Below are 101,996 nucleotides of genomic sequence, written 5' to 3' on the forward strand. Positions count from 1 at the left end.
CCACTTCTGGTTCGGTCGATCGGCACGGAAGTCTCGGTTCAGCAGGTTCGGCGCAATGTTAAACGCATGGTTGCTATCGGTCGTCACCTTGTATTTCTTTGACCTTTCAACCCGAATGCCGTTCTCACGCATGAGCCTGCCGACGCGGCGGTGGCCAATGTTCAAACCAAGCTCTTTCAGTTCTTCCGTCATTCTCGGACGGCCGTAGCTGCCCAGGCTGAGACGAGACTGTTCCTTGATATGGGCCAGAACGATCATGTCTGTCCGTTGTCTTTGGCTGGCAGGTCGGCTGCGATAGGCGCGCAGGCCACGCTCACTGACATCTAAAACCTTGCAAAGACGGTTGGTCGGGAAATCGCGGCCATGCTCTTCAATGAACCTGAACCTCATGGCTTTTGGCTCGCGAAGAAGGCCGTGGCCTTTTTTAGAATATCCCTCTCCTCCTTGAGAATTCGGTTCTCGCGCCGAAGCCGTTCATTCTCACGAGCAAGGTCGAGGTCCTTGTCAGACACCACCTCAGTGTCTCGATGTGCCGTCACCCATTTGTTCAACGTCGATAATCCGACACCCAAATCTGAAGCCACCTGCTTGCGTGTCAGGCCACTCGTCAGCGCGATCCGCACCGCATCAGCACGGAATTCGTCCGTCCGTTTCAGTCCCATAGTTCGTCTCCTTTGTTGCAATAAATGCTATCAAAGGAGCGGCATCAAACCGCGACACGTCCAACACATAGAAGCCGCGAAAGATGCTGCGCCGAAGATCAAGCGCGGGTATTGCATGATGGGGATCGAATGAAGATGGAAGTGCCGTATCCAGTTTCAGAATTCTATTGTGTTCGGTTGCGGATCGATACGAACTAGGATCGAGGTTCCGCATCAAAATTCGAACTCCGTTCGATTTTTTTGGTCGTTGACGTCGTGTCAAACCAATTGACGAATACCCGCACGACCTTGACTGCCAGCACTGACAACATCTCCATAACAGCTTCCCAATTGGCGTTGAAATAGTGATCCTGCTCTGTTTTGGCTTTTGGGCGATACAACGCGTTTTTTAACCGCTTTCCAATTCGGCTTCATATGCGGAACGGCTAAAACTCGTCTTTATGTTCGTTTCGGTACGGCCACGTCAGATCGTTCAGGAATGTCTGGATCCGCGTCATCCAGATCTGCTGTCCAGTATCACGCGACATCGCCTTGAGAAAATGTACATGTTCGCGAATCGATCGTGCCTGGCCAAAGGCCGCTCCACGATTCCAGGCAAAGCAGAATCCTTCCTCAAAGCGTTTGAAAATTGCTTCCCGCTGGGTTGATCCGGCCAGCATGCCACGTAGAATGTCGATTTCAGCTGGCAGAACCGCAGTCCAGAACCCTGGAGAGTTGTTCTCATGTATGGTGTTCTGGGCTAGCATCTGGGCAAAGATCGCCTCAAAGGATTGCCCTTCCACATCCTTTGAGCCAAGTACGACGTGGCCAGAGAGCCAGTTGAACGTTGGATGCGGTGTCAATCGGCTTGGATCGCCTGCAGCGGCAAGGTCCTTAGCAGATTTGTAGTATCCAATCATTTCCTTCAGTGCAGTATTTTGAGAGGCCTTTGACGCGCGTGTGAGGACTCTTCGCTTGCACACTGTGCCCTTGAGAGACTCACGACGCTCGCTGAGTGCAGGCACTTCCTCGGATCCTAACATTTTGTCGAGATCCTTGAGACATTTGAGCGCTGCAGAAACGGTTCGCCGTTGCGCCTTGACACGTTCTACCACAAGCGCATCCGCAGTTTGTTTCGCGGCACCCTCCGCGGCCTCTGCCGCGTGCACGGCGCGGCTCCAATCATAAGTCGCAGCGCGGACTTTCAAGTGCTCCAGCAATTCGATGGCATCCACGGTCAGCGTTGCGCGATAGTTGGCACGGGCTCGTTCCAGCAACTTGATCGCAGGTGCAAAGACGTCAAGCTTGGCATAGGCGCGGGCAACAGCCTCACACCAGCGGGCGTCGCTTTCCCAAGCGGGGTCTGCTCCTTTCATCAGAGCATCGAGCTCAGCCACAAGATCGGCACGGCGGCGAATTCCACTGCCCACGTCCCGTGCGATGTTGATTGCTGCCTTGCGAGCATGAGCAGACGAATAGTAGGTCTTGGCACTGTTCCCGTTTCTGGTCCCATCTTTTGGTTCTTTGAAGCGATATTCGGGGTCTCCGTAGCATTGATAGGCGCCCCACGTATTTGTGTCCGGATGGTGTTTGAACACCGCCATCCGGGCGTGGTGCACCGCGTCGCCAAATGACCAACCATTCAACATGCTGTCATAGAATTCTTTGGCAAAAAGATCTGCAGCAGCATCATCTACCGCCCATCCGGCGGCAATTACCGCCCTCACGCCCTTGTCGATCAGAGTTCGGCTGAGATCAGCTGCGATTGGGGCAGTGTTCTCCTCGATCCGGCCAATGTGACAGCAGTTAAGGAACACAAACTCTGGCACGTATTCCATGTTCCGAAATTCGGCCGAAGTCAGGCTCACCCCGTCAGACAAAACAAGACCCGCCTTCACATGGCCGCTCTTTTCTTCATACACACCGTGCGCGGCAAAGTGCATGATCTTGTACTGTGTGAGCATGACCTCCTTTAGGACGGTCAGCCCGTTTTCTGAGCGGATCAGCGCATTTACGTTGAACCCACCGTGCCCCTTGATCTGTTCGGCTACCCGTTTGGCTTCCCGCTCAGCCCCGCGCAGAATGGGCAAACTGCTTTTGGGGTCACCCACGACAAGCACGTTTTTGAACCGGGCCCGAGGCACTGTAGCGCCTGGCGACACAAGTTGACGTATGACTGGTGTGCGCACGACCAAGGGACGAAAGTCTTCTTCTGCCGTATTTTGGTAAAGGCCATCACCAAAGACACTCACGGAGTCTTCCATCAGCTCCCAGGGGACGGCGGCCGTGTTTTCGTCAAGAAGCAACTGGATGTTCTGGTCATTCTGGGCGAAGGCCTTAAGTTCAACTGGGATCATTAGCTGGAATAGAAGCTGTCCCAGCGAGCGATCCGTAGCGGTGGTCTTTCGGCTTTCGGCAAGCAATTCATCGATGACATCCGCCTGAACGGCCGTTTTTTTGAACTCGGCTTTGGCCCCATCCGATATCACGGTAAAATCCAACTGGTCAGGGTTTCCTTTATCATCTGGATCCTTAGCGCGTGACACGCTAATCCGCTGCCAGGTTCCGCTTTCCAGGCCAAAGTCCATCCGCAAGAGCGCCCCGTCCCCAGATTTGATTTTGCGATCGAAGTCAATCAGCCCCGCAACCGAACCGTTGAGACTGGAATTGTGCAATGCGCTGGCCGCCTTGAACGCTGTATCCTCGTATATCTCGACAAATTCCAGACGCGCAATCGGCGTGTCTCTCAGTGCAATATTGGCGTCTGCTACAGCCTCCAGAATGGTTTGCACCGACTGCTGGATTGTCATGTTAGCGCCTTTGTGGCCGATCACCAGCGTTGTCAGGCAGATGGGTTCCATTTCTTCGTGGGTATTACCCTGTTCCACGGCGCGGCGCCGCAGGGTCAGGGCGTACCGCATTACAGCGCGATTCACGGTCTTACGCAGCTTTCCTGGCGTAAGATCTCCAAAACGGCCCAACCCCGCTACGACTGCGCCAGCCGGGTTGCGGCCCATACGAAGGACCACCTCACATGTCTCAATCTCTCCTGGATAAAGGCCCAAATTCCGTACATCGCTCAAATTGTGACCCAGACAACTATCCAGTGCTCCTTCGGCGCCATTAATTGGGTCGCCCATGTAGTGGCCCACTAACACGGGATGCTTTGAAAAGCGCAGGTCGCCATGGACCATAGTGACCTTGGTCCGCTGCGGTGTGTCATCGGCTGGGCCTCGACGTGGCGCATCTGCGCCTATAAAACTGTCTAGCAAGTCTGTTGCGTCCGGGAACACGTCGAGGTCTCGGTCCGGCATGACAACGGGACCGGCGGCGCCGTCACGAGATGCGACGAGCGGCTCTGTAGAGAGCACAGAGGTATGCCCTTTGTTCAACAGATCGAGAATTGCCGGGAAGGCCGAAGTTGTTCGCGCCATGTCTCCGTGAATCGCATTCATGTAGTAAGGCTCAATGCCCTTTGGAATACCCGTGGCCCAGGTGACAGTGCCATCGCCTTGGTGAGTACCGAGGAACTGAACACGATTAGAGCCTTTTGCCTGTTGATTGATCTTCAAGTCAGACGGCGTCGGCTCCTTGCCCAAACCCGCGACATAGCACACCAAATCGGGATCAAGTTTTTGCCGTCCAAACAAGTCATGAGCCTTGCGCGACTCTGCAAACACATTGCTTGGCGGGACTACCCAATCACCGTCGTCCTGTCGGCTTAGCGTCTCCCACGAGCTCTGCTTCAGGTAATGCCCGTTGGCGTCGGAAGGCAAAAGTTGCGCTGGTCCCGGCATCGAGGTGACGATGTCCAGCAGTTCTTCAAGCGAATGTGTCACATCGAGCGCGGCAAGCTGGCGTATGGCCTTAGCGCGGCCGAGCATCGTATGTATCATTGAAAACGCGCCGCCATTGGGTGTGCCAAGCATCACAAAGCGGCTACCATCCCTGCGTTTGATTTCGGCCCAAAGCTCAGGTTCGGCGTCGATGAAGGCGCGCACCACTAGCCCGCCCATCGAATGCGCCAAAAAACGGATGGGTTGTTCTGTCTCATCCAACGCCTTGCGCACCTGCTCGGCCAGATGCACGGCTCCGGTGGTCAATACGCTTTGCCTCCAATCGTAAGGGAACAGGATGACGTCATGGCTGCGAGACAGGAATTGCGCAAGATCGCCATAGTATCGATCCATCATCTCGTCCGGTGTCACGCCGGTCCCTGGCATGCGTAGGCGGCTCAGGCCGCCTGTTGCCATGCGGAATGGGTTCGACCAGATCCATTTCCGGTCGTGGCGCAGGTGGGTTCCCATCACGCCCGGCAGATAGAAGCACACAGGTAAGGTGCCCGCATCGCGCGCCCGTGGTACATCGATCCCGGTCTTCGGAAATTCAGCAAACAGGTTTTCGCCCGCGTTGTCCGCGATCGGCAATGGAGCTGCCGAGTTGGCCGCAGTCAAAATTGCATCGCGGCTGGTGTCATCGCGGAAGTAGCAAAAATGGGTGATCTCTGGTGATACGACCGGGGTCACCGTGGGCGGCGTTGCTCGTTTCAGCCCTTTGCTCATTGATGGCGTGTTCACGACAAAGTCGTTTTCGGAGCCGAAGAAGACATCAACAGCCAAGTTGCGTAACTTGCGAAAAATGCCTTTGCCTTCGTTGTCGCCTGCAATCACATACAGTGAACCCGATGACATCACATCCGCCTGATTGAGCAGCTTTACAATCGCTGACGTTGGCATCATCGCCTCAAGACCTGGCAAAGTGTCATTTTTTGCCTTAACAAACCCAATCAGGAAAGCCTTGAGCAAGTCATAGGTAACAGACGCCCTAAGTGCTGGAATGAGTTCGAGCGAGTTGAGCGCCACTGAGAGGGTTCGATCCAGACGCTGTGAGGCGAGCGTGGTGCCCCCAAGCGGACCCGCGATACGGATCAGCCGTTCGACGGTGATTTTCTTGCGTGTGATCGCCTTGCTTAGCCTCTCAAGCGGTTCGGTCTCCTCACCACCATTACTAAGGATCGCGAGATCGATGTCGTCGTAGACGTCGCCGGGTGTCATCTTCCGCGTGTCCGGGTCAAACCGTGCGGCGCGTGCGACCAGTTCAGCCACTAGGCCGCCACGCGAATGGGACAGGAGCGACAGCTTTGCTCCCTGCGGCAAACCTTCGACTAACTCGATCGCGTTCTGTAATGGGTTGTCAGTGACGGTCGCGTGTTCCAGTGCAAAGATGCCTGCGGGAAACGCCGCTTCCAAGGCCGACCAAAGGTCCGATTGTCCCTCGGGTGTGTCAGCCAGATCGCCAAAACTGCCCTGGGTCGACGAAAAGGTGCCATGGACTAGCACCAACATCGGCTTGCCGGCATCGATGGCCGAAGGTCGTGCCGAGCGAAACGCGATACTGGGACCGTCACTCGCATCCTGGCGGACGCAGCGGTGAAACCCGAGATTAAGCTTACCTTCGATATGGCGTGCCACGGTCAGTGCCGTCATTTCGCCTGCTTTGCCTGCAAAGCTGGATTTGATGACCTTGACGCCTTCAACGGCCAAGCCAGCCCCATCCCGCGACGTTGTTGTATCGCCCAAATGTAGTGTTCTCGGCACAAGTAGCGCCTGATCAGACACTGACCTGTCGGCGGTTGCAAAGTCCTCGCGCGTCGCCTCCACCGACTGCCACAGTTTCATCCCCCCTTCGAGGCGAATTTCAACAATATCATCATCGGCTAGTTCACCTACGTCAGTACGGGCGTCGATGGCCGAGCCATCGCGCGACGTACCCAACCACGTTTCATGCGTTTCCGTGACGTTTAGAATGTCCTTGAGTTGTTCTGGTACATCCTCCTGTCCAGCAGATGTTACTGCTACTCCTGGCAATACGAATGAGGTCACCGCGTAATCTCCTACCAAAAATCAATAAAATATGGACTGAATATTACGCAGAAGAATTGATTTGAGTAAAGCATTGTGGATTGCGCCAAGGAAACCGGTTCGCGGTTGACTGGGGGGGAGAGATGATGGACCTAGGTTTACAGTGTGACAAAACCCAACCAAGGATCTTTCCGTAGTGGGCTAGAGGACGTTTATCTCTCGGGCTAGCTGTATTGTACGGTCGCAGGCATGTATTGATGATGATCAGCGTTAGATGATCTCCTCAAGCATCGGAAAAGCTTAGGTGTCTGACGTCAGCGCTTATGGGTCCAAGTAGGGTCATTTGCTAAGAGAGTGTTTGTTGCTCATCGTAGCCACTGAGGAGTGGACGATGAGAAAGACAACGAAGAGCCATGGCGAGAAGATCGTCAAAGACATCAAGCGCGCGACGCGTAAGCATAATTCAGGCTACGTCAACAACGGTCATCAGAGCAATCTTCTTCCCAACTGGCAGAACAAAACGGAAGCCGAAAGTGGTGGTTCTGTTTCCATTGGCAACCATGTCTTTTCTGGGCGATTGTATACTTGACAAACCCAAGGATATTTCCTATCTATAATTCATAGAGTTAAAGGAAACCACCATGTCTGTTCTATCCGCCCCATATATGCACGATGAAGCCGCAGCCTTTGCGCATGTCGAAAGCATTCTCTGGGCCAATGGAACAGTTTGCCCGCACTGTGGTGTCGTCGATAGCGCCTACAAACTGCAAGGCGTTCGCACCAAGCCCAGCAAGAAGAACCCCGAAGGTAAAGAGCGCCACGGCCTATGGAAGTGCCGCGATTGCCGTGGTCAGTTCACGGTACGCAAAGGCACTATCTTTGAAGAAAGCCACCTGCCACTTCACCTGTGGCTGCAAGCCATTCACCTGATGGTATCCAGCAAGAAGGGTATCAGCAGCCACCAGCTACACCGTGTTCTGGGCATCACCTACAAGTCCGCATGGTTCCTGACCCATCGGATCCGTGAGTGCATGCGTGATGGCGCTCTGGTGGGCTTTGGTAACGGTGGTGGCGTTGTTGAAGTTGACGAGACATTCATCGGCAAGGAACCAGGCGTAAAGAAGGCTAAGAACGCCCGTGGCGGCGATCACAAGATGAAGATGCTGACACTGGTGGACCGCGAAACCAAGCGCGCCAAGTCTATCGTGGTGGATGATCTGAAAAAGACAACGCTGATCCCGATCCTGCAAGAGAACATCGCCCGCGAAGCCTATGTCATGACCGACGAAGCCCGCCAGTATCAGGGCATCGGTGCTGGCAAGGTGTTTGACGCTCATGGTTGGACCAACCACAGCGCAGGTCAGTACGTTGATTATGCTGATAGCGAAATCCACACCAACACCGTCGAAGGCTTTTACAGCATCTTCAAGCGCGGCATGAAGGGCGTGTATCAGCACTGCGGCAAGCAGCACTTGCACCGCTATGCGGCAGAGTTTGATTTCCGCTACAACAACCGCGTTGCGAATGGTGTTGACGATGCTGAACGCGCGCACATCGCACTTAACGCCGCGGTAGGCAAACGACTGCTTTACCGGGACTCATTGGGCGCGTAGAATCGGTGCCGGAGGCGCAGAAAACAATGAAACCAAAGAAAATCACTGTCGAGGCTTCCCCGGAGCACCCGGATATTCTCGATATTCGAGACGCCATGCAGCAAGTCATGGACTACTTCGATCTTCTTACGGACCGAGGGCAGTCTGACGTTGTTTGGAATCTGGTTTTTGCAAGCACCAACTCCCCGTTCACCGCCGAAGGCGCACCGGTGGATTTGAGAACCAATGCGCCCGCCTACGGTCAAGTTAGAGATCATGTGGCCGTAATTGAACGGGGGCTTGCCAGACTGCAGGAGGGCCGTCCTCTAGACTCTGATTTTCCGCAAGAGAAGCGCGAGATTGCGAAAAGGATACTAATGCGCAACCTCAATGGGATAGGCCGCACAATCATCGACTTGGGAGATGACGCGATATATGAGATTCAGCCCAAGCAAGCTGAGCGATCCCTAGCGGCAATAAACGGAGAAGACGATGAGGAATACGAATACCTCTTCAGCACATTCTCTCGAAAGGAGATTGGGTCTATTGAGGGCCGGATTATTGACCTCAGCACAGACTACGATGAACCTTCCATAAAACTTAAGGAGCATCGAAGCGGGCGCGAAATTCAGTGTCGAATTTCCAGTGACGCCAGAGATGAGATTGAGAATAGTTTGACGGCGGGCGATGTGTGGACGCATCGTAGAGCGCGAGTCCGAGGCGTTATCAACTACGATCCCAACGGTAAAATAGTTCGCGTCTATGATGGGCGCATTGCATTTATTGAAACCAAGGGCACAAGGCTCTCTGATCTTCGTGACCCCGAATTTACAGGCGGACTTCCTGCTTACGAATACATTGACAAGCTGAGAGAGAACGACTTTGGCTGATGTGCCGAAATACTACTGGGATGCATGTCTTTGGATCGAATTGATTACCCAATCAGATACTGATCGGGTAGAGCGCTGCCGTCATGTTATCGACCTTGCGAAGCGCGGCGAAGCAGAATTGTGGACCTCAGCTTTTACATTGGCAGAGGTGTGGAAGAAGAAATGCGACAAGGCGGCAGTAGGCATTCAAGAAGAGCAAGACAGGGCATTTGAAGATTTCATTGAGGAAGAGTTCATCAAGAAGATCAATGTCGATGTAGACGTCGGCAACTTGGCACGGCGCTTACTGCGCAAACATCCAGGTTTGGGAAAGCCGCAGGACGCTGTTCATGTAGCGAGTTGTCTGCTGGCGAACTTAGATGAGCTTCACACCTTCGACGGCAGAGACCTGATCAAGTTTGACGGAATTCTTCCACGGCGAGACAAGGTTCGCTTGAAAATATGCCCGCCCCCATCTCCGCCACAACCAGAAATGTTTCCAGATGACGACTAACAGCAAATCCCAACTAGACCGCTTCAAAGAAGCCGCCCGCGAGATCGGGACGGACGACGATGAGCAGCGCTTCAACGAAAAGCTAGGCAAGCTGGTGAAGCAGAAACCAGCAGAAAAAGACGACCGCACGAAAGATTAATCGGTTCACAATGGCAATCTGATACGGTATCATAATACCACAAGGAGATTGCTATGAATGACATGTCATCAGTGCCGACCCTGAGAGATATTCCCACATGTGACCTTCAGCGTGAGTTATCACGCCGCGAAGGCGTTCAAGCTGTGTTCTTAGGACCTGATGACAAGCTGACAAAGACGGTGCAAGGCCCCGCATGGGTGACAGTCAATCGGGATTAGTAACGATCTTTGATGTAGTCGTTGTAGAACTCACCCTTTGACCGCGCTGCAAGGAAGGCGTTGTAAACGCTCTCCGGAAAGTTGGGGTAATCATAGCGCCCGCTTTCGTGGAACCAGATTGAAAGCGTTCCGCCGCCCCACTCAATACGGCTTATGGCTGATGAATTGACAAACGGCATATCTCGAATCTCCTTAAAGCAGAGTCCGAGCATCCCCTAGCTGGGTGGGTTTGTCAAATATACAATCGCCCTTTTCTGGTCGCACACAGGATGAGCGCTGAGCGCTCATCCTAGTTCTCTCTACCGTAAGCATTCGTTTTTGGGCGGCTTACACACTTTTGTTTTTAGTTTGTGCAGTGAGAACCGTTATGTACCTTCGGTAAACATAACTAAATGCCAAACGGATCGCACTGTGGACCTGCACCTGTAGATGGTGCATCGTCCAGCAAGATACGCGCCTCTGATCCTGAACATGGGGGTAAATAATGCTCTTCAATTGGCCCCAATACGTCAGGTTGGAAGTCCGTGGCATTGTATTCTCTAACTTCGCGGTTAGGCACATTTAGCGGAGGGAGCTCTGGCCTCGGCGGAATGTTACTGATGACAGATGGGCGATCCCTTTTGCCGATTTTTTCGTTAGGATCAGACCCGATATCCAACGGTTCATCCGCAAATGCCGCGAACGCAGCCGCCACGTATACAAAAAATGTGAATACAGCGCAAAAAGGTGCCTTCATTGGTTTTCTCAGATACCAACCCACGCAGGCGGGTGGCTTCAACGCTTGGAAACCTAATTGTTAGATGGTGGTTCTAGAAGACTTGAATCTGGCGAGAAAGAGCCAGGAGGAGTTCAACTCCTTACTCTTACTGCTAAATTTTTTTGGATACACGCGCTATTCTGCAGTTCATTACTATCTATTTCAGTAAATTGATACTGAATGTCTAGAGTCGTATGGCGGCTTAGAACACGCTCGCCCTCTAGTCTTCGATGAGATCGAAATCGTCCCCGCTCGACTTCTTTCTAGAGCTCTTTTTCCTTTCCGACCGCCTGGGGCCCTTCGGCACGTATTCATCGCTCAACGCACGCTCGACAAGCCATGTCGCGGTGTGCTTGGGAAAGCCCTCTCCGTAGTGACGAATGAGATTGATATAGCTGAACTTGACTGCTGAGAGTTTACAGAGTTCTTCATTGGTGTCGGAATTTCTGACCACCAAGCCCCCGCCTTTTGGTGCAAGTTTGATGTTGCTGTCATTCAGCCGTTCAGAAAGCTCACCCCATGTCCTTGTTTGGGCAACAGCATCCACAAGGATTCTTCTCAAAACATCCAATTGGGTATCGTCCGCATCGCTCGTTTCCAGTGTTTCGGCTTTTGTTGTATCAACGCTCTCATCGTTGGAAACCCTGCTTTCAGGGACGACTTGGACTGCGTTAATTACGCTGGCCGTTACAGAATTACTGTTCGAGGAACCCTCCAATTCAAAGGTCATTTCGGGTAGCACTGTTTCCCAGTTGTCCCGTTTGAGGTACTGAACGAAGTTTTTGTCGTTGTCTGCCTTGCCCCAACGGATGACCGCGCCGACTGCCCCTGACACAAAGACATGCCCTGCTGGGGGTTGTCACGCTTGGGCCATGCGACCCAACGGTTGACCTTGAAGGTTCTCCAATGTCCATCGACCGTCGCGTTGGAGCAATCGGATTTTATCCCCCACCTTTGCGGCAGCGATGGCACGGTGTGCAGGGTGGTGTTGGCGGCTTGTCGATGTCTGCGTTCTTGACATTGCTGACGGTGCCGCCGCTGTTGCGCCTTTGCGTGCGCAAACTGGTGGCGGAGGATGGGATACAGGACCGGCTGCAGGCCGCATGATCCGAGGCATGCTGGATAATTCGGCGTGATTGAACCCAATTAAACAGATTTGCATCAATCCATCTCAATACCGTTTTTGATCTCGGGAGTACTCTCGAAGAACCTCACACCGTTTCATGCGAGCAAATCTCTCGACAAGACTGACCTGTTTTGAATTCGGATATGCGCGGCGAAGGGCGGGTTTGCCCGCAAATTTGTTTTTGAGCAAGACCGCGATGAGCCGTGTTGCTGAGACCGTCCGGATCTAGCCCAGAAAAGTCTGCAGGATTTTGATCTGGATTAAAGCAATGCCTGCTGCCGGCTCTAACCTGAGAAAAGAGGAGACCGCAGTGACTGAGCATGGGCATACCCCACAGGAAATCGCGCATCGAATTGGCGCCCCAACTGGCAGAGGCGTGCTGAGGGACGCAGTCTATGGAGCGATTGATGGCGCCGTCACCACATTTGCAATTGTTGCTGGCGTTGCCGGAGCCGGACTCTCACCTTTAATTATCGTTGCTTTGGGAATAGCCAACGTCCTGGCGGATGGATTTTCCATGGCGGCGGCCAATTATTCGGGGACCAAGGCAGAGCTCGATAATATGCGCCGCATACGCGAGATTGAGGAGCGTCACATCCGAGAGTTTCCCGAAGGAGAGAGACTCGAAGTCAGAGAAATTCTGGCAAGAAAAGGCCTGACGGGAGATGTCCTAAGACTGGCAACTGACGCTGTAACGCAAGACCGTGAAAGATGGATCACTTTGATGATGGAGGGAGAATATGGTCTGGGCGGTGTTGATCCACACCCGTTCAAATCCGCCGCAACAACGTTCATCGCGTTCCTGATCGCCGGCAGTGTTCCTTTGTTCCCGTTCATTCTCGGATTGAGCAATGCATTTGGGATCTCGGCCATAATGACTTTGGTGACCTTTTTCGCAATTGGTGCGTTGAAGAGCATCTGGTCTCTTAGTCCTTGGTTGCGATCTGCTTTAGAAACCCTACTCATCGGCGGTCTTGCCGCGGTAATTGCCTTTTATGTTGGGACTTTGTTCCATGCTTAGAAAGCGTGGGGCATCTGCCCAGACCTACTGTCGCTTTCTTGTCGTAAGCGACAGTTAAGTTTCATAGACTGTAGGTTCGACCAACTCCGAGCTTTGCACGCACGGCGAACTGCAGCAGTGCGGGCAACGACTGCAGCATCGAGACTTAGAGCCGGAGGTTGGCTCAGGGGCGGAGCCCGCGCTTGCACAGGAAGTCCTGACGGTACTGGTCCTAACGCGCGACGATCTTCTCGCGCGCTGCGCGGATGCCGTCGATAAAGGGTGCGGGCGAGGAGTCGGCGAAGCGGCTGGGGGCCGGGGCGGCCTCGTGGGCGAAGTGGGAGGCGGCGTATTTAGATTGCCGGATCGTGATCCCTTGGAAGTCCTCGACGCCGCAGAGGTTGCGGTTCTGACAGACCGCACGCGGGTAGAAGTTGGCGATGCCGAGCGTTTTAGCGCCCACCTCGGAATTCCAGCAGTAGAACCCTCGGAAATAGAGGTCGGGCGAGCCGTTGGGCGGTAGTCCTGCCTTGATCGGGTTCAGTCGTCGAAGAGGAACAGGAACACGTCGCGGTTGGAGCCGTAGAGCGTCATCGTCTATATGCAGGTCGACGAGATCGCCAAACGTCGCGAGGCGGGCGGCGGATGACTTGCTCGGTGGCAGGCCCTGATCGACAGGTGTCTCCGCCCGACGGGCCCATTTGTGGGCGTCGTCACGACGGTGAAAGGTCGCAGCACGGCCAGCGGCCCTTGCGTCTGATCTGGACCCGGTATCCACCTGAGGGAAGCTTGCTTATAGTGGCCATATCGTGTGCGCTGGTTGTGCAATGAGTCGTCGAAAAGGGGCAAATCAGGGGTATTCCGGCGTAGTAACTTTGCCCCTCAATAGTTTGAAAAAAATGAAAATAAATCAACATGCTAGACTTTCTATCGCCCCGATGATGGATTGGACGGACAGTCATTGCCGCTATCTGCATCGCCTGATGTCGCGCCACTGCTTGCTCTATACTGAAATGGTGACCGCACCCGCGGTGATCCACGGGGATCGCGATCGGCTTTTGGGCTTTGATCCGGCAGAGCATCCTGTTGCGTTGCAACTTGGTGGTTCCGATCCGGCGCAATTGGCCGAAGCCGCCCGAATTGCAGCGGATTATGGCTATGATGAGGTTAACCTGAATTGCGGTTGCCCCTCTGACCGCGTGCAGTCGGGCAGTTTTGGCGCTGTGCTGATGGAAGATCCGGACCTCGTTGCCCGCTGCTGTGCGGCGATGATCGCTGCGGTGGACATTCCTGTCACCGTCAAATGCCGGATTGGCGTCGACGATCAGGATCCACGCGAGGTGCTGCCTGATTTTCTGACGCGCGCCAGCGCGTCCGGGGTCGACCGCTTTGCCATCCACGCCCGTAAGGCTTGGCTGCAAGGGCTGTCGCCAAAGGAAAACCGCGATATCCCGCCGCTGGATTATGACCTCGTCCTACAAATGAAGGGTCTTTTCCCGCATCTGCATTTGTCGATCAATGGAGGTATCGCAAGCCTTGATGCCGCCGAGGCGTTTCTGGCCCAGGGTTTGGATGGTGTGATGATCGGGCGTGCGGTATACCATGCGCCGACGGATATCCTACGCGATGCCGACGCTCGAATTTTCGGGGATCCGCTTGGCCGATCGGCAGAGGATGTGGTCGTGCTGATGTTGCCTTACATCGAAGACCACGTTGCGACCGGGGGGCGCCTGCATCAGGTCACCCGTCATATGCTTGGGCTGTTTCAAGGGCGGCCCGGCGCGCGGGCCTGGCGCCGCTACCTCTCTGAAAATGCCCATGCGGATGGCGCGGGGGCAGAGGTCGTCGTTCAGGCGTTGCGTCAGATCACCGCTCAGGCTGCTTAGAGGGTCCCGTTGATGGAAGACATGATGCTTTTGCTGATCATGGGCGCGATGCTGTTGGTCATCGGCGCAATTGCCGGTGTTTTGGCGGGCCTGTTGGGGGTCGGTGGTGGAATCGTTCTGGTGCTGGCTTTCTTCTATGCTTTCAACGCGCTGGGATATGATAGCCCACAACTCATGCAGCTTTGCCTTGCGACATCGCTTGCCACGATCATAGTAACCTCGCTCAGATCCGTGTTTGCACATGACCGAAAAGGGGCGGTGGACTGGTCGATCCTCAGGACCTGGGCCATTGGCATTGTCATCGGCGCGTTGGCGGGAGTCTTTGTTGCGTCCCTGCTCAGATCGGCCGCGCTGCAAATGATCTTTGGCATTCTGGTGGCCGTAGTCGGTGTCTATATGATTTTCGGGCAAAGTCACTGGCGGCTCGGGCGGCGCATGCCGACGGGCATCACACGTGCTGTCTTGTCACCCGTGGTGGGTTTTCTGTCTGTTTTGATGGGGATCGGGGGTGGGTCGTTCGGGGTTCCCGTCATGACCTTGTACAATGTGCCCATGCACAAGGCCGTTGCGACCGCATCGGGTTTCGGCGTGATCATTGCCGTGCCGTCTGTTCTTGCCTTTCTCATGGTCGACATCCCCGATGCGCCCCCTTTCACATTTGGGTCAGTCAACCTGCTTGCCTTCGCCTTAGTGGTGGCCATGACGCTGATAACCACACCATGGGGCGTCACTCTGGCGCACAGGATGGATCCGCAGCCGTTGCGAAAAATATTCGGGATTTTTCTGACACTGGTTGCTTTGAACATGCTGCGGCAGGCGGTCGGATTATGACGTCATCCCTTGTGCGGGATGGCTATATCGTCTTTCCGGCGGAGGAGGCTGTTCTGCGCTGGGCACAAGCAGCGCACGAGGTTGCGCATAGGGTTCTAAATGGTCCGGGTGAGCGGCGACATGGAGGTACATGGTTTGTCGGCGTCGATGCACTGCCTAATGCCCTCGACGGGTCAATTTCCGGCGTCCCGCTGGCTGGAAGCTGGCTTGATCATGTTGATCGGCCGGCAGAGTGGCATCGCGCCCAGTTATCGGTGGTGTTTCCCGGCTATCCACAGCGTGACGCCGACGAAAGCGAAGCCGCACATCGATATCGGCGCGACAGGGATGCGGCACATGTAGACGGTTTGCTGCCGGAAGGGCCGGATCGCAGAAGACATTTGCGTGAACCACACGGGTTTGTCGCAGGCTTGCCCCTCAATACGGTGACGGCCAGCCCGCTGGTCGTTTGGCGTGGGAGCCATGCGATTATGCAATCGGCATTTCGGGCGAGATTTGCCGGGGTCGAACCTGAGCATTGGGGCGATATTGACGTGACGGATGTGTATCAGCAGACCCGTCGCACGGTTTTTGCCGCGTGTCACAGGCAGCCTCTCGCGGTCGTGCCTGGGCAGGTCGTCTTGTTACACCGGCACCTTTTGCACGGCGTCGCCCCTTGGAGGGAAACGCGCACCATGATGCCCCGCATGATCGCCTATTTCAGGCCTGTCATTTCGCCGGCGGACTGGCTTTAGCGGCGCTCCGTCGCGTGTTGTAATCCGTCAAGGATTTGCCAGGTTCATCGACAAACAGGCTCGGCAGAATGCGCATCTCCGCAATCTGATCCACACGGATATCGTCAAATTCCTTGCTGGTCTCGCACCAGACAACACAGGTCCAAAGGCGGCCCCAGTAATCCAATTGCAACGGGCGCACCGTCAGGTGTTGATCGTTCAGGACCACCTCAAGTTTCTGGCGGGTGCGTATGGCCTGCCGGATCACAGGAAGATGCTGAAATCCGCGGGCGGCGTCGGCAAATGGATAAACGGCAAAGCCATAACTTGCCGGGGCGCGGCTGCGGTCTTCTGGCATCACCGCGTCCAGCTTGGCCGACAGGGCACGGGCCGCTGCTGACAGTTCGGTATCATCGCTGTGTCCGACCGCGCTCAGGCCCAGATGCAGTGCTTCGACCTCCGTCATGGTGAGGTTCAAAGGGGGCAGGGTGATCGCCGCAATGACCCGGTAGCCAATACCCCGTTCGCCTTCGATCGGCACGCCGGACGCCGCGAGCGTTTCCATATCGCGATAGATGGTCCGCAGGGAGACCTGCGTCGCCGCGGCCAGATCGCCAGCCTTGTGCAAGCTCCCGTCACGCAGGATCTGAACCAGCTGCATCAGGCGGTCGGCGCGTCGCATGAAAATCCTTTCGATTCGGGGGAGTTTTGCCAATTTTCTGACAACTGACAAGTTTTTGTCACGATATTACAAAATCCCTTATGAAAAAGGACATTGTGGCATGAGGTTTGTCCGATTTGGTGCTTCCATTGACCGCAATACGGCCCTATTTGTGAGCCAGACAGTCAATCCGTGCGGAACAGACCTCCGCCAAAGGAGAATGAGATGCTCAACAATATCGGCCTTCCCGGCCTTCTACTGATCGCGGTTGTGGTGCTGGTCCTGTTTGGGCGCGGCAAGATTTCCAGCCTTATGGGCGAAGTCGGAAAAGGGATCACCGCCTTCAAGAAGGGGGTGGATGATGGCAAGAAAGAGCTTGATGATAGCATGGCCAGCGCCAAGGATGTCACGCCCGAAGAAGAAAAAGACAAAGCCTGATTGCCTGAAAAGGACCGCGCCTGATGTTTGGCCTTGGCATGAGTGAGATGGTGCTGATCGGCATCGTGGCCCTGATCGTGATCGGGCCAAAGGACCTGCCCGGCATGTTCCGGGCGTTGGGTCAGTTCACTGGCAAGGCCCGCGGTATGGCGCGCGAGTTCTCGCGGGCGATGGAGGCAGCGGCGGCTGAAGCTGGGGTCAAGGATGTATCCAACACGATCAAGGCCGCGGCAAACCCGCAGCAGTTCGGCGTGGACAAGATCAAGGAAGCCACTGGCATGACCAAGGGCCCCGCGACACAGGCGCTTGCCGAGGAACGCGAGGCCGCGAAGGAAAAGATGAGCGACGCCATCGCCAAGCCACCGATTGAGCGTAAGGCAGGAGAGACCGAAGCAGCCCCCGCAACCAAGCCCGAGGCGGACACATGAGCGCCACCGACGAAATCGATGACAGCTCTGCCCCGCTGCTCGAGCACCTGACGGAACTGCGGACCCGGCTGATCCGGTCGGTCCTCGCTTTTATCGTCGGAATGGTGATCTGTTTCACGGTCTGGAACCCGGTTTTCAATTTCCTGACCTTTCCTTTGTGCGACGCATTGGCGGCCCGCGGACAGGAATGTGACCTGCAGTTCATTGCGCTTGAGGAAGGTTTCTTTGTTGCGATTTCCATCTCGCTATTGGGCGGTCTGGTTCTGGGGTTCCCGTTTATCTCCTACCAATTATGGCGGTTCGTCGCCCCGGGCCTTTACAAGAGCGAGAAGGGGGCATTTCTGCCATTCCTGATCGCCTCGCCTTTCATGTTCTTTCTTGGCGCGGCCTTTGCCTATTATGTGATCACGCCACTGGCCTTTGGGTTTTTCCTGGGCTTCCAGCAGCCTGGCAGCCTGGTCAGCGGGACCGAAGGCAGCACACAGGCCGCGGGTATCCTGTTTCAGGGGTCGGCCAAGGCCTATCTCAACCTGACCATTAAATTCATCGTCGCATTCGGCCTTTGCTTCCAACTCCCTGTTCTGCTGACCTTGATGGGCAAGGCGGGGCTTGTATCGGCACGCGGTCTGCGCGGCACACGGAAATACGCGGTCGTGGGCATTCTGATTGTCGCAGCCCTTGCGACACCGCCTGATGTGATCTCGCAGGTTATTCTGTTCGTCGTGGTCTATGGTCTTTATGAAGTGTCGATCCAATTGGTGGCCAGGGTGGAGCGCCAGCGTGAAGCCAAATTGCGCGCCGAAGGGCTGTGGGATGACGATCTGCATGGCGAAGCCGCCATGGATGACGAGGATACCAAAGCGTGACCAAAAAGGCGCTGCGCCGGATTGCTGATGCGCTGGAGCGGATGAGCGCGCCTCCAGCGCCAGTGCCGGATTTTTCGCAGGCGTCCGCTTTTGTCTGGCACCCCGATCCGGACCGTCTGGAACCAATCGCACGGGTGAACCGCGTGGATGTGGGGCTTTTGGTTGGTGTAGACCGGTCTCGTGATACATTGATGGCAAACACTGCACAGTTTGCGCGTGGGTTGCCCGCGAATAACGCGCTTCTCTGGGGCGCACGAGGGATGGGAAAGTCCAGCCTTGTCAAAGCAGTACATGGCGCACTTTCCACCGACTATCCGCTGCTGAAGATTGTTGAGGTCCAACGCGAGGACCTGCCGACCATCGGACGCTGCCTGAACCTACTGCGCGGGGCAGATGCGCGTTTCATCCTGTTTTGTGATGACTTGTCATTCGGGCATGATGATGCGCATTACAAGTCGCTCAAGGCCGTGCTGGATGGCGGGATTGAGGGCCGGCCGGAGAACGTGGTGCTTTTTGCCACATCAAATCGTCGTCATTTGATGCCACGCGATATGATCGAGAATGAACGTTCAACGGCTATTTCGCCTTCGGAAGCAGTCGAAGAGAAGGTGTCTTTGTCAGACAGATTTGGCCTGTGGCTTGGCTTCCATCCGTGCGATCAGGATGAATATCTGGCGATGATCCGCGGTTATTGCGATGCGTATGGGGTCGCGATTGATGATGCGACCCTGAAGGCAGAGGCGATCGAATGGCAGGCCACACGCGGCAGTCGTTCCGGACGCGTGGCGTGGCAATACTTTACTGACCTTGCCGGGAGGCGCGGCGTCCAACTGTCGTAAGATGGGTTTAAACCCATCTTACGGTGCGGCGTCTGTCAGGGCAGGTAATCGGCAGGATCGACACTTTGCAGACCGCGCCTGACTTCGAAATGCAGGTATGACGGATCACCGGCGCGCACTTTGCCGATCGTTTGGCCGCGTGTCACCGTGTCACCCTTCGACACCGTCAGGCTGTCGATATTGGTATAGACCGTCAGTAACCCGTCGCTGTGCTTGATCACGACAATCGCCACGCCGCTGGTATTGTTGGTCACTGCCGCGACGCTACCAGCGTCCGCCGCTTTAACATTGGTTCCGGTCGGTGCACCAATATCGATCCCTTCATTTCGACCGGGCGCGTAGGCCCGGATAATGCTACCTTCAACCGGGCGGCTGAACCGGGCATCCGATGATGATGCTGGCGTGGTGGCCCCGATATCTGGTGTGTCTGGTGTAGCGGATGCCGGCAGTGGTACCGATGGCGTCTCGGCCGGCAATGGGGCAGCCGCACTTGGCGGCACTGGCGTTTGCGTCCCGACGCCCGGTGCCGTCACTTCCTGCGGTGCTGCCGCTACTAGTACGGCCCCCGCTTGTGGGATCAGAAGGAATTGCCCTTCACGTACTGTGAATTCCGCGTCCAGACCGTTCCATTCAGCGATGCTGCGGACGGGCACATTATAGAGCCTTGAAATCGCAAAGACCGTTTCGCCGCGTACAACCTGATGTCGGATGGGTTCCGCACCTGCCGGTGCTGCAGGCGCTGGTGCTGCAATCGGCGTTGTAACAGGAGACGCCGGATCAAGTGGTGTGGTCGTGACCGTATTGGTCGCATCCGCACGATCAAGCGCGCCTGTCGCAATGGCGGATACATCCAGCGGCTGACCGGTGACAGCACCGGTTGCGGCTGATGGTTCTGCAACACGCTGGGGCAGGGCGATGATCTCGTCCCGCCGGAGGATCACATCAGGCTCAATCCCATTATAGGTCGCCAGTTCATTCGCATCGAGACCAAGCCGGATCGCGATGCCACGGATTGTGTCATCCTGCTGGGCTACAACTACCTGATAGTTGGGGTAAGAGATAATACCCCGATCATCAGGCCGTGGCCGCCCGGGCAGGTCCTGCACCGCCCGGCTGGTGTCAAATCCGTTGGCATTATCGCGCAGATCGAAATCGAAAGGTTCGTTACAGGCACCAAGTGCGGCCAGTGCCACACCTGCCATCAATACACGTCGTGCTGGGGTCCGCTGTTGGGACATCATACCGCTCCTCTTGCCAAGTCGCCCCTTGTTGCCGGGGTCGTACTATATCTTGTGCCTTTTTAGTCTGTTCCGAGCCCTTCTAGCAAGGGAACAAAGCGTACAGGCCGTAATTCGTCGTATTCGTAACCGTTTTCGAGCCGTGTGACCCGGATCAGGCTTTGCACGGCGTCCGACTGCCCCACCGGCAGCACCATGATACCGCCAACCCGCAATTGTGCCAACAAGGGGCCGGGCGGATCTTCTGCTGCCGCCGTCACCAGGATCCGGTCAAAGGGGGCCTGTTCGGTAAACCCGTGGCTGCCATCGGCGGTGAAAGTGGTAATATTCGTGATGTCATGCGCCTCGAACATCGCGCGGGCGGCATGAACCAGGCGCCGATACCGATCCACGGTATAGACCCGCCGTGCCAATTTGCTGAGGATGGCGGCCTGGTAGCCGGAGCCCGTGCCGATCTCTAGCACTTTGTCGCGCGGATTGATCCGCAAGGCCTGTGTCATCAGGCCGACAACTGAGGGCTGGCTGATCGTCTGCCCGCAGGCAATAGGCAGGGGCATATCCTCATATGCCCGGTCGGCAAAGGTGCCCTTCACATAATCGGCGCGGTCCACCTGTTCCATAGCTGTCAGCACGCGCGTATCCGTCACGCCCTTGCTGCGCAGGGCATAAAGGAACTGCATCTTGGTGGGGCCGTCAAAGGTCACTTCAGCACATCCTCAAGCGTCGCAACCATATCGTAATCCGTTAGATCCGCCCGCATCGGCGTGACCGAGATATATCCATCAAGGTTGGCTGCAGCATCCGTGCCGGGTGCGGTGGGTTCGTGCTGCGGTCCGCCGCGCACCCATAGAAACTTGCGCCCGGTGGGCGATGTCTGCGCCTCCGCCCGGAAGCGCGTATTTAATCGAAACCCTTGTGTTGTGGCCGCCATACCTTTGACGTCTGCCCCCGGCACGGGCGGGAAATTCACGTTGTAGAACACCTTGTAGTCCGCATCATCCCACAGCGCATCATTCATCAGCGCCCGCACTGTCGCTACGCCATGGTCCGCCGCAGCCTCGAACGGGTTATCCAGATCAGCATTGCCGGGGCCATAGAATTGCGACAAGGCAATTGACCGCACGCCTTGCAGCGCACCTTCAATGCACGCCCCAATCGTGCCAGAATAAAGCGTATTCTCTGCTGCGTTGTTGCCCCGGTTCACGCCGGACAAGATCAGGTCGGGCGGGTTGTCTTTCATCACATCGTACAAACCCGCGATGACGCAATCAGCCGGAGAGCCTTCAGCGGCAAAGCGGCGGTCTTCAAGCTGCACGATCATGGTGGGGTGGGTGTAGCTGATGCAGTGGCCGACGCCGGATTGTTCGAATGCCGGCGCAACTGTCCACACCTCACCATCGGCGCCGGCAACTTCATGGGCGATGTCAGTCAGAACCCGCAGCCCGGGGGCGTTGATACCGTCGTCATTAGTGATGAGAATGCGCATAACCGCCCCTTCGCTGTTGGTTTGTTCCTAAGCGAGGGGGCGGGGCGCGGCAAGTCAGGTTGCAAGGGCAACGTCACGTTGCCGGGCACCATAGATCGTCAGCAACACTGTCGCCGAAAAGATAACCCATTGCGGCATCGGCCAGAGTGAGCCGAGCATGGTTGTTCCATAGAAAAGAAACAGCCCGATCCAACCGATCTGCATTGCGGCAAGCGCGATCATCAACGGGCGGGATGAATGCTGCGCCAGCCAGAAATACGCGCCTGCAAAGACAATCAGGTTGATTGTGATCACGTGCCATAACACCGCCGCCATTGACGCGAGATGCGCTGTCGGCAGCACGGTCTGGTACACATCATGATATTCGGGGCCACCTGCGAAAACATGGACCCCCGTGGTCAGAACCATGATCGCACCGGCGATTGTAAGGGGAATGTTCATCATCAAATCCTTTCCATACGTATACGTATGGTTGCGTGGCGACTTGCCGATGTCAATACGGGTGCGTATGGTTTTGGGATGGTACAAAAAAAGCAACGCCTTGGGCGGCAGGAATGGATCAACGCGGGCTTTCGCGCGCTGGCGCTCAAGGGACCCGAGGGGTTACGGGTTGAACCGATCGCGCGTGAGCTTAAGGCGACAAAGGGTTCATTTTATTGGCATTTCAAGGATTTGTCGGAGCTGCAGAGATCCATGCTTACCTATTGGGAAGACGCAGCGACCCATCGCATCATTGCGCGGCTGGAGGAACTGCCGCGTGGTCTGCCGCGGCTGGAGGCGCTGGTGCAGGCTGCCAATATGCCGCATGAGGCCCAAGGCGGAGCCGGTGCCGAGGCCGCGCTGCGTGCCTGGGGTCGCACCTTTGCCCCGGCGGGCGCGGCGGTGGCGCGGGTTGATGCGCAGCGGCTGGCCTTTGTCGCTGACTGCCTGGCCGATATGGAGGTGGATACGCCCGAATTGCCCGCCTTGTTCTACGCCGCCCATGTGGGGCTGGAACAATTGTCGATGCATTCTGACGTTGATCCTCTCAAAACGTTAATGCGCTTCGTCAGCATGGTCAGAGAATTGCAAAAAACATAGCGACTCACGCGACCGGACATGTGCCATCAATGATCATATCCGCGTGGGTGGCGGGGTCTTCTTCCGCCAGATAATGATCCTCTTCCTCTTGCCAGCTCTGCCAAAGCGTTAACGCTTCTGCCCCGTCCCGTGCCAATCCGCGCTGCAGACGGATGTCGCGCGGTGTTTCAACATAAAGGCAAAATGTTAATGCAGGCCGAAACAGGGCGCGCGTTGCGCTGACCCCTTCGACAATGACTGTTCCGCCGGTGGGAACGTCATGCCATTCCGCCAATGCATGCTTCCCCCAGTCATATCTTTGATATCTGGCTGGCTTGTTCTGGCGTAAGGGATTGATCACTTGCACCATGAAACGGCCATACCAGTCCAGTGGCATGTCGGGTGTGGCAAAAACATCCGTCTGGATCACCGGCGCGGCAAGGTGCTTGGCCAGGTTTCGGGCCAATGTCGACTTGCCAGAACCGCCGCATCCGTCAATGCCGACGATCCGCGCAACCATACCCTTGGGTCGCTCCGCTGCCATGATTTGATCAGCGATGACCTGCAGAGGCGGGTTGCTCATCCCAGAATGGCGGGCAAGAGCCGGGCAGCCTCTGCATTTGGATCAGTGAGCGCTGCGCGATCTTCGCCGGGATGAAACCGTGCCCGTGTGGCCGTTGGCATGGGCGCCGGGGTTAGAATGTGCACTTTGGGGCCTGTCTTGGTTGTCTCAGCCTGCCAGGAGCGGGCAAGCGCGATTTGCGCCGCTTTTGTTGCACCATAGGCACCAAAGAACTGCTCTCCTCCGCGTGGATCGTCAAAGAACACGGCCTGTCCGGTCTGGCCCAAAAGCGGGGCGACATAGCTGATAAGGCGCGCGGTGGCGTCGATGTTCACGCTGATCGACTTTGCCAAATCCTTGGGGCCGATATGGCCCGCAGGGGCCAGCGGGGCTGCGTGAACGGCCGTATGTAACCACACATCCAGTTTGCCCCAGCGATCAAAGATGCCACGGCATAACTGCTGCATGGCCGCATCGATGGTGATGTCCATGGGGGCCAGGGTGGCCTGTCCACCAGCGGCTTGAATGGTGTCGTCCAGTTCTTCCAGCGCGCCGACGGTTTTGCCAACGGCGATGATGTGATGTGTGGGGGCAAGCGCCTTGGCCAAGGCCGCGCCCAAACCGCGCGAGGCGCCGGTGATCAATGCAGTCTGTGTCATGGCCCGGACATGTGCCGAACCGCTGGCAAGGTCAAGAGGTCGTAAGCGTCAGCGAATAAACGGTGCCCCGCCGGTCGGTCAGTTGGACTTGCCTGTCGCCAACTGCAGCTACGGTATAGCCGAACGCGCGCGCACCCATCTGGACACGCTCGATCCGACCGCGAGGCGAGCGCAGCAGGGCGGCGGGCCCGTCATGGGCCTGCATCACCCCAAGCAGGGTCAATTGGCTCAGGTCAATGGCATCGGCAATCGTTGCCTTGGCGGCCACATGGGCCGGTGTCGTTTCTGTCATCTGGTGAATACCGCTCAGGTTCTTGTTTGAGCGGTGTCATGCCAGATGCTTTTGTTAATAAACAGGCAACAATATGGGCATGACGTGAGGTATTCCGTCGCATTCCTGCCCTAATCCGGTCAAATTGGCGTGATCAAGGGCTCGCCGTCTTCTTTGTAGACCGGTTCGGTCAGTGGTTTCTCCAAAAGCGGCAGCACAGCCTCGGACGGTCGGCACAGGGCAACACACTTCGGCGTGCAGACAATCGGCCGGTTAACGAGGATCGGATGGGCGACCATCGCATCCAACAGTGCGTCATCGCTGACGGTAGGATCAAGCAGGCCCAGCTCTTCTGCTGGCGATTTCGATGTGCGCAGCGCGGCGCGTGGGGTCAGGCCGGCGGCAGCGAAAAGCGCTTGCAATTGCGGTCGGGTCCAGCCGGTTTTGAGGTATTCGATGATGACGGGTTCCGTGCCCGACGCACGAATGACAGCCAGCACATTGCGGGATGTACCGCAATCCGGGTTGTGGTGGATAACCGTGGTCATTCCGCCGCTGTCTTTGCCTGGAACCCCTGCTCAATCATATCGGACGGGGCAACCGGGTATTCACCCGAGAAGCAGGCGTCGCAATAGGCGGGCGCATTCTTGTCGCGGCCCTTTGCTTCGCCCACGGCACGATACAGCCCGTCGAGGCTGATGAATTTCAGGCTGTCCACACCAAGATGCGTCTGCATCTCTTCTTCCGACATCGTCGCGGCGAGCAGTTTTTCCCGCTGCGGTGTGTCCACCCCATAAAAACAGGGCCATGCCGTTGGGGGCGACGCGATGCGGAAATGGACCTCTGCCGCGCCCGCATCCAGGATCATCTCCTTGATCTTGCGGCTGGTCGTGCCGCGCACAACGCTGTCATCCACCAGGATCACGCGCTTGCCCTTGATCAGGGCGCGGTTGACGTTCAGCTTCAGACGCACACCCATGTTCCGGATACTTTCGGTCGGCTCGATGAATGTCCGGCCCATATATTGGTTGCGGATGATGCCCATGGCGTAGGGGATACCTGATTGCAGGGAATAGCCGATGGCCGCAGGTGTGCCACTATCGGGGACGGGGCAGACCAGATCAGCGTCAACAGGGGCTTCCTTTGCCAGTTCGCGCCCGATATTCTCGCGAGTTTCATAGACTGATCGCCCGCCAAGGATGCTGTCGGGGCGGCTGAAATAGACATGCTCAAAAATGCAAAACCGCGCGCGGTTGGGGCGGAACGGGAAATGGCTTTCCACACCTTTTTCAGCAGTGATCACCACCATCTCGCCCGGTTTGATTTCGCGGACGAATTCGGCCCCGATGATGTCCAAGGCGCATGTCTCGGACGCCAGCGCCCAGCCGTCGCCGATTTTGCCCAGCACCAGCGGACGCACGCCCAAGGGGTCGCGGCAGCCGATCAGCTTGGTGCGGGTCATGGCTACGATGGAAAACGCGCCTTCAACCTTGCGCAGCGCCTCTTCCATCCGGTCGGGGATGGTGCGGCCCATGGAGCGGGCCATCAGATGGATAATGCATTCGCTGTCCGAAGAGCTTTGAAAGATCGAGCCACGTTCAATCAACTCGCGTCGCAGCGACATGGCGTTGGTAATATTACCGTTATGGGCAATTGCGGCCCCGCCCATGGAAAACTCGCCAAAGAATGGCTGCACGTCGCGGATCGCGGTCTGCCCCTTTGAGCCTGCGGTGGAATAGCGCACGTGCCCGATGCCGATCGTTCCCGGCAGGATCTGCATCGTATCGGCGCTGGTAAAGTTGTCGCGCACCAGCCCCATGCGGCGGGCCTGATTGAAACCGGTCTCGGCGTCATGGGTGACGATTCCGCCTGCCTCTTGCCCGCGATGTTGCAGGGCGTGCAAACCTAGGGCCACGAAGTTGGCCGCGTCGGTGACGCCCACAACGCCGAAAACGCCACATTCCTCTCGTAATTTATCGTCGTCAAGGGGATGGGCAGGGGGCATCTGGGTGGACAAGGGGGCAGCTCCGAATCCGTTTGCACTGGTCTGCCCCGGTCTTAGCGGGTCGGGGACGTGCTGTCACCAAACGATCATGACCAACGGCAGGGAAACACTGTTTCGTCCCGATAACGGGCGTTCCTTAGGCGCCGCGCCCTTTGGGCAGCAGCCCTGCGGCCCGCACGGCCGGCATGAAACCCCGGCTGATCGGGCGGGTGCTGCCATCCGACAGTGTCAATTCACCACGGTCGCCGATGCGGGCCACTTTGACGACCTGATCCAGAGCCACCCAATGGGATCGATGCACTTGCAGGCCCTGCGTCTGGCCGACCTCCGCCATCGCGTCCGCTAGGCGCATCAGAACCAGCTCTGTCCCGGTGGTCGTGGTCACGCGCACGTAGTGGTCTTCGGCACTGAGCATTATCAGAGCGCTGCGCTTTTGCGGCGCTCTCGGGATCGTTGGCACAGTGTGTTTGGTTATGCGTGGGTTGCGGTTATGGCTGTGACGGCATTGTCATCCTTTGACATCAGGGGAAGCTTGTTGCCGATACCGGTCAGTCCGATCCACGCGCTGTCGGTCGTAACGATCTGCGGCTTGTGGCAGGGCATCAGGGCCATCCGTCAGGGGCGCATCGCCGATCATCAAAGGGAGATGCGCAGCCTTTACTTCTGGGTGATGGGGGTGGCGGGTCTGTTCACCTTCTTGCCGGGCAGACGCATGAATGCGGTGTTCTTTGCCGACGCGCCGCTGCAAGGGTTTTGGCTGATGACGGGACTGATCGGCACAGGGTTGGCATGGTATGCCTAGGTCAATCGCCATCGAGCGGTCGGGTGATGGTAAAATAGAGGAAAGGCCGCGCACAAAAGTGTCGCGGCCTTCATTCTGTCAGATGTCTTTGATTATTCGGTTGGCGCGGTGTCGGCTGGTGCGCCACATGTTCCGACCAGCTGTTGATACTGTTCAGTGATCCAGCCAAGCGCCTGTTCGGGGTTTTGTTCTTCGATCTGGCCCGTCAGCTGGGCAAAGACACGGGCCGAGCGGCTGTCGTCGATGATGGCCACCTCTTGGCTGGCAAATACGGTGTCGTAGACAAAGAAGGCCACAGCGACCAGCAGGATGCCACGGAACACGCCAAACAGGAAGCCAAGCGCCTGATCGACCCCACCAAGGGCAGACCGCTGCACCACGCTGGAAAACAGCGGTGTGAAGATCGAGACGACAACCAAGGCCACCGCGAAAACGGCAGCAAACGCAGCAATAATGGCCAATTCGCAGCTGTCACCGATGAAATCACCGATGATCGGCACTTGCCGCACAAGTGGTTCAACCTGATCGGCAAAGATGAAAGCCACGATGGTGGCACCGATCCAACCCAGAATCGCCATTGCCTCGCGCACAAACCCCCGGCTGTAGGCCAGTACGCCCGAGAGTACGATAATGAGCGCGACGCCTGCGTCGACGAGTGTGAAGCCTTCCATGGTCCGTCTCCTGCCGATGACGCTAACGTGCGCCAAATACCTCTTCAACAAATCCGGCAAGGTCGGTCGCGTTGCGCAGACCCAGACCGGTCACCGCTGGCTGTTTCGCCTGTTGCGGTATGATCGCAGAGGTAAAACCAAGTTTCTGGGCTTCTTTCAATCTATTTTCGGTTTGAACCACCGGACGCAGCGCGCCCGATAGGCTGATTTCCCCGAAAATGACGGCCTCTGCCGGCAAAGCGGCGTCTTCCCGCGCAGAGACAAGGGCCGCCGCGACGGCGAGGTCTGCGGCAGGTTCAGAGATGCGCAAACCCCCTGCTACATTGAGATAAACGTCCAATCCGGTGAAGGGCACACCGCAGCGGGATTCGAGCACGGCGAGGATCATCGCAAGGCGTCCGCCATCCCATCCGACCACGCTACGGCGGGGTTGGCTGTGTGGCGAAGGTGCCACAAGTGCCTGGATCTCGCACAGCATGGTCCTTGTGCCTTCGATGCCCGCGAAGACCACCGATCCTGGGGCAGGGGTGCCGCGTTCTGACAGGAACAGGGCGGAGGGATTCTTGACTTCTGCCAGCCCTTTACCGGTCATCTCGAATACGCCAATTTCGTCCGCTGGGCCAAACCGGTTCTTGACGCTGCGCAGAATGCGGAACTGGTGACCGCGTTCGCCTTCGAAATAAAGAACAGTGTCAACCATGTGTTCGACCACGCGCGGGCCTGCTATTGTGCCATCCTTGGTCACATGTCCGACCATGATGACCGACATGCCGTTGCGCTTGGCAAAAGTGGTCAGTTCATGGGCGGATGAGCGGACCTGCGACACGCTGCCTGGAGCGCTGTCGACATTGTCGGCCCACATCGTCTGGATCGAGTCGATGATGGCCAGGTCGGGTTTTTCGGCCTCCAGCGTTGTGAGGATATCACGCAGGTTGGTTTCGGAAGCGAGCATAACCGGACTTTTTTCAAGCCCCAGACGGCGGGCGCGCATCTGAACCTGGGCATTGGATTCCTCGCCGGAAATATAGATAACTTTCAGACCGTTACGGGCAAATCTTGCAGCAGCCTGCAGCAGCAATGTGGACTTGCCGATGCCGGGGTCGCCGCCGACGAGCAGGGCAGAGGCTTTGACAAGGCCGCCGCCCAGGACCCGGTCCAATTCGCCGACGCCTGCTTCGGTCCGGGGCGGTTCCTTCTCCTGGGTTTCAAGGTCGGTCAGCGTGATGGCTTTCCCGCGTGCACCGCCCAGTGTTTTGCCTTTGGGGCCTGACGACAGCGCCTTGTCTTGGGTAATCGAATTCCAGGCGCCACAGCCGTCGCAGCGCCCGGACCATTTGCCAAAACTGGCGCCGCATTCATTGCAGGAAAAAGTAAGATCTTTGGCCATGTTCACCTTTTGGACCAGTTTGCCGACCGGGGCAATGGTTTAGGCCGTGGCCTTTGCCCGCGGTGTCAGCGCAGAGATCGCGATGGACGCGAGGATACAGGCGGTGAACATATAAAGGCCCCATCCGGTTTCGACCTTGCCGATGCCGACGCCCTTGAAGGCTACGATATAAAGTGCGACGAGGAAAACATCGGCCATCGCCAGTTTTCCTATCCACGACAGCGCTGGAATCGTGTTGTCTTTCAATAGGTTAAAATGCACAAGTGCGAGGCCGATAGTTTTGAGATAGGGCGCAAAGAGCGCAAAAGCGGTGACCAGAAGGGCAAGAGCCACGTCGCTTTCCCACAGCGCCTGCATGCCGGTGATCACGCTGATTTCGTTCAGACCAAAGAGCGGTAAGAGACCCGCCCGCATCAATGGCGCAAACCACGCGATGGGAAACAGGATCAGAAGTGACAGATTGGCGATGCGCAGAATGTTTAACATGGGGACCCTTAATGAAACCTTAGGGCTATGTAAGGGCGGCGCGCCTTATTTGCCAAAGGTCTTGCGATTGTAGCGTGCGCCAAGCTGGGTCAGCACCTCGTAACCGATTGTTCTGGCTTGGTTTGCCAGATCGTCAACACTCTGTTGCGGGCCGATCAGTGTCAGCTTTGTCGGCGTCTCGGCCAAGTCAGTTACGTCAATTGTCAGCAGATCCATGGAAACCCGCCCGACCAGTTTGCAGGGCGTATCGCCATGGTAAAGGGTGGCCTTGTCTGACAACATACGAAAGATGCCATCAGCGTAACCGCCTGATACGGTTGCGATTTTTGACGGGCGCTCCGCCTGCCAGCTATTGCCGTATCCGACAACTTCGCCTTCGGCCACATCGCGCACCTGAATGACCGGAAGGTCGAGTTCGATGGTTGGTGTTGCCTGCTCAAACGGGAGGCCGCCATAAAGACCTATGCCGGGGCGGGTCAGGTCGAAATGATAATCCGGGCCGAGGAGGATGCCGCCGGTTGCGGCAAGCGAGCGGGGTGCGCTGATCCCGTCGGTCAATTGTTTAAAGTTATCAAGCTGGTAGGCGTTCATCGGATGGTCGGGCTCATCCGCACAGGCCAGATGTGACATGACCAGTGTCGGGTTCTGGGCCAGTGCCAGTTCGGCGATGGCCGCCCATTCCTGCGCTTCCATGCCCAGCCGGTTCATGCCGGTATCAAGCTGGATGCCGAACGGATGGCCGGGCAGGGTTTCGAAATGATGCGTCAGCTGATCGACCGAGTTGATCATGGGCGTCAGTTTCAGCTCGCGGATCAGATCCGTGTCGCCTTTCATATGCCCGGAAAACACCGATATATCGGGCTTTCCGCCCAATTCCTCGCGGATCGCCACGGCCTCTTCCGCGACGGCGACAAAGAACTGGCGCACGCCTGCCTTGAACAGCGCCTTGGCCACATTGGCCCCGCCCAGACCATAGCCGTCGGCCTTGACCACGGCGGCGGTCTTGCAATTGGTCATGCCGTCCAAAGCGCGCCAGTTGGCGACGACGGCGTCAAGGTCGATAGTCAGGCGTCCGGTACTCATGCGCACCTTTTGGCAGGGGCAGGACAGGGCGGCAAGAGGTTAACGGGCCGCGCGCCGTTTTCTGCGGGCGCAAGAGTGATATCCTTGCAATGATTATGAATCCTGTAGTTTCGCGGCGTTTTTCGTTGTCGGCATCGCGTCGGACAAACGTCGGACTTGCGTATGGCAAGTTTGGCACAATTTGCGGATTAATGGGGCGTTCGGTACCTGTTCGTTAAGAAAGTCCTTCTTCTTGCCGGAATGTTCTTCTTTAAGAACACCCGAGATATTGACGAGGTTGATTTGGGTATTCTGAAAAAAGTCATCACGCAGTTGGAAACGCCCCGCGATCAGCGCCCTTTGGGCAGTGGTTGGCTGTCGGGTTCGCTGGCATTGTTGGCGTCCATTGCGGGCTTTCTGATCGTGTTGCTGCGCTGGTTTCCGGAAACGTTTTCCTACCCCGAAATCGCGTTTATTCAGGATAGCGGTGTTGTCACGGCTTTCCTGCGTTTCGTGTTGTTGTCGGGATATGCGCTGTCGCTGCTGAGCCTGATCTTAAGCCGGCACAAATCGCTGGGCTGGACCGCACTGGCGGTATCGGTGGTGGCATCGCTGATGGCCACGACACAGCCGCAGATCGCGTCAGACGCGCAACAGAGTTTCTATTTCGGCCTTGATTACTTCATCATCAACGTACTGGTTGTCGGGTTTCTTTTTGTCCCGTTGGAGCGGTTTTTCCCGGCCCGGGGCGAACAGACAGTGTTCCGCGCCGAGTGGCAGGAGGACATGTTTTACTACCTGGTCAGTTCGATGCTGGTGCAGGTGCTGGGTTTCATCACGCTGGCTCCGTCCAATTATGTAAATGCCCAGATCCCACTGGATGATGTGCGTATCTACATCGTCAATCTGCCATTCTGGTTGCAGGTGGTGATCATCATGATGGCCACCGATTTTGTGCAGTACTGGGTGCATCGCGCCTTCCATACGTTTCCTGTGTTGTGGCGCTTTCATTCCATCCATCATTCGACCAAGAAGATGGATTGGCTGGCGGGTGCCCGCATGCATTTCGTGGAGATCGCCGTGCTGCGCGGCCTGACGGCGGTGCCGATGTTTACCCTTGGCTTCGATCCGGCGGCCATTCAAGCCTATCTTCTGATCGTCTATTTCTACTCCAGCTTCATCCACGCCAATATCGGCTGGAAGATGGGCTTTCTTGAGCGGTTCTTTGTCACTCCGCGCTTTCATCACTGGCATCACGGATCGGACCGCGATGCCATCGATATCAACTATGCCAGCCATTTCCCGATTTATGACTGGTTGTTTGGGACGCATCATCTGCCGGAAACGGAGTGGCCCGAGAATTACGGTGTTGTGGGCGACACCGTGCCGCGCGGGTATTGGCGACAGTTTGTGTATCCGTTTCTGAAGCCGGAGAAGAAGGAACCGGCGGAGTAGGGACCAAGATTATTGGAATAATCTTGGCAAAAATCTTCGAAGATTTTTGGCGCCGCTGACCCTAGCTCGCTTTTGGCGGCCCTTCTTCTGGCCGGTCGAGGATGGTTTCGATCTCTTCCATTTGCGCTTGCGTCAGCGGCCCCTTGGCGAGCGCGCCGCAAAGATCGTTGACCTGTTCGGGTGTGCGGAAGCCAGGGATGGGCATGGCGTTGGGCGTGCGCGCCCAGAGCCAGGCGAGCGCCCCCTGGGCGAGCGTCCGTCCGCCCGAGGTGAGGATGTCGCGCGTGGCGTTGAGTTGCGCCAGATAGGCATCGGTGATCTTGCCGTCCTTGAAATAGTCCTGCCAGCCGGGGTTGCTGCCACGGACTTCGTCTTTGCTGAATTGCGTCTTGGCGTCGTATTTGCCGCCAAGCACCCCCATGGCGAGGGGGGAACGGACGAGCGAGAGCAGGTTCAGCTCTTCGATGACGGGCACCATGTGGCTGGCGGGTTTGAGGACGTTCATTGCATGTTCCACCGCTGTGAAGCCGGCGTGATCGGCAAAGGCGCGGGCGCTGTCGGGGAAGTCCGTGGACCAGCCATAGGCCCCGATGATGCCCTGATCATAAAGCGTGGCGAGCATGTCGAAGGTCGGCTGCGCCTCTTCCACAGGGAGTTCGTTGTTGTGGTGCAGAACAAGGTCGATCCGGTCGCGGCCCAGCCGTTTGCGTGAGGCGTCGATGGTCTGCCGGATCACCTCGGGGTCATTGATGGGGCCAATCAACTGCTTGGTTTCGGTGTTGATTTCCAGACCGATCTTGGTGGCGATGGCCACGTCGGGATGGTTTTTCAGCGCCTCACCCAGCACGGTTTCTGAATGCCCGCAGCCATAGGCCTGGGCGGTGTCGAAATGCGCGATTCCATGGTCAAGCGCTGCTGCGATGGCCGCATTTGAGACGTTATCGTCAATCTCGCCCCAGCCGACGGCGCGGCCGTCCATGAAGAAAGGGCCGCCGATGGCCCAGCAGCCAAGGCCAAGGGTGGGTTTTGCGGGAATATGTTTGAAATCAGCCATTTGTCGTCTCCAATGAAGTGCGGTAGAGAGAGATTTTGTGGTTCAGGAATTGCTTGCAGGCCTGAAGTTCAGCCTCGCGATGGGCCAGCGTGACGGCATGCCGTTGCAACAGGTCAAGCCGTTTCGCCCGTTGTTCCGGTGCGTTCTGATCGGGGGCATGGGCCGAAATTGCGAAGCTTTTGATGTCATCCAGCGGCATGCCGGTGGCGCGCAGCCGTTCCAGCGTGGTGAGCCAGTTGACATCATCGGCGCTGAACACCCGCCAGCCACGGCCGTCGCGCCGGATCTGGGGCAGCATACCGGATTTTTCGTAGAACCGGATGGTGTCCTGGGTCAGGCCGGATCGGGCGGAGGCTTCGTTGATTCGCATCGGGTCTCTCCTTTGAGGGTCTTGCGTAGCCTATTGGAGCGACTCCAGGTCAAGCGAAGTTATCAGGGTGTGCGATCAGTCATGCGTCTGTTGCCAGCGTATACATAATTGACTAGCGTCCGATCATTGTAACGACCGGGCATTTGGCCGTGTCACATAAAAGAATTGAGGAGCAATAGATGGCGGAACAGTCCACTGGCCGTAAACTGAAGATTGCCGAGCGCGAATTGCTCGAACGTGTTTTCAATGGCGCTGTGAATTATGACCTGATCCGCATTTTTGAAACCGATCCTGATGATCCCCAGAGAACGCGATCATATCAATCCGAAAATATGATTTATCTGCTGGGTGGCGACTATGCCGACGACATCTCAAAGGGGACGATGAAGCAGAAGGGAACCCTGGTTCATGAAGTTGCCCATGCGTGGCAATTCCAAAAAACAGCGTATTGCAGCGGGCAAAAGGACCGAGATGCGCATTTCAAACAGAAAGCTTATGATGCATGGCTCGAACACGCGATTATGGTTCAACGGCAAATTGAAGCTGCGATCCTTGATTGGTCAGATCAGCTGAAAGACGAGATGGAAAGGGCCCCACGGACCCAGCTACCGGCTGTAAAAGCTGCGTTGCGTCAGTACCATTCTTCGGTTCTGCAAAAACTTTATAACAAGCGTGATAGTCTGAAAGGGGTCGAAAGCAGGGCGCGTGCCCGTATTGCTACTGACAAGGCGTCGTATCTGTCGCAGGAGGCCTATGATCCCATCCTCACAACGGTTGGACCCCTGGACGAATTCGAAAGTCGGCAGTCACATGTCAATGGCGCGTTTGGGACAAGCAATGCCGGTCCTCCTTCGCTGTCTTTCGCCAACGCGAAACCGCTTCCGAATGAACGGTTGTCCGATTTCATGTGGCGCCAGGCCGAGATCAAAGAGGCCTTTGGCACGAAGTCAAATCTAAGGTTGTATCTGGAATGCAACGCCCATGAGGAAGACGGATCAAACGCGTCCTTTCTTGACTACAACTACATGCTCAAAAAACCTGGTACGGTAGGTTTTTTTGATCTGCGTGTAGAGGCTCAGGCCCAGCTCATTACCGAGTATTTCTTTTTGAAGAATGGCGTGGACCCCCGCACGGTATGGTATGATGATCTGAATACACGACCGCCGCTCAGCTTTTACGAAAAGACGATCCCATTTCTTGCGACGCCAGTGAAGATGTAGCGCGATGGTGACGAGAAGCTGCTGTCGTCGCCCTGTTGCCATGGCTTGACCAGGTTGCTGAAGCGGGCGGAGGCTTCGTTGATTCGCATCGGGTCTCTCCTTTGAGGCTCTTGCGTAGCCTATTGGAGCGACTCCAGGTCAAGGGAGTAATTGACTGGGGAGAATCGACACTGAAGGCACTCTGCCGCTGCCTTCCCATCCGGGCTTATATGGCCTGTTGGCCCGTACTGATTTGTTATTGCGCTGGTATTCGTGACGCAGAGCCGTCACGCTCAGATATCTCATCCTCTTTATGGTGGTTGGTGCCGGTGCATAGAGCTGGGAGAGCCGCAGCTTTCCGATGGGTTTCGCAACCCAGAACTACAGTTGGATCCAGGACCGGAAAGCCGTCGCCCATGAGGCCGTCAGATAGTCGTTTATCCGCGTGCTGAAATCGCAAGTCTATTCGCCTGCAACCACATCAAGCGACGTGTTCGAGGCTCTATAGGTCAATCCCAAAAAAGTAATAGTAACCACCGAGAGCGACCGCAGCTGCCGATATCAGCATGACCAGCCAGCGCGGCAGTTCACCGTCCCGTGCCAGCGCAGATTTTCTTACGAGCGACATGTCGATGGGTTTGATAGTGGCGAGGTGCAGCTCGAAGTGTCCGAAATTGAAACCACCGGGCAGAGGTTCGACCGATCGTGAGGCCGCGAAGTCAAAATCTGATCTGTTTTGGGATAACCGCTCGACGACATGAACGATCATCGGCCCATCCTTGGCCGGGTAACGCCCTGCCGGTGCACCACTGTCATAAGTCGTAAATCCAAATCCGCTAGCCTCCAAATAGTCTCTCAGCGCCGGCGGGCCTGCAAGGATTGCATCAACGGTCGCCTGATCACGGAACAACGCCTTTTTGTTGCCAGCCGCATTCCCGTCAATGCCGATATCACCCAGTGCCTGAGCGATGCGGGCGTCACTGAAGACGTCCGAGGGAAAGATATCAACGATGTCGAAATCGTAGCGCAATGTCATCTGAGGGTTCGTCTGGTTGCTTTCACGGGGCATAGGCTATTGCGGAATCCTAGCGTTTGGGGACGGATGATCGGGCCGTCAGAATTGCGTGTCGTCGCCCTGCTGCCACGGTTTCACAAGGTTGCCGAAGCGGGTGAAGCGCCCTTCGAAGCTGAGTTCGACCGTGCCGATGGGGCCGTGGCGCTGTTTGCCGATGACGACTTCGGCCTTGCCGTGCAGGCGCTCCATCTCTTCCTGCCATTGGGCCATCTTTTCCATCTCGTGATCGCCGGGTTTCTCCCGTTCTTTGTAGTATTCCTCGCGATAGACGAACATGACCACATCGGCGTCCTGCTCGATCGAGCCGGATTCGCGAAGGTCTGACAGTTGCGGGCGTTTGTCTTCGCGGGATTCGACCTGGCGAGAGAGCTGCGAGAGGGCAATGACAGGGATGTTGAGTTCCTTGGCGATGGCCTTGAGGCCCATCGTGATTTCCGAGATTTCATTGACGCGGTTTTCGGAGCGGCCGGAGCCGCGCACAAGCTGCAGGTAGTCGACGATCAACACGTCGAGCCCGTGTGTCCGTTTCAGCCGCCGGGCCCGGGCCGCGAGTTGGGCGATGGGCAGGGCAGGCGTGTCGTCGATGAAAAGCGGGCAAGCCTCCAGCGATTTGGCCGCATCGACGAAGCGGCGGAATTCAGTTTCGGTCATATCGCCGCGCCGGATCTGTTCGCTGGGCACTTCTGCTGCCTCTGACAGGATCCGGGCGGCGAGCTGCTCGGCGCTCATCTCAAGTGAATAGAAACCGACGACACCGCCATTGACGGCCCCGTCGGTGCCGTCGGGTAGCACGCCTTTCTTGTAGGCCTTGGCGATGTTGAAGGCGATATTGGTGGCCAGCGAGGTTTTCCCCATCGAGGGGCGACCGGCGAGGATCAGGAGGTCGGATTTGTGCAGGCCGCCAAGTTTCTTGTCCATGTCGACCAGGCCGGTGGATACACCAGCCAGGCCGCCATCGCGCTGATAGGCGGCGTTGGCGACGTTGACCGCATCTGTGACCGCACGCAGGAAGGATTGAAAGCCGCTTTCCGCGGTGCCCTGTTCAGCCAGAGCGTAAAGCGCCTGTTCAGCCTCGACGATTTGTTCCTTGGGTTCGCTGTCGACATCGACCTTGGCCGCCTTGTCGGCGATGTCGCGACCGACTGTGATCAGTTCACGGCGGACCGCGAGGTCATAGATCATCTGGGCGTAGTCGCGGGCGGCAAAGGCGGAAATTGCGGCACCTGCAAGGCGAGCGAGATAGGCCGGGCCGCCCAGCTCCTTGAGCCCTTCGTCATCTTCGAGGAAGGTCTTGAGGGTCACCGGCGAGGCCAGCGCATTTTTGGAAATGCGGGTCGCTGCGGTTTCGAAAATCCGGGCATGGACAGGGTCGTAGAAATGCTTGGGGCCGATGATTGAGGCGACGCGGTCAAAGATATCGTTATTGGTCAGAATCGCGCCCAGAAGCTGTTGTTCAGCTTCGATCGAATGCGGCATCAGGTCTGCGCCTGCTTCTTCCACACCGGTCGCATTGAATGCGGTGATTTCGTTCATTGGCCTACCTCACTTGTCCCGCGTGCCTCTTAACAGGTGGTCTGCGCGCGGGGCCATCTGGAAATGATGGTGGACAGGCAGCGGGATAAACCTGTGGACAATTCTGATCGGGAGTCTGTCCTACCACAAATTGTGGTGATCGCCAAAACAAACACGACATGCGCATTGCACCGGCGATTCTGGGGACGGTTTGTGCACAGACCTGTGTGTAAGTTTTTTTGACCCTTTGGTTAAGTCGGCTGCCAACCGTGAGGGTCGTTCAGGTAAGCCTCGACCGCGTCCAGCGTAGCCGTGTCGTAGGCCTTGCGCGCCTTGGCTTCGGCCAGCACATCCCACCAGGTACAGAGCGAGATGAGTTGCACGCCGTGATCAGCCAGAGTTTTTTCTACGCCCTGGAAGATATCGTAAAAAAAGATAACTGCGGTGGCGTTGCAGGTGGCCCCGGTGTCGCGGATCGCGTCGACGAAAGACAGTTTCGACCCGCCATCGGTGGTCAAATCCTCGACCAACAGCACACGCTGGCCTTTCGTCATGACCCCTTCGATCCGGGCATTGCGCCCGTAACCTTTGGGTTTTTTCCGCACATAGGTCATTGGCAGGGCGAGCCGTTCGGCGACAAAGGCCGAGAAGGGGATGCCAGCGGTTTCGCCGCCTGCAATATTGTCGAACGCTTCGAACCCGGCCTCGCGCATGATGGTGACGGCCATGAAGTCCATGAGAGTGGCGCGGATGCGCGGATAAGAGATCAGCTTGCGGCAATCCACATATGTCGGGGCCTGCTTGCCCGAGGCGTGTGTGAACGGTTCGGTGGCATTAAAGTCAATTGCGCCGATTTCGATCAGCATACTGGCGGTCAGGCGCGCCATTTCGTCTTTGGTCGGAAAGGAGGTGGGGATCATTCTTGTTCTCTGCTCTTTAGTCGACAACCCGCCAATGCAGGTCAAAACCGGGGTCGAAGACCGTGACAGGCCCATCAGCCGTTTCGATCTGGGCGGGATAGGTTACCGGATCGCCTTTTTCCAAGGTAATCGTGTCTTCATTCGCGGGCAGCCGGTAGAAGTCGGGTCCGTTGAGCGAGGTGAACGCTTCCAGCTTTTTGAGTTTGCCCGCAGCTTCGAATACTTCGGCGAGGCAGGACAGCGTGTTGGGCGCGGTGAAAATGCCCGCACAGCCACAGGTCTGCAGCTTGGCCGGGTCGGTATGGGGCGCGCTGTCTGTGCCCAGGAAGAACCGTTTGTCGCCGGAGATGGCGGCCTGTACCAGTGCGACCCGGTGTGCCTCGCGCTTGGCCACGGGCAGGCAGTAGTAATGCGGCTTGATCCCGCCTGCGAGGATGTGGTTGCGGTTGATGATCAGGTGGTGGGTTGTGATCGTGGCCGCAAGGTTCTTGTGGTTGTCGCGCACGTAGTCGACCGCGTCCTCGGTCGTGACATGTTCCATCACGACCCGCAGATCGGGCACCTTTTTCCGCAGTGGTTTCAACACCTTGTCGATGAACACCGCCTCGCGGTCGAAGATGTCGATATCGCTGTTTGTCACCTCACCATGCACGCAAAGCGGCATGCCGATATCGGCCATGGTTTCCAGAACCGGCCGAACCTTGTCGAAGTTCTTGACCCCGGATGCCGAGTTTGTGGTGGCCCCGGCGGGGTAGAGTTTGACGGCTGTTGCGATCCCGCTGGTATGGGCGTGGGCCACATCGGCCGGGTTGGTGTCTTCGGTCAGATAGAGCGTCATCAACGGGGTGAAACCGGCCCCGTCCGGCAAAGCCGCCATGATCCTGTCGCGATAAGCGCTGGCCTGTTTTGCAGTCACCACTGGCGGCACCAGATTTGGCATGATGATCGCGCGGGCGAAATGCCGGGCCGTCTCCGGCAGCACCGCTTGCAGCATGGCGCCGTCACGCAGGTGCAAATGCCAATCGTCAGGGCGCCTTATGGTCAGGCGGGTCGGGTGTTTTTCGCTCATGTTGCTCGATTACACCTTTGCGTGCCCGGTGACCATAGCCGCCGGACCCGACCCCTTGCAGTTCTGTGCCAGCATTCCGATATTAACCATTGAGCAGATCTAACAGCCGGAGAACCCCATGCTTGGCTTTCTTATTGCCGCCGTCGCAGGCTTTTTGACACCGCAGCTTGAGACGCCTGTTGCGGGCCCCATCGTAAAAGCGATGGAAGGGCATATAACCGTTGAACCAGCCGAGAAACGCCTGATTGCGTTCATGGTTGCCATGTTGGCCGCGGCCATCGCTGCTGCCCTGTTGAACAGCGGCACACCATTCTGGGTCATTCTGGGGGGTGTTCTGGGCTATTTCGGCACGCGCCTGTTCGAGGCCGGCAAGAAGGCCGTGGATGCCCGGAACGGTGATAGCTAGGCGGCCTGCGTTTCTGTCAGTCTTTGCAGGGTTTTGCTGAAAAACTCGTTCTGACCGCGCCGCAGCATGTAGGTGCAAATGATCACGGCAAGCCGCTGATGGTTTGTGCGCATCAGATGCGTCACCAGTGATCGCGCATAGGTGTGGTCATAACGCCGGGCGCGCAAAAGCTGGGCAAAGCGTTTGCCGTCCAGTGATCCGTCCATCGCCAGTTTGATCATCACGTCGTGAATGCCCAGCCGATCAAAGGCCCGGTCAAGCTGCGTGCCCATGAGCGGGCAGGGCAGCAGGGTGACATTGGGGTTTTTGAACAGCATGGCATGGATCGTGTCGAGATGCTGGGACGGGTCATAGGCCACAAACACCGCTTCCGCCGCGTCGATCATGTCAGGCGCATAACCGTAGCGGTCATTGAAGTTGATTTGCCGGTGGGCTTTGTAGCGGGGATCCCAGCTTGTGATTTTGGGGTCCAGCGTGGCCTGCGGGCGCAGGGCGATGACGGTTGCACCGGGCGCGGCTACCGAAAAGGCGGCAGCGGCATATGCGCCTTCATGTGCACCGTGAAACAGGATCGTTTCGAAATCGTCAAAGAACCCGTCATCGGTCAGCCGATCGAAGAAATCATAGACCGCGGGGTCGCGAAACCAGCTTTGTCCTTTTGACATCAGCGCCAGATGCGACCAGCCGTCATGGCGGGCATAGGCAAAGCCGCGCGGTTCGGCATCGGTGTTGTGCGCCCGGATCGTTTCGGCGTTTTCAAAGGTGACGAGCAGGTTGTTTCCCGCCTCAAGGAAACCCGCAAAGTGGTCGGCACCCAGCTGTTCAAAGAACCCAAGATCATCGCAGATATCATCGATCTGGGAAAACCACGCATTGGGTTCCAGTTCTTTCAGCTCTGTCTCAATCGTCAATTGTGGGTCTTGCATCGTCGCGCTCCTTCCCGGGTTTATCCCCGGTTATTGGAGCGAGAAATACATACCCTTTAAGGCAGAACTTGGCGCAATGCCGCTGATGATTGGCGCTATTTTATCTTAAAAGAACGCCTGCAGTCCGGTTTGTGCACGCCCGAGAATAAGTGCATGCACGTCATGCGTGCCTTCATAGGTGTTCACCGTCTCGAGGTTGACCATGTGGCGCATGATCTGAAAATCCTCACTGATTCCATTGCCCCCGTGCATGTCGCGGGATGCCCGCGCGATATTGAGCGCCTTGCCGCAATTGTTCCGCTTCATCAGGCTGATCATTTCGGGGGCGGCGGTGCCTGCTTCCATCAGGCGCCCAAGCTGCAGGGCGGATTGGGTGCCGAGGGCGATTTCGGTCTGCATGTCGGCGAGTTTCTTCTGGAAAAGCTGGGTCTGCGCCAGGGGTTTGCCGAATTGCTTGCGGTCCAGCCCGTATTGGCGTGCGGCGTGCCAGCACGCCTCTGCCGCGCCCATCACACCCCAGGCGATCCCGTATCGGGCGCGGTTGAGGCATCCGAACGGCCCCTTGAGGCCCTGGACGCCGGGCAGGAGCGCGTCTTCGCTGACTTCCACATTATCCATCACGATTTCGCCGGTGACAGAGGCGCGCAAGCTGAGTTTCCCGCCGACTTTGGGTGCGGTCAGGCCGGGGGTCCCCTTGTCGAGCACGAAGCCACGGATCTTGCCGTCATGCGCTTCGGATTTGGCCCAGACGACAAAGACATCGGCGATAGGCGCGTTGCTGATCCACATCTTGGAGCCGTTCAGGACATAACCGTTCGCGGTTTTCTTCGCGGTTGTCTTCATGCCGGCCGGATCGCTGCCTGCGTCCGGTTCGGTCAGGCCGAAGCAGCCGATCAGGGTTCCTGCGGCAAGTCCGGGCAGGTATTTCTGGCGCTGGGCGTCAGAGCCGTAGGCGTGGATCGGGTACATAACCAAGGACGATTGCACCGACATCATGGAGCGGTAGCCGCTATCGACTCGCTCAATCTCGCGCGCGACAAGGCCATAGGTCACGTATCCGGCCCCAAGCCCGCCGTATTCTTCGGGGATGGTGATGCCCAGCAGGCCCGCATCGCCCATTTCCTTGAAGATACCGGGATCAACTGTCGCCTCGCGATAGGCCTCCGTCACCTTGGGCTGCAACGTATTTTGCGCGAAAGTGTGGGCCGCATCGCGCAGCATGCGTTCGTCTTCGGTCAGCTGATCTTCCAACCGCAGGGGATCGGCCCAGTCGAATGGTCCCAGATCGGGGCCGAAACCTGTTGTCTTGATGGGGGTCGCTTCGTTCATGGCTGGGTCCTTTCGCTGTTAGGGCGCAGGGTATGACTTTGGTCGGGCGGGGGCAATGGACGGGTTGACGCGCGTGCGCCGGGATGCAGCTATGACCCGTAAGGGAGATTTGCATGGCATTTGGCAGTATTGATGAGGTGCAGGCCGCGCTGGCCGGGCAGGATTATGTCTGCGGGCGGGCATTGGCCACGGTGGTGTTTCTGAGTCTGAAACTGGGGCGACCCCTGTTTCTGGAAGGCGAGGCGGGCACGGGCAAGACCGAGATTGCCAAGGCGATTGCGGCCGCGCTGGGGCGTCGGCTGATCCGGTTGCAGTGTTATGAGGGGTTGGATTCGGCCTCGGCCGTTTATGAATGGAATTTTGCGGAGCAGATGATTGCGATCCGCGCCGCAGAGGCATCTGGCGGGGCTGATCGCGATGTTTTGAAAACGGAACTGTTTACCGAGGAATATCTGATTGAGCGACCTTTGTTGCAGGCGATGCGGCCCCAGCCGGGTGGTGCGCCGGTCCTGCTGATTGACGAGTTGGACCGGACCGATGCGCCGTTCGAGGCGTTCTTGCTTGAGGCCTTGTCTGATTTTCAGGTGACCATCCCGGAATTGGGCACAGTCAAGGCGCCGGAGCCGCCGATTGTGATCCTGACCTCAAACCGCACGCGCGAGGTACATGATGCGTTGAAGCGGCGCTGTCTTTATCATTGGGTCGATTACCCCGATTTCGAACGTGAAATGGAGATTTTGCAGGCCCGCGCGCCAGAAGCGTCGAAGGCATTGTCCCGTGAAGTTGTGGCTTTCGTGCAGAAACTGCGGACCGAGGACTTGTTCAAGAAACCCGGCGTGGCCGAGACGATTGACTGGGCCAAGTGCCTGTTGGCCCTCGACGTGATCAACCTGTCGCCAGCGGTGATTGCCGACACGCTGGGGGCGATCCTGAAATACCAGGATGACATCCAGAAACTGGAAGGGTCCGAGGCGAAGCGGATCTTGGACGAGGCGAAGGCCGAACTCGAAACCGTCTGATGCTTCTTTTGTTCAAAAATACCTCACAGGGGTCCGGGGATGTGAAATCCCCGGTCCGACGGTTCGGCCATGGCTGAACTCGCCGATCTGGAACTGCCTGACGATCCGAAGCTGGCCCATAACATCACCCATTTTGCACGGGCATTGCGCAAGGCGGGGCTGGCTGTGGGGCCGGGACGGGTGATTGATGCGATCCGGGCAGTGCAGGCGGCGGGGTTTACCGAGCGCGCCGATTTTTACTGGACGTTGCATGCCTGTTTTGTGTCCAAGCCAGAGGAACGGCAGGTGTTTGCGCAGCTTTTTCGCCTGTATTGGCGCGATCCGCGTTATCTGGAACAGATGATGTCGTTCCTGACGCCGATGGTGCGCGGGGTGCAGGAGGAGCGCCGGGCGCAGGCGGCTGAAAAACGGGCGGCGGAGGCGCTTTTGGACGGGCATGATCGCGATTTGCCAGCACCGGAGGATGCAGGCGAGGAGGTGGAGATTTCCATAGATGCCTCGCGCACGATTTCCACCGAGGAACGGCTGCGCAGCCTTGATTTTGAGCAGATGAACGGGGCGGAAATGGCAGCGGCCAAGCGGATGCTGGCGACGCTCCGCCTGCCGGTGCCCCCGATCCAAAGCCGCCGGACACAAGGCCTGCCCGGGCATCTGCCCGATTGGCGTGGCACGATGCGCGCGGCGATGCGTCGGGGTGGGGAGGTCACGGATTTCGCAACTAAGCGGCGGCGGGTGCGCTACCCCAATCTTGTGGTGCTTTGCGATATCTCAGGGTCGATGTCGCAGTATTCGCGTGCTGTTTTGCATTTCCTGCATTCAGTTGCGAACCGCGAAGGACAGGGTTGGGCGCAGGTCCATGCCTTCACCTTTGGTACCCGGTTGACCAATATCACACGCCATCTGCGGACGCGGGATGTGGACGCGGCTTTGGCCGCTGCAGGGGCCGAGGCGCAGGATTGGGAAGGCGGCACGCGTATTGCGGCGTGTCTGCATGACTTCAACCGCGACTGGTCGCGCCGGGTCATGGGGCAGGGGGCTGTTGTACTGTTGATCACCGACGGGCTGGACCGGGACAAGGATGCGGATCTGGGGCGCGAGATGGAGCGGTTGAGCCTGACGGCACGCCAGCTGATCTGGCTGAACCCGCTTTTGCGCTGGGAAGGGTTTGCACCAAAGGCCAAGGGGATCATGCAGATGCTGCCCCATTGTTCGAGCTTTCGGGCGGGGCATAATATCGCCTCGCTTGAAGGGCTGGCGCAGGCGTTATCCCGGCCCGATGATGTGGGCCAGAAGGCGCGCTTGATGGCGATGATGCGCGGTTGATGGATGCGCAGGTTTCGGGTCGATTGGTTGGTTGCCGGGGGCTTAGCTGCCCATCATCAACCAAGGAGAACATGATGACTTTGACCTATTTGCCTTATGATGCCGCAGAAATCGCAAAACTACGCGCAGGGGGGCCGGATGTTTACGGCAACCCGGCCGAACGGGCGATTTCCTCTGGCGTTGGCACGCCATGCCGCTGCTGTTTGCGTAATGTGCCCAAGGATGCAGAGATGCTGATCTGTGCGGCGCGCCCATTCGCGGCCCTACAGCCTTATGCCGAAACCGGCCCGGTCTTCTTTTGTGCCGATGACTGCGCCCCTTACGATGGTCAGGATGCACCGCCGATCCTGAAAACATCGCCGGATTATCTGGTGAAAGCCTATGATGCGAGGGACCGGATCATCTATGGCACCGGGCAGATCACGCCAAAGGCGGATATTGCCACATATGCGACCCGGCTTTTCGAACGGGACGGGGTGGCTTATGTTGATGTGCGCTCGGCCCGGAACAACTGTTTTCTGACAAGGATTGTGCAGACACCATGACCGATATCATCGATCTTCCCGGATTGGCATTGGAATGGCATCGCGCCGGGCGCGGTGTGGCGGTGGCGACGGTCGTGCAGACCTGGGGATCGGCCCCGCGAGCCGTTGGCAGCCAGTTGGTGATCGACGCCGATGGCGCGATGGAAGGATCGGTGTCTGGCGGTTGCGTCGAAGGGGCGGTGATCACCGAGGCGCTGGAGGCTTTGGCGGATGGCAAGCCGCGCGTCCTGGAATTCGGGGTCAGTGATGATGAGGCATTTGCCGTGGGGCTGGCCTGCGGTGGCGAAATCAAGGTGCTGGTGGAGCCTGTCGGGTCTGCCTTGCCTGTCGAAGTGCTGGAGCGGCTTGTTGATGCGCGCGGGCGTTCAGAACCCGTCGCTTATGTGACTGATCTGGAGGCGGGTGGCCCCAGATTGGCGGCCCAATCCGCCTATCCCGACCGCTTTCGCCTGGACCGGTCGGGGGTCGAGGAAGATGGCAAAACCTTTGTCGCCATCCACAACCCGCCCTTGCGCATGATCATCGTGGGGGCCGTGCATATCGCGCAGCATCTGGTCACCATGGCCCGTGCCTGTGGCTACGCCCCGACGCTGATTGATCCGCGCGGGGCCTTTGGATCGGAGGCCCGGTTTCCCGGTGAGGTGATCATGGATGACTGGCCGGATGAGGCGATGGCGATACTCAAGCCTGATGCGCGTACCGCCGTGGTGACACTGACCCATGATCCGAAGCTGGATGATCCGGCGATCATCGCCGCCCTTGGGTCGGATGTGTTTTATCTGGGTTGTCTTGGCTCAACCCGGACCCATGTCAAACGGGTGGCCCGGCTGGAAGAGGCCGGGTTTTCGGCCGAACAGATTGGCCGTATTCACGCCCCTGTCGGGCTTGACCTTGGCGGTCGGCAGCCTGCCGAGATCGCCGTCAGCATTATGGCTGAGGTGACGCAGGCCTTGCGGAAAGCGCTATGAAATTCGGTGCAGTTCCGGTGGCCGAGGCTGAGGGGGCCGTGCTGGCCCATTCGCTCGCGCTGAAAGGCGGACGGCTGCGCAAGGGGCATGTTCTGACATCTGCCGATATCGGTCGGCTGTCTGATTGCGGGCATCAGCGTGTGACGGTGGCCCGGCTTGAACCCGGCGATTTGGACGAGGATAGCGCCGCCGCGAAACTGGCCGCCGCGCTCGCGCGCGATGGCATGCGGCTGAGCAATGCGGCCACGGGTCGCGTGAATATCTTTGCGGAAGGGCCGGGAATTGCGCAGATCGATGTGGATGCGATTGCGGCGTTCAATGCGGTCAATCCAATGATCACGGTTGCCACGGTCCCGCAATATCATCGGGTCGATAAGGGAACGATGGTCGCGACGATCAAGATCATTTCCTACGGGGTGCCGGGTGAGAATGTTGCCAAGGCAGCAGAGGCCGGTCGCGAAGCCATCGGTGTGCTGGGGCCCCAATACCGCACAGCCACACTGATTGAGACGCAGACAGATGTGGCGCCATCACCAAAGGGGCGCGCGGCGATGCAGGGGCGGCTGGACCGGTTGCAGATGGCGTTGGATGACCGGGTCATTACGGATCATGACGTGCCCAACCTGTCCGGCGCACTGAAGGCGGCACAAGGGGATGTGGTGTTTATCCTGACCGCTTCGGCCACATCGGACCCGCATGACGTGGGCCCGGAGGCCGTGCGGCAGGCCGGTGGCACGGTCACACAGTTCGGCATGCCCGTTGATCCGGGGAACCTCCTATTTCTGGGAAAACTGGGTGCAAGACCGGTAATCGGCCTGCCCGGATGTGCCCGTTCGCCCGCATTAAACGGGGCCGATTGGGTGCTGGAGCGGGTGATTTGCGGTGTTGATCTGACACCTGCGGATTTTGCCGAAATGGGGGTCGGTGGTTTGCTGAAAGAAATCCCGACCCGGCCCAAACCCCGCGCCGACATAGACTAAGGTCGGTGGTCTGTGGGCGGGTTAAGGCCAGTTTACCTGTTCTCTTGATTGCATTGGCGTGCTTAACTTGGTCCAAAGCAAAGATGATATCGGGAGGAAATGATGACATCGGTAACAATGACCGTGAACGGCAAGTCCGTGTCTGGCGATGTGGAAGGCCGCACATTGCTGGTCGACTTTCTGCGCAATGATCTGCGCATGACCGGCACCCATGTGGGCTGTGATACGTCGCAATGCGGGGCCTGCGTGGTCCATGTGAATGGTGAGGCTGTAAAGGCCTGCGCGATGTTCGCGGCTGAAGCTGACGGCGCTGATGTGGCCACCATCGAAGGGCAGGCCAATGCCGACGGATCGCTGTCCGTCATTCAGCAGGCGTTTCAGGATCACCACGGTTTGCAATGCGGGTTCTGCACCCCGGGCATGGTGATGTCCGCCGCGGCCCTGCTGAAAGACAATCCTAAGCCGACCGAGGGCGAGATTCGGGAGTATCTGGAGGGCAATATCTGCCGCTGTACCGGCTACCACAATATCGTCAAGGCGATCATGGCGGCATCCGGTCAGGATGTGGCGGCCATCGCTGCGGAGTAACCAAATTTTCTAGAAAATTTGGGGGTTTACAATTTTTCGAGAAAAATTGTCCCCCGAGAGGGAGGAATGAAATGCCAAAAGATAGTGGAATTGGCGCCAGCACGAAGCGGCGCGAGGACCTGCGGTTTCTGACAGGTGCCGGCAATTATACGGACGATATCAATATTTACGGTCAGGCCCATGTGCATTTTCTGCGCGCGGATGTGGCGCATGCTACGATCAATAGCATTGATTTGGCCGATGCCGAAAAGATGCCCGGTGTCTTGCGCATCTTTACCGGGGCAGATTTTGAGCCGGTGGGCGGTTTGCCCTGCGGTTGGCAGGTCACTGACAAGCATGGCGAACCGATGCAGGAACCCAAGCATCCCATCATTGCGCATGGCAAGATCCGCCATGTGGGCGAGATTGTCGCGGCCGTGGTGGCCGAAAGCCTTGCCCAGGCCCGTGATGCCGCCGAGGCGATTGGTCTGAACCTGACCGAACTGCCAGCAGTGGTGGATATGAAAACTGCCGTCGCTGATGGCACCACCAAGGTGCATGACGATCTGACCAGCAATCTTTGCTACGACTGGGGTTTTGTTGAGGAAAACAAGGATGCCGTGGATGAGGCGATCAAGAATGCCGCCCATGTCACGACGCTTGAACTGGTCAATAACCGTCTGGTGGCCAATCCGATGGAGCCGCGTGTGGCAGTGGGGGAATATTCCCGGTCGGACGATATGCACACACTGCACACCACCAGCCAGAACCCGCATGTGATCCGCCTGTTGATGGGTGCGTTCGTACTGGGCATTCCGGAGCACAAGCTGCGCGTTGTTGCCCCTGATGTGGGCGGTGGGTTCGGCACCAAGATTTTCCATTATGCCGAGGAAGCGTTCTGCACCTTTGCTGCCAAGGCGGTGAACCGTCCGGTCAAATGGACATCGACAAGGTCAGAGGCGTTCATGTCGGATGCCCACGGTCGCGACCATGTCACGAAGATCGAACTGGCGATGGATGCGGATAACAACTTTACCGCCATCCGCACGGAAACCTACGCCAATATGGGGGCGTATCTGTCCACCTTTGCCCCGTCGGTTCCCACATGGCTGCATGGCACGCTGATGGCAGGCAATTACAAGACCCCGCTGATCTATGTGAACGTGAAGGCGGTGTTCACTAACACTGTGCCTGTCGATGCCTATCGCGGGGCTGGCCGCCCGGAGGCCACGTTCCAGCTGGAACGTGTGATTGATATGGCCGCGCGTGAACGCGGTGTTGATCCGATTGCGCTGCGCCGTCAGAACTTTGTCACGGAGTTTCCCTATGCCACCCCGGTGGCTGTGGAATATGACACCGGCGATTACGAAGCGACGATGGCCAAGCTGGAAGAGATTGCCGATATGGGTGGTTTCGCGGCCCGGCGCGCCGAAAGCGAAAAGAACGGCAAGCTGCGCGGTCTTGGTGTGAACTGCTATATCGAGGCTTGCGGCATCGCGCCGTCAAACCTTGTCGGGCAGTTGGGTGCGCGGGCCGGGCTTTATGATGCCGCGACCGTCCGGGTGAATGCCACCGGGTCGATCAGCGTCATGGTTGGTGCCCATAGCCACGGGCAGGGCCATGAGACATCGTTCCCGCAGGTGATTTCCGAGATGATCGGGATCCCCGAGGATCAGATCGATATCGTGCATGGCGATACGTCCAAGATCCCGTTCGGGATGGGCACATATGGGTCGCGTTCGCTGGCTGTCTGTGGCTCTGCCATGGTGCGGGCCGCCGAGAAGGTGATCAATAAGGCCAAAAAGATCGCGGCACATCTGTTGGAAGCCTCTGACGCGGATATCGAGCTGAAGGACGGTCAATTCAGTGTTGCAGGCACGGATAAGTCGGTGGCCTGGGGTGACGTGACCCTTGCCGCCTACGTCCCGCATAACTATCCGCTTGAGGATATCGAGCCGGGCCTGGAAGAGACGGCGTTTTATGACCCCGCCAACTTTACCTATCCTGCGGGTGCCTATGCCTGCGAGGTGGAGGTGGACCCCGATACCGGCAAGGTGACCATCGAACGGTTCAGTGCCGCGGATGATTTCGGCAATATCATCAACCCGATGATTGTGTCAGGTCAGGTGCATGGCGGGATTGCTCAAGGGATCGGGCAGGCGCTGCTGGAGAACTGCGCGTATGATGAAAACGGGCAACTGCTGAGCGCATCCTATATGGATTACACCATGCCGCGTGCGGATGATCTTCCATTCTACAGCGTCGATCATTCCTGCCAAACGCCATGCACGCACAATCCGTTGGGGGTGAAAGGCTGCGGCGAGGCCGGGGCGATTGGATCGCCACCATCGGTCGTCAATGCCGTCATCGATGCCCTGCAATCGGGTGGCAAGAACGTCGCTCATATCGATATGCCCCTGACGCCATCCCGCGTCTGGAATGCAATGAACAACGCGTAAGGGAGAACGCTCATGTATGCTTTTGAAATTGAACGGCCCTCCACGATTGCGGATGCGGTCAATGCGTTGAAAGGCGAGGATGCGCAGGCGTTGGGGGGCGGGCAGACCCTGATCCCCACGCTGAAGCAGCGGCTGGCGATGCCTGCCAAGCTCGTCAGTCTGACTGATATCGGTGAGATGAAGGGCGTGTGTCTTGGCGATGGGGGTGAGGTTTGTATTGGTGGGGCGACTACCCATGCAACCGTGTCCAAAGAAGCGGCCGCGCATTATCCGGCGCTGGCTGATCTGGCGAGCCATATCGGTGATCCGGCGGTGCGCAATCGGGGCACGATTGGTGGCTCGCTGGCCAATAACGACCCGTCAGCGTGTTACCCGGCAGCGGCCCTTGGGTCAGGGGCCACAATCATCACCAACGCCCGCGAAATCGCGGCGGATGATTATTTCGAGGGGATGTTCACAACGGCGCTGGACGAAGGCGAAGTGATCACCGAGGTGCGTTTCCCGGTGCCGGAAAAGGCGAACTATCAGAAGTTCCTGCAGCCGGCGTCACGCTTTGCCCTCGTCGGCGTGTTTGTAGCGAAATATGCCGATGGAGTCCGCGTTGCCGTGACCGGCGCGTCAGAAGAAGGCGTGTTCCGCTGGACGGAAGCCGAAGAGGCCCTGTCAGGCAATTTCGACGGCGGTGCTGTCGATGGCCTTTCGGTGTCGGCGGATGGCATGATTTCGGACCTGCACGGGACGTCGGAGTATCGTGCCCATCTGGTCAAGGTGATGACAAAACGCGCAGTGGCGGCTTCTGGCTGAACGCTGCGCATGGTTCCGCCCGGCTGCTGGCCGGGCGGAACCAAACGACGCCTCATATGTTAGATGACATACGCTCAGACAATGAGCTTGCTATCAAATCGCGAGGACGTCATGCGAAGATCTACTTTGAAATCAACAACATCGCTTGTGCTGAGTTTTGCGGTGGCCACGAGCCCCGTTTTGGCCCAGCAAACCGATGTTGATCCCGAAACGCTGGAAATCTGTGTTGGGCTGGGGCCTGCAGCAGACATCGTGGCCGGTGAGCCGCTGTTGGAGCCGACCTTTCCTTGTGTGGATCAGAATGGTGAGGTGGTTGTCGATCAGGTTGCATTGGAAACCGCGATTGCAGCGCAGGTTGACGATGGTCCTGTAGAACTTGAGGAACTGGTCGAGACCCCGGAAGTGACTGCGGCACCGGCGGATGCGGAAACCACAACCGAAGGGACTGCGACGCTTGAGGTGCCTGTGGAAGAGGCCGCACCGGAAGAAACTGTGGCGGAAGAACAGCCTGCCGAGCCTGCGCCGGAAGAGACGGTGGTGGAAGAACAGCCTGCTGAGCCTGCAGCGGAAGAGACGGTGGCCGAAGAACAGCCTGCTGAGCCTGCTCCGGAAGAGACTGTGACGACCGCGGTCGAAACAGCGCCAGAGGTTGCCGAGACGCCCGAGACGTCGGACGCCGATGTGGCCGTTGAGGCGGAGGCTGATGTTGCGGCGGAAGCTGAGGCTGAGGCGGCGACCGACGCGGATGTTGCGGTTGAAGCGACTGAGCAGGAGGCATTGCCAGAGGCCGAAGGTATGCCTGAGGGCGATGACGCCGCTGCCGTCGCTGATCTGCCGACGGTGACAGATGAAACCCCCGATGAGGCAGAGATCGCCATTGAAACGGTGGAAGCGGATGAACCACATGCAGCGGCTGCAGCCTCTGCCGATGCGGACGCGGATACGACGGCTGAGGTTCAGGTTGAAACGCTGACCCAAGAGGACGTGCGTAGCAGTAGTCAGGATTTCGAAACGACGGCAACCGGTGAAACCCAGGCAGAGGCGCGGGCCGGTAGCGACAGTGGCAATGACGGGCTGAGCAACTTTGAAAAGGCGTTGTTGCTGGGTCTGGGTGCGGCTGTGGTTGGTTCGGTGCTGAATAATGGTGACGAAGTGGTGTCCAACAGCGGCGACCGTGTGATCGTGGAACGTGATGGCGAACTGGTCGTGCTGAAGGATGACGATGTGCTGTTGCGTCAGCCCGGTGCCGAGGTTCAGACACGCACCTTTGATGACGGGTCCACCCGGACCAGTGTTTTGCGTGAAGATGGCACGCAGATCGTGACCATACGCGGCAATGACGGACGCGTGTTGCGCCGTGCGCGGATCCTTGAAGATGGTACCCAGATCGTTCTGTTCGATGACACGCAGGCATCAGCGCCTGTTGTGGTCGCTGAAATACCTCGCGAGCAAGAGGCAGCGGTCGAAGTTGATGTATCGCGCGGTGACACCGCTACACTGCGTGCAGCACTGCTGGCCAACCAGAATCGGCAGTTCGACCGGAGCTATTCGCTGCGCCAGATCCGCACGATAAGCGAGGTTCGCGATTTAGCCCCGCAGGTGGAATTGGACACGGTGACGTTCGCCACAGGCTCTGCCGCGATTGAACCCAGCCAGGCTGAAGAACTGACCAGCCTTGGTGTCGCAATTGTGGATATCATTCAGGAAGATCCCGGTCAGATGTTCCTGATCGAGGGACACACTGATGCGGTGGGTGATGCGGGGTATAACCTCGCCTTGTCGGACCGCCGGGCCGAGACCGTGGCGCTGGCACTGACGGAGTATTTCGGCGTGCCGCCGGAGAACCTGATCACGCAAGGATATGGTGAGAGCATCCTGAAGGTGCCGACATTACGGGCAGAGCGTGAAAACCGCCGGGCAGCGGTGCGCAATATCACGTCGCTGCTGCGCTAAGACGTTTGGATGGAACAAAAAACGGGCACCGGAAGGTGCCCGTTTTCTTTTTGTAACTCTGTGATGGAAACTACTTGGGCAATGGCCCGATGAGCATGACCATTTGCCGACCTTCCATCTTTGGGAAGTTTTCCACCCGGCCTGTTTCCTTGGTGTCCTCTGCCACCCGTTCCAGCAATTGCCGACCCAGTTCCTGGTGGGCCATTTCGCGGCCACGGAAGCGTAGGGTGATTTTCACCTTGTCGCCGTTTTCCAGAAACTTGAACACGTTGCGCATTTTCACATCGTAATCGTGCTGGTCGGTGTTCGGGCGGAACTTGACCTCTTTGATCTCGATGATCTTTTGCTTCTTGCGCGCTTCGGCTTCTTTTTTCTGTGTCTCGTATTTGAACTTGCCAAAGTCCATGATCTTGCAGACCGGCGGTTTTGCGTTCGGCGAAATCTCTACCAGGTCAAGCCCGGCTTCGTCTGCCATCATCATGGCGCGTTCCGGTGTGACAACACCGACATTTTCGCCGTCCGCCCCGATCAGGCGGATTTCGCTTTCGCGAATACGTTCGTTTACCCGGGGGCCAGTATCGCGCTGTGGCGGCGCGTTGTGGGGTCTGCGTCCTATGATCTTTATCCTTGAATCATTTCGGTTTCGTAGCCGTGAAGGTAAACCCGAGCCTTGCCGTCTTCAACCCGCAAAAGGTGCGGTTTTCAGCCAATTTGTGGTTGCATCGCCCTTCACCTTTTCCCGGCCATCTGACATATCGGCGCCAAGGTCCATGGGGGGCCCAAATGCGATCTTTTGGAAGGATGAGACCAATGAGAGCAATTGCGATCTTAATAGTTTTGGCCGTGCTCGGCTTTTTTGGATACCAATATGCTGTCGAGGGACGTGGTCCGGGCGAGGCTGTTGGTGTGCTAACGGGTGCAACACAGGCCGCCGAACAAGCAGCGATTGAGGCACAAGCCGCTGCCGAAGCCGAAGCCCAGGCCGCCGCCGAAGCTGCCGCTGAAGCAGAGGCTCAGGCTGCTGCAGAAGCCGAGGCCGCAGCTGCGGAAGCCGTTGCCGCCGCAGAAGAGGCCGCCGCTGCCGCTGAAGCGGAAGCCGAAGCGCTGGCCGCCGCTGCCGCCGAAGAAGCTGCCGCTGCAGAAGCAGCCGCCGCCGCACAGGAAGAAGCAACCGAAGCACTGGATCAAGCCGCTGAGGCCGTTGAAGGGGCCACGGAGGATGCCGCTGCTGCGGGTGAGGACCTGATGGCGATGGCAGGCGAGTTGCTGACCGTGGAGGGCTTCGACATCGACAAGGTCATGACCCTGCTGGATGGCGCTGACATCTCGGCTCTGGAAAAAACCACTTTGGGTAACGCGCTGAACGCAGCGCAGGATAATCCTGCCTTGCTCGAGCCGGTATTGCAGAACATCCAGGCTGTGCTGGGCCTCTGAACCCCGCAGCCGCCAAACAGAAAAGGGGCCGCGTCCATCATGGCGCGGCCCTTTTCATTTCTCTTGGATGCGATTCAATCGAGGAACGCCTTTTCCACCACGTAATGCTGTGGGTTCGAATTGGCCCCTTCGACCAGCCCGTATTCTTCGAGCATGTCTTTCAGTTCCAGATTGAACGCCAGATTGCCGCAAATCATCGCCCGGTCGGTTTCGGGGGTTAGCGGTGGGACGCCAAGGTCCGTGAACGCATCACCCGACCGCATCAGGTCGGTGATCCGGCCCATCTTGGGGCTCTGTTCCCTTGTCGTTGTCGGGTAGTATTTGATCTTTTTCCAGAAGCCTTCGCCGATGACATCGTTGAGCAGTTCGTCGGTTTTCAGTGCTTCGATCAGGTCGCGCCCATAGGTCAGTTCGCCCACTTCGCGGCAGGTATGGGTGATGATGATTTCATCATAATCTTCATAGGTTTGCGGTTCGCGCAGGAGCGAGGCGAAAGGCGCGAAGCCGGTGCCGGTGGCGAAGAACCAGAGCCGTTTGCCGGGCAGGAGCGCGTCGTGGACCAGAGTGCCAACGGGTTTGGGCCGCAGGATGATTTCATCGCCTGGTTTGATGTGCTGGAGTTTGGACGTGAGCGGCCCGTCCTGCACCTTGATCGAGTAAAACTCCAGTTCTTCGTCCCATGATGGCGAGGCGATGGAATAGGCGCGCAGCAGCGGCTTTTGCTTGCCGGTTTCCGGGTGCGGGTCGCCCATCAGGCCGATCATCACGAATTCGCCCGACCGGAACCGCAGGGATGCGGGGCGGGTGCAGCGGAAGCTGAACAGCCGGTCGGTGTAGTGCTGCACGTCGGTGACCGTCTGCGCATCGGGCAGGGTCGGTACGGCTTTGGCGGTGTCTAGGGTCACAGGTCTCTGCTCGGTCATATGTGTCATGGCAGCCGTTTTGCGGCCGCCCTCCGTCTTAGTCGTTGATCTGGATCAGGGAAAGGGTGCTTTGGTCCTAGCCGCGCAGGCGGGCCTGATAGTTGTGGTTTTGCCAGTCGGCGCGGGCCAGCCATTGGTCTTCGGGCTGGCGGGTGGCGAGGGCATCGTCGATTTCGACCTCATCAAAGCCGGAGCGGCGTGCCATCGCGTATTGATCGGCAAGGACATGGCCGCGCGCGCGCAGCCGCCCCTTGTAGCCGGCCCGCCGCAGCATGGCGGCAAGGGTAAAGCCGCGCCCGTCGGCGGAGGAGGGGAAGTCGATCCGGATCATCGGGGCATTGGTCAGCCCGGTCAGCGCGTCGGGTGCGGTGTCCGATGGCAGGTCGATGGCATAGTCGCAATCATTGGCCGCTGCATCTGCGTGGCTGATGAAGCTGCCGGTCCAGTCGTCGATGCTGAACCCGGTGTCATTGACGATCACGCTCATGCTGCTTTTCCCGGTCTGATGATCTTGCCGTCTTCGAAATGGATCCCGCATTCGGTCTTGTCGCTGTCGCGCCAGCGGCCTGCGCGGGGGTCATCATGCGCGCTAACGCGTGTGGTGCAGGGCATGCAGCCGATGGAGGGATAACCTTGGGCGACCAGCGGATGCCGGGGCAGAGCGTGCTGATCCATGTAGGTGGAGATGTCTTGCGGGGTCCAGTCGGCAAGCGGGTTGATCTTGATCTTGCGGCCTTCCTTTTCGAACAGCGGGAGGGCTGCGCGCTGCCCACCCTGGAACCGCTTGCGCCCGGTGATCCAGCCGCCGAAATCGCGCAGCGCGTTTTCCAGTGGCCGTGTCTTGCGCAGGTCGCAGCAAGCGTCGGTATCGGCCTGATGCAGGATGCCGTCCACGTCCTCGACCAGCACCGCGTTTCTGTCGGGGGTGATCACCCGCAGATCGGTCAGGCCAAGCTGTTCGCTGACCTCGCGCTGGTAGGTCAGGGTTTCGGGGAACAGCATTTCGGTGTCCAGAAAGATCACCGGTGTCGCGGGGTCGATCTGGGCCACCATGTGCAGCAGCACGACGCTTTCGGCGCCAAAGGATGACACCAGCGCAATCGGCCCGATCTGCACATCGTCAAGCGCGTGGCGCAGGATGGTCTGGGCGTCGGATTTCCGGTGCAGGATGTTGCGACGTTCGGCGAGCTCTTTAAGCGGCATTGGCTTTGTCCTCGGCTGGATAAAGGATGGCTTTGAACGGCTCCATGCCAAGGCGGCGATAGGCCTGAAGGAAGGTTTCATTTTCGTCGGTCCGCAGGTCCATGTAGCCTGTGACCAGCCGTTCGATGGCGGGCACGATCTCGTCCGCGCTGAAACCGGGTCCGGCGCGTTCGCCGATAGTGGTGGTTTCGGTTCCGTCACCGCCCAGCGTGATCTGGTAGTTTTCAACGCCCGCCCGGTCGAGGCCGAGGATGCCGATATGACCGACATGGTGATGCCCGCAGGCGTTGATGCAGCCGGAGATCTTGATTTTCAGCTGGCCGATATCGTGTTCGATCTTCAGCTCATCGAACCGCGTTGCGATTTCCTGCGCGATGGGGATCGAACGGGCCGTGGCCAGCGCACAATAATCCATCCCGGGGCAGGCGATGATGTCAGAGGCCAGCCCGATATTGGCGGTGGCAAGGTCCGCCGCGCGCAGTGCCTGATAGACCGCTGGCAGGTCGGATTTATGCACATGCGGCAGGATCACGTTCTGTTCGTGGCTGATGCGTAACTCGTTATGGCCATAGGTTTCGGCAAGGTCCGCCATGACGCGCATCTGGTCGGATGTCGCATCGCCGGGGGTCGACCCGTGTTTCTTGATGCTGATCGAGACGATGGCGTAACCGTCCGCCTTGTGCTCGGCCAGGTTGGTGTCAGTCCATGACCGGAAGGCGGGGTTGGCAAGGCGTGCGGCCTCAAACCCGTCGGTGGATTTGCTGACGAATGCAGGTGGGGCGAAGGCGGTTTCGATCTGTGCCAGCAAAGCCTGATCGTGGCCGGAGAACCCGGCGCGGATGGCTGTGAACCGGTCCTCGACCAAGTGCTGGATTTTTTCCAGACCGTTTTCGTGGACCGTGATCTTGATCCGTGCCTTGTATTTGTTGTCACGGCGGCCAAGCAGGTTGTAGACGCTGACGATCGCCTCGACATAAGGCAAGAGGTCTGCCTTTGGCAGGAAATCCCGCAGGACCTTGCCCACCATGGGTGTGCGGCCAAGGCCACCGCCCATAATGACCTCGAACCCCGGTTCGCCAGCGGCGTTGCGCACCATGCGCAGGCCGATATCGTGGGCCTTTGTCACCGCACGGTCCTGTTCGGCGCCGGTCACGGCAATCTTGAACTTGCGCGGCAGGAACTGGAATTCCGGATGGTCGGTGGACCACTGGCGCAAAAGTTCCGCGATGGGGCGCGGGTCTTCGATTTCATCGGACGCTGCACCGGCGAAATGGTCGGCAGTTACGTTGCGGATGGTGTTGCCGGAGGTCTGGATCGCGTGCATGCCGACATCGGCAAGCGCGTCGAGCATATCTGGCACGTCCTGCAGTTTCGGCCAGTTATACTGGATGTTCTGCCGGGTCGTGAAATGGCCATAGCCTTTGTCCCAACGGTCGGCGATATAGGCCAGTTGGCGCATCTGGGCGCTGTTGAGTGTGCCGTAGGGGACGGCCACGCGCAGCATGTAGGCGTGCAGTTGCAGGTAAAGCCCGTTCATCAGGCGGAGCGGTTTGAATTCATCCTCGGTCAGGGATCCATCAATGCGGCGTTCCACCTGCCCACGGAACTGGGCCACGCGGGAGCGCACGAAAGCCTTATCGAAGTCATTGTATTGGTACATCTTTTTTCCTTTCGCCGCAAAATCCTTTGAAGGATTTTGCCAAGACTTTTCGAAAAGTCTTGGGGGTCACTCTGCCTGTTTGCCGTGGAAATAGTTGGAGGGGCCGCGCGTGCGGAACGCCTCGCGGAAATGGGTGGGTTCGGGGCCGTCGTCGCCAGCTTTGGCATCGGCCAGATAGGCACCCGCAATCCTGTCGGCATGCGCCTGTGCTTCCAGTAGGCGCAGATCACCGTGAGCTTCGTCAGTGATCAGTTCGGCCTCGTGGATGTCGCGGGTCCAGCGGTTGTCCTCGGTCAGCCAGACGGCGTCGCCTTCCAGCAGGGCGTTGGCGGTGACGACTTTGGGTGTGAAGCTACGTGCCATTATGCAAACTCCCTTAGTTTCAAAGCGTTGGCCTGTGCGTCGCGCGGGGCGAGGCCGTAGAATGTGATGGCGGGGCCGGTCAGGTTCGCGTTGGTCATGGTCGGTTCCATCTCGGCCAATGTCGTTGCGATGATGCGCTGGTCGGGCCGACTGACATTTTCGATGATGGTCACGGGTGTGGCCGGGTCGGCGCCGTGCATCAGCAAGCGACCCTGTATGAAACGCGCGGATTTCTTGCCCATGTAGATCGCTGCAACCTCGCCCGCCCGCGCCAGCGCGCGCCAGTCGTGATCGGCGTATCCTTTGGTGTCGTGCCCGGTGATCAGGCGGACGGAGGAGTTGCGCTGCCGCTTGGTCAGGCTTTGCCCGATATTGGCGACGGCGGCGGAGGCGGCGGTGATGCCGGGGATGATCCGATAGGAAATACCCGCGTTTTCAAGGGCTTCGATTTCTTCGTCAAGCCGCCCGAACACGGTTGGATCGCCCGCCTTGAGCCGGACCACATGATGCCCGTCCTGCGCGTGCTGCACGATCAGGGCGTCGATATCTTCCTGCTTCATCGAGGGGCCAAAGCCGGTTTTGCCAGCGTCGATGATGATCGCCTCGCGCCGGGCGAGTTCGAGGATTTCGGGTGTGACCAGCCGGTCGTGGATCACCACATCGGCGGTGTCGAGCGCGTTGCGCGCCTTGAGTGTGAGCAGTTCGGGATCGCCCGGGCCAGCGCCGACGAGGTCGACATGACCTTCCCGCGCTTTGGTCATGATGTGGGTGTCGAGCAGGGTTTCGAGCGCGGGGATTACGCCGTTTTCGCCAGCGTCTTCAATGGCTTTGGGGCCAGTGTTGAAATAGAAGGCGGACCAGAAATCGCGCCGTTTACGGCCCATGGGCAGCACGTCGGCGGCGTGGCGGAAGGTTTTGCCGATGCGGGCGAGGATGCCGAGCGAGGTGGGCAGGCGTTCTTCCAGATCGGCCTTGATGGCGCGGGCGAGGACCGGTGCCGCGCCTTCGGTGCCGATGGCGACGGTGACCGGGTCGCGGTCCACGATGGCGGGGGTGATGAACTGGCTATCTGCCAGATTATCAACGATATTTACGAGCGCGCCTTCGGCGTTGGCGATGGCTGAAACGCGCGCATCTTCGACATCATCTTCGTTGGCGGCGTAGAACAGGGCGGCGCAGAGCGTGTCGCCGGGTTCCATGGCGCGGTTGATGATTGTCAGCTTGTCTTGGGCCGCCCATTTCTGGATATCAGGGGCGATTTCGGAAGCGATTACAGTCAGATGCGCCTCTGTTTTCATCAGCAAACGCAGCTTGGCCATGGCCGCGTCACCACCGCCTGAGACGACGATGCGGCGGCCTGCGACGGCGAGGAAGATGGGGAAGTGCTGCATGATGACCCTCGAATTTCTTGGGTTCAATATAGAATATCGTTCTGCTATTTGCCTCCCCCAGAAGGCAACTAAGGACACTTGTTCCAAGTCGGGATGAATTTGGACCGTCTGTCCTGCCAAAATGGAGAATTGAGAATGTCGGTGCGGATTGATGCGACGGATCGGAAGATTTTGGCGGCTTTACAGGCGGATGCGGCGCAATCGCTGGACGAAATTGCCAAGAATATCGGGTCATCCAAGACCCCTGTCTGGAACCGGATTCGCAAGATGCGCGAGGCGGGGATCATCGGGCAGCAGACCGTGTTGCTGGATGCCGAGGCGCTGGGGTTCGAGGCGTGTTTTTTTGTTCTGATCCGCACGTCGGAGCATGATGCGGACTGGCAAGGAAGGTTCCTTAAGGCATTGAAATCACGACCGGAAGTGCAGGAGGCGCATCGGTTGGCGGGGGATATCGATTATATTCTGAAAGTGCGGGTGCAGAACGCGCGGGCTTATGACACGTTTTATCAGGCGCTGATTTCAGAGGTGAAGGTGCATAACGTCACAGCGCTTTTGTCTATGGAAGAGATCAAGTCGACGGTGGCGTTGCCGCTGTAGCGGACGCAACGTTCGGTGGGGTGCGTGCGGTGGTCGGCGCGCGAGACCCCGCGAATCATCAGTTAACGCAATGCGGCAAGGCGATTTGGCCTGTCGGCGATGCGTCGGCATCGAGTCGGCGTTTCGTCGGACCCCACCGCACGGTTGGGCCAATTAATGCGGCGTGCGGTTAAAAGGTGAAGATGATCTTCATACTTTGGTCGGGTTTTCCCTACCTATTGTGAACGTAGTTCATAAATGTGTTGACCGATGGAAGGTGGCGCTCTACGAACGTGAGCATTGTTCATGAATGGAGAGATGTCATGCGATTTGTAAAGCTTACAGCCGGGTTTGCGGCCCTTTTCCTTGTTGGTGCCTGTGCCAGCCCCAGTGTTCAGCACGCCACCCAATCCGCCGATCATAGTGCGCAGGCCACGGGCCATGGGGTCAGCGCCGTCGCCTCTGGTGCTGCGACGGTCAGCGCGGTGCCGGTGATGGCGGCAGGGTCGGTTCTGACGGTCACAGGTGCCGCGATTGAAGAGGTGGGCACCGGGTCGTTGAATGCCGGGGTTGAGGTGTTTGAGGCCGGTATTGGCGCGCGTCCGCCTGCCATATGCGGGCCAACGGTGCGACAGCCGGACTGTGTGACCCCCGATGGTCCGCCGCGGCTGAACTGATCAGGAGTGAGATCATGAAACGTTTGATATCGCTGATCATGCTGGTGCTGGTCGCATGTCTGCCTTTGCAGGCAGGTGCAGGCAGCAGTGCGGCGGGCAATTCGGTATTGCCTGTGGCCGAAGTGGCCACATTCGCCAACCGTGTGCAGCAGGATCTGGCCGCACGCGGGGCCAGTGTGGCGATTGTGGCCCGGGTGGGTCGTGATCCGTCCATGCTGCCAGACGGCATTCGCTATACCCATGTGGGTTTCTGGGTTTACTCCCGAATTACCCGCGCTGATGGCAGTACCGGCATGGGGTATCGCGTCTATAATCTTTATCAGAAGCAGGGAAATCTGACCCGTAGCGAGTTGGTCCAGGACAGTCCCGCTGATTTCTTTGCGGGCGCGCAGGTGCTGGATGCGGGGGTGATCATTCCTGACCCCCGATTGCAGCGCAAACTGCTGGAGGTGATCGCCAGCCCCACATATGCGGCCCTGCATAACCCGACCTATTCGGTGCTGGCCAACCCCGGATCATCGCAATTCCAGAATTGTACCGAGCATACGCTGGATGTGTTGATGGCCGCGATTTACGACACGCGCGATCCCCGCCGGATCAAGGCCAATATCGCGGCTTATTTTGAACCGCAAAATGTGCGCCTGAACGGGTTGCAACGCCTGTTTGCCCCTGCCGCGTCGCAGGCGCTGACCACGGCGGATCATGGTTCGCAGGTGAAAACGGCGACGTTTGGGTCGATTGCCCGGTTCATGCGCGCCAATGATCTGGCATCGCAAGTGTATCGCGTCACACCGGATCGTGTGGTCGGGTTCGCGGGTTAACGCGGGCGGCGTGCCCATGTTTTCAGGTCGATCACAACCTTTATGGTCGCAACCATCACAAGGGCGCAAAGGAGGGCCTTTGTGATGGTTTCCATGGTTCCTTCGATCAGCAAGGCGTGGATTACGGTGCCACTTACGATCACCAGTGCCAGGGCGGTGTGCGCCCGCCGCCATGTCCGTGGGGACAGCCGCCGCCGGAGCGCGGCCAGAATGGCGGTGGCAAAGATCGCCCACATGGCAACCACACCCCAGATCGAAAACGGGGTGGGGGAGGCGAGAAGCAGCGCGTCGATCACGTCAGGCGGGCTGGTAACCCAGAGGGCGGCCACATGGATGATTACCGCGGTCACCAGAATGCCACCGATCCAGCGATGCACCTGTCGCCCGCGCATGGCCCGCAGCCCCGGCAGGCGTCCACCCGCCAAAAGCGGCTGTAGTAACATCAGCGACATTCCGATGATCCCGGCAAAGCCTGCCAGAATATAGACCGGCTCGCGCCATGCCAGCAGGGGGCTGGCGGCGGCGGCTGCGATGGGTATAGCCATGGCTGCGATCAGGCCGCCCCAGATCAGAGCGCCCCGCGCGCGTGTCGCCCGGTTCGGCCCCATCCTGGATCAGGCCGGTTGCAACACGAAATCCGCGTGAAGTGTGGTATCGCTGGCGCTTGCCATGACAGGGCGCAGAAAGACCGTTTCGAAATCCCCACTGTCATAGGCGAGGTGCCCGTGGGGTTGCCCGAAGGCTGGCACAATCTGCGGCATTTCAAGCCGGAACATGCCGTTGGCGTCGGTTAATGTGGCGCCATGGCTTTGCGGGTCGCGTTCATGCCCTTCGGTCGTGTGCGCCCAGATCTGGATCCGTTGTCCGGGCAGCGGTATCCCGTCGCCGGCGCGCCGTACGGTCCCTGTCATCCAGAAGCCGCCGCCGCCGATCCGGTCAACGATTGGTGCGCCAGGCCGGTAATTGTTGGATCCACCGCGCATGGATGTGGTGGGGGTCAGCTCCTGAGCCTGCGCAGGGACGATGAGACCCGACAGCCCGGTGGCCAAGACGGCCCCGGCAGTGGCAAGAAGCGTGCGCCGGTTGGTGCGCTTTTCGGTCATGTCGCGGTCTCCCTTTGGCCGTGGTTTTTGAGATTGTAGCGCATCTGCGCAGAAATCCGAATTGGCGATGGCACTTGAGCGGTAAAGACGGCTCACAGATACGTGAGTTGCCCGTTTTGGTGCGTTATGGCCGCACCGCACAGGGATGTGAGCCGCCTGAACCGTCACTCCCCTTGCCGTAAGGCTGTTTTTCGCCTAACCCGAAATTTCTTGTTTTTGCTGTTGATTGAGGGCGGAGAGGCCGGACCATGTTAAGCAGACGTCATTTCATCATGACAACGGCGGCGTTGTTTTCGCCACCCATCGCAGGTGCCGCACTGGCGCAGGAGGTCGAGACCGACGCCGTGCTGTCCCCGGTCGAAGAGGTTGTGCCGCCGCGCCCGCCGGTATCGCCCCCGTCACGTTGGCCCGGATGGGACAGGCGCGTGACCCCGCGCAATTATGACCCGTTCACCTCGAACCCCTGGGGGTTTCATCCTCGGTTTCTGCCCACCATCGTTGAGGCGAATGCGAACCTGCGCCCCGGTGATATCCATGTCGATGCGATAGCCCGGTATCTTTATCATATCCGCGCTGATGGCACCGCGATGCGCTATGGCGTGGCGATTGCGACCGGCAAACTGTACGAACCGGGCACGTATACTATCCGCCGCAAGGCCCGCTGGCCCACATGGCGCCCAACCGATGCGATGATCGAGCGCGATCCGGGCTCTTTCGAGCGGTTCAAGGATGGGATGGATGGCGGCCCAAGCAATCCGCTGGGATCACGCGCGCTGTATCTTTATGTGGGTCGCCGTGACACGTATCTGCGTATCCATGGCACCCCGTCGCCGCGGTCCATCGGTGGCCGCGCCAGTTCTGGCTGCGTGCGTATGGTGATGGCCCATATCATCGGGCTTTATGATCAGGTCGAGACCGGCTCGTCGGCGATCCTGTATCCTGCCGAGGATGCGATTACCGCCCGCAGCTGACCCGGGTTACTGGGTCGTGGGGGCGGTTTCGGCGGCTTGCAGGCAGATCGGCCGCCCTTGGGTTGTTCTGAGCGGCAGCAGGGTGGTTTCGACCGGTCCTGCGTGGCTGTACCAGTAGCAGTTATCTTCAGGCAGCAGGACGGCGGTTTGCAGATCCTGATAAGGGGCGGCCATGGCCGCCACGCCTTCGGGCAGGGGCGGCGTGGTCTGGATGTCGCATGCGGCTAGCGCAAGTAAGGCCAATGGGGCAAGGCTGGCGCGGATACTCATGATAATTCTCCCTGTTCGCGGGGTCCCCAAAGCATTTCGACGCCGGTCTGGCAATACGCTGTGCTGTACCGGGCACATTTTTTGGGCGAGTGTCGCCTGATGTCCAGTCTTTGGGGGGAGGGAGCGGCGTCTACTTCGTCAACTTGCCCAAGAGGGTCCGGTATTGCGTCGTGATGATCCGCACGGCCTTGTCACGTTTCCCGTGCCGCTTGACGGCCTTGAGAGCGGCCTGCGGCGCGACGCGTGTTTTCAGCATCTGGTTGCGTCGGTATTTGCCGGGACGGGTGGAAATCTTGCGCTGCAACGCGGCTTCCTGATCCCAATAGGACATTATTTGCGTCTCGCTCAGCGGCATCTTCAGTTGATGACACACGGTTCTGACCAAGGTCAGCAGGTGGTGAATTTCGCCATTTGCGCCGGTCATTTCCATCAGGTTGAATGCGTCGGACAGTCCCCTGACAATCAGGTAACCGACGGGAATGTCATCTGATTGGTGCCATTCCAGATCGACAAAATGTGCGTTGTTGGCTTTGTCCAAGATCATGTTCTTGGGAATGGCATCGAGCCACTTACCCGGAATTTGCTGCGACGAATCAAGACTGCTTGTCGTATCGATCCCGACGGTCGCGCCAAGTGCTGCGATCCAGCGTTGCGCCCAGGTTGTGACCTCGGCAACTCGCCATTTATCCCTCGCCATGATGTCGTGCAGCGCTTGAGTCCAAAGTTGACCGTCAAGAAATGGCTCGCGTTCAAGGATCTGGGTCAGATCCTCATTCTGGGGCATCGGATCATCGGTCAGGGGCTGTCTGTCGACAACGATATCATCGGCGCTGCCCTGAAATGCGACCCGTTTGAGGTAGTGTTTCTTTCGATCGCCATTGCCGTAGTAAACTGCATAGTCGTTGGCGGAAGCGGTGATCTCGGACTTGGATGCCACGACAAGGAAAGAGTTTGCGACATCGCCGCCCAACCCATTTTCCATGACGGGCTGCAATGCTTTGGACAGGGCAAAATGCAAGTGTTTGGGTTTTTGTCGGTCGGAGGCCGCAGCCCCCGCCACCAGCGCCGCAAACCGCCCGCCCATATCGGGTGTCATGGCCGGATCAAACAACACGGCTTCGGGGAATTTGTAGTCGGGAAAGGGATAAGCGAAGCGCTGTCCGGTCAAGCCGACCCCACGAAGCCGGTTGGCCAAAACCTCGCGTCCAAAGGTCACGACGGACTTGTCGCTGTAATGCCCCTCGATCCCGGCCATTGGATAGTTGAGGTGGTCCTCGGCATAGCCGGCGAAATATTTCAGGCCCAGTTGATTTTCGATGGCCAGAATAAGTACGCCGTCGTCGGTCAGATGGTTGGCAACATATTGAAGCATCTGGTCAATCGGGTCGCTGTCGCTTCCGTCGGAAAAATAGACACGGGCATATTCGAGCACTCCGATAAGGGTGATCGTCTGGAACTTTTGATCCGTCTTGAGGTCTTGTAAGTTGGCGTTGATCACCGTCACATTATCCAGATCACGGCAGCGCGCCCCGATGGTCGCTGCGCGGCGTCCGCTGCCCTCCAGCGCGAAAACCTGATGCCCTTCTTCCCCCATGAACCGGGTCAACAGCCCGCAGCCAGCCCCGATTTCGAGAATGGGTCCTGACAGATGGTCAGAGACCGCGCGCAGGAGGTTGGCCCGCTGATGATGCAGGTGATAGGTTGATGGCCAATCCTTCATGCCGGCTGCGAGTTCGTCGGACATAACGGACGTGTCGGTTGCATTCTGGATCACCGAAAGAACATAGTTTTCGGACCGATCACCATCGGAATAGCCGAAACCACCGCTGGCGGTTTTCAGTGCCCAGATATTTCGTTCGCCATCACGCTGAAAGTCGTTTTCAAGCCAGCCTGTTTCTGCCGGGGTGGTGCTGTTTGATGTTTGTGACACTGATGGTCTGCCTATCTGTGCGTTCCTTGCGGTTGAACCTCTATAGCAGGTGCGACCGCAGGCGCAATTGAACCAGTCAGGGGAAGGATTTGACCATCAATCGTTCCAGTCCGTGGAAGTGGTAGACGTTGCCGTAGTGGGGTGTTTCGCTGATGTGCAGGTTGGGGCAGCGGGTGAGGAGGGTTTCCAATGCGATCCGCAGTTCCAGCCGTGCCAGTGGTGCCCCGACGCAGAAATGGATGCCGCCGCCGAAGCTGGTGTTTTGTGGCCCCTTGCGTGTCGGGTCGAACCGGTTGGGGTTGGCGTAGGCTGCTGGGTCTCGGTTGGCGGCGCCGAGCAGGCAGGCGATCTGGTCGCCCCGTTTGAAGCTGTGGTCGCCCATGGTCACGTCTTCGTAGACCCAGCGGGTGAACATGTGCAGGGGTGGGTCGTAGCGGATGATTTCCTCCACACATGCGTTGCTGATGTCGATTACCTGATGTTCAAGCAGGGTTTTGACGCCGTTGCCGAGCGTGTGGACTGTCGCCTCGTGCCCCGCATTCAGAAGCAGGATGCATGTGGTGATCAACTCGTCTTCGCTGAGTTTTTCGCCCTGTTCTTCCGCTGCGATCAGGGTCGAGATCAGGTCGTCGCCGGGGGTCTTGCGCCGCTGGTTGATGTAGTCGCGCATGAAACCGGTGAAATCGCTGGCGGCGGTGGCGGCGGCATCCTCGATCGCACGGGTCCGTCCGGCGGTGTACATCGCGACCATGGCGTTGGACCAGCGCAGCAAGTCATCGGCGTGGGACTCGGGCACGCCGAGCAGGCGGCAGATGATGATCACCGGCACGGGGCGTGCATAGGCGTCGAGCAGATCGAAGGGTTGGTCGGGAAACCGGTTGATCAGGTCATGGCAAAGCCGGGTCATATCGGGGGCGAGCGCGCTGATGGTCCGGCTGGTGAAGGCCCGCAGCACCAGCGAGCGCAGGCGCGTATGCCGGGGTGGTTCGAGTTCGAGCATCGAATGCGCCTCGACCGCGTAGAAGGGTCGCAGATGGGCGGGGATATCGGGGGCCAGTTCCGGCGGGCATTCGCGCCCCATGCGTTTGTCGCGCAGAACCGCGTGCACGGATTTGTGGCTGACGGCGCAGGGCAGGTCATAATCGTCCCACCAGACGAAATCGCCCGCGCCGCGCGCGCGGTCGTAGAACGGGTAGGGGTTCCGGACAAAGCCGGGGTCGGTTGGAGACTGGGAAAAGCGTTGCATTCGGCAGGTTTGGCGCAGCCATCTGGCCAATGCAAGAGAGGCTGGGTAAGTTGAGGGTCATGCGCGTTCTGCTTCGTCCCCGCCTGTTGGTTATTGTTGCGTTTCTGGCGGCTGTTACAGCCTTTGCCGGTGGGGTTTGGTGGTATGGCTATGTAGCGGCCCTCGCGCAGCTGGATCAGCGGGCCCGGACTGACCTTGCCCTTGCGTCTGACAGTTTGACGAGCGAATTGCGCCGCTATCGCGAATTGGCTGTGCTGACGGCGGATCATCCGCATCTGCGCCCGTTGATGGCGGGCGAGACGACGCCGGAAACGGTCCGCCCGGTCTTGCAGGAGATTGCCGACAAGACCGGTGCGCTGGATATCATGCTGGTTGATCCGGGTGGCGCGGTGATTGTCGCGACGGTTGATGCGCCCAATGTCGATCATCAGGGGCGCGCCTATTTTGAGCGGGCGATGGATGGCGCCCTTGGGTTTTCGCATCTTTACAGCGAGGCTTACGGGCGCCGTGCGTTTGTCTTTGCTGCGCCTGTATTTTCCGAGGCTGGCCCTGTGACTGGTGCCTTGGTCGTCTATGCCGATGTGGAGCAGGTCGAGGCGGCGTGGCGGGGTGCCCGCCCGGCGGTCTATTTTGCGGACCGCAGCGGCGTGATCTTTTTATCGAACCGGTCGGAGCTGGTGTTTCGGTCCCGGTTGGGTGATCCGCTGCCGCAGGCGGAGTATCCGGCTGACCGGGTGGCCCCGTTTGTTCGCTATACCGAAGGGCTGGTCAGTGGGTACGAGGTTTGGGATGTCGATGGGGGCCGGTATCTGCCGGAACGCGCCTTGCATCTGGCGCTGGATTTGCCGGTGATCGGGATGACGGGTGAGGTTTTGGTGGATGTGGCACCGGCGCGCCAGTTGGCGGCGTTGCAGGCCGCTGTGGTGGCGGCGGTTTGTCTGGTGTTCGGTATGCTTTTGTTTGTTGCGACCCAGCGCCGCCGCACGCTGGCTGCGTTGAATGCAAGGCTGGAACGCCGGGTGCGCGACCGCACTGCGGAATTGTCGGCGTTGAACCAGGATCTGCGCCGCGAGGTGGCTGAACGGACCGCCGCCGAGGCGCGATTGCAAAAGGCGCAGGATGATTTGGTGCAGGCGGGCAAGCTGTCGGCCCTGGGTCAGATGTCGGCGGGGATCAGCCACGAATTGAACCAGCCGCTGACCGCGATCCGGTCTTTTGCGGAGAATGCGCAAGGGTTTCTTGACCGGGGCAAGCCCGAGATTGCGGCGCAGAATCTGGGCCGTATATCCGAGATGGCCCGCCGGATGGGCCGGATCATCCGCAATCTGCGCGCCTTTGCCCGGCAGGAGGATGAGCCGCCCAAGAATGTCGATCTGATTGCGGTGATTGATGCCGTGCTGGAGATTGTCGCGCCGCGCGCCGCCCGGGACGGAATCGCGCTGGAATGGGACGCACCGGCGACGCCCGTGATCGTGCGCGGAGGCGAGGTGCGTTTGCAGCAGGTGATCCTGAATCTGGTGTCGAATGGCATGGACGCGATGGAAGAGAGTGATCCGAAGGTCGTGACGATTGCGGTGGGCCATGCCGGCAGTCGCACCACGGTATCTGTCCGTGATACAGGGCCGGGCATTGCGGAGCCTGAAAAGATATTCGATCCGTTCTATTCCACCAAGGCGGTCGGCGCGGCGGAAGGCATGGGGCTGGGCCTGTCGATTTCCTATGGGTTGGTGCAAAGCTTTGGCGGGGCGATCCGGGGGCGCAACCATCCGGATGGCGGGGCGGTGTTTACCGTTGAGTTGGACGCCGTCGCGCGGGAGGTTGCCGCATGACGACCCGCGTGCTGCTGGTGGATGATGACCGCGATATCCGCGAGGCGCTGGGCCAGACGCTGGAACTGGCGGATCTGGCGCCGACAGTGGCAGGATCGTTTGTGGAGGCGAAGGATCATCTCACCCCTGCCTTTGACGGCGTTGTGGTGTCCGATATCCGGATGCCGGGTCGTGATGGGTTCTATCTGCTTGATTTTGTGCGGGAAACTGACCCGGAACTGCCTGTGATCCTGCTGACCGGTGAGGCGGATATCCCGATGGCTGTGCGGGCCATGTCCGCGGGCGCTTATGATTTTCTGGAAAAGCCATGCGCGCCGCAGGCTTTTGTCGCGGTGATTGAACGGGCGCTGAAGGCGCGGGCGCTGGTGCTGGAAAACCGCCGCTTGAAATCAGAGCTGGAAGCGGGTGATGCCGCATCGCGGATGCTGTTTGGTCAATCGCGGCTGGCCGAGGATTTGCGTCAGCAGGCCCGTGCTGTGGCGCGGGCGGGCACCGAGGCCCTGATTGTGGGTGAGCCGGGGTCCGGTACATCGAAGGTGGCCGAGGTGATCCATCTGGTGTCGACGGCCGCATCCCGACCCTTTGTCAAATGCGCGGCGTCTTCGCTGGACGCGGCCGGGCTTGACGCGGCTCTGGCAGAGGCGCTGGACGGGACAGTGTATCTGGATGAGGTGGCTGGCCTTGGCCCTGCTGCACAGTTGCATCTGCTGGACCGGTTGGAGGCGGGCGGTGTGGCCCGCGTGCTGGCCGGATCGACCCGTGATCTGAAAGAGGCGATGAGCGCCGGGGATTTGAGTGCGGAGCTGTTTTACCGGCTTGACCTAATGCGGGTGCGAATCCCGACGCTGCGCGAACGCCCCGAGGATATTCCGGTGTTGTTTCAGCACTATGTTGCGCAAGCTTGCGAACAGGCGAACCTGCCGATGCCGATCATCACGGCGGATCACACGGCCCGTCTGATGGCGCAGGACTGGCCCGGCAATGCACGCGCGCTGATGAATGTGGCCATGCGGTTTGCCATGGGGCTGGACGAGCGGGATGTGAGCGCAGGGCTGGGTCTGTCAGCCCAGATGGCGCAGGTTGAGCGGTCATTGCTGGTCGCGGCCTTGCAGCGTCACAATGGCCGGGCGACCGAAGTGGCCCGTGATCTGCAACTGCCGCGCAAGACGTTCTACGACAAGTTGAACAAGCATGGGTTGCGTGCCGAGGATTTCCGCAATCAATAGCTGCTACCGCGACGTTCTGCCGCGCCCGAGTCAATACGCCCCTATGCTAATCTGCATGCGATTGGACACCAAAAACCTGACCACGCAAGCGTTGGGATGGCGTCTGATATGCCAGCAAGGGAGGGACGTTCATGGCCCGCGCGCCAATGGACGCTGGAGCATTCGACCGCTCCGAATATGACAGAGCTGATCAGCAATTCCGATTGGCGGAGCAAAAGTTACCCGCAACGGCCGTAGAGGCCATTGCGCAAGAAGTCGTGAGACGATTGGCCTTTCGAATGCCGCGCACTGTCAGAAAAGAAGATCTGCCCACACCGTCAGAGATTGATTTGCTTTGTGCGGCACTGTTGTCTTCGGATGAACAGGCCGCAGACAAGATCATTCTGTCGGCTCGCCGCGACGGTGTGACCATTGATACGATCTATCTGGGTTACGTCGCTGGTGCCGCGCGCCAACTGGGTGAGATGTGGGAAGACGACCGTGTGTCGTTTGTCGAGGTGACCCTGGCCTCGGGCCGGTTGTACCGCGTTATTCGCGGATTGCGCCATGTGGTGGCCCGTACCCTTGGCGAGGACCGGCAGCAATATCCGGCCCTGTTTGCGCTGGTACCGGGCGAGACCCATACGCTGAGTATCGAGATGGCGACCGATCTGTTCCGTCGCGAAGGCTGGGAGGTCGATCTGGCTGTCGGCCAGAGCCATGATGAGATCGTGCAACGCAGTGAAACCCATCAGTATCAGGCGATTGTGCTGGTCGCCCATTCCGACCGGATGATTGAGCCGCTTGCCCGCATGATCCTGGCCTTGCGGATCAGTCAGCCACTGGCGCATGTTCTGGTGGCCGGGAACATCTTGACGCATTTCCCCGATATCAAGGATCTGGTTGGTGCCGATGCCGTGGTCAAGGATATCGAAACGGCCACCGAAACCGTCCGTACCGTTCTGGAAAGCGATGCATCCTGATATGTGCGGATTTTCGCACTGTTAGCGCTGCAGACTGTGTGGTTTTCCGCCCGGTTGCGATTTCACGAAAATTGGGTTTTCCTTTGAACCTTTTATTTTCAGTGGTTTGTGGGTCGATCTTTATAGGTCGTCATGGTGCTTGCGCCAATCCCCGCCGCTGCATTTGATCTGGGTGTGCGCCTGAAAACAGGCGGCAAGATTCTCGAGGGAGGAAAAATTATGACCTTTTTGAAAGCGGCAGCCGCAATGGCTGCAATCTCTGTCATGGCGACATCGGCGCTGGCTGATGCGCATGGCGCTGGCTGCGATGATGGTGAAATCGTCGTCAAGTTCAGCCACGTCACCAATACCGACCGTCACCCCAAGGGGATTGCGGCGAGCCTTCTGGCTGAGCGTGTGAATGCAGAGATGAACGGCACCATGTGCATGGAAGTGTTCCCCAACTCGACCCTTTACACCGACGAGCAGGTGATCGAGGCGATGTTGCGCGGTGACGTGCAACTGGCCGCGCCGTCACTGTCGTTGTTTGAGTCGATCACCAAAGCCTATCGTCTGTTCGATCTGCCGTTCATGTTTGAAAACATCGAAGCTGTGGATGCGTTCCAGGCCTCTGATGCCGGTCAGGCGATGAAGGATGCGATGCAGCGTCGTGGTTTGCAGGGCCTGCAGTTCTGGCACAATGGCATGAAGCAAATCAGCGCCAATGTACCGCTGGAAGCGCCAACCGATGCCAATGGCCTGAAGTTCCGGGTCCAGCCGTCCGACGTGCTGGTGGCCCAGATGGAAGCGCTGGGCGCCTCCCCGCAGCCGATGTCGTTCTCGGAAGTTTATGGCGCGCTGCAGACAGGCGTTGTGGATGGCCAAGAGAACACATGGTCGAACATCTATGGTCAGAAGTTCTTTGAGGTGCAGGACGGTATTACCGAGACCAACCACGGTATCATCGACTATCTGGTTGTTGCATCTGTGGACTGGCTGGACAGCCTTGAGCCAGAAGTGCGCGACCAGTTCCTGACGATCCTTGATGAGGTCACGCAGACCCGGAATGGTGAGTCCGCCCGCGTGAATGCCGAAGCCAAGCAGGCGATCATCGATGCCGGTGGTGAAGTACGTCAGCTGACACCAGAGCAGCGCACCGCATGGGTTGAAGCGATGAAACCTGTCTGGGCGCAGTTTGCTGACGAAGTAGGTCAGGAAAACATCGACGCCGCACAGGCGATCAACGACTCGATGTAAGTCACACGATCTGGGCGGTCCGGGGATCCGGGCCGCCTTTCTGCCATCCCGGGGGAGGGGACAATGAGCAGCAAATACACGCCCAAGGGGCCGGTGGGCCGTGCCGTTCACGGGTTCGAGGAAAATGTTATCGCTGTGTTGCTGGGTCTGATGACCATGCTGACATTCGCCAATGTGGTGTTGCGATACGGGTTCAACAGTTCGATCATCTGGAGCCTTGAGGTCGTGCTGGTCCTGTTTGCATGGCTGGTCCTGTTTGGTGTGGCTTATGGGTTCAAGGTCACCGCCCATCTGGGTGTCGATGCGATTACCAACCTGCTGCCGCCCCGTCCGCGCAAGGTGATTGCTTTGATTGCCGGGGCGGTCACGATTTTCTATGGCGTGATGCTGTTGAAAGGCGCCTGGGACCAATGGGCGCCTTTTGCCGATTTGCCCCCCACCACCGGTAAGTGGTTTCCGACCGGATTTGATTTTGACGCGCGCGGGCGCAGTTTTTTCGAAACCGACCAGATCCCCATGCCTGAATGGCTGCGGTTTCTGGAGGACTGGATCAATTACGGTGACCGCTATTCCAAGATGCCCCGGATGATCCCCTATACCATCCTGCCGATTGCCGCTGTGCTGATCCTGTTTCGCATCTGTCAGGCGGTCTGGCGTGTCTGGACCGATGAGGCCGAGAGCCTGATCGTGAGCCATGAAGCCGAAGAAGCGGTCGAAGAAGCCGCCAGCAAGCTGAAGAAGGAGGCTTGAGGCCATGGAAGTTGCATTTCTGTTCCTGATGATCATCGGCCTTTTGTTGCTGGGCGTGCCGATTGCCGTCGCACTGGGTGTCAGTTCGGTCGTGTTCCAGTTGGCGTTTTCCGACACGTCGCTGGCCGCAGTGGCCCAGTCGCTTTATCTGGCGATGGCGGGGCATTACACGCTGCTGGCCATTCCATTCTTTGTGCTGGCGTCGTCCTTCATGTCCACCGGTGGTGTGGCCAAGCGGATCATCCGCTTTGCCATTGCCTGTGTCGGCCATTTGCAGGGCGGGCTGGCGATTGCGGGTGTGTTTGCCTGCATGATGTTTGCGGCCCTGTCGGGGTCGTCGCCAGCCACCGTGGTTGCCATCGGGACCATTGTGATCGCGGCAATGACGCAGGTGGGCTATACCAAGGAATTTGCCGCTGGCGTGATCTGTAATGCGGGCACGCTGGGTATCCTGATCCCGCCATCCATCGTGATGGTGGTCTATGCATCGGCCACGGATGTATCTGTGGGCCGGATGTTTCTGGCGGGTGTCATTCCGGGGATCATGGCCGGGGTGATGCTGATGATCACGATCTACATCATTGCCCGGATCAAGAATATGCCGAAAGGCGAGTGGCGCGGCTGGGGCGAGATTTTCGACAGTTTCCGCGATGCGCTTTGGGGTTTGCTGCTGATCCTGATCATCATGGGCGGTATCTATGGCCACCCATGGATCCGGTTCGAGGAAGGGCTGAGCCTGATCTATTGGAAAGGGGGCGCCTTTACTCCGACCGAGGCTGCGGCGGTTGCGGCTGTCTATGCCTTCATCGTGGCGACCTTTATCTATCGCGATATGGGTCCGTTGGCTGCCCGCGACAGCGAAGGCAACCTGTTTCAGGGTCAGGCCGTCAGCCTGTCGGCTGCCGTGGTGCCGCAGAAGTTCAGCCTGTTGCAGAAACCATGGGCGCTGGTCACGGCGTTTTTCCATAAGGATACCCGCCACACGCTGTTTGAAGGCGGCAAGCTGACCATCACGCTGATGTTCATTATTGCCAATGCGCTGTTGCTGAAACATGTGCTGACCGATGAGCAGATCCCCCAGCATATTGCCGGGGCGATGCTGGATGCAGGGTTGGGCCCAGTGACATTCCTGATCATGGTCAATGTGATCCTGCTGATCGGCGGTCAGTTTATGGAGCCGTCCGGCCTGATCGTGATCGTGGCTCCTCTGGTGTTTCCGATTGCGATTGAATTGGGCATCGACCCTATTCATCTGGGCATTATCATGGTGGTGAATATGGAGATCGGGATGATCACGCCGCCGGTGGGTCTGAACCTGTTTGTCACGTCCGGGGTTGCCGGTATGCCGATGATGGCTGTTGTGCGCGCCGCCCTGCCATTCCTGGGCGTGCTGTTCATCTTCCTGATTATGGTGACTTACATTCCGGCCATATCCACATTCCTGCCGACCTACTTTATGGGGCCGGAGATTGTGGTGAAATGACGGTACGCGCGGCGGCAGACTTTTCGTGACGAAAAGTCTGCGGGCTGGCAAAGTCTTCGTGACGAAGACTTTGCGCTGAGGGTCTAGCTGTTTTCCAGCGCGGTGATGATGGGGGAGAAATCATCTGCCTTCAGGCTGGCCCCGCCGACGAGCGCGCCGTCGACATGGGCGACGCTGAAAATCTCGGCCGCATTGCTGCCTTTGACGGAGCCGCCGTAGAGGATGCGCATTTCCGACCCGTCGCTGAAGCGATTGGTCAGTCGGTCGCGGATATGGGCATGCACCTCACCGATTTGTTCCAGCGTCGGGACCTTGCCCGTGCCGATGGCCCAGACCGGTTCATAGGCGATGACGGTGTTTTCGGCATTGGCCGCCTCGGGAATCGATCCGTTGAGCTGGGTGTCGATGACGGTGAGTGTCGTGCCTCCCTCGCGTTCTGCCAGTGTTTCACCGATGCAGATGACCGCAATCAGCCCCGCATCATAGGCGGCCTGCGTCTTGGTAGCGACCATGGCGTCGGTTTCGCCGTGATCGGCGCGCCGTTCGGAATGGCCGGTGAGCACGTAGCTGGCACCGGCATCGGCCAGCATTTCGGCGCTGATATCGCCGGTATGGGCGCCGGATTCGCTCACATGGCAATCCTGTCCGCCGATATCAAAGGGTGTGTCCTCGCAGGCGCTGATCAGGGTGGCCGGTGGGCAGATCAGGATATCGACGCCCGCATCCCCGTGCCGTGCTTCCAGCGTCTCCAACTCTGCCAGATTGGCACGCAGCCCGTTCATCTTCCAGTTGCCGGCGGCGAGTTTACGGGGCATGGCGGATCCTTTTACAACATGGCGAGGGTACGTCGTGCCAATGTGCAGGCCTCGTCAGCGTCGTCAAGGGCCTGTTCGGGGACCGACCAGTAGGGCATGTTGTGAAACTGGGCGCTGCCGCTATCGGCCAGTTCGCGGGCCAGATCGCCCTTGGCCTTGAGGTAAAGCCGCCCTTCGCTGCTGAGAAGCGCAAAGACGATCCCCTGATGGTAAAGGCACATGCCCCCGAACATCTTGCGGGTGGTCAATTGCCCAAGGTCAGAGAAGAGGTCGGTGGCGAAGGCGATATCGGCGTTGCCGACCGCCATCACTTGGCCGCGATGCTGTCGTCGAACTTGATCGACTCGCCACATCCGCAGGCATCAACCACGTTCGGGTTGCGGAACTTGAAGCCGGATTCGAGAAGCGAGGTTTCATAGTCGATCTCGGTTCCGAACAGGAACATCTGCGCCATGGGGGCGATCATGACCCGCGCGCCGCCCAGTTCGACGACCTCGTCATGGGGGTCGACCTCGGTCACGTAGTCCATGGTGTATTCCATCCCCGCGCAGCCGCCTTTCTTGACGCCGATGCGCAGCCCCTGATGCCCGTCTTTGGTCATCAGCTTGGCGATTTGTGCGGCCGCCTTGTCAGTGATTGTGACCGCCTGTTTGCCTGGAATACCGAACATGAATTGCTCCTTTGATTACACATGTAGGGCAGATGTGTCGGGCGCTCAAGATGGGGTGGGGTCGATGCCGGTGATTGTGATGAGTGACAATGTCGCATAGCTGACCAGAAGCGCCCAGCCGAACGAGGCCAGCGTGCCGATGATCACGTATTCGCTCGCGCGCTGGTCCTTTGACACGGTGTCGAAGCGCAGGATGGATTTGGCCGCAATCAGGAACCCGATGCCTGCGGGTTGGCCTGCCAGTACCATCAGATAGATCAGGGCCCGTTCCAGCAGCCCGATCATCCGGCCCGCGGCGGGCAGGCCCACATGCTGAATTTCCTCAAAATCGGACATCAGCAGGCCAACGGCCGGGCCGCCCGCCTGCACGCAGAGGATCAGGCCCGCGCTGACAGCGAGCAGGTATTGCGCCCAAGGCGTTGCCTCTGGCCAGAGCAGGGCGAGGTCAGGCCAGAACCACAGAACCCCGGCAATGGTGGCAAAATGGGCGAGTTGATCGGACATATAAGCCCAGAGCCGTTCCGGGGCGAGATGGGTTTTGATCAGGTCGATGGCCAGATGGATGACGGTGATCGTCAGCGCCGGGGCGATTTCGCCGCGCAGGGCGAGCAGCGTCAGCAGGAAAACCACGCCGATATGGGCTGCCATCGCCTCTGGCTTTTTCTTGTTGGCGACGATCCAGCGGTTCTGGAACGGGTAGTCGGCCAGCAGATGGGCCAGAACAAGGGCGAGGGCCGTGGTCAGCATGGGTTACCGTCTGTCTGCCGTTCAGCGATGGTGTTGACTGAGATTATTTCCATCATGGCGGGCCTTGAACCGGTAGCGAGAAATCGTGGTTGCGCATAGCGTAAAGCGCGGTGTCGAAATAGGGTAGCCCCGCCCCGGACAACCGGCTTTGTATGGCCTGCCGGGTGACGCCGAGCTTTGCTGCGATATCTTCGTGTCGTGGTACGTCCCCTTCGAGATGCAGGGCGACCGCTTCGGCTTGCGTTGCGGTCCAGCCGGTGGCGATGCATTCTGCGAGGTCGATGATTGCGACCTGTGCGGCACCGATCCCGGTTCCGGAGAGGGTGATCATGCGATTGCGCCCCATATGCCCAAGGTGATCGCCGGAGATGAAAAAGGCTGGCCCTGTGGCATCGGCAAGGTCGTGAGAGCCAAGGCTTTCAATCGGGCCGACGCCGATAGATATGCGTGTGGCGATACCTGTCTGGCCCGCCCGCAGGCGCGCAATGAAATAAAGTGCCGCATCCAGCAACAGCCCGGGATTGGAGAGCACGACCTGCCAGCCGTCGCCACGGAAGCGCGTGAAACGCAGGTCCAGCCCCCAGACGGTGCCGAAGGTCGCCGCCGCATCGCCCAGCGCTTTCAGCGTCGCATCGACGGCAGCCGTGCTGGCCTGCCGTGATTTGATCAGGTCCCCGGTGAGAACGGCATGGAGGTGTGGGTTGTGCATAAGCAAGTGTTAAAGCTTGCTTTAGTTAAAAGCAATGATATTTATTTGCTTATGTCAAAGACGGCGTATTGTCTTGCTTTATTCAATAAAACCCGAGGCGGCTGTTTTGCCGCCTCGGGTGTGCAGGGTCACAGCCCCATGCAGTTTGCATAATAGGTGGTGGTGGCTGGCCAGTCGGAAAAGACACCCACCACGCCGACATCCTGGGCCAGAACGTGCAGCACCTCGAAATAATCGCCATCGTTATCAATGGCTTCGGTCACGGTCTGGTAGTACCAGCCGCCACCGCCCGCCAGAGGGCCAGACCGTTCAAGCGTCCAGGTGATGATGTTGAGATCCGCCGCTTTCGCGGCAACGGCCAGGGCCGATGGCACCATTTCGCCATTTTCCAGCGTGATCAGCATCCAAAGCGGCGGGGCGACATAGTTGATGCCCATCGCCTTGAGTTCGTCCATCGTGTTGGGCCATGTGGCGGGGTCTTGCGGTGAATAGCCGTCGATATCGTATTCATCCATCAGATAGACCGCCTGCGCGCCAAATTCCGGCTCATTTTCAATCCAGTACAGCACATCGTCGAGGTTGAAGGATTGCAACCAGACATCGGATGCCGGCACATCTGCGGCCTTGTATTCATCCACCAGTTTCTGGGCATAATCCGCCTGACTGAACCCGTCATGGGGCATCTCGACCGACGGGGCTTTGAGTTCCGGTGTGAATTTCGCACCCAGATCGCGGAAGAGGGTGATCGACTCCACGTGCGTCATCAGCGTGGTGTTGTCGACATAGAGGTCAGTGCGCCAATTGGCGGTGCCGCCGAGATATTCCTCGGGCGTTGTCGCGCCGGTGTCGGCGGCATCCATTTTGGGTTCAAGTGTCATGAATTCCGTCAGGGTGAGATCGCTTGTGCGGCATTCCGCGCTGGCGGGTGTGTCGCCTGAGGCGGGCGAAAACGGTGTTGTACATTTGTTTGCCAGATCACTGACGACGATGTTGGTCGTCGTGTGCAGATCGTTCTGGGCGTGTCGGCAGACCAGTTCATGATCCGCGGTGAAGGTCACGTCGCATTCAAGGATACCGGCGCCCATCTGGGCCGCCGCCACATTGGATTCGACCGTGTGTTCGGGAAACATCAGCGGCGCGCCCCGGTGTCCGATGGAGAAATCGGAGCGGGCCGGGGCTTGGCCCAGACAGGACTGCAGCCGGTCTTTCAGGGGGCTGTCATCCATCTGGCCGATCAGGAAAGCCGGTCGTGGGCCGTAGGTCAGGTGCCCATCTGCAAAGGCCGGGCTGGTTGCGAGGATGGTTGCGAGGGTCAGGGAAAGCCGTGTCATGGGTGCTCCATCATATGATTATGAGGCGGAGATGCGCGGTATTTGTAACGACAGGCTAACAGATTGGTGACGAAGACACGACATGGCGCAGAAAGTGGTCAGCGTCCAACAGGCCGCGCCGGATTGCCGACGACGGTGCTGCCAGCCGCCACGTCGCGAGTCACGACCGCCCCGGCACCGATCACCGCATCATCACCGACGGAAACGCCCGGTAGCAAGAGCGCGCCGCCCCCGATCCAGACATTGGCCCCGATGGTGATGGGCCGCCCCATCTCCAGCCCTTGGGGGCGGACCGCCGGGTCGCGCGGGTGATCGGCTGTCAGGATCTGGGTGCCCGGTCCGATCTGGGTATCGGCACCGATGCGGATCGGACAGACATCCAGTAGCACGCAGCCGTAGTTGAGGAAAACGCCCTTGGCGAGGTGGATGTTGCTGCCGTAATCCACATAGAAGGGCGGTCTGATTACCGCGCCGCCGTCATTGCCCAGAAGATCGGCGAGGATGCGATGCCGTTCTTCATCCTGACCATAAACGGTTGCGTTATAGTCCCGCATCAGCCGCTGCGCCTGCTTGCGGTCGGCCACCAGTTCGGGATCGCCCGCGTCGTAAAGATCGCCTGCGATCATGCGTTGTTTTTGGGTGGCGGGCGCCACGGAGGGCTACATAAAGCCCAGTTCGAGCCGCGCTTCGTCCGACATCATGTCCATGCCCCATTGCGGTTCGAACGTCATTTCCACGTCGACCTGTTTGACGCCGGGCAAGGGTTCGATGGCGTCAGCCACCCAGCCGGGCATTTCGCCTGCCACGGGGCAGCCGGGCGCGGTCAGTGTCATGATCACGTTCACGGCGTTATCGTCTTTGATATCAATGGTGTAGATCAGGCCGAGATCGTAGATATTGACCGGAATTTCGGGATCATAGACGGATTGACAGGCCTTCACGACATCTTCGTAAAGCGGATGATCTGTGGTCGATGGCGCAATCATCGGCGCGCCTTCAAGCTGGGCATTCGTATTGGTCATGGCATCCGCTTTCCCTTATTCCTGAGCAAACATATAGGGTTTGGAATGAATGGCGTAAAGGGTTGTGGATGTCGCAGAAAATGGCGGTCGGCATCGCGTCGGATATGCGTCGGCAAAACGTCGGACCCCAACGCGACGCGTATTAGGGTATTGTTAGGGGTTTGATGGCAGCGTGCCAGTGGCCCAGGTGCAGCCGGGTGGCGGTGGAATTGGGGTCACGTCTTTCCACGCTGTTGGAACCAGCCCCGTCCAATGGTACACAATTTCACTTGTCGGGTCCGGGTTCAGATCAAGCCATCCGCGCCAGCGGCCGTAAAAGGCGACGTCGTCCAGTTTTTCATCTGCCCATTGGCACGGCCGGGACGTCAGTTTCATGGCGTCCAACAAGCCTTCTTGCCCGACAACGCTGGCATCCAAAAAGGCGTTTCGCCAATCAAGTTGGGACAGAACCGTGTCTTGCGTCAAATCAACATCCCTGACAGCGCCCCCGTTGTTGATCGTGCCATTGAAGGAATGGAAATGTTGCAGGATGTCTGTTTGCGGCCACCCAATGCCGAATTCTGAACGCAAGATATCAAAAGGTTTAATGGAAACGCCTTGAATAAATGAGTAACTTAAATTCGCGCCTGACATGGTTGACCCGTCTAGTCTTGTGTTTTCGAATTGGGCGCGATCAAGATTTGCATCCGTCAGCTTGGCACCACTGAGATTGGCGTCTTGAAGCAAAGCGGTCACCAGCTGCGCGCCAGCCATGTTTGCCGCGTAAAGGTCTGCATGTTGCAGATTGGCCCCGTCCAAATTGGCCAATTGCAGATCCGCCAGACCGAGGTTGGCCCCTTCCAACCCCGCTTTGCTGAGATTTGCGCCCAGCAATTTGGCCAAGCCAAGTTCTGTATCTTGCATTGGGGCGTCGCGAAAATTTGCTGCTTGCAGTTCAGCGCCGGTGAAGTCTGCCCTCTGAAGGTTTGCGCCCCTCAGGTTTGCCATTTGCGCGGTCGCAGCCTTTAGCGAAGCGCCTTGCAGGGATGCCCCCGGCAGCGAGGCCATCTGTAGGTTTGCTTGTTCAATGTCCGCCTCCTGCAATTTGGCTTCGCCGAGGTCGGCCCATTGTAACGCTGCTTCTGCCAGGTCGGTGCCTTGCATTTCGGCCTCTTCCACTTCGGCCCATTGCAGGTTGGCGCCGCTGAGATCGGCCCCCCGCAGGTCTGCTTCGCTGAGGTCTGCGCCTTGCAGCCGTGCCCCTGCAAGATCGATGTCGGCTATAAAGGTTTCGCGCAGGTTTGCGCCGCGGAAGTCGGGCTTTTTGCGTCCGGGCAGGTGCCAGTCCGGGCGTTGCAGAAGCGCCATTGCTGAGTCCTGCCTGTCCCAGAATTCATCGCTGAGCCTGTCCAGATCCTCGCCGGTCAGATCGCAGTTGCTGATCGCCTCGCGGACGCACCATTGCCGTTCGTAATCAGTGCGCACCAGATCGTAGGGCAGCCAGTTGGCCGGGCGTTCGACGATGTTTTCCCCTTCGAGGTTGATTTCCGCGAGCGTCCAGAACCGTTCCCACAGATCGGTGTCCCTGTCGGCGAATTCAGGGACCGCGATTTGTTGCTGCTCCATCTGCCCGGTTTCTTCGTTCCAGACGTTCAGCCATTCGGTTTCTGCAGTCCAGGGTGCCGGTTCTACCGTGCGGAAATAGCTGGGTGCTGCCAGACAGGCCACGGTCACCACGGCCATTGCGGTGGCGAGCAATGGCTGCCCCGGTGCCCGGTTGCTGACCATCCGGTGCCACAGGGCCACAAGGCTTGTCATCGCCGTCAGGATCATCCCCGATAGGGCCAGGGCCGCAAGTCCGGTCATCATGCCGTCCCGCGCCACCGCCGACAGCCACCATGATATGGCCCCGACCAGCAAACCTAACCCCCATGTCAGGGCAAAGTTCAGGATCGCTGTCACTCCTTCGAGCGGGCGGGCGTCTGTGCAGCCGTCTTGCCGCATCCGGTTGCGTAGCCAGAGTGCGGCATCGGTGATCAGCCAAGGTGGAATGGCCTGGCCCAAGGGCATGCCGTCTACCTTGGCTGGTGCGTCCCCCAGCGCATCCCACAGCCGGATCAGGTAGAGGTGGAAGTAGATAAAGTTGGCCGCCACCAGTAGCGGTGCCGTCAGAAAGAAGAACCGCGTTGGGACCGACACACCGATCAGGGGGAGGTTCGTTTGCCGCCCGTAGCCGTAGAAATCGATGTGCTGGAACCCGAGCAGGGTGATGCCCACGAAAAGCAGCACACCCAGCAGTGAAAACCACGTGGTTCTGGTGTTTCTGGTCAGTTCGCCGATCCGTTTGACGGCATCCTCAGCGCTGACCTGTGTGTCGGCTGGCGATGGGCTGTTCATGCTGGTCAGGCTGACCTGTCGGCATGGTCTTGGCAAGTGGTGCGTCCTGCCGCCGTGGGGTTTCAACGGACGGGTGCGGTTGATTTGCCTCAACCGGTCCGGTTGCGGTTCGGGTAAGATGCATGGCGAAAACATGAGGGGAGATGCATGTCATGATGCCTGTTCGTTCAACCGACACCGCGCCCGCTGTGCCGTTCGAGGCGCTGTTGCCGTTCCTGCTGATCGCCTTTGGTCTGGCATGGGGCGCTGTTGGTCTTCTTTTGGTTTACACAGACGCCATGGTGCGGATCTTTGGCGAGGTGAGCGCTGCACATCCGCTGTTTATTCTGGCGGTTTATGCCCCGGCGATTGCGGCCATGCTGCTGGTCGTGATCCGTGGCGGGTTGGCCGGGCTGGGCCGTTTCCTGTCACGTCTGTTCCTGTGGCGGTGTTCGTGGTGGTGGTATGCGTTTTTGCTGCTGGGCATTCCGCTATTGTTTGCCGCCGGGGCCGCGGTGAAAGGTGCGCCTTGGGCGTTTCCGTTTGACGGACCGGCCCCGTTTCTGGTGGCGATGGGCTTCATGCTGATCCTTGGTCCGATGGAGGAGATCGGCTGGCGCGGTCTGGCCTTGCCTTTGTTGCAGCGCCGGATGGCTCCGATCTGGGCCGGGGTGCTGTTGGGCATTGTCTGGGGTGTTTGGCATCTGCCTGCCTTCCTATTGTCGGGCACGCCGCAAAGCGCCTGGAGCTTTACCCCGTTCATTATCGGGGCCGTGTCGCTAAGCCTCATCATCACGCCGATGTTCAACGCCGCGCGGGGCAGTATCCTGTTGCCACTGCTGTTTCATTTCCAGCTGAATAATCCGCTGTGGCCGGATGCGCAGCCTTATGACACGTGGTTCTTTGCATTGGCTGCGGTTGTGGTGGTCTGGCTGAACCGCGCGACGATGTTTACGCGCGGGCAAGGGGTGACGGTGGTGATCCCCTGGGATTAGTCGAGGACCCGCTGGGGGCGTTCAGGCTTTGGTAAAGGTGGCCCGGCGTGGCAGGCCCCAGCCCGCCACAAGGCTGAGGAAGAGGGCCGCACCGACGAAAAGGCCGGTGGACAGAAGGAAGACGCTTGTCAGCGCATCTGCATCGGCAAGCCATCCGGCAAGGAAGATCACCGGCGGCATGCCAAGTTTGAAGATCGCCCCTGTGATCCCGGCGACCCGCCCCATATGCGCCGCGGCCGTGCTTTCCTGCCGGTAGGACCAGATGCCGATGTCGTAGAAGATGGACACCGCCCCTTCGAGAAAGCTGATGATGAAAAGGATCAGGAGCGTGGGTGCGGCGGCGGTGGCGAGGCTGAGTAGAGCCAAAAGCCAGATCGGCCAGAAGAAGGCCGCCCGATAGCCGATATGGCGCCGGATCCTTGGTGCGTAGGTAGCGGCGATGACCGACCCCACGCCGGCGGCCGCAACCACCAGACCGGTTTCGAAATCATTGGCCCCCAGCTGCGTCTTGAGCTTGAGCAGAAGCCCGACGATGAATGCGCCTGCTGCGGCGTTGGTCAGGATGACGGCGATGGTCATCATCACAAGTTCCCGGTTTTTGGCGAATACGGCGAACCCTTCGCGCAAGGATGGCCAGAACGGGCTGGGGGGCGGCAATGTTTCGTCGGGGTTGACGGTGAAGGCCGCGACCGCATTGGCCAGCAGGATGAGCGTGACAATCCCGACGAGCCCGGTGCTGCCCAGCGTCAGCAATGTAAAGCCACCGACGGCGGGCCCGATGGTTGTGATGGTGGCGTTGATGGCGCTGTTCAGGGCGGTGGCGTCGCTTAACCGGTCGTCGGGGACTGTCAGCCGGAGCAGGGTGAATTGCAGGTTTCCCAGCGCGTAGCCCACGGCGTTGAGGAAGATCACGAAAATGACGAGGCTGGCGATATTGACCCGGTCTGCCAGCATCATCGCCCAGAGGATCGCGCAGGAGGCGGCGAGCAGGAGGGTGTAGAGCCGGAACCCCGTGGCCTTGCGCATCCGGTCGTTGATGACCCCGACGAAGACGGCGAAGAGGATGTTGGGGATGAACCCCGCCCCTTTGATCAGGGCCAGCCCTGTGCCCGTGCCGCTGATGTCTAGTGCCAGAAGGGGCAGGGCGAAGGATAGCATGCTATGCGCCAGAACAAGCGTGGCGACGATGCCGGTGGCCGTCAGGAAATGGCGGTTGTAAGGGATGGGCCTGGCTTTCCGGTTTGATGCGACGTTCTGGCAGGATGCTCTTGGCAAAGTTGCACGGATCAGGGAAGAGGGGCCATGACAAAAGCAATCTCATTTTCGTTGAACGCCACTGACGGCAAGGCCCGTACCGGGGTGATTTCGACGCCGCGTGGTGATATCCGTACGCCGGCCTTCATGCCTGTGGGGACGGCTGCCACGGTCAAGGCGATGCTGCCCGAGAGTGTGGCGGCGACGGGGGCCGATATTCTGCTGGGCAATACCTATCATCTGATGCTGCGCCCTACGGCGGAGCGGATTGACCGTTTGGGTGGTCTGCACAAGTTCATGAATTGGGACAAGCCGATCCTGACCGATAGTGGCGGGTTTCAGGTGATGTCCTTGTCGGATCTGCGCAAGCTGACCGAGGAGGGGGTGACCTTCAAAAGCCATATCGACGGGTCGCGCCATCATCTGACGCCGGAGCGGTCGATGGAGATCCAGCGCTTGCTGGGGTCCGATATTGTAATGTGTTTTGATGAATGTCCGGCCTTGCCTGCGGACAGGAAGCGTATTGCCGAGAGCATGGAATTGTCGATGCGCTGGGCGCAGCGGTCGCGGGATGCGTTTGGTGATCGCCCTGGTCATGCCTTGTTCGGAATTCAGCAGGGGGGCCTTGAGGAGGATTTGCGTGCGCAATCCGCTGAGGCGCTGCGTGCGATTGAGTTCGATGGCTATGCCATTGGTGGTCTGGCCGTGGGTGAAGGGCAGGAGGCGATGTTCGGCTGTCTGGATTTTGCGCCCGATCAGTTGCCCGTGGACAAGCCCCGTTACCTGATGGGGGTGGGCAAGCCTGACGATATCGTGGGCGCGGTCAAGCGCGGTATTGATATGATGGATTGCGTGCTGCCCTCACGCTCTGGCCGGACGGGGCAGGTGTTTACCCGCCGCGGTGTGGTCAATATCAAGAATGCGCGCCATGCCGATGACCCCCGCCCGCTGGATGAGGCTTGCAGCTGTCCGGCCTGTACCAGCTATTCCCGCGCCTATCTGCATCATGTGTTCCGGGCGCAGGAGATGATCTCGGGCATGTTGCTGACCTGGCATAATCTGCATTATTTTCAGGAGATCATGCAGGGGATGCGTGATGCCATTGCTGCGGGCCGGTTTGCGGAGTGGGAGGCGGATTTTCACGCCGCGCGTGCGCTGGGCGATATTGAACCCGTTTGACGGCCTGCGGCTTTGCGCATGATGGCACCGGTGGTGGTGTAGTCCCGCTTGCCGGTTTCCTGTGTCACCAGATAATCGGCCTGATCCCCCAGAACGTCGCCGAACCAATGCCCCATCCACTGGCTGAAGGGCAGTTTGTCGGTGATTAATTCAAGCGTGACCTTGCGGGTGAAATCCAGATCTTCGATCCGGACCGCGTAAGTGCCGCCTGTCGCGTGTGCATTTTTGATCGGGGCGTTTTCATAGCGATAGGCGAAACGAACAGGAGCGTTGCTTTGCCTGATCTGCATGGTCTGGTGCAACTGGCATTTCGGCAGGTCATAGACAGCGTGTAGCTTTGCCGGATCGTCGGGATCGGCGGTGATGTCGACCAAGGCCACATTCCAATGTTGGTCGGTATGTTCAGGGATTGGGACCAGTTCCGCCCAGAGCTGCGCGATCGGTTTTCTGGAGCGATAGCTGACGCGCGCCTTGTAGCGGAGTTTTGGCAGGATGCGGTCATGCACGCGAAAATACATTGCGGCAAGGAATATGACCCATGTAAGCAGCCATCTGGATTGAGCGATAAGCGAATTTTGGTCAAACAGGTCGACGATCCAAGCGATCAGGAAGGCAAGGCCGATGCCGAAAGTGGCCCCTTCTATAATGCCGCGCCAACGCGGGGCAAAGACGATCAGCAGCGCGGGAAAAAACAGGATCGCTGCGTTCATCGCGCTGATCATCAACGCATAGAACAGATACATCCACAAAAGCATTCCGGGTTCGGACAGAAAGTAGGAAAATGATGCGAAACGCATCGACAGATAGGCCGAGTAGATCACCATGCCCGTCATTGGCAGGCAGGTCAGCAGGGCGATCAGGATGAACCGCCGCCTTTGGCGATAGATCAGTTCGGACATGCCCTGCGCATACCTCTGGATTGTGCAAGAATTTGGGCGTGGTCAGGATTTCCTGACCTAACGTTTTGCCGCCGCCTGACGCATGGTCAATGCATTATCACTCACGTGTAACGGTGTGTTGAGTAGCTGTTATTTTCAACGATATGGGGCGGTTGGTGCTACACTGGCCGCCTCAATTCTTTGGGTTTTCGTCAAATACCTGCGATAAACCGCCCCGATTTCTGCCAAACGTTCACCTTTTGATGTTTGTTTACTTGCGGAGCAGACGAAGGGCAGGCACTCTGCGCAAAACGCCACGCGCATGTCTGGTTGAAACGTATTTCAATCAACCCCACATGTTGATGCCAAGAGGAGATGCCCCATGTTGCCGCCAAGCGGGACCGGTGCGTCTTGCCAAAAAAGGAAAAGAGCATGCAAGAACCGTTGAGTTCATCCTATCCCGTCCTGCCGTTGCGCGATATCGTGGTGTTTCCACATATGATCGTGCCGCTGTTTGTGGGCCGGGAAAAGTCGGTCCGCGCCCTTGAAGAGGTGATGCAGGACGACAAGCAGATACTGCTGTCCAGTCAGGTTGACCCCGGTCAGGACGATCCTGATCAGGAAGGTATCTATAAGGCCGGTGTGCTGGCCAATGTGCTGCAACTGCTGAAACTGCCCGATGGCACCGTGAAGGTGCTGGTCGAGGGTCGCAGCCGTGTGCGCATCACCAAGTTCATCGAGAATGACCAGTTCTTTGAAGCCTCCGCCGAATATCTGACCGAAATCCCCGGCGAGAATACCGAGGTTGAGGCGCTGGTACGGAACGTATCAGCCGAGTTTGAGCGTTACGCCAAGATCAAGAAAAACATCCCCGAAGAGGCGATGGCCGCCGTGGGTGAGGCGACCGAGCCTGCGAAACTGGCCGACCTTGTGGCCGGGCATCTGGGCATTGAAGTTGATCAGAAGCAGGGCCTGCTTGAAACCCTGTCTGTGTCCGAGCGTTTGGAAAAAGTGTTTGGCTTGATGCAGGGCGAAATGTCTGTTCTGCAGGTTGAGAAGAAGATCAAGACCCGTGTGAAAACACAGATGGAGCGGACCCAGCGGGAATATTATCTGAATGAGCAGATGAAGGCCATTCAGAAGGAATTGGGTGATGGTGAGGAAGGCCAGAACGAGGTCGCCGAACTGGAAGCCAAGATCGCTGAAACCAAGCTGTCCAAGGAAGCCCGTGAAAAGGTCGATGCGGAGCTGAAGAAGCTCAAAAACATGTCGCCGATGTCGGCGGAAGCCACAGTTGTGCGCAACTATCTGGATTGGGTTCTGGGGGTTCCTTGGGGCGTGAAATCGCGCACGAAAAAGAACCTCGCCAATGCGCAGGAGGTTTTGGACAACGACCATTACGGGCTTGAGAAGGTCAAGGAACGGATTGTCGAATATCTGGCCGTGCAGCAGCGTTCGCGCAAGCTGAAAGGCCCGATCATGTGCCTTGTCGGCCCTCCGGGGGTTGGTAAGACATCACTTGGCAAGTCTGTTGCCAAGGCCACGGGGCGCGAGTTTATCCGCATTTCCCTCGGTGGTGTGCGCGATGAAAGCGAGATCCGCGGTCACCGTCGGACCTATATCGGGTCGATGCCCGGCAAAATCATTCAGGCGCTGAAAAAGGCAAAGACGACGAACCCGCTGATCCTGCTCGATGAGATCGACAAGATGGGTCAGGATTTCCGGGGTGATCCGGCGTCGGCGATGCTTGAGGTGCTGGATCCGGAGCAGAATTCGACATTCGTCGATCACTATCTGGAGGTCGAATATGACCTGTCGAACGTGATGTTCCTGACCACGGCGAACAGCTACAACATGCCGGGGCCTTTGCTGGACCGGATGGAGATCATTTCGCTGTCGGGTTACACCGAGGATGAAAAGGTCGAGATTGCCAAGCAGCACCTGCTGCCCAAGGTCATGAAAAACCACGGGCTGCGCGACAAGGAGTTCAACGTTGCCGATGATGCGCTGACAGCGATTGTGCAGGTCTATACCCGAGAGGCTGGCGTCCGGAACATGGAGCGCGAACTGGCCAAGGTGGCCCGCAAGGCGGTGACCAAGCTTGTGAAGAAAGAGGCGGAACGCATTGAAGTGAATGCGGAAAACCTGTCTGACTTCCTTGGCGTGGAAAAGCATCGCTTTGGTCTGGCCGAGGAAGAGGATCAGGTTGGTGTTGTCACCGGTCTGGCCTGGACATCGGTGGGTGGTGAGTTGCTCAACATCGAGGCGCTGCGCCTGCCGGGCAAAGGCCGGATGAAGACAACCGGTAAGCTGGGCGATGTGATGAAGGAGTCGATTGATGCGGCGTCTTCTTATGTCCGTTCGATTGCGCCGGAGATCGGGGTGAAGCCGCCGAAATTCGACACGCTGGATATCCACGTTCACGTGCCGGATGGGGCGACGCCGAAGGATGGCCCCTCCGCCGGACTGGCGATGGTCACATCCATCGTGTCGGTGCTGACGCAGATCCCGGTCCGCAAGGATATCGCCATGACAGGCGAAGTGTCGTTGCGCGGGAACGCGATGCCGATTGGTGGTTTGAAGGAGAAACTGCTGGCCGCATTGCGGGGCGGTATCACGACCGTTCTGATCCCGCAGGACAACGCCAAAGACCTGCCGGAAATCCCCGATAACGTGAAAGAGGGGCTGACGATCATCCCTGTTAAACACGTGTCAGAGGTGCTGGAACATGCGCTGGTCCGCAAGCCTGAGGCGATCGAATGGGACGAGGCCGCAGAAGAAGCGGCAGCGGCTGCCCTGAAATCCGGTTCGGAAGGTGAGGCGGCGCGGGCGCATTAAGCCCCCGAACATAATCGCAAGAAGGCGCGTCCGATCCGGGCGCGCCTTTTCGATTCTACCGATGCCGGATCGTATTTAGCTGTGGGAACACTGCCGCCGACACGCTAGGCTGCAGCAAAGCGAGGATTTGTGATGGCATTGAAAAGCAAAGCAAAGGGCGGTGCCACGGCACCCGCCGCCACCGAGAAACCGGCAGCGGCTCAGCTAAAGAAGCCGGAGTTTCTGGAGCGGGTCATTGCCCGGACCGATGTGAAGAAGCGCGATGCCAAACCGGCTATCGAAACAGCACTTGCGGTGCTGGGTGAAGCGCTCGCCGCGGGAGAGGATGTGAACCTGCCGCCCCTGGGCAAGCTGCGGGTGGTGCGCAGCAAGGATCTGGAAGGTGGGGCGCAGGTCATGACGCTCAAGCTGCGGACCCAGAAAGATGCCACACGTGCCGCGCAATCTGGGCTTGCAGCAACGGACGATGGCGACTAAATCATCCCTCAACGGGTGATTAGCTCAGTGGTAGAGCGCTTCGTTCACATCGAAGATGTCAGGAGTTCAAATCTCTTATCACCCACCATTATTTTCCGGCGCGCCCATTGTGGCGCGCTTTTCCTTGGCGGGGGTCCCCGATGTCACATCCAGAGCTTTACGTGCTGCGCCACGGCGAGACCGAGTGGAATGCCGAGAACCGGATGCAGGGCGAGTTGAATTCGCCGCTGACCCCCAAGGGTGAGATGGACGCCGCCCGGCAAGGCGAAATCCTGCAATGGCGCGATTTGACGGGGTTCATATTTCTGACCAGTCCGCAGGGCCGTGCCGTGCAGACGGCGGGCATCGCGCTAGCCCGTGTGGCGCGCCATGTCCGCACTGATGACCGGTTGCGCGAGATCGGCGTTGGTGACTGGTCCGGCCTGCTGCGTGATGGTTTGCCGACGCCGGAGGCCCCGGATCCATTTCTGGCGCAATACGATATCGCCCCCAATGGCGAAGGGTTTGCCCGGCTTGAGGCCCGCTGCCGCGCGTTTCTGGCCGATCTGGACGGGCCGGCCGTGCTGGTCACCCATGGGATCACCAGCCGCATGATCCGGTCGCTGGTCACCCGTGACCCTGCCTTGACCGTGTCCGCGTTGAGTGGCGGGCAGGGCTGTGTTTACCATTTGAAAGACGGTGTGCAGACCCTGTTGGAATGAGGCTTGCACTGCATGCGCCGCTGGTCTAAACGACGCGGGATCGGGTGATTAGCTCAGTTGGTAGAGCGCTTCCTTTACACGGAAGATGTCGGGAGTTCGAGCCTCTCATCACCCACCATTCCTCTCTCTTTTCATGCAGATGTGATGTGCGCGGCTTTGGTTTTCATTGCGGTGCTGCTGCCCTATCTTTTCAGTAACCCTGAAAGGAGAGTCCTGATGAGTTGGAATCCAGCCCTCGACCCGCATTGCCCGACCGACGATGCCGTGGATGCCATTGAGACCGTAATCGTTCCCCGCGCCCGTGATCTGGGCGGGTTCGAGGTGCGCCGTGCCTTGCCGGCCCCGCGTCGCCAGATGGTCGGCCCGTTCATTTTCTTTGACCAGATGGGACCGGCTGAGTTTGTGACCGGGCAGGGCATTGATGTGCGCCCGCATCCGCATATTGGGCTAGCGACGGTGACCTATCTGCATCGCGGTGCGATCCATCACCGCGATAGCCTGGGCACCGATCAGTGGATCGAGCCGGGGGCGATGAACCTGATGATTGCCGGTCACGGCATTACTCATTCCGAACGCATGGATGGTGAGGCGCGCGAAAAGCCGCAAAGCCTGTTCGGCATCCAGACATGGATTGCCCTGCCCAAAGGGGCCGAGGATCGCGAGGCCGCGTTTATCCATGCGCCCAAGGCTGATCTGCCGCTGATGGATGGTGAAGGCAAGCAGGTGCGCCTGATCATGGGCGATGCCTATGGCAGTCGCGCGCCCGTCGAGACCCCTTCGGAGATGTTTTATCTTGATGCGATCCTGGAGCCTGGGGCGGCCCTGCCCATGCCGGATGATCACGAGGATCGCGGGGCTTATGTGTTGGAAGGCAGCGTGACCATTGCCGGCGAGGATTACGATGCCGGGCGCATGATGGTGTTTCGCCCCGGCGACCGCGTCAGTATGAAGGCCGGACCGCAAGGGGCGCGTGTCATGCTGCTGGGTGGGGCGACGCTGGAGGGTGAGCGGTATATCTGGTGGAACTTCGTCGCTTCAAGCAAGGAGCGGATCGAGGAAGCCAAGGAGGCCTGGCGCGCGGGCGACTGGCAAAATGGTCGGTTTCAGTTGCCGCCCAATGATGATGAAGAGTTTATTCCGTTGCCCGACAGGTAGTTACCAGTCGCCATGCAGGTTGATCCAGCGTTGTACATCATCCATCCGCGCTTTGGCGATGGGTACAATCGTGTCGTCGTCCAATTGTAGGATGGGCTTGCCGTTTTGGTGGCCCAGCTTGGGTTTGGCTGCTGTTGACACCCACCATGACCGGTGCGGCTGCAGGCCCTGCTCGGGCGTTGTTTGCGCTACCGCATCCCTGAGCCGCGCCCGCACCAGCACCGTACCTGTCGGTCCGGCGATGTTGATATAATGCTCTTGCGCGGCCATGTGCCTGATCCGTTGGACCGGGAACTGCTGATCACCGATCCGGATTACATCGGGGCTGTGGCGCGGCTTGTTTTCATCCGCAAAGATGCCCGGCATGGCAAAGCGAATGAACAATGTCTCAAGCATCATGCCCGCGATCAAAAGGTTGAAAAACAAGGGCGCCGCGTTATCGGGCGGTGGATCACCGGTGATGAATGAAATGGCGGCCCTTGCACAGACAAAGACCAGCAGCAGGCCGATGGTCGATGTGACTGGCGTGTAGATCGGGTAGGGGCCGAAATGGTGCTGTGTGAACGAAAACAGCGCGATCATCGCAAAAATCGTGCTCACATAAAGCGCGACAGAGCCGATCCAGATCAGCAGGGCAAGTATCGGCCCCAGATTGACCCGTACATTATTGGGATCGGCGGCAAACAGCAGCACACATCCCAGCGCCAGAAAAACAAGGCCCCTTGGATCGGTGATCATTTTCACGAAGCGTGAAAGACTGAGGGTGAATTTGCCGAAAAACACGTCATATATGGTCACTTCATGACAAAAGGCTTCAGCAATCGCGTGGGGTCGTGTCAAAGATGGGCCTGCATTATTTATTGGTTTCTGTCTGCGTTCCGCGTGGTGATAATCAATAGGTAACAAAAAGACTGTGATGGTCTGCGGCAGGGGCAGTTTGACTGGGTAACGTGGTTAATTTGTGCGCCCTTGCCGCATTTTTTGCGACATAATGGTGTTGAATTGTGGCAGTGGTGCAGGTTGCCCTAACGTCAGCTTTTTGCTGTTTTGAGCGCTTGACCTGATCCGGTCCGCCACCTAGAAGCAGGGTGTTCCGGCCTGGTGGCCGGGCAAACAGATGCGCGGTTGTAGCTCAGTTGGTTAGAGTACCGGCCTGTCACGCCGGGGGTCGCGGGTTCGAGCCCCGTCAACCGCGCCATTTTTTTCAAATAAATCAATAGCTTACTGCGTGACGATCTATGTGATGCTATGTCAGCTCGATCAATTCCAAATGTTTCTTATTGGTGAGGTCCTCTGACTATGGGGTCGCAGAGCAACATTCGGCTGTCTAGTTTTCTCTTGTCTGTCTTAGTAACTCCCGCCGTCGATCCCTTCTTTGGGCTTTGATAAGCATGATCTTAATATTCGTTAGTTCGGTGAAAACTACGTACAGAAAAAAAAGCACTGCGACACCGTATGCCTCTGATATTGAGTCAGTTTGTCCGATGATCTTTCCGGTCTTTAGCCAGACAAGGAGTGCAGTAAATCCTAGGAAGAACAATGGCGTCCAAATTCTTTGGCGCTCCAGGCTCGTAATTGTTCTGGCAAACTCTTTTTCTTCATATTCAATGTCTTCGTCAGAAAGCACTATTCCCTCCACAATCAAAGAGCTTCGATCAGCAATCAACATGCTCTTCTCTGGCCGATCATTGTCATTCTGACGGTCTAGAGGAATCCTTCAGATGTCAATTTGAGCCTACTGGAACCGCTCTGATTGTTGGCCATGCCTTTCTCCAATGCTGCAGGTCATAGGCAACGTGCAGGCCATTCACGGTTTGGTTGGCTCACTGACGACAAGCAAGCCACCGCTTTTCTTGTCATGATGATCGCAAGGGGTCCTTTGCGCCGGGGCCAGTTTGTCGGGTCTGTGAGTGCTTTGCCGTCTGCCCGTTCCCCCATGCCCACAAAAGTTTCTCTGCCTGCGTGATTTTCCGTTGACGGCCCAGCAAAGCCGGATTATGCCGCCCCTCACGCGCGGTTGTAGCTCAGCTGGTTAGAGTACCGGCCTGTCACGCCGGGGGTCGCGGGTTCGAGCCCCGTCAACCGCGCCATTTCTCCAATTCATCCTGTACGGATTTCGTGGAAATCCCACGATATGTTATACTGCCTTCATTGATTTCAGTTTTTTGGAGGTGGTTATGAGACGCTTCATTCTCATTTTTTCGATCATTCTTGGCTTTGGTAGTGCTGCGACGGCGCAGGTTACGCAGGTGCGCTATGTCTGCGATATCGAAGGGCAGCAAGGGTTGCTGCGCGCAACGCTTGAAACGATTGGCGGGACAGGCATTGTCGGCAGCGTGAACGGCGATATCTCCGTCATCGGTGGGCAGGGCAGCAACACATGGGTCACTGGAGACCTGCAGACGCCGACGGCCTATTACACCTTCTCCGGCGAAAACCAGTTTGCCGATTTCACCGATACAGCGAGCGGTGCCCGGTTCCGGGTGGAATGGGTGCCACAGCCCGGCGGTCTGATCATTGTCGTGAATCCATTTGGTCAGGCGGTCCGATATTATTGTCAGCAATCGTGATAGCGGGTGGTTATTTGGTGCTGTCCGTCATTGCATGCAGGATCCGCGCCCAGCTTCTGATGCCCTTGTGAAACGACGACAGGTCGTATTTTTCGTTGGGTGAGTGGATCTGGTCGTCGTCCTTGCCGAAGCCGATCAGCATGGCGTCCATGTTGAGAATGTCCTTGAAATGACCCGCGATGGGGATCGAGCCGCCGCAGCCGACATAGGCCGCCGCGTTGGGCCATTCGTCGGAGAGCGCCTTGCGCGCCTGATCGAAGGCGGGGTGTGATGTGGTCATTTGCCCGGCGGCGCTGGCCCCGTGGTCGCTGAATGCGACTGAGCAGTCGGGTGGCAGCATGTCCTGCACCATCTTGCGGAAGTTTTCGCGGATTTTCAGCGGGTCTTGGGTGCCGACCAGGCGGAAGCTTATTTTGGCATGCGCTTCGCTGGGTAGGACGGTTTTGAAGCCGTTGCCGGTATAGCCGGACCACATCCCGTTGACCTCGCATGTTGGGCGCGACCAGATCATTTCCAGCGGGCGCCGCCCCTTTTCACCGGCGGGTTCGGAGAGCCCGACTTCGCCAAGGAAATGCTTTTCGTCGAATTTCAGGTCGTCCCATACGGCGGCGAGTTCGTTGGAGAGTTCGGGCACGCCGTCGTAGAAATCGGGGACGGTGATCCGCCCTGTGTCGTCATGCAGACTGGCGATGATCCGTGCAAGGACACGCGCCGGGTTCATGGCGAGGCCGCCATACATGCCCGAATGCAGGTCCTTGTTGGGGCCGGTGATGGTGAGTTCTTCGCCCAGCAGCCCGCGTAGCTGCGTGATGATCGCCGGTGTGCTGTCGCCGTAAAGGCCTGTGTCGCAGATCAGGGCGATGTCGGCGGTCAGTTCATCGGCGTTTTCTTCCATGAAGGGGGTGAGGGAGGGGGAGCCTGATTCCTCTTCCCCCTCAAAGAAGATGGTGATGTTGGCGGGGAGTTTGCCATGTTCGGCCTTCCAGGCGCGGCAGGCTTCGACAAAGGTCATCAACTGCCCTTTGTCGTCGGATGAGCCGCGCCCCCGGATGACCTTGCCGTTGGCTGTGTCTTCGATTTGCGGATCGAACGGGTCGCGGTCCCAGAGGTTCAAGGGGTCCACCGGTTGCACGTCGTAATGCCCGTAGAAGAGGATATGCGGCCCGTCGCCACCGGAATGCGCCACGACCATGGGGTGCCCCGGTGTGGGCCGTTTGGAGGCGTCGAATCCGATGGATTGCAGGTCAGCGACCAGCCAGTCCGCCGCCTGATCGCATTTGTCCTTGTAGGCCGGGTCGGTGGAGATGGACGGGATGCGCAAGAGGTCCAGCAGCCGGTCAGTGGCCTGCGGCAGATCGGCGTCGATGCGGGCGAGGACGGGGTCGAGTGTCATGGGTCACCTGTTTGGTCTGATTTGCGCGCAGGGTGGCAGGATTGCCGCGAGGGTCAATCCAAAAGGCGTGGCGGCTTTGCCAAGTCGTGATGCTCTGCTACGTCTGACGCCCAAGGGAAGGCCGCAGGGGGAACGGGACATGTGGCAGGAATATTGGGACATCTGGGTTTATGACGTCTTTGGCGGGCGAGAACGTCTGGCCTTTGCGATAGCGTGTGGCATTGTTGGTGGGGTTCTGGTTGGTCTGCTGAAACCACTCTTTCGCAACAATACCGATAATCTGCAAAAGCGATTCCTTGAAGAGCGGCGCGCCAATGTCGCCGCCCGTCTTGGGCCCGGCGCCACGGCGGCAGAGATTGATGCCGAGATCGCGCGTCAGATCGAACGCGACCGGCAGGAGGCCCTGGGCGTTCCCGAGATTATCGTGCGGCATGCCGCGCGGCCCGCGAATGCCGCGTATTACGCGACCGTGCGCGATTTCGCCCAATCAAAGCGAGAGGCGGGTGACGTGCTGCTTGAGCCGGAGGGGTTCGCCATTGGACCACTCGCCCTGGCCGAGACCATGCTGGGTGATCAGGGCCTTGCGCATCTAGACAGCTTTGGTGAGACGCCGCCATTTCGCGGCTGGGAGCTGCGCCAGGCGGTGGAGCAGATTGGGTTGCCTGAAATGGGCCAAACCCTGGAAAAAGCTGTGGGCATCCATCTGCATCGGTACCAACTGATGAGCGATATGATGGCCACCGGTATGCCGATCGCGCAAGCACAGACCCATCCGGATTTACCAGGTTACGATGACTTGGAAGCAGAGCTTGCCCGGCACGGTGGGCAGGCACGGCTGCGCGAGGCTGCTGATGCCTACTTTGAAGCGGTTTACCCGTGGGCTGGCGGGTAGGGCATCCCTGACTTGATCCAGATCATGGCTGGCGTAGTCTGGTTGTCACATTTTGATGACGCAGGGCGACAGTTTGTAGCGTATTGCCCGTGGGGATTTGGCCCTATATGACCATTAGAACGATTCAAAGTTTGGCTCTGTGGGGCTGTCTTTGTAACGAGGAAGAAGGAATACCCAGTGGATTATACCGCCCAACTGGATGCCGCGATTGCCCGTTTGCATGACGAAGGCCGCTATCGGACATTTATCGATATTGAGCGCAAGCGCGGCCAGTTTCCCCATGCCACATGGCGCAAGCCTGACGGCTCCGAACAGCCGGTGACGGTGTGGTGCGGTAATGACTATCTGGGTATGGGCCAGCACCCCGTTGTTCTGGCAGCGATGCATGAGGCGATTGATGCCACTGGCGCCGGTTCGGGTGGAACCCGCAACATTTCCGGCACCACCGTTTATCACAAGCGGTTGGAAGCAGAACTGGCTGATCTGCATCGCAAGGAAGCCGCGTTGCTGTTCACCAGCGCCTATATCGCCAATGACGCCACGTTAAGTACGCTGCCCAAGCTGTTCCCCGGACTGATTATTTATTCCGATGCGCTGAACCATGCATCGATGATCGAAGGCGTCCGTCGCAATGGCGGGGCAAAGCGGATTTTCCGCCATAACGATCTGGACCATCTGCGTGAGCTTCTGGAAGCCGATGATCCCGCCGCGCCCAAACTGATCGCGTTCGAGTCGATTTATTCGATGGATGGCGATTTTGGGCCGATCAAAGAGATCTGCGATCTGGCGGATGAGTTTGGTGCGCTGACTTACATTGATGAGGTGCATGCGGTGGGCATGTATGGCCCGCGCGGGGCCGGCGTGGCCGAGCGTGATGGGCTGATGGGCCGGATTGATATCATCAATGGGACCCTGGCCAAGGCATATGGTGTGATGGGTGGCTATATCGCCGCATCTGCAAAAATGTGTGATGCGATAAGGTCTTATGCGCCGGGCTTTATCTTTACCACGTCGCTGCCGCCTGCTGTCGCGGCGGGTGCTGCGGCCTCTGTTGCCCATCTGAAAACGGATCAGGCGTTGCGCGCGCAACATCAGACACAAGCGAAGATCCTCAAGCTGCGTTTGAAGGGGCTTGGCCTGCCGATCATTGACCATGGCAGCCATATCGTGCCGCTGATTGTGGGTGATCCTGTGCATACCAAGCAATTGTCGGACATGCTGCTGACCGACTACGGCATCTATGTTCAGCCGATCAATTTCCCAACCGTACCGCGCGGGACGGAACGTTTGCGCTTTACCCCGTCGCCGGTTCATGGCCCGCGCGAAATGGACGCGCTGGTGGGGGCGTTGGATGGTCTTTGGTCACACTGTGCGCTTAATCGTGCTGATCTGGCCGGTTAACACTTTTTCACGATGTGCATGATCCCTGTGGATATGTTATTGGTTTCACAGGTATTCACGACGATTTGATTCGGTTTGCGGGTGCCTGGGGGCAGTAAGCGACGGGACAGTCGATGATCGGGAAGAGCTTCAGGCGCGATGACGCAGCTGATGGCGGGCAGGCCAAAGGGTTTGACGACTACGAGCTTCGTTTGGGCGACGTTATGCGCGGCGAACGCGCAACGATGGGCAAGAGCCTGCTGGATGTTCAGCGCGAGCTGAAGATCAAGGCCTCTTATATTGCGGCGATTGAAAACGCCGATCCTTCTGCTTTTGATACCCCAGGATTTATTGCGGGTTACGTGCGGTCTTATGCCCGTTACCTGAACATGGACCCTGATGAGACCTTTGCAACCTTTTGCAAGGAAAGCGGGTTTGCCACGGCGCATGGGATGTCGGCGCAGGCGTCATCGCTGAAGCCGAAATCGGGTGAACCGGCTGTTGGCCCCTTGGGCAAGAACATCTTTTCCGAATCGTCGACCCCCTTCATTCCGGCGGGTGAGGCCGTGCTGTCGCAGATCGAACCGCGTGCCATCGGGTCGGTTCTGGTGCTGATCGCGTTGATCGGTGGTTTGGGCTATGGTGGCTGGACCGTCCTGCAGGAAGTCCAGAAAGTGCAGTTTGCGCCGGTTGAGCAGACACCGGTTGTTGTGTCTGATCTTGATCCGCTTGCCGGTGCCTCAAACGCCATACAAACAAGTGATGCGCTGGCCGGGTTCGATGCCCCGTCCGCCGAGGCACTGGATCGTCTTTATCGTCCGCAGGCGCTGGATGTGCCGGTTCTGGTCGCCCGCGATGCGCCGATCTCCACATTGGCGCCCGGCAGTATTGGCGCGCTGGTGCCAGACGTCCGCACTGAACCTGCGGTGAATTTTGCGAATGCTGCTTTGCCTGAACGTGCAGCCCCACCGGTGCAAGTGGTTGAGCCGCCCGTGCCGGAGGTCCAGTTGGTTGCTGTCCGCCCGGCTTGGGTGCGCGTGCGCGCGGCTGATGGCACCGTGATTTTTGAAGGTGTGATGGAGCCGGGCCAGAACTTTGTCGTGCCAGCGACCGAGGAACCCGCCACACTGCGTGTCGGTGAAAGCGGGGCGATGTATTTCGCGGTGAACGGCGTGCATTACGGACCGGTGGGCGACCGCGGTGTGGTGACGTCAAATGTCAGCCTGACGCCGGAAAGCCTGACGGCTGCATATACCGTGGCGGACCTGACCGCTGACGATGATCTGGCCGAGATCGTGAATGTCGCCGAAGTGCAGGCGGACGAATAATCGCACCCGGGCCGACTTGCTGCCTGTCCCATTGCTGACTAGGTTGGCGGCATAGCCATTGCAGTCGGAACTGACCTGATGTCCCTGAACCATATCCGTCCCTGGCGGAATATCTATCGCCGGAAATCCCGTCAGATCATGGTCGGAAACGTGCCTGTCGGCGGGGATGCGCCGATTACCGTGCAGACGATGACCAATACCCTGACGACGGATGTGAAGGCCACGATTGCGCAGGTGCAGGCGGCGGCGGATGCAGGTGCGGATATCGTGCGGATTTCGGTGCCGGACGAGGCGTCGAGTGCGGCGCTCAAGCAGATTGTTCCCGAAGTGTCCGTGCCGATCGTGGCGGATATTCATTTTCACTATAAGCGCGGGATTGAGGCGGCAGAGGCGGGTGCCGCCTGCCTGCGCATCAATCCGGGCAATATCGGCGATGAGAAGCGGGTGAAAGAGGTCATCAAGGCCGCCCGTGACCATAATTGTTCGATCCGCATCGGCGTGAATGCCGGGTCGCTGGAAAAGCATCTGCTGGACAAATATGGTGAGCCTTGTCCGGATGCGATGGTGGAAAGTGGCCTCGACCATATCAAGATCTTGCAGGACAATGATTTCCACGAGTTCAAGATTTCCTGCAAGGCGTCGGATGTGTTCATGGCTGCTGCTGCCTATCAGCAATTGGCCGAGGCGACGGATGCCCCCATTCATCTGGGGATTACGGAGGCTGGGGGGCTGACATCGGGCACGATCAAATCGGCCATTGGTTTGGGCAACCTCTTGTGGATGGGAATCGGTGATACGATCCGCGTCAGCCTGTCCGCCGATCCGGTGGAAGAGGTGAAGGTTGGCTATGAGATCCTGAAATCGCTGGGTTTACGTCATCGTGGTGTGAACATCATTTCCTGCCCGTCCTGTGCCCGACAGGGGTTTGACGTGATCAAGACGGTCGAGGCGCTGGAAAAGCGGCTGGAGCATATCAAGACGCCGATGTCGCTGTCGATCATCGGCTGCGTCGTCAATGGGCCCGGTGAGGCTTTGATGACCGATGTCGGTTTCACCGGTGGCGGGGCCGGGTCAGGCATGGTCTATCTGGCAGGCAAGCAGAGCCACAAGCAGTCGAATGACGATATGATCGAACATATCGTTGAGCAGGTGGAGAAGAAGGCGTCGGAACTGGAAGCGGACGGTGCTGTGGAGGCGGCAGAGTAGGATGGGTCAAGACCCATCTTACGAAACGGTAATGCTCCGGCAAGCAAATGGTCCTACGATGTAAGATAGGTTTCAACCCATCGCAGCTTGTGGATAGGCTTGCAGGACACGCATTGCCATGAGCGTCACCCAGCGGCTGGGTTTTCGCGGCGCCTCCATCGTGAAGAACACTTGGCCCGGGTGGGCCGCCATACGGCGCCATTGTCCGTCACGGGTCCGCTTCTTGATGATTTCGTCTAATGCGTCGGCCATGCGCGTGTCGTAAGGGTGGCCCACGCTTTGGAAATAGTCGAGCGCACGCAGGATGTTGTAGCGCCAATAGGCCGGGACGGCGAATGTCAGGAAAGCAGGGTGGATGATCCGCCCTGTCCGGTCGGATTTGTAGAGCCTGTGTATCAGCAGGAACTCTCGGGCCGTTTTGGCGGCCTCCTGCAACGCTGCGTTTTGATGCTGATAGCCATTTTTCAGGTAGCTTTTGATCCCTTCCAGAACTGACAAGGTTGAATGCACCGAGCTGTGATGCGCGCCGGACCGGTTGCGCATGCAGTTGAAGCCGCCGTCATGCATTCGTTCGGCCAGCAGGAAATCCACAACCGATGTCAGCTGTGATTGTGGCGCCCTGAAATGGCTGGCGTAATTCAGATACATGCCATTGACGCAAACATCGCTTTTGTTGAGCCCGCGGGACGTGCCAATCCCGCCGTCACCGGCGATCATCATAGGTGCGATTTCGGCGATGGTTTTTCGTATCTTCGCGTGATCGGACGGGAAGCCCAGATTGCACAATGTCAGCAAGGTGTAGTGTGTGCTGGTCCATTTTGGCTGATAGAAATCACTGCCCCACGTCCCGTCCGCATTGCGGTGGTCGAGGAATTGCTTGCCCCATCCATCAGTGGCGATCCTTGCCTTTAAAGCGTTTCGATCTTAACTTGATATATATTCGGCAGCGTTGAAGTAGTTCCAGCACTCTTCTGGGTCATAGAGATCGCAGATTGATCCAATGGCCTCGAAGACCTCAGTGAAGGTTCTTGCCCCGATACGACGCAA

The 101,996-nt window shown here is 58.5% G+C and carries 104 protein-coding genes, 4 tRNA genes and 2 pseudogenes; 55 read left to right on the forward strand and 55 right to left on the reverse strand.

The window, feature by feature from the left end; all coding sequences use genetic code 11:
* Nucleotides 1–662 (reverse strand): annotated as a pseudogene (locus ACFWW2_RS02860) (IS3 family transposase); the annotation flags it as partial.
* A 425-nt stretch (nucleotides 663–1,087) separates the two neighbouring features.
* The gene (locus ACFWW2_RS02865; RefSeq protein ID WP_393925987.1) at nucleotides 1,088–5,890 is read right to left on the reverse strand and encodes a CHAT domain-containing protein; all 4,803 of its coding nucleotides are present in this window, start codon (nucleotides 5,888–5,890) and stop codon (nucleotides 1,088–1,090) included.
* Nucleotides 5,891–6,893: 1,003 nt separating this feature from the next.
* On the opposite strand from ACFWW2_RS02865, the gene ACFWW2_RS02870 reads away from it, so the two are divergent.
* The 6 genes from ACFWW2_RS02870 (at nucleotide 6,894) to ACFWW2_RS02895 (ending at nucleotide 9,834) form a co-directional block, all read left to right on the forward strand.
* Nucleotides 6,894–7,091, forward strand: a complete 198-nt coding sequence (locus tag ACFWW2_RS02870; protein WP_393925989.1) for a hypothetical protein — start codon at nucleotides 6,894–6,896, stop codon at nucleotides 7,089–7,091.
* A gap of 52 nt (nucleotides 7,092–7,143) precedes the next feature.
* Entirely contained in the window at nucleotides 7,144–8,115 is a 972-nt protein-coding gene (locus tag ACFWW2_RS02875; RefSeq protein ID WP_393925991.1) for an IS1595 family transposase, read from the forward strand.
* 26 nt (nucleotides 8,116–8,141) lie between these two features.
* Nucleotides 8,142–8,984 carry a hypothetical protein gene (locus ACFWW2_RS02880; protein ID WP_393925993.1) on the forward strand — a complete coding sequence of 281 codons (843 nt, stop codon included), beginning with the start codon at nucleotides 8,142–8,144 and terminating at the stop codon, nucleotides 8,982–8,984.
* 1 nt (nucleotide 8,985) lies between these two features.
* Complete coding sequence (locus ACFWW2_RS02885) at nucleotides 8,986–9,477, forward strand: type II toxin-antitoxin system VapC family toxin (RefSeq protein WP_393926166.1); 492 nt, start codon at nucleotides 8,986–8,988, stop codon at nucleotides 9,475–9,477.
* Nucleotides 9,467–9,616 carry a hypothetical protein gene (locus tag ACFWW2_RS02890; RefSeq protein WP_393925995.1) on the forward strand — a complete coding sequence of 50 codons (150 nt, stop codon included), beginning with the start codon at nucleotides 9,467–9,469 and terminating at the stop codon, nucleotides 9,614–9,616. The genes ACFWW2_RS02885 and ACFWW2_RS02890 overlap by 11 nt, the downstream gene beginning before the upstream one ends.
* Before the next feature lie 62 nt (nucleotides 9,617–9,678).
* Entirely contained in the window at nucleotides 9,679–9,834 is a 156-nt protein-coding gene (locus ACFWW2_RS02895; protein ID WP_393926168.1) for a BC1881 family protein, read from the forward strand.
* Here the strand turns inward: ACFWW2_RS02895 and ACFWW2_RS02900 are convergent.
* Together ACFWW2_RS02900 and ACFWW2_RS02905 are read right to left on the reverse strand one after the other, a co-directional pair.
* A complete protein-coding gene (locus ACFWW2_RS02900) occupies nucleotides 9,831–10,013 on the reverse strand; it encodes a KTSC domain-containing protein (protein WP_393925997.1) in 183 nt (60 codons plus the stop codon). The genes ACFWW2_RS02895 and ACFWW2_RS02900 overlap by 4 nt on opposite strands.
* 798 nt (nucleotides 10,014–10,811) lie before the next feature.
* Nucleotides 10,812–11,426, reverse strand: a complete 615-nt coding sequence (locus ACFWW2_RS02905) for a hypothetical protein (RefSeq protein ID WP_393925999.1) — start codon at nucleotides 11,424–11,426, stop codon at nucleotides 10,812–10,814.
* A 71-nt stretch (nucleotides 11,427–11,497) separates the two neighbouring features.
* Between ACFWW2_RS02905 and ACFWW2_RS02910 the strand changes: the two genes are divergently transcribed.
* Nucleotides 11,498–11,698 carry a hypothetical protein gene (locus ACFWW2_RS02910; protein ID WP_393926001.1) on the forward strand — a complete coding sequence of 67 codons (201 nt, stop codon included), beginning with the start codon at nucleotides 11,498–11,500 and terminating at the stop codon, nucleotides 11,696–11,698.
* A 329-nt stretch (nucleotides 11,699–12,027) separates the two neighbouring features.
* Nucleotides 12,028–12,738, forward strand: a complete 711-nt coding sequence (locus tag ACFWW2_RS02915) for a VIT1/CCC1 transporter family protein (protein WP_393926170.1) — start codon at nucleotides 12,028–12,030, stop codon at nucleotides 12,736–12,738.
* Between the two features lie 214 nt (nucleotides 12,739–12,952).
* Here ACFWW2_RS02915 and ACFWW2_RS02920 read toward each other — a convergent pair.
* Nucleotides 12,953–13,314 (reverse strand): annotated as a pseudogene (locus ACFWW2_RS02920) (DUF932 domain-containing protein); the annotation flags it as partial.
* A 302-nt stretch (nucleotides 13,315–13,616) separates the two neighbouring features.
* Between ACFWW2_RS02920 and dusA the strand changes: the two are divergent.
* The 3 genes from dusA to ACFWW2_RS02935 are packed head-to-tail and all read left to right on the forward strand — an operon-like array spanning nucleotide 13,617 to nucleotide 16,168.
* Nucleotides 13,617–14,603, forward strand: coding sequence for a tRNA dihydrouridine(20/20a) synthase DusA (gene dusA / locus ACFWW2_RS02925; RefSeq protein WP_393926003.1), 987 nt, complete (start codon nucleotides 13,617–13,619; stop codon nucleotides 14,601–14,603).
* A gap of 12 nt (nucleotides 14,604–14,615) precedes the next feature.
* Nucleotides 14,616–15,434: a sulfite exporter TauE/SafE family protein gene (locus ACFWW2_RS02930; protein ID WP_393926005.1), complete on the forward strand. Its 819-nt coding sequence runs from the start codon at nucleotides 14,616–14,618 to the stop codon at nucleotides 15,432–15,434.
* Entirely contained in the window at nucleotides 15,431–16,168 is a 738-nt protein-coding gene (locus ACFWW2_RS02935) for a hypothetical protein (protein WP_393926007.1), read from the forward strand. Before ACFWW2_RS02930 ends, ACFWW2_RS02935 begins: the two co-directional genes overlap by 4 nt.
* Here the strand turns inward: ACFWW2_RS02935 and ACFWW2_RS02940 are convergent.
* Nucleotides 16,143–16,829, reverse strand: a complete 687-nt coding sequence (locus tag ACFWW2_RS02940; protein ID WP_393926009.1) for a helix-turn-helix transcriptional regulator — start codon at nucleotides 16,827–16,829, stop codon at nucleotides 16,143–16,145. The genes ACFWW2_RS02935 and ACFWW2_RS02940 overlap by 26 nt on opposite strands.
* Nucleotides 16,830–17,033: 204 nt before the next feature.
* Between ACFWW2_RS02940 and ACFWW2_RS02945 the strand changes: the two genes are divergently transcribed.
* Genes ACFWW2_RS02945 through ACFWW2_RS02960 form a run of 4 tightly spaced genes read left to right on the forward strand, consistent with a single transcriptional unit; the run spans nucleotide 17,034 to nucleotide 19,379 of the window.
* Nucleotides 17,034–17,246: a twin-arginine translocase TatA/TatE family subunit gene (locus ACFWW2_RS02945; protein WP_393926011.1), complete on the forward strand. Its 213-nt coding sequence runs from the start codon at nucleotides 17,034–17,036 to the stop codon at nucleotides 17,244–17,246.
* A gap of 23 nt (nucleotides 17,247–17,269) precedes the next feature.
* Nucleotides 17,270–17,674, forward strand: a complete 405-nt coding sequence (gene tatB / locus ACFWW2_RS02950) for a Sec-independent protein translocase protein TatB (protein WP_393926013.1) — start codon at nucleotides 17,270–17,272, stop codon at nucleotides 17,672–17,674.
* Entirely contained in the window at nucleotides 17,671–18,540 is an 870-nt protein-coding gene (gene tatC / locus ACFWW2_RS02955) for a twin-arginine translocase subunit TatC (protein ID WP_393926015.1), read from the forward strand. Before tatB ends, tatC begins: the two co-directional genes overlap by 4 nt.
* A gap of 41 nt (nucleotides 18,541–18,581) precedes the next feature.
* Nucleotides 18,582–19,379 carry an ATP-binding protein gene (locus ACFWW2_RS02960; RefSeq protein WP_393926172.1) on the forward strand — a complete coding sequence of 266 codons (798 nt, stop codon included), beginning with the start codon at nucleotides 18,582–18,584 and terminating at the stop codon, nucleotides 19,377–19,379.
* Nucleotides 19,380–19,414: 35 nt separating this feature from the next.
* Here the strand turns inward: ACFWW2_RS02960 and ACFWW2_RS02965 are convergent, their stop codons facing one another.
* The 4 genes from ACFWW2_RS02965 to ACFWW2_RS02980 all read right to left on the reverse strand — a co-directional run bounded on the left by ACFWW2_RS02965 (nucleotide 19,415) and on the right by ACFWW2_RS02980 (nucleotide 22,544).
* The gene (locus tag ACFWW2_RS02965; RefSeq protein ID WP_393926017.1) at nucleotides 19,415–20,617 is read right to left on the reverse strand and encodes a peptidoglycan DD-metalloendopeptidase family protein; all 1,203 of its coding nucleotides are present in this window, start codon (nucleotides 20,615–20,617) and stop codon (nucleotides 19,415–19,417) included.
* A gap of 62 nt (nucleotides 20,618–20,679) precedes the next feature.
* Nucleotides 20,680–21,297 carry a protein-L-isoaspartate(D-aspartate) O-methyltransferase gene (locus tag ACFWW2_RS02970; protein WP_393926174.1) on the reverse strand — a complete coding sequence of 206 codons (618 nt, stop codon included), beginning with the start codon at nucleotides 21,295–21,297 and terminating at the stop codon, nucleotides 20,680–20,682.
* A 20-nt stretch (nucleotides 21,298–21,317) separates the two neighbouring features.
* The gene (gene surE, locus ACFWW2_RS02975; RefSeq protein ID WP_393926019.1) at nucleotides 21,318–22,103 is read right to left on the reverse strand and encodes a 5'/3'-nucleotidase SurE; all 786 of its coding nucleotides are present in this window, start codon (nucleotides 22,101–22,103) and stop codon (nucleotides 21,318–21,320) included.
* A gap of 54 nt (nucleotides 22,104–22,157) precedes the next feature.
* Nucleotides 22,158–22,544 (reverse strand): hypothetical protein, encoded by a 387-nt coding sequence (locus tag ACFWW2_RS02980; protein ID WP_393926021.1) that lies wholly within the window; start codon nucleotides 22,542–22,544, stop codon nucleotides 22,158–22,160.
* 78 nt (nucleotides 22,545–22,622) lie between these two features.
* Between ACFWW2_RS02980 and ACFWW2_RS02985 the strand changes: the two genes are divergently transcribed.
* Nucleotides 22,623–23,183 (forward strand): TetR/AcrR family transcriptional regulator, encoded by a 561-nt coding sequence (locus ACFWW2_RS02985; RefSeq protein WP_393926023.1) that lies wholly within the window; start codon nucleotides 22,623–22,625, stop codon nucleotides 23,181–23,183.
* A 4-nt stretch (nucleotides 23,184–23,187) separates the two neighbouring features.
* On the opposite strand, the gene ACFWW2_RS02990 is transcribed toward ACFWW2_RS02985, so the two are convergent.
* The 6 genes from ACFWW2_RS02990 to ACFWW2_RS03015 form a co-directional block, all read right to left on the reverse strand.
* On the reverse strand, nucleotides 23,188–23,745 hold the full coding sequence (locus ACFWW2_RS02990; protein WP_393926025.1) for a uridine kinase: 558 nt from the start codon (nucleotides 23,743–23,745) through the stop codon (nucleotides 23,188–23,190).
* On the reverse strand, nucleotides 23,742–24,383 hold the full coding sequence (locus ACFWW2_RS02995; protein ID WP_393926027.1) for an SDR family NAD(P)-dependent oxidoreductase: 642 nt from the start codon (nucleotides 24,381–24,383) through the stop codon (nucleotides 23,742–23,744). Before ACFWW2_RS02995 ends, ACFWW2_RS02990 begins: the two co-directional genes overlap by 4 nt.
* Nucleotides 24,384–24,414: 31 nt before the next feature.
* Nucleotides 24,415–24,675, reverse strand: coding sequence for a hypothetical protein (locus ACFWW2_RS03000; protein WP_393926029.1), 261 nt, complete (start codon nucleotides 24,673–24,675; stop codon nucleotides 24,415–24,417).
* A gap of 119 nt (nucleotides 24,676–24,794) precedes the next feature.
* Nucleotides 24,795–25,202 carry an arsenate reductase (glutaredoxin) gene (gene arsC / locus ACFWW2_RS03005; protein WP_393926031.1) on the reverse strand — a complete coding sequence of 136 codons (408 nt, stop codon included), beginning with the start codon at nucleotides 25,200–25,202 and terminating at the stop codon, nucleotides 24,795–24,797.
* On the reverse strand, nucleotides 25,199–26,659 hold the full coding sequence (gene purF, locus ACFWW2_RS03010; RefSeq protein ID WP_393926176.1) for an amidophosphoribosyltransferase: 1,461 nt from the start codon (nucleotides 26,657–26,659) through the stop codon (nucleotides 25,199–25,201). The genes arsC and purF overlap by 4 nt, the downstream gene beginning before the upstream one ends.
* 136 nt (nucleotides 26,660–26,795) lie before the next feature.
* A complete protein-coding gene (locus tag ACFWW2_RS03015) occupies nucleotides 26,796–27,074 on the reverse strand; it encodes a LytTR family DNA-binding domain-containing protein (protein ID WP_393926033.1) in 279 nt (92 codons plus the stop codon).
* On the opposite strand from ACFWW2_RS03015, the gene ACFWW2_RS03020 reads away from it, so the two are divergent.
* Complete coding sequence (locus ACFWW2_RS03020) at nucleotides 27,054–27,461, forward strand: DUF2306 domain-containing protein (protein ID WP_393926035.1); 408 nt, start codon at nucleotides 27,054–27,056, stop codon at nucleotides 27,459–27,461. The two genes, ACFWW2_RS03015 and ACFWW2_RS03020, sit on opposite strands and share 21 nt — an antisense overlap.
* A gap of 92 nt (nucleotides 27,462–27,553) precedes the next feature.
* Here ACFWW2_RS03020 and ACFWW2_RS03025 read toward each other — a convergent pair whose 3' ends face one another.
* Genes ACFWW2_RS03025 through alr form a run of 4 tightly spaced genes read right to left on the reverse strand, consistent with a single transcriptional unit; the run spans nucleotide 27,554 to nucleotide 31,088 of the window.
* A complete protein-coding gene (locus ACFWW2_RS03025) occupies nucleotides 27,554–28,132 on the reverse strand; it encodes a CvpA family protein (RefSeq protein ID WP_393926037.1) in 579 nt (192 codons plus the stop codon).
* Between the two features lie 22 nt (nucleotides 28,133–28,154).
* Nucleotides 28,155–29,519, reverse strand: a complete 1,365-nt coding sequence (gene radA, locus ACFWW2_RS03030; protein WP_393926039.1) for a DNA repair protein RadA — start codon at nucleotides 29,517–29,519, stop codon at nucleotides 28,155–28,157.
* 39 nt (nucleotides 29,520–29,558) lie between these two features.
* Entirely contained in the window at nucleotides 29,559–30,005 is a 447-nt protein-coding gene (locus ACFWW2_RS03035; RefSeq protein WP_393926041.1) for a paraquat-inducible protein A, read from the reverse strand.
* A gap of 45 nt (nucleotides 30,006–30,050) precedes the next feature.
* On the reverse strand, nucleotides 30,051–31,088 hold the full coding sequence (gene alr, locus ACFWW2_RS03040; RefSeq protein ID WP_393926043.1) for an alanine racemase: 1,038 nt from the start codon (nucleotides 31,086–31,088) through the stop codon (nucleotides 30,051–30,053).
* A gap of 240 nt (nucleotides 31,089–31,328) precedes the next feature.
* On the opposite strand from alr, the gene ACFWW2_RS03045 reads away from it, so the two are divergent.
* The gene (locus tag ACFWW2_RS03045; protein ID WP_393926045.1) at nucleotides 31,329–32,522 is read left to right on the forward strand and encodes a sterol desaturase family protein; all 1,194 of its coding nucleotides are present in this window, start codon (nucleotides 31,329–31,331) and stop codon (nucleotides 32,520–32,522) included.
* A gap of 61 nt (nucleotides 32,523–32,583) precedes the next feature.
* Here the strand turns inward: ACFWW2_RS03045 and ACFWW2_RS03050 are convergent, their stop codons facing one another.
* Both ACFWW2_RS03050 and ACFWW2_RS03055 read right to left on the reverse strand, forming a co-directional pair.
* On the reverse strand, nucleotides 32,584–33,576 hold the full coding sequence (locus ACFWW2_RS03050) for an aldo/keto reductase (protein WP_393926047.1): 993 nt from the start codon (nucleotides 33,574–33,576) through the stop codon (nucleotides 32,584–32,586).
* Nucleotides 33,569–33,946, reverse strand: coding sequence for a MerR family transcriptional regulator (locus ACFWW2_RS03055; RefSeq protein WP_393926049.1), 378 nt, complete (start codon nucleotides 33,944–33,946; stop codon nucleotides 33,569–33,571). The genes ACFWW2_RS03050 and ACFWW2_RS03055 overlap by 8 nt, the downstream gene beginning before the upstream one ends.
* A 254-nt stretch (nucleotides 33,947–34,200) precedes the next feature.
* On the opposite strand from ACFWW2_RS03055, the gene ACFWW2_RS03060 reads away from it, so the two are divergent.
* The gene (locus ACFWW2_RS03060) at nucleotides 34,201–35,166 is read left to right on the forward strand and encodes a hypothetical protein (RefSeq protein WP_393926050.1); all 966 of its coding nucleotides are present in this window, start codon (nucleotides 34,201–34,203) and stop codon (nucleotides 35,164–35,166) included.
* A gap of 481 nt (nucleotides 35,167–35,647) precedes the next feature.
* Here ACFWW2_RS03060 and ACFWW2_RS03065 read toward each other — a convergent pair whose 3' ends face one another.
* The 4 genes from ACFWW2_RS03065 to pyrC all read right to left on the reverse strand — a co-directional run bounded on the left by ACFWW2_RS03065 (nucleotide 35,648) and on the right by pyrC (nucleotide 39,721).
* Entirely contained in the window at nucleotides 35,648–36,181 is a 534-nt protein-coding gene (locus ACFWW2_RS03065) for a hypothetical protein (protein ID WP_393926052.1), read from the reverse strand.
* A gap of 78 nt (nucleotides 36,182–36,259) precedes the next feature.
* Nucleotides 36,260–37,753 carry a replicative DNA helicase gene (locus tag ACFWW2_RS03070; protein ID WP_393926054.1) on the reverse strand — a complete coding sequence of 498 codons (1,494 nt, stop codon included), beginning with the start codon at nucleotides 37,751–37,753 and terminating at the stop codon, nucleotides 36,260–36,262.
* A 230-nt stretch (nucleotides 37,754–37,983) separates the two neighbouring features.
* Nucleotides 37,984–38,652, reverse strand: coding sequence for an orotate phosphoribosyltransferase (locus tag ACFWW2_RS03075; protein WP_393926055.1), 669 nt, complete (start codon nucleotides 38,650–38,652; stop codon nucleotides 37,984–37,986).
* Nucleotides 38,653–38,668: 16 nt separating this feature from the next.
* Nucleotides 38,669–39,721, reverse strand: a complete 1,053-nt coding sequence (pyrC, locus tag ACFWW2_RS03080; RefSeq protein WP_393926057.1) for a dihydroorotase — start codon at nucleotides 39,719–39,721, stop codon at nucleotides 38,669–38,671.
* 118 nt (nucleotides 39,722–39,839) lie between these two features.
* On the opposite strand from pyrC, the gene ACFWW2_RS03085 reads away from it, so the two are divergent.
* Nucleotides 39,840–40,127, forward strand: a complete 288-nt coding sequence (locus ACFWW2_RS03085) for a hypothetical protein (protein WP_393926059.1) — start codon at nucleotides 39,840–39,842, stop codon at nucleotides 40,125–40,127.
* On the opposite strand, the gene ACFWW2_RS03090 is transcribed toward ACFWW2_RS03085, so the two are convergent.
* Together ACFWW2_RS03090 and ACFWW2_RS03095 are read right to left on the reverse strand one after the other, a co-directional pair.
* Nucleotides 40,124–41,053: a phosphoadenosine phosphosulfate reductase gene (locus tag ACFWW2_RS03090; protein ID WP_393926061.1), complete on the reverse strand. Its 930-nt coding sequence runs from the start codon at nucleotides 41,051–41,053 to the stop codon at nucleotides 40,124–40,126. The two genes, ACFWW2_RS03085 and ACFWW2_RS03090, sit on opposite strands and share 4 nt — an antisense overlap.
* 105 nt (nucleotides 41,054–41,158) lie before the next feature.
* Nucleotides 41,159–42,382 (reverse strand): acyl-CoA dehydrogenase, encoded by a 1,224-nt coding sequence (locus tag ACFWW2_RS03095; protein ID WP_393926063.1) that lies wholly within the window; start codon nucleotides 42,380–42,382, stop codon nucleotides 41,159–41,161.
* A gap of 113 nt (nucleotides 42,383–42,495) precedes the next feature.
* Between ACFWW2_RS03095 and ACFWW2_RS03100 the strand changes: the two genes are divergently transcribed.
* The 9 genes from ACFWW2_RS03100 to ACFWW2_RS03140 all read left to right on the forward strand — a co-directional run bounded on the left by ACFWW2_RS03100 (nucleotide 42,496) and on the right by ACFWW2_RS03140 (nucleotide 53,000).
* On the forward strand, nucleotides 42,496–43,401 hold the full coding sequence (locus ACFWW2_RS03100) for an AAA family ATPase (protein ID WP_393926065.1): 906 nt from the start codon (nucleotides 42,496–42,498) through the stop codon (nucleotides 43,399–43,401).
* Nucleotides 43,402–43,470: 69 nt separating this feature from the next.
* On the forward strand, nucleotides 43,471–44,724 hold the full coding sequence (locus ACFWW2_RS03105) for a vWA domain-containing protein (RefSeq protein ID WP_393926067.1): 1,254 nt from the start codon (nucleotides 43,471–43,473) through the stop codon (nucleotides 44,722–44,724).
* 74 nt (nucleotides 44,725–44,798) lie between these two features.
* Nucleotides 44,799–45,269, forward strand: coding sequence for a DUF1203 domain-containing protein (locus ACFWW2_RS03110; protein WP_393926069.1), 471 nt, complete (start codon nucleotides 44,799–44,801; stop codon nucleotides 45,267–45,269).
* A complete protein-coding gene (locus ACFWW2_RS03115) occupies nucleotides 45,266–46,237 on the forward strand; it encodes an XdhC family protein (protein ID WP_393926071.1) in 972 nt (323 codons plus the stop codon). The genes ACFWW2_RS03110 and ACFWW2_RS03115 overlap by 4 nt, the downstream gene beginning before the upstream one ends.
* Nucleotides 46,234–47,217 carry a molybdopterin-binding protein gene (locus tag ACFWW2_RS03120; protein ID WP_393926073.1) on the forward strand — a complete coding sequence of 328 codons (984 nt, stop codon included), beginning with the start codon at nucleotides 46,234–46,236 and terminating at the stop codon, nucleotides 47,215–47,217. The genes ACFWW2_RS03115 and ACFWW2_RS03120 overlap by 4 nt, the downstream gene beginning before the upstream one ends.
* Nucleotides 47,218–47,319: 102 nt before the next feature.
* Nucleotides 47,320–47,805 carry a (2Fe-2S)-binding protein gene (locus tag ACFWW2_RS03125; protein ID WP_393926074.1) on the forward strand — a complete coding sequence of 162 codons (486 nt, stop codon included), beginning with the start codon at nucleotides 47,320–47,322 and terminating at the stop codon, nucleotides 47,803–47,805.
* A gap of 71 nt (nucleotides 47,806–47,876) precedes the next feature.
* Nucleotides 47,877–50,243 (forward strand): xanthine dehydrogenase family protein molybdopterin-binding subunit, encoded by a 2,367-nt coding sequence (locus ACFWW2_RS03130; protein ID WP_393926076.1) that lies wholly within the window; start codon nucleotides 47,877–47,879, stop codon nucleotides 50,241–50,243.
* A gap of 12 nt (nucleotides 50,244–50,255) precedes the next feature.
* Nucleotides 50,256–51,047, forward strand: coding sequence for an FAD binding domain-containing protein (locus ACFWW2_RS03135; protein ID WP_393926078.1), 792 nt, complete (start codon nucleotides 50,256–50,258; stop codon nucleotides 51,045–51,047).
* Nucleotides 51,048–51,209: 162 nt separating this feature from the next.
* Nucleotides 51,210–53,000, forward strand: a complete 1,791-nt coding sequence (locus tag ACFWW2_RS03140; RefSeq protein WP_393926080.1) for an OmpA family protein — start codon at nucleotides 51,210–51,212, stop codon at nucleotides 52,998–53,000.
* 70 nt (nucleotides 53,001–53,070) lie between these two features.
* Here ACFWW2_RS03140 and infC read toward each other — a convergent pair whose 3' ends face one another.
* Nucleotides 53,071–53,616 (reverse strand): translation initiation factor IF-3, encoded by a 546-nt coding sequence (infC, locus tag ACFWW2_RS03145; RefSeq protein WP_393926178.1) that lies wholly within the window; start codon nucleotides 53,614–53,616, stop codon nucleotides 53,071–53,073.
* 194 nt (nucleotides 53,617–53,810) lie between these two features.
* Here infC and ACFWW2_RS03150 point away from each other — a divergent pair, with 194 nt between their 5' ends.
* Nucleotides 53,811–54,434 carry a hypothetical protein gene (locus ACFWW2_RS03150; protein ID WP_393926082.1) on the forward strand — a complete coding sequence of 208 codons (624 nt, stop codon included), beginning with the start codon at nucleotides 53,811–53,813 and terminating at the stop codon, nucleotides 54,432–54,434.
* Nucleotides 54,435–54,508: 74 nt separating this feature from the next.
* On the opposite strand, the gene ACFWW2_RS03155 is transcribed toward ACFWW2_RS03150, so the two are convergent.
* The 6 genes from ACFWW2_RS03155 to cysG all read right to left on the reverse strand — a co-directional run bounded on the left by ACFWW2_RS03155 (nucleotide 54,509) and on the right by cysG (nucleotide 59,974).
* Entirely contained in the window at nucleotides 54,509–55,357 is an 849-nt protein-coding gene (locus ACFWW2_RS03155; RefSeq protein ID WP_393926180.1) for a ferredoxin--NADP reductase, read from the reverse strand.
* A gap of 76 nt (nucleotides 55,358–55,433) precedes the next feature.
* Nucleotides 55,434–55,844 (reverse strand): DUF934 domain-containing protein, encoded by a 411-nt coding sequence (locus tag ACFWW2_RS03160; protein ID WP_393926084.1) that lies wholly within the window; start codon nucleotides 55,842–55,844, stop codon nucleotides 55,434–55,436.
* Nucleotides 55,841–56,560, reverse strand: a complete 720-nt coding sequence (locus tag ACFWW2_RS03165; RefSeq protein WP_393926086.1) for a phosphoadenylyl-sulfate reductase — start codon at nucleotides 56,558–56,560, stop codon at nucleotides 55,841–55,843. The genes ACFWW2_RS03160 and ACFWW2_RS03165 overlap by 4 nt, the downstream gene beginning before the upstream one ends.
* Nucleotides 56,550–58,220 carry a nitrite/sulfite reductase gene (locus ACFWW2_RS03170; RefSeq protein WP_393926088.1) on the reverse strand — a complete coding sequence of 557 codons (1,671 nt, stop codon included), beginning with the start codon at nucleotides 58,218–58,220 and terminating at the stop codon, nucleotides 56,550–56,552. Before ACFWW2_RS03170 ends, ACFWW2_RS03165 begins: the two co-directional genes overlap by 11 nt.
* A gap of 66 nt (nucleotides 58,221–58,286) precedes the next feature.
* Nucleotides 58,287–58,583 carry a DUF2849 domain-containing protein gene (locus ACFWW2_RS03175; RefSeq protein ID WP_393926089.1) on the reverse strand — a complete coding sequence of 99 codons (297 nt, stop codon included), beginning with the start codon at nucleotides 58,581–58,583 and terminating at the stop codon, nucleotides 58,287–58,289.
* Complete coding sequence (cysG, locus tag ACFWW2_RS03180; protein WP_393926091.1) at nucleotides 58,583–59,974, reverse strand: siroheme synthase CysG; 1,392 nt, start codon at nucleotides 59,972–59,974, stop codon at nucleotides 58,583–58,585. Before cysG ends, ACFWW2_RS03175 begins: the two co-directional genes overlap by 1 nt.
* Nucleotides 59,975–60,109: 135 nt before the next feature.
* Between cysG and ACFWW2_RS03185 the strand changes: the two genes are divergently transcribed.
* The 3 genes from ACFWW2_RS03185 to ACFWW2_RS03195 all read left to right on the forward strand — a co-directional run bounded on the left by ACFWW2_RS03185 (nucleotide 60,110) and on the right by ACFWW2_RS03195 (nucleotide 62,048).
* Complete coding sequence (locus tag ACFWW2_RS03185; RefSeq protein ID WP_393926093.1) at nucleotides 60,110–60,571, forward strand: Lrp/AsnC family transcriptional regulator; 462 nt, start codon at nucleotides 60,110–60,112, stop codon at nucleotides 60,569–60,571.
* 302 nt (nucleotides 60,572–60,873) lie between these two features.
* On the forward strand, nucleotides 60,874–61,227 hold the full coding sequence (locus ACFWW2_RS03190) for a hypothetical protein (RefSeq protein WP_393926095.1): 354 nt from the start codon (nucleotides 60,874–60,876) through the stop codon (nucleotides 61,225–61,227).
* A 14-nt stretch (nucleotides 61,228–61,241) separates the two neighbouring features.
* Complete coding sequence (locus tag ACFWW2_RS03195; protein WP_393926097.1) at nucleotides 61,242–62,048, forward strand: DUF2145 domain-containing protein; 807 nt, start codon at nucleotides 61,242–61,244, stop codon at nucleotides 62,046–62,048.
* Here the strand turns inward: ACFWW2_RS03195 and ACFWW2_RS03200 are convergent.
* Both ACFWW2_RS03200 and ACFWW2_RS03205 read right to left on the reverse strand, forming a co-directional pair.
* Nucleotides 62,045–62,656 (reverse strand): ferric reductase-like transmembrane domain-containing protein, encoded by a 612-nt coding sequence (locus ACFWW2_RS03200; protein ID WP_393926098.1) that lies wholly within the window; start codon nucleotides 62,654–62,656, stop codon nucleotides 62,045–62,047. The two genes, ACFWW2_RS03195 and ACFWW2_RS03200, sit on opposite strands and share 4 nt — an antisense overlap.
* A 6-nt stretch (nucleotides 62,657–62,662) precedes the next feature.
* Entirely contained in the window at nucleotides 62,663–63,151 is a 489-nt protein-coding gene (locus ACFWW2_RS03205) for a twin-arginine translocation pathway signal (RefSeq protein WP_393926100.1), read from the reverse strand.
* A gap of 248 nt (nucleotides 63,152–63,399) precedes the next feature.
* Here ACFWW2_RS03205 and ACFWW2_RS03210 point away from each other — a divergent pair, with 248 nt between their 5' ends.
* A complete protein-coding gene (locus ACFWW2_RS03210) occupies nucleotides 63,400–64,122 on the forward strand; it encodes a L,D-transpeptidase (RefSeq protein ID WP_393926102.1) in 723 nt (240 codons plus the stop codon).
* Between the two features lie 6 nt (nucleotides 64,123–64,128).
* On the opposite strand, the gene ACFWW2_RS03215 is transcribed toward ACFWW2_RS03210, so the two are convergent.
* The 3 genes from ACFWW2_RS03215 to ACFWW2_RS03225 form a co-directional block, all read right to left on the reverse strand.
* Nucleotides 64,129–64,392: a hypothetical protein gene (locus tag ACFWW2_RS03215; RefSeq protein WP_393926103.1), complete on the reverse strand. Its 264-nt coding sequence runs from the start codon at nucleotides 64,390–64,392 to the stop codon at nucleotides 64,129–64,131.
* A gap of 130 nt (nucleotides 64,393–64,522) precedes the next feature.
* Nucleotides 64,523–66,322: a class I SAM-dependent methyltransferase gene (locus tag ACFWW2_RS03220; protein WP_393926105.1), complete on the reverse strand. Its 1,800-nt coding sequence runs from the start codon at nucleotides 66,320–66,322 to the stop codon at nucleotides 64,523–64,525.
* Nucleotides 66,323–66,398: 76 nt separating this feature from the next.
* Nucleotides 66,399–67,568: a cytochrome P450 gene (locus tag ACFWW2_RS03225; RefSeq protein ID WP_393926107.1), complete on the reverse strand. Its 1,170-nt coding sequence runs from the start codon at nucleotides 67,566–67,568 to the stop codon at nucleotides 66,399–66,401.
* A 59-nt stretch (nucleotides 67,569–67,627) separates the two neighbouring features.
* On the opposite strand from ACFWW2_RS03225, the gene ACFWW2_RS03230 reads away from it, so the two are divergent.
* The 6 genes from ACFWW2_RS03230 (at nucleotide 67,628) to ACFWW2_RS03255 (ending at nucleotide 75,054) form a co-directional block, all read left to right on the forward strand.
* A complete protein-coding gene (locus tag ACFWW2_RS03230; protein WP_393926109.1) occupies nucleotides 67,628–69,397 on the forward strand; it encodes an ATP-binding protein in 1,770 nt (589 codons plus the stop codon).
* Complete coding sequence (locus tag ACFWW2_RS03235) at nucleotides 69,394–70,623, forward strand: sigma-54-dependent transcriptional regulator (RefSeq protein WP_393926111.1); 1,230 nt, start codon at nucleotides 69,394–69,396, stop codon at nucleotides 70,621–70,623. The genes ACFWW2_RS03230 and ACFWW2_RS03235 overlap by 4 nt, the downstream gene beginning before the upstream one ends.
* A gap of 278 nt (nucleotides 70,624–70,901) precedes the next feature.
* Nucleotides 70,902–71,585 carry a B12-binding domain-containing protein gene (locus ACFWW2_RS03240; protein ID WP_393926113.1) on the forward strand — a complete coding sequence of 228 codons (684 nt, stop codon included), beginning with the start codon at nucleotides 70,902–70,904 and terminating at the stop codon, nucleotides 71,583–71,585.
* 219 nt (nucleotides 71,586–71,804) lie between these two features.
* Complete coding sequence (locus tag ACFWW2_RS03245; protein ID WP_393926115.1) at nucleotides 71,805–72,821, forward strand: DctP family TRAP transporter solute-binding subunit; 1,017 nt, start codon at nucleotides 71,805–71,807, stop codon at nucleotides 72,819–72,821.
* Nucleotides 72,822–72,884: 63 nt separating this feature from the next.
* Nucleotides 72,885–73,571: a TRAP transporter small permease gene (locus tag ACFWW2_RS03250; protein WP_393926117.1), complete on the forward strand. Its 687-nt coding sequence runs from the start codon at nucleotides 72,885–72,887 to the stop codon at nucleotides 73,569–73,571.
* Nucleotides 73,572–73,575: 4 nt separating this feature from the next.
* Nucleotides 73,576–75,054, forward strand: a complete 1,479-nt coding sequence (locus tag ACFWW2_RS03255) for a TRAP transporter large permease (RefSeq protein WP_393926119.1) — start codon at nucleotides 73,576–73,578, stop codon at nucleotides 75,052–75,054.
* An 83-nt stretch (nucleotides 75,055–75,137) separates the two neighbouring features.
* Here the strand turns inward: ACFWW2_RS03255 and tpiA are convergent, their stop codons facing one another.
* From tpiA to ACFWW2_RS03300, 9 genes are all read right to left on the reverse strand, one after another.
* Nucleotides 75,138–75,869, reverse strand: coding sequence for a triose-phosphate isomerase (gene tpiA / locus ACFWW2_RS03260; protein ID WP_393926121.1), 732 nt, complete (start codon nucleotides 75,867–75,869; stop codon nucleotides 75,138–75,140).
* A gap of 11 nt (nucleotides 75,870–75,880) precedes the next feature.
* Nucleotides 75,881–76,177: a TfoX/Sxy family protein gene (locus tag ACFWW2_RS03265; protein ID WP_393926123.1), complete on the reverse strand. Its 297-nt coding sequence runs from the start codon at nucleotides 76,175–76,177 to the stop codon at nucleotides 75,881–75,883.
* Complete coding sequence (locus ACFWW2_RS03270) at nucleotides 76,177–76,539, reverse strand: HesB/IscA family protein (RefSeq protein WP_393926125.1); 363 nt, start codon at nucleotides 76,537–76,539, stop codon at nucleotides 76,177–76,179. The genes ACFWW2_RS03265 and ACFWW2_RS03270 overlap by 1 nt, the downstream gene beginning before the upstream one ends.
* Nucleotides 76,540–76,584: 45 nt before the next feature.
* Nucleotides 76,585–77,286, reverse strand: coding sequence for a DUF3307 domain-containing protein (locus ACFWW2_RS03275; protein WP_393926127.1), 702 nt, complete (start codon nucleotides 77,284–77,286; stop codon nucleotides 76,585–76,587).
* 52 nt (nucleotides 77,287–77,338) lie between these two features.
* On the reverse strand, nucleotides 77,339–77,995 hold the full coding sequence (locus tag ACFWW2_RS03280) for a hypothetical protein (protein WP_393926128.1): 657 nt from the start codon (nucleotides 77,993–77,995) through the stop codon (nucleotides 77,339–77,341).
* A 128-nt stretch (nucleotides 77,996–78,123) separates the two neighbouring features.
* Nucleotides 78,124–79,326 (reverse strand): glycerophosphodiester phosphodiesterase family protein, encoded by a 1,203-nt coding sequence (locus tag ACFWW2_RS03285; RefSeq protein ID WP_393926130.1) that lies wholly within the window; start codon nucleotides 79,324–79,326, stop codon nucleotides 78,124–78,126.
* A 98-nt stretch (nucleotides 79,327–79,424) separates the two neighbouring features.
* Nucleotides 79,425–79,952, reverse strand: a complete 528-nt coding sequence (locus ACFWW2_RS03290; protein WP_393926182.1) for a sugar O-acetyltransferase — start codon at nucleotides 79,950–79,952, stop codon at nucleotides 79,425–79,427.
* Nucleotides 79,953–79,985: 33 nt separating this feature from the next.
* On the reverse strand, nucleotides 79,986–80,348 hold the full coding sequence (locus ACFWW2_RS03295; protein WP_393926131.1) for an SUF system Fe-S cluster assembly protein: 363 nt from the start codon (nucleotides 80,346–80,348) through the stop codon (nucleotides 79,986–79,988).
* A 153-nt stretch (nucleotides 80,349–80,501) separates the two neighbouring features.
* The gene (locus ACFWW2_RS03300) at nucleotides 80,502–82,724 is read right to left on the reverse strand and encodes a pentapeptide repeat-containing protein (RefSeq protein WP_393926133.1); all 2,223 of its coding nucleotides are present in this window, start codon (nucleotides 82,722–82,724) and stop codon (nucleotides 80,502–80,504) included.
* A 155-nt stretch (nucleotides 82,725–82,879) separates the two neighbouring features.
* Here ACFWW2_RS03300 and ACFWW2_RS03305 point away from each other — a divergent pair, with 155 nt between their 5' ends.
* The gene (locus tag ACFWW2_RS03305; protein ID WP_393926135.1) at nucleotides 82,880–83,698 is read left to right on the forward strand and encodes a CPBP family intramembrane glutamic endopeptidase; all 819 of its coding nucleotides are present in this window, start codon (nucleotides 82,880–82,882) and stop codon (nucleotides 83,696–83,698) included.
* Between the two features lie 21 nt (nucleotides 83,699–83,719).
* Here the strand turns inward: ACFWW2_RS03305 and ACFWW2_RS03310 are convergent, their stop codons facing one another.
* Nucleotides 83,720–84,973, reverse strand: coding sequence for an MFS transporter (locus tag ACFWW2_RS03310; protein WP_393926137.1), 1,254 nt, complete (start codon nucleotides 84,971–84,973; stop codon nucleotides 83,720–83,722).
* A gap of 27 nt (nucleotides 84,974–85,000) precedes the next feature.
* On the opposite strand from ACFWW2_RS03310, the gene tgt reads away from it, so the two are divergent.
* Nucleotides 85,001–86,131, forward strand: coding sequence for a tRNA guanosine(34) transglycosylase Tgt (gene tgt / locus ACFWW2_RS03315; RefSeq protein WP_393926139.1), 1,131 nt, complete (start codon nucleotides 85,001–85,003; stop codon nucleotides 86,129–86,131).
* On the opposite strand, the gene ACFWW2_RS03320 is transcribed toward tgt, so the two are convergent.
* Nucleotides 86,092–87,030, reverse strand: coding sequence for a hypothetical protein (locus ACFWW2_RS03320; protein ID WP_393926141.1), 939 nt, complete (start codon nucleotides 87,028–87,030; stop codon nucleotides 86,092–86,094). The genes tgt and ACFWW2_RS03320 overlap by 40 nt on opposite strands.
* Before the next feature lie 411 nt (nucleotides 87,031–87,441).
* Here ACFWW2_RS03320 and lon point away from each other — a divergent pair, with 411 nt between their 5' ends.
* The 6 genes from lon (at nucleotide 87,442) to ACFWW2_RS03350 (ending at nucleotide 92,180) form a co-directional block, all read left to right on the forward strand.
* A complete protein-coding gene (gene lon / locus ACFWW2_RS03325) occupies nucleotides 87,442–89,847 on the forward strand; it encodes an endopeptidase La (protein WP_393926143.1) in 2,406 nt (801 codons plus the stop codon).
* A 132-nt stretch (nucleotides 89,848–89,979) separates the two neighbouring features.
* On the forward strand, nucleotides 89,980–90,324 hold the full coding sequence (locus tag ACFWW2_RS03330; RefSeq protein WP_393926145.1) for an HU family DNA-binding protein: 345 nt from the start codon (nucleotides 89,980–89,982) through the stop codon (nucleotides 90,322–90,324).
* Between the two features lie 13 nt (nucleotides 90,325–90,337).
* A tRNA-Val gene (locus ACFWW2_RS03335) sits at nucleotides 90,338–90,412 on the forward strand.
* Nucleotides 90,413–90,464: 52 nt separating this feature from the next.
* Entirely contained in the window at nucleotides 90,465–91,025 is a 561-nt protein-coding gene (locus ACFWW2_RS03340; protein WP_393926147.1) for a histidine phosphatase family protein, read from the forward strand.
* Between the two features lie 42 nt (nucleotides 91,026–91,067).
* Nucleotides 91,068–91,143, forward strand: a tRNA-Val gene (locus ACFWW2_RS03345).
* A gap of 98 nt (nucleotides 91,144–91,241) precedes the next feature.
* Entirely contained in the window at nucleotides 91,242–92,180 is a 939-nt protein-coding gene (locus tag ACFWW2_RS03350) for a pirin family protein (protein ID WP_393926149.1), read from the forward strand.
* Here the strand turns inward: ACFWW2_RS03350 and ACFWW2_RS03355 are convergent, their stop codons facing one another.
* Complete coding sequence (locus ACFWW2_RS03355) at nucleotides 92,181–92,978, reverse strand: LytTR family DNA-binding domain-containing protein (RefSeq protein WP_393926150.1); 798 nt, start codon at nucleotides 92,976–92,978, stop codon at nucleotides 92,181–92,183.
* A 323-nt stretch (nucleotides 92,979–93,301) separates the two neighbouring features.
* Here ACFWW2_RS03355 and ACFWW2_RS03360 point away from each other — a divergent pair.
* Nucleotides 93,302–93,378, forward strand: a tRNA-Asp gene (locus ACFWW2_RS03360).
* Between the two features lie 129 nt (nucleotides 93,379–93,507).
* On the opposite strand, the gene ACFWW2_RS03365 is transcribed toward ACFWW2_RS03360, so the two are convergent.
* Entirely contained in the window at nucleotides 93,508–93,849 is a 342-nt protein-coding gene (locus ACFWW2_RS03365) for a hypothetical protein (protein WP_393926152.1), read from the reverse strand.
* 344 nt (nucleotides 93,850–94,193) lie between these two features.
* Here ACFWW2_RS03365 and ACFWW2_RS03370 point away from each other — a divergent pair.
* Nucleotides 94,194–94,270, forward strand: a tRNA-Asp gene (locus ACFWW2_RS03370).
* Between the two features lie 87 nt (nucleotides 94,271–94,357).
* Nucleotides 94,358–94,750: a hypothetical protein gene (locus ACFWW2_RS03375; protein ID WP_393926154.1), complete on the forward strand. Its 393-nt coding sequence runs from the start codon at nucleotides 94,358–94,360 to the stop codon at nucleotides 94,748–94,750.
* 10 nt (nucleotides 94,751–94,760) lie between these two features.
* On the opposite strand, the gene ACFWW2_RS03380 is transcribed toward ACFWW2_RS03375, so the two are convergent.
* Complete coding sequence (locus ACFWW2_RS03380) at nucleotides 94,761–96,143, reverse strand: M20/M25/M40 family metallo-hydrolase (protein WP_393926156.1); 1,383 nt, start codon at nucleotides 96,141–96,143, stop codon at nucleotides 94,761–94,763.
* A 139-nt stretch (nucleotides 96,144–96,282) separates the two neighbouring features.
* Here ACFWW2_RS03380 and ACFWW2_RS03385 point away from each other — a divergent pair, with 139 nt between their 5' ends.
* The 4 genes from ACFWW2_RS03385 to ispG all read left to right on the forward strand — a co-directional run bounded on the left by ACFWW2_RS03385 (nucleotide 96,283) and on the right by ispG (nucleotide 100,949).
* Nucleotides 96,283–97,035 carry a hypothetical protein gene (locus ACFWW2_RS03385; RefSeq protein ID WP_393926157.1) on the forward strand — a complete coding sequence of 251 codons (753 nt, stop codon included), beginning with the start codon at nucleotides 96,283–96,285 and terminating at the stop codon, nucleotides 97,033–97,035.
* A 177-nt stretch (nucleotides 97,036–97,212) separates the two neighbouring features.
* On the forward strand, nucleotides 97,213–98,436 hold the full coding sequence (gene hemA, locus ACFWW2_RS03390) for a 5-aminolevulinate synthase (RefSeq protein WP_393926159.1): 1,224 nt from the start codon (nucleotides 97,213–97,215) through the stop codon (nucleotides 98,434–98,436).
* Between the two features lie 113 nt (nucleotides 98,437–98,549).
* Nucleotides 98,550–99,743: a helix-turn-helix domain-containing protein gene (locus ACFWW2_RS03395; protein WP_393926161.1), complete on the forward strand. Its 1,194-nt coding sequence runs from the start codon at nucleotides 98,550–98,552 to the stop codon at nucleotides 99,741–99,743.
* A 78-nt stretch (nucleotides 99,744–99,821) separates the two neighbouring features.
* A complete protein-coding gene (gene ispG, locus ACFWW2_RS03400) occupies nucleotides 99,822–100,949 on the forward strand; it encodes a flavodoxin-dependent (E)-4-hydroxy-3-methylbut-2-enyl-diphosphate synthase (protein WP_393926163.1) in 1,128 nt (375 codons plus the stop codon).
* 72 nt (nucleotides 100,950–101,021) lie between these two features.
* Here ispG and ACFWW2_RS03405 read toward each other — a convergent pair whose 3' ends face one another.
* Nucleotides 101,022–101,744, reverse strand: a complete 723-nt coding sequence (locus ACFWW2_RS03405; protein WP_393926165.1) for a hypothetical protein — start codon at nucleotides 101,742–101,744, stop codon at nucleotides 101,022–101,024.
* Nucleotides 101,745–101,996: the final 252 nt, after the last annotated feature.

It is taken from the genome of Yoonia sp. R2-816 (assembly GCF_046762905.1).
In the GTDB taxonomy this organism is placed as follows: domain Bacteria; phylum Pseudomonadota; class Alphaproteobacteria; order Rhodobacterales; family Rhodobacteraceae; genus Yoonia.

Bases quoted from the DNA above. Each gene is read 5' to 3' on its own strand.
- ACFWW2_RS03050 (WP_393926047.1), bottom strand. From the start codon at position 33,576: ATGGCTGATTTCAAACATATTCCCGCAAAACCCACCCTTGGCCTTGGC.
- ACFWW2_RS02990 (WP_393926025.1), bottom strand. From the start codon at position 23,745: ATGAGCAACCCGCCTCTGCAGGTCATCGCTGATCAAATCATGGCAGCG.
- ACFWW2_RS03265 (WP_393926123.1), bottom strand. From the start codon at position 76,177: ATGGCGGTCGGCAACGCCGATATCGCCTTCGCCACCGACCTCTTCTCT.
- surE (WP_393926019.1), bottom strand. From the start codon at position 22,103: ATGCGCATTCTCATCACTAATGACGACGGTATCAACGCCCCCGGGCTG.
- ACFWW2_RS03340 (WP_393926147.1), top strand. From the start codon at position 90,465: ATGTCACATCCAGAGCTTTACGTGCTGCGCCACGGCGAGACCGAGTGG.
- ACFWW2_RS03175 (WP_393926089.1), bottom strand. From the start codon at position 58,583: ATGGCACGTAGCTTCACACCCAAAGTCGTCACCGCCAACGCCCTGCTG.
- ACFWW2_RS03200 (WP_393926098.1), bottom strand. From the start codon at position 62,656: ATGGGGCCGAACCGGGCGACACGCGCGCGGGGCGCTCTGATCTGGGGC.
- ACFWW2_RS03230 (WP_393926109.1), top strand. From the start codon at position 67,628: ATGCGCGTTCTGCTTCGTCCCCGCCTGTTGGTTATTGTTGCGTTTCTG.
- dusA (WP_393926003.1), top strand. From the start codon at position 13,617: ATGAAAATAAATCAACATGCTAGACTTTCTATCGCCCCGATGATGGAT.
- ACFWW2_RS02945 (WP_393926011.1), top strand. From the start codon at position 17,034: ATGCTCAACAATATCGGCCTTCCCGGCCTTCTACTGATCGCGGTTGTG.
- ACFWW2_RS03015 (WP_393926033.1), bottom strand. From the start codon at position 27,074: ATGCTCAGTGCCGAAGACCACTACGTGCGCGTGACCACGACCACCGGG.
- ACFWW2_RS03155 (WP_393926180.1), bottom strand. From the start codon at position 55,357: ATGACCGAGCAGAGACCTGTGACCCTAGACACCGCCAAAGCCGTACCG.
- cysG (WP_393926091.1), bottom strand. From the start codon at position 59,974: ATGCAGCACTTCCCCATCTTCCTCGCCGTCGCAGGCCGCCGCATCGTC.
- ACFWW2_RS03385 (WP_393926157.1), top strand. From the start codon at position 96,283: ATGTGGCAGGAATATTGGGACATCTGGGTTTATGACGTCTTTGGCGGG.
- ACFWW2_RS03255 (WP_393926119.1), top strand. From the start codon at position 73,576: ATGGAAGTTGCATTTCTGTTCCTGATGATCATCGGCCTTTTGTTGCTG.
- ACFWW2_RS02985 (WP_393926023.1), top strand. From the start codon at position 22,623: ATGGTACAAAAAAAGCAACGCCTTGGGCGGCAGGAATGGATCAACGCG.
- ACFWW2_RS03210 (WP_393926102.1), top strand. From the start codon at position 63,400: ATGTTAAGCAGACGTCATTTCATCATGACAACGGCGGCGTTGTTTTCG.
- ACFWW2_RS03225 (WP_393926107.1), bottom strand. From the start codon at position 67,568: ATGCAACGCTTTTCCCAGTCTCCAACCGACCCCGGCTTTGTCCGGAAC.
- ACFWW2_RS03065 (WP_393926052.1), bottom strand. From the start codon at position 36,181: ATGACATTGCGCTACGATTTCGACATCGTTGATATCTTTCCCTCGGAC.
- ACFWW2_RS03000 (WP_393926029.1), bottom strand. From the start codon at position 24,675: ATGACAGAAACGACACCGGCCCATGTGGCCGCCAAGGCAACGATTGCC.
- ACFWW2_RS03115 (WP_393926071.1), top strand. From the start codon at position 45,266: ATGACCGATATCATCGATCTTCCCGGATTGGCATTGGAATGGCATCGC.
- radA (WP_393926039.1), bottom strand. From the start codon at position 29,519: ATGGCCAAAGATCTTACTTTTTCCTGCAATGAATGCGGCGCCAGTTTT.
- ACFWW2_RS03365 (WP_393926152.1), bottom strand. From the start codon at position 93,849: ATGTTGATTGCTGATCGAAGCTCTTTGATTGTGGAGGGAATAGTGCTT.
- ACFWW2_RS02900 (WP_393925997.1), bottom strand. From the start codon at position 10,013: ATGCCGTTTGTCAATTCATCAGCCATAAGCCGTATTGAGTGGGGCGGC.
- ACFWW2_RS03120 (WP_393926073.1), top strand. From the start codon at position 46,234: ATGAAATTCGGTGCAGTTCCGGTGGCCGAGGCTGAGGGGGCCGTGCTG.
- ACFWW2_RS03195 (WP_393926097.1), top strand. From the start codon at position 61,242: ATGAAACGTTTGATATCGCTGATCATGCTGGTGCTGGTCGCATGTCTG.
- alr (WP_393926043.1), bottom strand. From the start codon at position 31,088: ATGAGTACCGGACGCCTGACTATCGACCTTGACGCCGTCGTCGCCAAC.
- ACFWW2_RS03350 (WP_393926149.1), top strand. From the start codon at position 91,242: ATGAGTTGGAATCCAGCCCTCGACCCGCATTGCCCGACCGACGATGCC.
- ACFWW2_RS03085 (WP_393926059.1), top strand. From the start codon at position 39,840: ATGCTTGGCTTTCTTATTGCCGCCGTCGCAGGCTTTTTGACACCGCAG.
- ACFWW2_RS03270 (WP_393926125.1), bottom strand. From the start codon at position 76,539: ATGTTCGGTATTCCAGGCAAACAGGCGGTCACAATCACTGACAAGGCG.
- tgt (WP_393926139.1), top strand. From the start codon at position 85,001: ATGACAAAAGCAATCTCATTTTCGTTGAACGCCACTGACGGCAAGGCC.
- ACFWW2_RS03160 (WP_393926084.1), bottom strand. From the start codon at position 55,844: ATGAGCGTGATCGTCAATGACACCGGGTTCAGCATCGACGACTGGACC.
- ACFWW2_RS03135 (WP_393926078.1), top strand. From the start codon at position 50,256: ATGTATGCTTTTGAAATTGAACGGCCCTCCACGATTGCGGATGCGGTC.
- ACFWW2_RS02965 (WP_393926017.1), bottom strand. From the start codon at position 20,617: ATGTCCCAACAGCGGACCCCAGCACGACGTGTATTGATGGCAGGTGTG.
- arsC (WP_393926031.1), bottom strand. From the start codon at position 25,202: ATGACCACGGTTATCCACCACAACCCGGATTGCGGTACATCCCGCAAT.
- ACFWW2_RS02960 (WP_393926172.1), top strand. From the start codon at position 18,582: ATGAGCGCGCCTCCAGCGCCAGTGCCGGATTTTTCGCAGGCGTCCGCT.
- ACFWW2_RS03240 (WP_393926113.1), top strand. From the start codon at position 70,902: ATGCCGCGCACTGTCAGAAAAGAAGATCTGCCCACACCGTCAGAGATT.
- ACFWW2_RS03055 (WP_393926049.1), bottom strand. From the start codon at position 33,946: ATGCGAATCAACGAAGCCTCCGCCCGATCCGGCCTGACCCAGGACACC.
- ACFWW2_RS02970 (WP_393926174.1), bottom strand. From the start codon at position 21,297: ATGCAGTTCCTTTATGCCCTGCGCAGCAAGGGCGTGACGGATACGCGC.
- ACFWW2_RS03395 (WP_393926161.1), top strand. From the start codon at position 98,550: ATGATCGGGAAGAGCTTCAGGCGCGATGACGCAGCTGATGGCGGGCAG.
- ACFWW2_RS03105 (WP_393926067.1), top strand. From the start codon at position 43,471: ATGGCTGAACTCGCCGATCTGGAACTGCCTGACGATCCGAAGCTGGCC.
- pyrC (WP_393926057.1), bottom strand. From the start codon at position 39,721: ATGAGCGAAAAACACCCGACCCGCCTGACCATAAGGCGCCCTGACGAT.
- ACFWW2_RS02890 (WP_393925995.1), top strand. From the start codon at position 9,467: ATGACGACTAACAGCAAATCCCAACTAGACCGCTTCAAAGAAGCCGCC.
- ACFWW2_RS03045 (WP_393926045.1), top strand. From the start codon at position 31,329: ATGTTCTTCTTTAAGAACACCCGAGATATTGACGAGGTTGATTTGGGT.
- ACFWW2_RS03375 (WP_393926154.1), top strand. From the start codon at position 94,358: ATGAGACGCTTCATTCTCATTTTTTCGATCATTCTTGGCTTTGGTAGT.
- ACFWW2_RS03125 (WP_393926074.1), top strand. From the start codon at position 47,320: ATGACATCGGTAACAATGACCGTGAACGGCAAGTCCGTGTCTGGCGAT.
- ACFWW2_RS03110 (WP_393926069.1), top strand. From the start codon at position 44,799: ATGACTTTGACCTATTTGCCTTATGATGCCGCAGAAATCGCAAAACTA.
- ACFWW2_RS03205 (WP_393926100.1), bottom strand. From the start codon at position 63,151: ATGACCGAAAAGCGCACCAACCGGCGCACGCTTCTTGCCACTGCCGGG.
- ACFWW2_RS02995 (WP_393926027.1), bottom strand. From the start codon at position 24,383: ATGACACAGACTGCATTGATCACCGGCGCCTCGCGCGGTTTGGGCGCG.
- ACFWW2_RS02875 (WP_393925991.1), top strand. From the start codon at position 7,144: ATGTCTGTTCTATCCGCCCCATATATGCACGATGAAGCCGCAGCCTTT.
- ACFWW2_RS03295 (WP_393926131.1), bottom strand. From the start codon at position 80,348: ATGACCAATACGAATGCCCAGCTTGAAGGCGCGCCGATGATTGCGCCA.
- ACFWW2_RS02910 (WP_393926001.1), top strand. From the start codon at position 11,498: ATGTCCATCGACCGTCGCGTTGGAGCAATCGGATTTTATCCCCCACCT.
- ACFWW2_RS03275 (WP_393926127.1), bottom strand. From the start codon at position 77,286: ATGCTGACCACGGCCCTCGCCCTTGTTCTGGCCCATCTGCTGGCCGAC.
- ACFWW2_RS02870 (WP_393925989.1), top strand. From the start codon at position 6,894: ATGAGAAAGACAACGAAGAGCCATGGCGAGAAGATCGTCAAAGACATC.
- ACFWW2_RS02930 (WP_393926005.1), top strand. From the start codon at position 14,616: ATGGAAGACATGATGCTTTTGCTGATCATGGGCGCGATGCTGTTGGTC.
- ACFWW2_RS03215 (WP_393926103.1), bottom strand. From the start codon at position 64,392: ATGAGTATCCGCGCCAGCCTTGCCCCATTGGCCTTACTTGCGCTAGCC.
- ACFWW2_RS03330 (WP_393926145.1), top strand. From the start codon at position 89,980: ATGGCATTGAAAAGCAAAGCAAAGGGCGGTGCCACGGCACCCGCCGCC.
- ACFWW2_RS02935 (WP_393926007.1), top strand. From the start codon at position 15,431: ATGACGTCATCCCTTGTGCGGGATGGCTATATCGTCTTTCCGGCGGAG.
- tatB (WP_393926013.1), top strand. From the start codon at position 17,270: ATGTTTGGCCTTGGCATGAGTGAGATGGTGCTGATCGGCATCGTGGCC.
- purF (WP_393926176.1), bottom strand. From the start codon at position 26,659: ATGCCCCCTGCCCATCCCCTTGACGACGATAAATTACGAGAGGAATGT.
- lon (WP_393926143.1), top strand. From the start codon at position 87,442: ATGCAAGAACCGTTGAGTTCATCCTATCCCGTCCTGCCGTTGCGCGAT.
- ACFWW2_RS03070 (WP_393926054.1), bottom strand. From the start codon at position 37,753: ATGAACGAAATCACCGCATTCAATGCGACCGGTGTGGAAGAAGCAGGC.
- ACFWW2_RS03290 (WP_393926182.1), bottom strand. From the start codon at position 79,952: ATGATCGCAGGCGATCTTTACGACGCGGGCGATCCCGAACTGGTGGCC.
- ispG (WP_393926163.1), top strand. From the start codon at position 99,822: ATGTCCCTGAACCATATCCGTCCCTGGCGGAATATCTATCGCCGGAAA.
- ACFWW2_RS03025 (WP_393926037.1), bottom strand. From the start codon at position 28,132: ATGGAAGGCTTCACACTCGTCGACGCAGGCGTCGCGCTCATTATCGTA.
- ACFWW2_RS03250 (WP_393926117.1), top strand. From the start codon at position 72,885: ATGAGCAGCAAATACACGCCCAAGGGGCCGGTGGGCCGTGCCGTTCAC.
- ACFWW2_RS03150 (WP_393926082.1), top strand. From the start codon at position 53,811: ATGAGAGCAATTGCGATCTTAATAGTTTTGGCCGTGCTCGGCTTTTTT.
- ACFWW2_RS03075 (WP_393926055.1), bottom strand. From the start codon at position 38,652: ATGATCCCCACCTCCTTTCCGACCAAAGACGAAATGGCGCGCCTGACC.
- tpiA (WP_393926121.1), bottom strand. From the start codon at position 75,869: ATGCCCCGTAAACTCGCCGCCGGCAACTGGAAGATGAACGGGCTGCGT.
- ACFWW2_RS02940 (WP_393926009.1), bottom strand. From the start codon at position 16,829: ATGCGACGCGCCGACCGCCTGATGCAGCTGGTTCAGATCCTGCGTGAC.
- ACFWW2_RS03320 (WP_393926141.1), bottom strand. From the start codon at position 87,030: ATGTCCGAACTGATCTATCGCCAAAGGCGGCGGTTCATCCTGATCGCC.
- ACFWW2_RS03165 (WP_393926086.1), bottom strand. From the start codon at position 56,560: ATGCCGCTTAAAGAGCTCGCCGAACGTCGCAACATCCTGCACCGGAAA.
- ACFWW2_RS03130 (WP_393926076.1), top strand. From the start codon at position 47,877: ATGCCAAAAGATAGTGGAATTGGCGCCAGCACGAAGCGGCGCGAGGAC.
- ACFWW2_RS03305 (WP_393926135.1), top strand. From the start codon at position 82,880: ATGCCTGTTCGTTCAACCGACACCGCGCCCGCTGTGCCGTTCGAGGCG.
- ACFWW2_RS03185 (WP_393926093.1), top strand. From the start codon at position 60,110: ATGTCGGTGCGGATTGATGCGACGGATCGGAAGATTTTGGCGGCTTTA.
- ACFWW2_RS03235 (WP_393926111.1), top strand. From the start codon at position 69,394: ATGACGACCCGCGTGCTGCTGGTGGATGATGACCGCGATATCCGCGAG.
- ACFWW2_RS02880 (WP_393925993.1), top strand. From the start codon at position 8,142: ATGAAACCAAAGAAAATCACTGTCGAGGCTTCCCCGGAGCACCCGGAT.
- ACFWW2_RS03095 (WP_393926063.1), bottom strand. From the start codon at position 42,382: ATGAACGAAGCGACCCCCATCAAGACAACAGGTTTCGGCCCCGATCTG.
- ACFWW2_RS02895 (WP_393926168.1), top strand. From the start codon at position 9,679: ATGTCATCAGTGCCGACCCTGAGAGATATTCCCACATGTGACCTTCAG.
- ACFWW2_RS03300 (WP_393926133.1), bottom strand. From the start codon at position 82,724: ATGAACAGCCCATCGCCAGCCGACACACAGGTCAGCGCTGAGGATGCC.
- ACFWW2_RS03190 (WP_393926095.1), top strand. From the start codon at position 60,874: ATGCGATTTGTAAAGCTTACAGCCGGGTTTGCGGCCCTTTTCCTTGTT.
- ACFWW2_RS03090 (WP_393926061.1), bottom strand. From the start codon at position 41,053: ATGCAAGACCCACAATTGACGATTGAGACAGAGCTGAAAGAACTGGAA.
- ACFWW2_RS03170 (WP_393926088.1), bottom strand. From the start codon at position 58,220: ATGTACCAATACAATGACTTCGATAAGGCTTTCGTGCGCTCCCGCGTG.
- tatC (WP_393926015.1), top strand. From the start codon at position 17,671: ATGAGCGCCACCGACGAAATCGATGACAGCTCTGCCCCGCTGCTCGAG.
- ACFWW2_RS02980 (WP_393926021.1), bottom strand. From the start codon at position 22,544: ATGAACATTCCCCTTACAATCGCCGGTGCGATCATGGTTCTGACCACG.
- ACFWW2_RS03380 (WP_393926156.1), bottom strand. From the start codon at position 96,143: ATGACACTCGACCCCGTCCTCGCCCGCATCGACGCCGATCTGCCGCAG.
- ACFWW2_RS03100 (WP_393926065.1), top strand. From the start codon at position 42,496: ATGGCATTTGGCAGTATTGATGAGGTGCAGGCCGCGCTGGCCGGGCAG.
- ACFWW2_RS03035 (WP_393926041.1), bottom strand. From the start codon at position 30,005: ATGTTAAACATTCTGCGCATCGCCAATCTGTCACTTCTGATCCTGTTT.
- ACFWW2_RS03280 (WP_393926128.1), bottom strand. From the start codon at position 77,995: ATGCACAACCCACACCTCCATGCCGTTCTCACCGGGGACCTGATCAAA.
- ACFWW2_RS03285 (WP_393926130.1), bottom strand. From the start codon at position 79,326: ATGACACGGCTTTCCCTGACCCTCGCAACCATCCTCGCAACCAGCCCG.
- ACFWW2_RS03245 (WP_393926115.1), top strand. From the start codon at position 71,805: ATGACCTTTTTGAAAGCGGCAGCCGCAATGGCTGCAATCTCTGTCATG.